Source organism: Pseudomonas guariconensis, from assembly GCF_900102675.1.
Taxonomy (GTDB): domain Bacteria; phylum Pseudomonadota; class Gammaproteobacteria; order Pseudomonadales; family Pseudomonadaceae; genus Aquipseudomonas; species Aquipseudomonas guariconensis.
This window is the reverse complement of record NZ_FMYX01000010.1, coordinates 1-112,396: the sequence shown is the minus strand read 5'-3', so window position 1 is coordinate 112,396 and position 112,396 is coordinate 1. Positions and strand designations below refer to the sequence as shown.

At 62.2% G+C, this 112,396-nt stretch carries 104 protein-coding genes and 1 pseudogene (1 of these 105 cut by a window edge); 65 read left to right on the top strand and 40 right to left on the bottom strand.

The genetic code is table 11. The features are described 5' to 3' along the window. The 6 genes from BLS27_RS17170 to BLS27_RS17145 form a co-directional block, all read left to right on the top strand. Window positions 1–77, top strand: partial view of a DUF4398 domain-containing protein gene (locus BLS27_RS17170; RefSeq protein WP_043211434.1) — the end only. Its footprint begins 277 nt before the window's first position; the window shows 77 of its 354 coding nt (coding positions 278–354); its start codon lies off the left edge, out of view; its stop codon occupies window positions 75–77. Continuing rightward, entirely contained in the window at window positions 74–883 is an 810-nt protein-coding gene (locus tag BLS27_RS17165) for an OmpA family protein (protein ID WP_043211433.1), read from the top strand. The genes BLS27_RS17170 and BLS27_RS17165 overlap by 4 nt, the downstream gene beginning before the upstream one ends. A 196-nt stretch (window positions 884–1,079) precedes the next feature. Next, window positions 1,080–2,522 carry an aminotransferase-like domain-containing protein gene (locus tag BLS27_RS17160; RefSeq protein ID WP_043211432.1) on the top strand — a complete coding sequence of 481 codons (1,443 nt, stop codon included), beginning with the start codon at window positions 1,080–1,082 and terminating at the stop codon, window positions 2,520–2,522. A 64-nt stretch (window positions 2,523–2,586) separates the two neighbouring features. Continuing rightward, the gene (locus BLS27_RS17155; protein ID WP_043211452.1) at window positions 2,587–3,087 is read left to right on the top strand and encodes a hypothetical protein; all 501 of its coding nucleotides are present in this window, start codon (window positions 2,587–2,589) and stop codon (window positions 3,085–3,087) included. 119 nt (window positions 3,088–3,206) lie between these two features. Further along, the gene (locus tag BLS27_RS17150) at window positions 3,207–3,461 is read left to right on the top strand and encodes a YkgJ family cysteine cluster protein (RefSeq protein WP_090345922.1); all 255 of its coding nucleotides are present in this window, start codon (window positions 3,207–3,209) and stop codon (window positions 3,459–3,461) included. Window positions 3,462–3,494: 33 nt separating this feature from the next. After that, window positions 3,495–4,100: an START domain-containing protein gene (locus tag BLS27_RS17145; protein ID WP_043211429.1), complete on the top strand. Its 606-nt coding sequence runs from the start codon at window positions 3,495–3,497 to the stop codon at window positions 4,098–4,100. Window positions 4,101–4,207: 107 nt separating this feature from the next. Here the strand turns inward: BLS27_RS17145 and gltA are convergent, their stop codons facing one another. Continuing rightward, on the bottom strand, window positions 4,208–5,497 hold the full coding sequence (gltA, locus tag BLS27_RS17140) for a citrate synthase (RefSeq protein ID WP_043211428.1): 1,290 nt from the start codon (window positions 5,495–5,497) through the stop codon (window positions 4,208–4,210). Between the two features lie 351 nt (window positions 5,498–5,848). Here gltA and sdhC point away from each other — a divergent pair, with 351 nt between their 5' ends. The 14 genes from sdhC to BLS27_RS17070 all read left to right on the top strand — a co-directional run bounded on the left by sdhC (window position 5,849) and on the right by BLS27_RS17070 (window position 21,584). Continuing rightward, a complete protein-coding gene (gene sdhC / locus BLS27_RS17135; protein WP_023628897.1) occupies window positions 5,849–6,235 on the top strand; it encodes a succinate dehydrogenase, cytochrome b556 subunit in 387 nt (128 codons plus the stop codon). Continuing rightward, entirely contained in the window at window positions 6,229–6,597 is a 369-nt protein-coding gene (gene sdhD / locus BLS27_RS17130; RefSeq protein WP_043211427.1) for a succinate dehydrogenase, hydrophobic membrane anchor protein, read from the top strand. The genes sdhC and sdhD overlap by 7 nt, the downstream gene beginning before the upstream one ends. A gap of 3 nt (window positions 6,598–6,600) precedes the next feature. Beyond that, window positions 6,601–8,373: a succinate dehydrogenase flavoprotein subunit gene (sdhA, locus tag BLS27_RS17125; RefSeq protein ID WP_043211425.1), complete on the top strand. Its 1,773-nt coding sequence runs from the start codon at window positions 6,601–6,603 to the stop codon at window positions 8,371–8,373. An 11-nt stretch (window positions 8,374–8,384) separates the two neighbouring features. Then, a complete protein-coding gene (locus BLS27_RS17120; RefSeq protein ID WP_043211423.1) occupies window positions 8,385–9,089 on the top strand; it encodes a succinate dehydrogenase iron-sulfur subunit in 705 nt (234 codons plus the stop codon). A gap of 246 nt (window positions 9,090–9,335) precedes the next feature. Beyond that, complete coding sequence (locus BLS27_RS17115; protein ID WP_043211421.1) at window positions 9,336–12,167, top strand: 2-oxoglutarate dehydrogenase E1 component; 2,832 nt, start codon at window positions 9,336–9,338, stop codon at window positions 12,165–12,167. 42 nt (window positions 12,168–12,209) lie between these two features. Then, the gene (odhB, locus tag BLS27_RS17110) at window positions 12,210–13,430 is read left to right on the top strand and encodes a 2-oxoglutarate dehydrogenase complex dihydrolipoyllysine-residue succinyltransferase (RefSeq protein WP_043211419.1); all 1,221 of its coding nucleotides are present in this window, start codon (window positions 12,210–12,212) and stop codon (window positions 13,428–13,430) included. 96 nt (window positions 13,431–13,526) lie between these two features. Then, window positions 13,527–14,963 (top strand): dihydrolipoyl dehydrogenase, encoded by a 1,437-nt coding sequence (gene lpdA / locus BLS27_RS17105; protein ID WP_043211417.1) that lies wholly within the window; start codon window positions 13,527–13,529, stop codon window positions 14,961–14,963. A gap of 171 nt (window positions 14,964–15,134) precedes the next feature. Next, window positions 15,135–16,301, top strand: a complete 1,167-nt coding sequence (gene sucC, locus BLS27_RS17100) for an ADP-forming succinate--CoA ligase subunit beta (protein WP_011534748.1) — start codon at window positions 15,135–15,137, stop codon at window positions 16,299–16,301. Then, window positions 16,301–17,185, top strand: a complete 885-nt coding sequence (gene sucD / locus BLS27_RS17095) for a succinate--CoA ligase subunit alpha (protein ID WP_043211414.1) — start codon at window positions 16,301–16,303, stop codon at window positions 17,183–17,185. The genes sucC and sucD overlap by 1 nt, the downstream gene beginning before the upstream one ends. 139 nt (window positions 17,186–17,324) lie before the next feature. Beyond that, window positions 17,325–18,098 carry a hypothetical protein gene (locus BLS27_RS17090; RefSeq protein WP_139205757.1) on the top strand — a complete coding sequence of 258 codons (774 nt, stop codon included), beginning with the start codon at window positions 17,325–17,327 and terminating at the stop codon, window positions 18,096–18,098. Then, window positions 18,095–18,745 carry a hypothetical protein gene (locus tag BLS27_RS17085; protein ID WP_043211410.1) on the top strand — a complete coding sequence of 217 codons (651 nt, stop codon included), beginning with the start codon at window positions 18,095–18,097 and terminating at the stop codon, window positions 18,743–18,745. The genes BLS27_RS17090 and BLS27_RS17085 overlap by 4 nt, the downstream gene beginning before the upstream one ends. Window positions 18,746–18,772: 27 nt before the next feature. Further along, window positions 18,773–18,973: a hypothetical protein gene (locus BLS27_RS17080; RefSeq protein WP_043211409.1), complete on the top strand. Its 201-nt coding sequence runs from the start codon at window positions 18,773–18,775 to the stop codon at window positions 18,971–18,973. A 352-nt stretch (window positions 18,974–19,325) separates the two neighbouring features. Beyond that, complete coding sequence (gene brnQ / locus BLS27_RS17075) at window positions 19,326–20,639, top strand: branched-chain amino acid transport system II carrier protein (protein ID WP_043211407.1); 1,314 nt, start codon at window positions 19,326–19,328, stop codon at window positions 20,637–20,639. Window positions 20,640–20,834: 195 nt separating this feature from the next. After that, window positions 20,835–21,584: a DUF599 domain-containing protein gene (locus BLS27_RS17070; protein WP_043211404.1), complete on the top strand. Its 750-nt coding sequence runs from the start codon at window positions 20,835–20,837 to the stop codon at window positions 21,582–21,584. A gap of 61 nt (window positions 21,585–21,645) precedes the next feature. On the opposite strand, the gene BLS27_RS17065 is transcribed toward BLS27_RS17070, so the two are convergent. Continuing rightward, complete coding sequence (locus tag BLS27_RS17065) at window positions 21,646–21,867, bottom strand: hypothetical protein (RefSeq protein WP_043211402.1); 222 nt, start codon at window positions 21,865–21,867, stop codon at window positions 21,646–21,648. A gap of 158 nt (window positions 21,868–22,025) precedes the next feature. On the opposite strand from BLS27_RS17065, the gene BLS27_RS17060 reads away from it, so the two are divergent. From BLS27_RS17060 to BLS27_RS17045, 4 genes are all read left to right on the top strand, one after another. Further along, the gene (locus BLS27_RS17060) at window positions 22,026–22,502 is read left to right on the top strand and encodes a PaaI family thioesterase (RefSeq protein ID WP_043211400.1); all 477 of its coding nucleotides are present in this window, start codon (window positions 22,026–22,028) and stop codon (window positions 22,500–22,502) included. Next, a complete protein-coding gene (locus BLS27_RS17055; RefSeq protein WP_090345916.1) occupies window positions 22,499–22,957 on the top strand; it encodes a PaaI family thioesterase in 459 nt (152 codons plus the stop codon). Before BLS27_RS17060 ends, BLS27_RS17055 begins: the two co-directional genes overlap by 4 nt. Window positions 22,958–23,052: 95 nt before the next feature. After that, window positions 23,053–24,960: a molecular chaperone HtpG gene (gene htpG / locus BLS27_RS17050; RefSeq protein WP_043211396.1), complete on the top strand. Its 1,908-nt coding sequence runs from the start codon at window positions 23,053–23,055 to the stop codon at window positions 24,958–24,960. A gap of 55 nt (window positions 24,961–25,015) precedes the next feature. Continuing rightward, entirely contained in the window at window positions 25,016–25,741 is a 726-nt protein-coding gene (locus tag BLS27_RS17045) for a dienelactone hydrolase family protein (protein WP_043211395.1), read from the top strand. Between the two features lie 122 nt (window positions 25,742–25,863). On the opposite strand, the gene BLS27_RS17040 is transcribed toward BLS27_RS17045, so the two are convergent. Next, window positions 25,864–26,727 (bottom strand): pirin family protein, encoded by an 864-nt coding sequence (locus BLS27_RS17040; RefSeq protein WP_090345913.1) that lies wholly within the window; start codon window positions 26,725–26,727, stop codon window positions 25,864–25,866. 116 nt (window positions 26,728–26,843) lie between these two features. Here BLS27_RS17040 and BLS27_RS17035 point away from each other — a divergent pair, with 116 nt between their 5' ends. The 3 genes and pseudogenes from BLS27_RS17035 to BLS27_RS24275 all read left to right on the top strand — a co-directional run bounded on the left by BLS27_RS17035 (window position 26,844) and on the right by BLS27_RS24275 (window position 29,586). Beyond that, window positions 26,844–27,851: an amidohydrolase family protein gene (locus BLS27_RS17035; protein WP_043211390.1), complete on the top strand. Its 1,008-nt coding sequence runs from the start codon at window positions 26,844–26,846 to the stop codon at window positions 27,849–27,851. 109 nt (window positions 27,852–27,960) lie between these two features. Then, a pseudogene (locus tag BLS27_RS24280) lies at window positions 27,961–28,503 on the top strand (MCP four helix bundle domain-containing protein); the annotation flags it as partial. Between the two features lie 30 nt (window positions 28,504–28,533). Continuing rightward, on the top strand, window positions 28,534–29,586 hold the full coding sequence (locus BLS27_RS24275; protein WP_425262103.1) for a methyl-accepting chemotaxis protein: 1,053 nt from the start codon (window positions 28,534–28,536) through the stop codon (window positions 29,584–29,586). A gap of 93 nt (window positions 29,587–29,679) precedes the next feature. Here BLS27_RS24275 and fabB read toward each other — a convergent pair whose 3' ends face one another. The 5 genes from fabB to BLS27_RS17005 all read right to left on the bottom strand — a co-directional run bounded on the left by fabB (window position 29,680) and on the right by BLS27_RS17005 (window position 36,676). After that, a complete protein-coding gene (gene fabB / locus BLS27_RS17025; RefSeq protein WP_043211385.1) occupies window positions 29,680–30,900 on the bottom strand; it encodes a beta-ketoacyl-ACP synthase I in 1,221 nt (406 codons plus the stop codon). A gap of 11 nt (window positions 30,901–30,911) precedes the next feature. Beyond that, entirely contained in the window at window positions 30,912–31,427 is a 516-nt protein-coding gene (gene fabA / locus BLS27_RS17020) for a 3-hydroxyacyl-[acyl-carrier-protein] dehydratase FabA (RefSeq protein WP_043211383.1), read from the bottom strand. Between the two features lie 292 nt (window positions 31,428–31,719). After that, complete coding sequence (locus tag BLS27_RS17015) at window positions 31,720–33,645, bottom strand: ATP-binding protein (RefSeq protein WP_070574175.1); 1,926 nt, start codon at window positions 33,643–33,645, stop codon at window positions 31,720–31,722. Next, window positions 33,642–34,532 (bottom strand): ABC transporter substrate-binding protein, encoded by an 891-nt coding sequence (locus BLS27_RS17010; RefSeq protein ID WP_090345908.1) that lies wholly within the window; start codon window positions 34,530–34,532, stop codon window positions 33,642–33,644. Before BLS27_RS17010 ends, BLS27_RS17015 begins: the two co-directional genes overlap by 4 nt. Continuing rightward, window positions 34,532–36,676 carry a TonB-dependent receptor plug domain-containing protein gene (locus BLS27_RS17005; RefSeq protein ID WP_167358111.1) on the bottom strand — a complete coding sequence of 715 codons (2,145 nt, stop codon included), beginning with the start codon at window positions 36,674–36,676 and terminating at the stop codon, window positions 34,532–34,534. The genes BLS27_RS17010 and BLS27_RS17005 overlap by 1 nt, the downstream gene beginning before the upstream one ends. A 136-nt stretch (window positions 36,677–36,812) precedes the next feature. Between BLS27_RS17005 and BLS27_RS17000 the strand changes: the two genes are divergently transcribed. The 13 genes from BLS27_RS17000 (at window position 36,813) to BLS27_RS16940 (ending at window position 50,454) form a co-directional block, all read left to right on the top strand. Continuing rightward, on the top strand, window positions 36,813–37,838 hold the full coding sequence (locus BLS27_RS17000) for an NAD(P)H-dependent glycerol-3-phosphate dehydrogenase (protein ID WP_043211374.1): 1,026 nt from the start codon (window positions 36,813–36,815) through the stop codon (window positions 37,836–37,838). A gap of 15 nt (window positions 37,839–37,853) precedes the next feature. Beyond that, window positions 37,854–38,201 carry a DUF4389 domain-containing protein gene (locus BLS27_RS16995; protein ID WP_090345902.1) on the top strand — a complete coding sequence of 116 codons (348 nt, stop codon included), beginning with the start codon at window positions 37,854–37,856 and terminating at the stop codon, window positions 38,199–38,201. Beyond that, a complete protein-coding gene (sixA, locus tag BLS27_RS16990; protein ID WP_090345899.1) occupies window positions 38,198–38,656 on the top strand; it encodes a phosphohistidine phosphatase SixA in 459 nt (152 codons plus the stop codon). Before BLS27_RS16995 ends, sixA begins: the two co-directional genes overlap by 4 nt. 163 nt (window positions 38,657–38,819) lie before the next feature. Next, window positions 38,820–39,608: an alpha/beta fold hydrolase gene (locus BLS27_RS16985; RefSeq protein ID WP_090345896.1), complete on the top strand. Its 789-nt coding sequence runs from the start codon at window positions 38,820–38,822 to the stop codon at window positions 39,606–39,608. Beyond that, window positions 39,605–40,459, top strand: coding sequence for an alpha/beta fold hydrolase (locus tag BLS27_RS16980; protein WP_090345892.1), 855 nt, complete (start codon window positions 39,605–39,607; stop codon window positions 40,457–40,459). The genes BLS27_RS16985 and BLS27_RS16980 overlap by 4 nt, the downstream gene beginning before the upstream one ends. A 109-nt stretch (window positions 40,460–40,568) precedes the next feature. Next, window positions 40,569–41,351 carry a DUF4892 domain-containing protein gene (locus BLS27_RS16975; protein ID WP_043211363.1) on the top strand — a complete coding sequence of 261 codons (783 nt, stop codon included), beginning with the start codon at window positions 40,569–40,571 and terminating at the stop codon, window positions 41,349–41,351. 12 nt (window positions 41,352–41,363) lie between these two features. Further along, the gene (locus BLS27_RS16970) at window positions 41,364–42,416 is read left to right on the top strand and encodes an AI-2E family transporter (RefSeq protein ID WP_090345889.1); all 1,053 of its coding nucleotides are present in this window, start codon (window positions 41,364–41,366) and stop codon (window positions 42,414–42,416) included. Between the two features lie 183 nt (window positions 42,417–42,599). Further along, entirely contained in the window at window positions 42,600–42,689 is a 90-nt protein-coding gene (gene kdpF / locus BLS27_RS16965) for a K(+)-transporting ATPase subunit F (protein ID WP_043211358.1), read from the top strand. A gap of 9 nt (window positions 42,690–42,698) precedes the next feature. After that, complete coding sequence (gene kdpA, locus BLS27_RS16960; protein WP_090345886.1) at window positions 42,699–44,393, top strand: potassium-transporting ATPase subunit KdpA; 1,695 nt, start codon at window positions 42,699–42,701, stop codon at window positions 44,391–44,393. Between the two features lie 9 nt (window positions 44,394–44,402). Next, window positions 44,403–46,457 carry a potassium-transporting ATPase subunit KdpB gene (kdpB, locus tag BLS27_RS16955; RefSeq protein ID WP_090345883.1) on the top strand — a complete coding sequence of 685 codons (2,055 nt, stop codon included), beginning with the start codon at window positions 44,403–44,405 and terminating at the stop codon, window positions 46,455–46,457. A gap of 11 nt (window positions 46,458–46,468) precedes the next feature. Beyond that, a complete protein-coding gene (gene kdpC / locus BLS27_RS16950; protein ID WP_043215936.1) occupies window positions 46,469–47,035 on the top strand; it encodes a potassium-transporting ATPase subunit KdpC in 567 nt (188 codons plus the stop codon). Between the two features lie 72 nt (window positions 47,036–47,107). Next, a complete protein-coding gene (locus BLS27_RS16945) occupies window positions 47,108–49,762 on the top strand; it encodes a sensor histidine kinase (RefSeq protein ID WP_090345880.1) in 2,655 nt (884 codons plus the stop codon). Beyond that, complete coding sequence (locus BLS27_RS16940; protein ID WP_090345877.1) at window positions 49,759–50,454, top strand: response regulator; 696 nt, start codon at window positions 49,759–49,761, stop codon at window positions 50,452–50,454. The genes BLS27_RS16945 and BLS27_RS16940 overlap by 4 nt, the downstream gene beginning before the upstream one ends. Before the next feature lie 71 nt (window positions 50,455–50,525). Here the strand turns inward: BLS27_RS16940 and BLS27_RS16935 are convergent, their stop codons facing one another. Next, a complete protein-coding gene (locus tag BLS27_RS16935; RefSeq protein WP_090345874.1) occupies window positions 50,526–50,792 on the bottom strand; it encodes a DUF3077 domain-containing protein in 267 nt (88 codons plus the stop codon). Window positions 50,793–51,236: 444 nt separating this feature from the next. Between BLS27_RS16935 and BLS27_RS16930 the strand changes: the two genes are divergently transcribed. Further along, on the top strand, window positions 51,237–51,713 hold the full coding sequence (locus BLS27_RS16930; RefSeq protein ID WP_090345871.1) for a GNAT family N-acetyltransferase: 477 nt from the start codon (window positions 51,237–51,239) through the stop codon (window positions 51,711–51,713). A 90-nt stretch (window positions 51,714–51,803) separates the two neighbouring features. Here the strand turns inward: BLS27_RS16930 and BLS27_RS16925 are convergent, their stop codons facing one another. The 3 genes from BLS27_RS16925 to BLS27_RS16915 form a co-directional block, all read right to left on the bottom strand. Next, window positions 51,804–52,499 carry a tetratricopeptide repeat protein gene (locus BLS27_RS16925; RefSeq protein ID WP_090345868.1) on the bottom strand — a complete coding sequence of 232 codons (696 nt, stop codon included), beginning with the start codon at window positions 52,497–52,499 and terminating at the stop codon, window positions 51,804–51,806. A 5-nt stretch (window positions 52,500–52,504) separates the two neighbouring features. Next, window positions 52,505–53,176 (bottom strand): hypothetical protein, encoded by a 672-nt coding sequence (locus BLS27_RS16920; RefSeq protein WP_090345866.1) that lies wholly within the window; start codon window positions 53,174–53,176, stop codon window positions 52,505–52,507. Between the two features lie 282 nt (window positions 53,177–53,458). Further along, entirely contained in the window at window positions 53,459–54,007 is a 549-nt protein-coding gene (locus tag BLS27_RS16915) for a hypothetical protein (RefSeq protein ID WP_090345862.1), read from the bottom strand. Window positions 54,008–54,922: 915 nt separating this feature from the next. Here BLS27_RS16915 and BLS27_RS16905 point away from each other — a divergent pair. After that, entirely contained in the window at window positions 54,923–55,222 is a 300-nt protein-coding gene (locus BLS27_RS16905; RefSeq protein ID WP_043215705.1) for a hypothetical protein, read from the top strand. A gap of 235 nt (window positions 55,223–55,457) precedes the next feature. Further along, complete coding sequence (locus BLS27_RS16900) at window positions 55,458–56,492, top strand: GNAT family N-acetyltransferase (RefSeq protein WP_208599419.1); 1,035 nt, start codon at window positions 55,458–55,460, stop codon at window positions 56,490–56,492. A 161-nt stretch (window positions 56,493–56,653) separates the two neighbouring features. Here BLS27_RS16900 and BLS27_RS16895 read toward each other — a convergent pair whose 3' ends face one another. The 11 genes from BLS27_RS16895 to gloB form a co-directional block, all read right to left on the bottom strand. Next, complete coding sequence (locus BLS27_RS16895; RefSeq protein WP_090345857.1) at window positions 56,654–57,670, bottom strand: alpha/beta hydrolase; 1,017 nt, start codon at window positions 57,668–57,670, stop codon at window positions 56,654–56,656. A 27-nt stretch (window positions 57,671–57,697) separates the two neighbouring features. Then, complete coding sequence (locus BLS27_RS16890) at window positions 57,698–57,943, bottom strand: DUF2790 domain-containing protein (protein WP_043214157.1); 246 nt, start codon at window positions 57,941–57,943, stop codon at window positions 57,698–57,700. A gap of 394 nt (window positions 57,944–58,337) precedes the next feature. Further along, the gene (locus tag BLS27_RS16885) at window positions 58,338–58,817 is read right to left on the bottom strand and encodes a nuclear transport factor 2 family protein (RefSeq protein WP_043214154.1); all 480 of its coding nucleotides are present in this window, start codon (window positions 58,815–58,817) and stop codon (window positions 58,338–58,340) included. A gap of 45 nt (window positions 58,818–58,862) precedes the next feature. After that, on the bottom strand, window positions 58,863–59,426 hold the full coding sequence (locus BLS27_RS16880; protein WP_208599420.1) for a TetR/AcrR family transcriptional regulator: 564 nt from the start codon (window positions 59,424–59,426) through the stop codon (window positions 58,863–58,865). Between the two features lie 269 nt (window positions 59,427–59,695). Continuing rightward, window positions 59,696–61,294 carry an ABC transporter ATP-binding protein gene (locus BLS27_RS16875; protein ID WP_090345854.1) on the bottom strand — a complete coding sequence of 533 codons (1,599 nt, stop codon included), beginning with the start codon at window positions 61,292–61,294 and terminating at the stop codon, window positions 59,696–59,698. Between the two features lies 1 nt (window position 61,295). Beyond that, on the bottom strand, window positions 61,296–62,315 hold the full coding sequence (locus BLS27_RS16870) for an ABC transporter permease (protein ID WP_043214149.1): 1,020 nt from the start codon (window positions 62,313–62,315) through the stop codon (window positions 61,296–61,298). Window position 62,316: 1 nt separating this feature from the next. Then, a complete protein-coding gene (locus BLS27_RS16865; RefSeq protein WP_043214147.1) occupies window positions 62,317–63,390 on the bottom strand; it encodes a microcin C ABC transporter permease YejB in 1,074 nt (357 codons plus the stop codon). Between the two features lies 1 nt (window position 63,391). Beyond that, window positions 63,392–65,239 carry an extracellular solute-binding protein gene (locus BLS27_RS16860; RefSeq protein WP_090345852.1) on the bottom strand — a complete coding sequence of 616 codons (1,848 nt, stop codon included), beginning with the start codon at window positions 65,237–65,239 and terminating at the stop codon, window positions 63,392–63,394. Next, entirely contained in the window at window positions 65,236–67,068 is a 1,833-nt protein-coding gene (locus tag BLS27_RS16855) for an extracellular solute-binding protein (RefSeq protein WP_208599418.1), read from the bottom strand. Before BLS27_RS16855 ends, BLS27_RS16860 begins: the two co-directional genes overlap by 4 nt. Window positions 67,069–67,235: 167 nt before the next feature. After that, the gene (locus BLS27_RS16850; RefSeq protein WP_090345848.1) at window positions 67,236–68,663 is read right to left on the bottom strand and encodes a lytic transglycosylase domain-containing protein; all 1,428 of its coding nucleotides are present in this window, start codon (window positions 68,661–68,663) and stop codon (window positions 67,236–67,238) included. A 100-nt stretch (window positions 68,664–68,763) separates the two neighbouring features. Further along, window positions 68,764–69,531: a hydroxyacylglutathione hydrolase gene (gene gloB / locus BLS27_RS16845; RefSeq protein ID WP_043214138.1), complete on the bottom strand. Its 768-nt coding sequence runs from the start codon at window positions 69,529–69,531 to the stop codon at window positions 68,764–68,766. A gap of 82 nt (window positions 69,532–69,613) precedes the next feature. Here gloB and BLS27_RS16840 point away from each other — a divergent pair, with 82 nt between their 5' ends. The 4 genes from BLS27_RS16840 (at window position 69,614) to BLS27_RS16825 (ending at window position 74,157) form a co-directional block, all read left to right on the top strand. After that, window positions 69,614–70,372 carry a class I SAM-dependent methyltransferase gene (locus BLS27_RS16840; RefSeq protein ID WP_043214136.1) on the top strand — a complete coding sequence of 253 codons (759 nt, stop codon included), beginning with the start codon at window positions 69,614–69,616 and terminating at the stop codon, window positions 70,370–70,372. A 39-nt stretch (window positions 70,373–70,411) separates the two neighbouring features. Continuing rightward, the gene (gene rnhA, locus BLS27_RS16835) at window positions 70,412–70,858 is read left to right on the top strand and encodes a ribonuclease HI (RefSeq protein WP_043214135.1); all 447 of its coding nucleotides are present in this window, start codon (window positions 70,412–70,414) and stop codon (window positions 70,856–70,858) included. 131 nt (window positions 70,859–70,989) lie between these two features. Continuing rightward, the gene (gene dnaQ / locus BLS27_RS16830; RefSeq protein ID WP_043214132.1) at window positions 70,990–71,766 is read left to right on the top strand and encodes a DNA polymerase III subunit epsilon; all 777 of its coding nucleotides are present in this window, start codon (window positions 70,990–70,992) and stop codon (window positions 71,764–71,766) included. A 129-nt stretch (window positions 71,767–71,895) separates the two neighbouring features. After that, a complete protein-coding gene (locus BLS27_RS16825; protein WP_090345846.1) occupies window positions 71,896–74,157 on the top strand; it encodes an Orn/Lys/Arg family decarboxylase in 2,262 nt (753 codons plus the stop codon). On the opposite strand, the gene BLS27_RS16820 is transcribed toward BLS27_RS16825, so the two are convergent. After that, the gene (locus tag BLS27_RS16820; RefSeq protein ID WP_043214129.1) at window positions 74,141–74,359 is read right to left on the bottom strand and encodes a hypothetical protein; all 219 of its coding nucleotides are present in this window, start codon (window positions 74,357–74,359) and stop codon (window positions 74,141–74,143) included. The genes BLS27_RS16825 and BLS27_RS16820 overlap by 17 nt on opposite strands. Before the next feature lie 154 nt (window positions 74,360–74,513). On the opposite strand from BLS27_RS16820, the gene BLS27_RS16815 reads away from it, so the two are divergent. Next, on the top strand, window positions 74,514–75,071 hold the full coding sequence (locus tag BLS27_RS16815; RefSeq protein WP_090345844.1) for an NADPH-dependent FMN reductase: 558 nt from the start codon (window positions 74,514–74,516) through the stop codon (window positions 75,069–75,071). A gap of 99 nt (window positions 75,072–75,170) precedes the next feature. On the opposite strand, the gene phnX is transcribed toward BLS27_RS16815, so the two are convergent. Continuing rightward, the gene (phnX, locus tag BLS27_RS16810; RefSeq protein WP_043214125.1) at window positions 75,171–75,998 is read right to left on the bottom strand and encodes a phosphonoacetaldehyde hydrolase; all 828 of its coding nucleotides are present in this window, start codon (window positions 75,996–75,998) and stop codon (window positions 75,171–75,173) included. Between the two features lie 37 nt (window positions 75,999–76,035). After that, window positions 76,036–77,142, bottom strand: a complete 1,107-nt coding sequence (locus tag BLS27_RS16805; protein ID WP_043214121.1) for a 2-aminoethylphosphonate--pyruvate transaminase — start codon at window positions 77,140–77,142, stop codon at window positions 76,036–76,038. 113 nt (window positions 77,143–77,255) lie between these two features. On the opposite strand from BLS27_RS16805, the gene BLS27_RS16800 reads away from it, so the two are divergent. The 8 genes from BLS27_RS16800 to BLS27_RS16765 all read left to right on the top strand — a co-directional run bounded on the left by BLS27_RS16800 (window position 77,256) and on the right by BLS27_RS16765 (window position 89,482). Beyond that, a complete protein-coding gene (locus tag BLS27_RS16800) occupies window positions 77,256–78,119 on the top strand; it encodes a LysR substrate-binding domain-containing protein (protein WP_043214119.1) in 864 nt (287 codons plus the stop codon). 98 nt (window positions 78,120–78,217) lie between these two features. After that, window positions 78,218–79,249, top strand: a complete 1,032-nt coding sequence (locus BLS27_RS16795; protein WP_090345841.1) for an AraC family transcriptional regulator — start codon at window positions 78,218–78,220, stop codon at window positions 79,247–79,249. A 69-nt stretch (window positions 79,250–79,318) separates the two neighbouring features. Beyond that, window positions 79,319–83,806: an NEL-type E3 ubiquitin ligase domain-containing protein gene (locus BLS27_RS16790; protein WP_090345838.1), complete on the top strand. Its 4,488-nt coding sequence runs from the start codon at window positions 79,319–79,321 to the stop codon at window positions 83,804–83,806. Window positions 83,807–83,927: 121 nt separating this feature from the next. Next, the gene (locus BLS27_RS16785; protein ID WP_090345836.1) at window positions 83,928–85,574 is read left to right on the top strand and encodes an AMP-binding protein; all 1,647 of its coding nucleotides are present in this window, start codon (window positions 83,928–83,930) and stop codon (window positions 85,572–85,574) included. Between the two features lie 11 nt (window positions 85,575–85,585). Beyond that, complete coding sequence (locus tag BLS27_RS16780; protein ID WP_090345834.1) at window positions 85,586–86,353, top strand: SDR family NAD(P)-dependent oxidoreductase; 768 nt, start codon at window positions 85,586–85,588, stop codon at window positions 86,351–86,353. Between the two features lie 12 nt (window positions 86,354–86,365). After that, window positions 86,366–87,559, top strand: coding sequence for an acetyl-CoA C-acyltransferase (locus tag BLS27_RS16775; RefSeq protein ID WP_090345832.1), 1,194 nt, complete (start codon window positions 86,366–86,368; stop codon window positions 87,557–87,559). A gap of 8 nt (window positions 87,560–87,567) precedes the next feature. Continuing rightward, on the top strand, window positions 87,568–88,695 hold the full coding sequence (locus tag BLS27_RS16770; RefSeq protein WP_090345830.1) for an acyl-CoA dehydrogenase: 1,128 nt from the start codon (window positions 87,568–87,570) through the stop codon (window positions 88,693–88,695). A gap of 13 nt (window positions 88,696–88,708) precedes the next feature. Next, window positions 88,709–89,482, top strand: a complete 774-nt coding sequence (locus BLS27_RS16765) for an enoyl-CoA hydratase (protein WP_043213863.1) — start codon at window positions 88,709–88,711, stop codon at window positions 89,480–89,482. 508 nt (window positions 89,483–89,990) lie between these two features. Here the strand turns inward: BLS27_RS16765 and BLS27_RS16755 are convergent. After that, window positions 89,991–94,061 carry a DUF6543 domain-containing protein gene (locus BLS27_RS16755; protein WP_139205756.1) on the bottom strand — a complete coding sequence of 1,357 codons (4,071 nt, stop codon included), beginning with the start codon at window positions 94,059–94,061 and terminating at the stop codon, window positions 89,991–89,993. A gap of 327 nt (window positions 94,062–94,388) precedes the next feature. On the opposite strand from BLS27_RS16755, the gene BLS27_RS16750 reads away from it, so the two are divergent. The 5 genes from BLS27_RS16750 (at window position 94,389) to BLS27_RS16730 (ending at window position 96,348) form a co-directional block, all read left to right on the top strand. Continuing rightward, complete coding sequence (locus BLS27_RS16750) at window positions 94,389–94,793, top strand: TraR/DksA family transcriptional regulator (RefSeq protein ID WP_043213866.1); 405 nt, start codon at window positions 94,389–94,391, stop codon at window positions 94,791–94,793. 179 nt (window positions 94,794–94,972) lie between these two features. After that, window positions 94,973–95,167 carry a hypothetical protein gene (locus BLS27_RS24000; RefSeq protein ID WP_043213867.1) on the top strand — a complete coding sequence of 65 codons (195 nt, stop codon included), beginning with the start codon at window positions 94,973–94,975 and terminating at the stop codon, window positions 95,165–95,167. Then, window positions 95,119–95,397, top strand: coding sequence for a hypothetical protein (locus tag BLS27_RS23855; RefSeq protein ID WP_167358110.1), 279 nt, complete (start codon window positions 95,119–95,121; stop codon window positions 95,395–95,397). Before BLS27_RS24000 ends, BLS27_RS23855 begins: the two co-directional genes overlap by 49 nt. A 277-nt stretch (window positions 95,398–95,674) precedes the next feature. Next, complete coding sequence (locus tag BLS27_RS16735; RefSeq protein WP_043213872.1) at window positions 95,675–96,145, top strand: hypothetical protein; 471 nt, start codon at window positions 95,675–95,677, stop codon at window positions 96,143–96,145. Then, the gene (locus BLS27_RS16730; RefSeq protein WP_043213874.1) at window positions 96,142–96,348 is read left to right on the top strand and encodes a hypothetical protein; all 207 of its coding nucleotides are present in this window, start codon (window positions 96,142–96,144) and stop codon (window positions 96,346–96,348) included. The genes BLS27_RS16735 and BLS27_RS16730 overlap by 4 nt, the downstream gene beginning before the upstream one ends. 28 nt (window positions 96,349–96,376) lie before the next feature. Here BLS27_RS16730 and BLS27_RS16725 read toward each other — a convergent pair whose 3' ends face one another. The 7 genes from BLS27_RS16725 to BLS27_RS16695 form a co-directional block, all read right to left on the bottom strand. Continuing rightward, window positions 96,377–96,742, bottom strand: coding sequence for a Na+/H+ antiporter subunit G (locus tag BLS27_RS16725; protein WP_043213876.1), 366 nt, complete (start codon window positions 96,740–96,742; stop codon window positions 96,377–96,379). Continuing rightward, the gene (locus BLS27_RS16720; RefSeq protein WP_043213878.1) at window positions 96,739–97,017 is read right to left on the bottom strand and encodes a K+/H+ antiporter subunit F; all 279 of its coding nucleotides are present in this window, start codon (window positions 97,015–97,017) and stop codon (window positions 96,739–96,741) included. The genes BLS27_RS16725 and BLS27_RS16720 overlap by 4 nt, the downstream gene beginning before the upstream one ends. Next, window positions 97,014–97,502, bottom strand: a complete 489-nt coding sequence (locus BLS27_RS16715) for a Na+/H+ antiporter subunit E (protein ID WP_070574068.1) — start codon at window positions 97,500–97,502, stop codon at window positions 97,014–97,016. Before BLS27_RS16715 ends, BLS27_RS16720 begins: the two co-directional genes overlap by 4 nt. Continuing rightward, window positions 97,499–99,178, bottom strand: coding sequence for a monovalent cation/H+ antiporter subunit D (locus tag BLS27_RS16710; RefSeq protein WP_043213880.1), 1,680 nt, complete (start codon window positions 99,176–99,178; stop codon window positions 97,499–97,501). Before BLS27_RS16710 ends, BLS27_RS16715 begins: the two co-directional genes overlap by 4 nt. Next, window positions 99,175–99,519: a Na+/H+ antiporter subunit C gene (locus BLS27_RS16705; protein WP_043213881.1), complete on the bottom strand. Its 345-nt coding sequence runs from the start codon at window positions 99,517–99,519 to the stop codon at window positions 99,175–99,177. Before BLS27_RS16705 ends, BLS27_RS16710 begins: the two co-directional genes overlap by 4 nt. Beyond that, window positions 99,519–102,434, bottom strand: a complete 2,916-nt coding sequence (locus BLS27_RS16700) for a monovalent cation/H+ antiporter subunit A (RefSeq protein WP_090345821.1) — start codon at window positions 102,432–102,434, stop codon at window positions 99,519–99,521. The genes BLS27_RS16705 and BLS27_RS16700 overlap by 1 nt, the downstream gene beginning before the upstream one ends. A 150-nt stretch (window positions 102,435–102,584) precedes the next feature. Further along, a complete protein-coding gene (locus BLS27_RS16695; protein ID WP_090345819.1) occupies window positions 102,585–103,535 on the bottom strand; it encodes a DMT family transporter in 951 nt (316 codons plus the stop codon). 84 nt (window positions 103,536–103,619) lie between these two features. Here BLS27_RS16695 and BLS27_RS16690 point away from each other — a divergent pair, with 84 nt between their 5' ends. Further along, window positions 103,620–104,183, top strand: a complete 564-nt coding sequence (locus BLS27_RS16690) for a helix-turn-helix domain-containing protein (protein ID WP_043213886.1) — start codon at window positions 103,620–103,622, stop codon at window positions 104,181–104,183. Window positions 104,184–104,187: 4 nt separating this feature from the next. Here the strand turns inward: BLS27_RS16690 and BLS27_RS16685 are convergent, their stop codons facing one another. Next, complete coding sequence (locus BLS27_RS16685; RefSeq protein ID WP_043213887.1) at window positions 104,188–104,745, bottom strand: cysteine hydrolase family protein; 558 nt, start codon at window positions 104,743–104,745, stop codon at window positions 104,188–104,190. Between the two features lie 82 nt (window positions 104,746–104,827). On the opposite strand from BLS27_RS16685, the gene BLS27_RS16680 reads away from it, so the two are divergent. Continuing rightward, window positions 104,828–105,808 carry a GlxA family transcriptional regulator gene (locus BLS27_RS16680; RefSeq protein ID WP_043213888.1) on the top strand — a complete coding sequence of 327 codons (981 nt, stop codon included), beginning with the start codon at window positions 104,828–104,830 and terminating at the stop codon, window positions 105,806–105,808. Window positions 105,809–105,821: 13 nt separating this feature from the next. On the opposite strand, the gene soxR is transcribed toward BLS27_RS16680, so the two are convergent. Beyond that, window positions 105,822–106,262: a redox-sensitive transcriptional activator SoxR gene (gene soxR / locus BLS27_RS16675; RefSeq protein ID WP_043213889.1), complete on the bottom strand. Its 441-nt coding sequence runs from the start codon at window positions 106,260–106,262 to the stop codon at window positions 105,822–105,824. A gap of 87 nt (window positions 106,263–106,349) precedes the next feature. On the opposite strand from soxR, the gene BLS27_RS16670 reads away from it, so the two are divergent. Next, entirely contained in the window at window positions 106,350–106,730 is a 381-nt protein-coding gene (locus BLS27_RS16670; protein ID WP_043213891.1) for a hypothetical protein, read from the top strand. On the opposite strand, the gene BLS27_RS16665 is transcribed toward BLS27_RS16670, so the two are convergent. Next, window positions 106,709–107,479 (bottom strand): alpha/beta hydrolase family protein, encoded by a 771-nt coding sequence (locus BLS27_RS16665; RefSeq protein ID WP_043213893.1) that lies wholly within the window; start codon window positions 107,477–107,479, stop codon window positions 106,709–106,711. The genes BLS27_RS16670 and BLS27_RS16665 overlap by 22 nt on opposite strands. Beyond that, entirely contained in the window at window positions 107,463–108,575 is a 1,113-nt protein-coding gene (locus BLS27_RS16660; RefSeq protein ID WP_043213895.1) for a DUF3182 family protein, read from the bottom strand. The genes BLS27_RS16665 and BLS27_RS16660 overlap by 17 nt, the downstream gene beginning before the upstream one ends. A gap of 175 nt (window positions 108,576–108,750) precedes the next feature. On the opposite strand from BLS27_RS16660, the gene BLS27_RS16655 reads away from it, so the two are divergent. Then, window positions 108,751–110,559 (top strand): aminopeptidase P family protein, encoded by a 1,809-nt coding sequence (locus BLS27_RS16655; protein ID WP_043213896.1) that lies wholly within the window; start codon window positions 108,751–108,753, stop codon window positions 110,557–110,559. Between the two features lie 53 nt (window positions 110,560–110,612). Here the strand turns inward: BLS27_RS16655 and BLS27_RS16650 are convergent, their stop codons facing one another. Both BLS27_RS16650 and rhtA read right to left on the bottom strand, forming a co-directional pair. Then, window positions 110,613–110,894: a hypothetical protein gene (locus BLS27_RS16650; RefSeq protein WP_043213898.1), complete on the bottom strand. Its 282-nt coding sequence runs from the start codon at window positions 110,892–110,894 to the stop codon at window positions 110,613–110,615. Window positions 110,895–111,083: 189 nt separating this feature from the next. Then, a complete protein-coding gene (rhtA, locus tag BLS27_RS16645; protein WP_090345816.1) occupies window positions 111,084–111,971 on the bottom strand; it encodes a threonine/homoserine exporter RhtA in 888 nt (295 codons plus the stop codon). Window positions 111,972–112,396 lie beyond the last annotated feature (425 nt).

Here is a 112,396-nt window from a genome sequence, read left to right as displayed (position 1 = left end):
AGAAGAGCGAAGAGCAGCTTCAGGTCGTGCAGGCGCGGGTCAAGCGCCTTCGCAAGCAACTGGAGGTCCAGCCATGATGCGTCGCCAATCAATGGCTGCACTGGCGCTGATGGCGCTGGTCGGGTTGCAGGGTTGCGCGAGCCAGCGCAGCGAGTCGGCGCTCGATGAAGCGGCGGTCGCCTTCCAAAAGGTCAAGGATGATGCCGATGTGCTGCGCAGCGCGCCGCGCGATGTGATTCGGGCTGGTGAATCCCTGGCGCGTGCCGAGCGTCTCTCGAGCTACATCGGCACCGGGTCCGACGTGCGTCACTACGCCTATTTGAGCAAGCGCTACAGCGAGATCGCGGCCGAGCATGCCAAGTTGGCCCTCAATCAAGAGCGTCTGGCCAAGCTCGACCTGGAGCGCCAGCGCTTGCAGCTGGGTCTGCGCGAAGCCAAATTGGCCAGCGTCCAACAGCAGGGTAAGTGGGTCGAAGCGCAGATTGCGGCCATGGCCTCCGAGCAAAGCGATCGTGGCTTGGTGATGACGTTGGGCGATGTGCTGTTCGACACTGGTCGCGCCGAGCTCAAGACCTCCGCCAGCCGCACGGTGCTCAAGCTCGTCCAGTTCCTGCAGCTCAATCCTCGTCGTGTGGTGCGGGTCGAAGGGTATACCGACAGTACCGGACTGCCCGAGGATAACCTCGCGCTATCGCGGGATCGTGCCCAGGCCGTGGCTGATATGTTGATCGACCTGGGTGTAGACGAAAAACGCATACAGGTCGAAGGCTATGGCGACCAGTATCCGATCGACGCCAATGCGTCCGAGCGGGGCAGGGCGCAGAACCGTCGGGTCGAAATCGTCTTTTCCGACGACAAGGGCAAGCTCGCGCCAGCGCGTTGAAGCCGGGCGTTCTTGTAGGTTTTTGGCTATCTCGTTCGTCGGTAACGGGCGGGTTTGTTGATTCTGTGATTGTTACCTCACTGTATTGTTGACTATTCTCCAATCTGTCCCAGTACACTTCGTAACTGTTACGGTATTCTGACTCGGCTTTGAGTCGCACAAGAACAACGAACCCGTCCGCGTTTCGAGAGCCGCCATGACCAACCTGCTGTTGTACCAGCGCATTGCCCAGCAACTGGCCGATGACATCCGCCGAGGTGTCTACCAGCCTGGTGAGCGTGTGCCCTCCGTGCGCAAGATGAGCGCCCAGCTCAACGTCAGTCATGCCACGGTGCTGCAGGCCTATGCCAATCTGGAGGATCAAGGCCTGATCCGCGCGCGGCCGCAGTCCGGCTACTACGTGCACCAGACCCCGGCACTCACCGCACAGACCCCTGATATCGCCCGGGTCGAGCGGCCGGGCCTGGTCACTCGTGCGAGCATCATCCAGCAGGTGCTGACCGAGGCGCGACGAGACGGAGTTTTCCCCTTTGGTGCGGCAGTCCCGCACGTTGACTATTTGCCGGTGCGGGCTCTGCATCAGCAATTGGCCAAAGTGACGCGCTTTCACAGCCCGCGCGCCTTCAGTTACATGTTCAGTCCTGGCTTCGAGCCACTGCGCCGGCAGATAGCCATTCGTATGCGTGACGCCGGGGTGCTGGTCGATCCGCGTGAGGTGGTGGTGACCCATGGTTGCGTCGATGCCCTGCAAATGTCGTTGCGGGTACTGACTCGCCCAGGCGACCTGATCGCTGCGGAGTCGCCCACCTATTATGGATTGCTGCAATTGGCCGACTTGTTGGGGCTCAAGGTCATCGAGATTCCGAGTGACCCGTCGACCGGCATCAGTCTTGAGGCCTTGCAGTTGGCTGCCAACCAATGGTCAATCAAGGCCCTGGTGTTGACCCCGCGTCTGAGCAATCCCTTGGGGGGTACGATCCCTGAGGATCGGCAAAAGCAGCTGTTGCGTCTGGCCTCGGACTTCGATATCCAGATCGTCGAGGACGACATCTATGGCGAACTGATGTTCGAGCAAGGCCGGACCAAGGCGCTCAAGGCATTCGATCGTCTGGATCGGGTCATCTACTGCTCAAGCTTTTCCAAGACCCTTTCGCCTGGAGTGCGGGTAGGTTGGATGATCGCCGGTCGTTACCAGGACGAGATCCAGCGCCTGCAGACCTTCACCACCCATTCGGCGTGCAGCGTCACCCAGATGGGTGTGGCCGCCTATCTGGAAAACGGCGGATATGACCGCCACCTGCGGTACATCCGCCAGGAGTACCGCAAGAACCTCAGCGCCTATCAGTTGGCCGTGCAGCAGCATTTTCCTGAAGGTACGCAGATGACCCGGCCTACGGGAGGATTTATTCTGTGGGTGAGCCTGCCTGGGAGGGTCAACACCCAAGATCTGCATGTGCGGGCGTTGGAGCAAGGCATCAGCATCGCGCCGGGGCTTATCTTCAGCAACACCGAGCAGTTCAACCATTGCATTCGGCTCAACTGCGGCATTCCATGGAACAAGGAGGCCGAGCGTGCAGTGATCACGCTGGGTCTGCTGGCTCATCAGTTATGCAAATCGTCGACAGGATCACTGTTGTAAATCTTGTCAGTGGCGTTCGGAACAGAGAGCATACGCACACTTTTCCAGCACGCTCCTGATGTCCATGAAAGCGCTTCGCTCTTTTGTCCTACTCCTTTGCCTGGCGCCGTTGTGCCTGTCCGCTGCTATGGCACACGCCACGCAGCCGGCGGCCAAAGCGTCTGCGACGCAAACCAAGGCGGCGGCCAAGCCGGTACGCAAGCAGGCGGCGAACAAGGCCGGCCAAGTCGCGAGCAAGACGCCGGGCAGGGGCAAGGCCAAGCCGTCCGGCAAGGTAGTGCGCAAAAAACCTTTGACCAAGGCGGTCGCCAAGCCGTTGCCCAAGCCAAAGCTAGACCTGAGTTTGCCTGCCGCGATGGTCGAAGAACTCAAGCCAGAGGTGGGTGATCCGGTGATGCGGCGCAAGCCTTTGCTGCCGTCCATGTTTCCGCAAAAGCCAGTCAGCGATGACAGTCCCTTCCAACTCAATGGGCGCCTGATCAACAACGAAATGCAGTTACAGCTGCGCAACGACAGTCGTCATGATGTGGAGGGCGCTGCTATCGATTTCGAGTTTCGTCAGTAGGTGTTCCAACTGACTGCCGGGTCACGGCAGATTTCATCCGATCCGCAATTTCAAACATATGTTTGAGCGGTTACTATCCAGGGACGTTCGTCCCGTTTTGCTCGTGGGAGTCCTGTTTCATGAAATGCCGAGAGGGCTGCGGCGCATGCTGCATTGCCCCATCCATCAGCTCGCCGATGCCGCGCATGCCCCAGGGCAAGCCAGCTGGCGAGCGGTGCCTGCACCTGACCACTGACAACCTCTGTGAGTTGTTCGGCAAGGCTGAGCGGCCGGCGGTGTGTGGTGGGTTCAAGGCGGACGTGGAGGTGTGCGGCAATGATCGCGACGAGGCGATCAGGATTCTCGGCTGGTTGGAGCAAATGACGGCGGCGTAACAGGTTGGATCTTCGACAACAAGGAACAAAACGATGAGATCGATCAAGCGTATTGCACTGCTGTGTGGCGTCGGTGTTCTGCTGTCGCCGGCTGCCTGGGCCGAGAACTGGCAGGTGGCCAAGGATGAGGACGGCATCAAGGTGTCCCTCAGTGAAGTGCCGGGTTCGAAGTACAAAGCCTATCGCGGCGTGACCTTGATCAAGGCGCCGCTGGCCAAGGTCAAGGCTTTGCAGGAGGACACCGTAGGTGCCTGCAAGTGGATTCATGAGTGCGAGTCGCAAAAGCTGCTCAAGCAGGATGGCGCGCAGAGCTGGACCTATACTCGTTTCAATACGCCCTGGCCGGTGACGCCGCGTGATTCGATCCTTCACGTGACCACCACCGAGGAGGCTGACGGCAGCCTGGTCCGAAAGCTCGAGGAGGACCCCAAATACCTGCCGGAGGAAAAGGGCTATGTGCGTGTGGCACAGGTCCAAGGCTTCTGGAAGCTGGTGCCCAAGGGTGACAGCACCGAGGTTACCTACCAAGTGCACACCGAGCCTGGAGGCAGTGTGCCGTCCTGGCTGGCCAACAAGTTCGTGGTCGACGCGCCGTTCAATACCCTCAAGGGGTTGCGCGACAAGGCTGAAAAGCCCTGAGTCTGAGGGCGGGCATGCCCGCGAAGCGGTGAGCAGCGGTCTATCGGTTGCTGCGCTATAAAAAAGGCTGCCCAAGGGCAGCCTTTTTTACGTTCGGCTCGAAGAGCTTACTTGCGGTCTTTCAAGTCAACGATGTCACGCTGCTCGTGGCCAGTGTACAGCTGGCGCGGACGGCCGATCTTGTACGGGCTGGAGAGCATCTCCTTCCAGTGCGAGATCCAGCCGACGGTGCGTGCCAGGGCGAAGATCACGGTGAACATGCTGGTCGGAATGCCGATCGCCTTCAGGATGATGCCGGAGTAGAAGTCGACGTTCGGGTACAGCGAGCGCTCGATGAAGTACGGATCGGTCAGTGCGATCTCTTCCAGGCGCATCGCCAGTTCGAGCTGCGGATCGTTCTTGATGCCCAGTTCGCTCAGCACCTCGTCGCAGGTCTTCTTCATCACGGTGGCGCGTGGGTCGCGGTTCTTGTAAACGCGGTGACCGAAGCCCATGAGCTTGAACGGATCGTTCTTGTCCTTGGCCTTGGCGATGTACTTGTCGATGTTGGAGACATCGCCAATTTCATCGAGCATGGTCAGTACGGCTTCGTTGGCGCCGCCGTGGGCCGGACCCCACAGTGCAGCGATGCCGGCGGCGATACAGGCGAACGGGTTGGCGCCCGAGGAGCCCGCCAGGCGCACGGTGGAGGTAGAGGCGTTCTGCTCGTGGTCGGCGTGGAGGATGAAGATCCGGTCCATTGCCTTGGCCAGCACCGGGCTGATCGGTTTGATCTCGCACGGCGTGTTGAACATCATGTGCAGGAAGTTTTCCGCGTACGACAGGTCGTTGCGCGGATACATCATCGGCTGGCCCATGGAGTACTTGTAGACCATCGCGGCCAGGGTCGGCATTTTTGCGACCAGGCGCACCGCAGAGATCTCGCGATGCTGCGGGTTGTTGATGTCCAGGGAGTCGTGATAGAACGCCGACAGGGCGCCGACCACGCCGCACATCACCGCCATCGGGTGAGCGTCGCGGCGGAAGCCGTTGAAGAAGGATTTCAGCTGCTCGTGAACCATGGTGTGGTTCTTCACGGTGCTGACGAACTGGGCCTTCTGCTCGGCGTTCGGCAGTTCGCCGTTGAGCAGCAGGTAGCAGGTTTCCAGGTAGTCCGATTTTTCGGCGAGCTGTTCGATCGGGTAGCCGCGGTGCAGCAGGACACCCTTGTCGCCATCGATGTAGGTGATCTTCGACTCGCAGGACGCAGTCGCCATGAAACCGGGGTCGAAGGTGAAGTGACCAGTAGCCCCCAACCCGCGGACGTCGATAACATCGGGACCAACGGTGCCGGTTAAAATGGGCAGCTCGACGGGGGCAGCGCCCTCGATGACCAACTGCGCTTTTTTGTCAGCCATGTGGCCTCCTATTAATGCTTGAAATCATCAGACAGACCCCCCACGCAGGGCCCGCACCACTATAGAGGGATAAATTCGAATGTCAATTTGCCTAAAGGCTGGTTGAAACACCCTCTGAGCCCTGATTTTTCACGAAATTCTCGCCCATTTACGCCTTTTGTTCGCTAAAGGCAATGCGCTATTTGGGCTAGCCCCTCACGTTGTCATAAGCAGCCTAACTGTCTATACTCCGCAACCGACCGCCAGGGGCTTGCAAGCCCGTTCCGCTGGGGGTCGTCGCTCCCTGGGTGGTGGGTACCTGACCAGTACACTTACCAACAACTTTGCCCTGTTAGCTAGGGGCTCTTCAGTGTGAAAAAAGCCGTGAAAAGCCAACGACCTGTAAACCTAGACCTAAGGACCATCAAACTCCCGATCACCGCGTACACGTCCATTCTTCACCGTATCTCCGGCGTCATCCTGTTCCTTGGCCTGGCCATCATGCTTTACGCATTGGGCAAGTCGCTGGGTTCCGAGGAGGGCTTTGCCGAGGTGAAGGCGTGTCTGACCAGTCCGCTGGCCAAGCTGGTGACTTGGGGCCTGCTGTCCGGCCTGCTGTACCACCTCGTTGCAGGTGTACGCCACCTGATCATGGACATGGGTGTCGGTGAGACGCTCGAGGGCGGCAAGCTGGGCTCGAAAATCGTGATCGTCATCTCCGTGGTGCTGATCGTTCTGGCGGGAGTTTGGGTATGGTAACTAATGTCACGAACCTGTCGCGTTCGGGCCTCTATGACTGGATGGCGCAGCGCGTATCTGCGGTCGTTCTCGCGGCTTACTTCATTTTCCTGATCGGCTACGTCGCCGTTCACCCGGGTCTCGACTATGCCCAGTGGCACGGTCTGTTCTCCAACAACGCGATGCGTATCTTCAGTCTGCTGGCACTCGTTGCCCTGGGCGCTCACGCCTGGGTCGGCATGTGGACCATTGCCACCGACTACCTGACGCCGATGTCCTTCGGCAAGTCGGCGACTGCGATTCGTTTCCTGTTCCAGGCTGTGTGCGGCGTTGCGATGTTCGCGTACTTCGTCTGGGGTGTGCAGATTCTCTGGGGTATCTGATCCATGGCTAGCATTCCAACCATTTCTTTCGACGCCATCATCATCGGTGGCGGCGGTGCCGGCATGCGCGCTGCGCTGCAGCTGGCCCAGGGCGGTCACAAGACTGCCGTAGTCACCAAGGTCTTCCCGACCCGTTCGCACACTGTATCCGCCCAAGGCGGCATCACCTGCGCCATCGCTTCGGCCGACCCGAACGACGACTGGCGCTGGCACATGTACGACACCGTCAAAGGTTCCGACTACATCGGTGACCAGGACGCTATCGAGTACATGTGTCAGGAAGGCCCTGCTGCGGTCTTCGAACTGGACCACATGGGTCTGCCGTTCTCGCGTACCGAAACTGGGCGTATCTACCAGCGTCCGTTCGGTGGCCAGTCCAAGGACTTCGGCAAGGGTGGCCAGGCCGCCCGTACCTGCGCCGCTTCCGACCGTACCGGTCACGCGCTGCTGCACACCCTGTATCAGGGCAACCTGAAAGCAGGCACCACCTTCCTCAACGAGTACTATGCCGTTGATCTGGTGAAGAACCAGGACGGCGCTTTTGTCGGCGTGATCGCGATCTGCATCGAAACCGGCGAAACCCTGTACATCAAGTCCAAGGCTACCGTACTGGCCACTGGCGGTGCGGGCCGTATCTACGCCTCGACCACCAACGCCCTGATCAACACCGGTGACGGTGTCGGCATGGCCCTGCGTGCCGGCGTGCCGGTGCAGGACATCGAAATGTGGCAGTTCCACCCGACCGGCATCGCCGGTGCCGGTGTACTGGTCACCGAGGGTTGCCGCGGCGAGGGTGGCTACCTGATCAACGCCCACGGCGAGCGCTTCATGGAGCGTTACGCGCCGAACGCCAAAGACCTGGCTGGTCGCGACGTCGTCGCCCGTTCCATGGTCAAGGAAATCATCGCCGGCAACGGCGTGGGCCCGAACAAGGACCACGTGCTGCTGAAGCTCGACCACCTGGGCGAGGAGGTGCTGCACAGCCGCCTGCCAGGTATCTGCGAACTGTCCAAGACCTTCGCTCACGTTGACCCTGTGGTCGCGCCGGTTCCGGTCATCCCGACCTGCCACTACATGATGGGTGGTATCGCCACCAACATTCATGGCCAGGCCATCACCATGGACGCCGAAGGCAAGGATCAGATCATCCCAGGCCTGTTCGCTGTAGGTGAAGTGGCTTGCGTATCGGTTCACGGTGCCAACCGTCTGGGCGGCAACTCGCTGCTGGACCTGGTGGTCTTCGGCCGTGCAGCTGGTCTGCATCTGGAGAAGGCGCTGACCGAAGGCGTCGAATACCGCGACGCCAGCGACACCGACGTCGACGTAGCCCTGAACCGCCTGAACAAGCTCAACGAGCGCACCACTGGCGAAGACGTTGCCAGCCTCAAGCGCGAGCTGCAGAGCTGCATGCAGAACTACTTCGGTGTATTCCGTACTGGCGAATACATGCAGAAGGGTATCGCTCAGCTGGCTGGTCTGCGCGAGCGTATTGCCAACGTCAAGATCAACGACAAGTCCCAGGCCTTCAACACCGCGCGTATCGAAGCGCTGGAGCTGCAGAACCTGCTGGAAGTCGCCGAAGCTACCGCCATCGCGGCCGAAGCCCGTAAAGAGTCTCGCGGTGCTCACGCCCGTGAAGACTACGAAGACCGTGACGACGAGAACTGGCTGTGCCACACCCTGTACTACCCGGGTGAGAAGCGCGTTGCCAAGCGTGGCGTCAACTTTGCGCCGAAGACAGTTCCTGCCTTCGAACCGAAAGTCCGGACTTACTAAGGGTGGCCGCTATGTTGCAAGTCGAAGTTTATCGTTACAACCCGGATACCGATTCGGCGCCGAAGATGCAGACCTTCCAGGTCGATACCGGTGGCAAGGATCTGATGGTCCTGGACGTGCTGGCACTGATCAAGGAGCAGGACGAGGGCTTCTCGTACCGTCGCTCCTGCCGTGAAGGCGTTTGCGGTTCCGATGGCATGAACATCAATGGCAAGAACGGCCTGGCCTGCATCACTCCGCTGTCGTCGGTGGTCAAGGGCAACAAGCTCGTTCTGCGCCCGCTGCCGGGTCTGCCGGTCATTCGTGACCTGGTCGTCGACATGAGCATCTTCTACAAGCAGTACGAGAAGGTGAAGCCGTTCCTGCAGAACGACACGCCGGCCCCGGCCATCGAGCGTCTGCAGTCGCCGGAAGACCGCGACAAGCTGGACGGTCTGTACGAGTGCATCCTGTGCGCTTGCTGCTCGACCTCCTGCCCGTCGTTCTGGTGGAACCCGGACAAGTTCCTGGGCCCCGCCGCGCTGCTGCAGGCCTACCGCTTCCTGGCCGACAGCCGTGATACCAAGACTCAGGAGCGCCTGGCGTCCCTGGATGACCCGTTCAGCGTATTCCGCTGCCGCGGGATCATGAACTGCGTAAACGTTTGCCCGAAAGGTCTGAACCCGACCAAGGCAATCGGTCACGTACGTAACATGCTGCTGCAAAGCGGCACCTGATTCAAAAATGTTGCACCTGCAGTAAGCCGAGGTGCGGGCGCTGAGCCCGCACCAAGGTAAAACCCGAGCAAGGGCCCACAAAGCCCGCGCTCATTACCTATGAAGATATGAGACCAGCAGGGGCTTCCGGGCTGGTACCCGGAAAATCAGCAGGATCCAGGTGGCGTGGTTCAGTCGCTGTGTTCGGACTTTTCCAGGTTTGCTGTGGCTTTTGCCGATCAGTCCCCTAACCGAGGGTGACCAAGCATGCAAGAAAGCGTGATGCAGCGCATGTGGGAAAGCGCCCACCTTTCAGGTGGTAACGCTGCATATGTGGAAGAGCTTTATGAGCTCTACCTGCACGACCCTAACGCTGTGCCAGAAGAGTGGCGCACCTACTTCCAGAAGTTGCCCGCCGACGGCAGCACCGCTACCGATGTATCGCACTCTACAATCCGCGACCATTTCGTACTGCTGGCAAAGAACCAGCGCCGCGCCCAACCGGTATCCGCCGGGAGCGTGAGCAGTGAACACGAGAAGAAGCAGGTTGAAGTTCTGCGACTGATCCAGGCCTATCGTATGCGCGGCCATCAGGCTGCCAAGCTCGACCCGTTGGGGTTGTGGCAGCGTCCTGCGCCCGTAGACCTGTCGATCAATCACTACGGCTTGACCAATGCCGACCTTGATACGACCTTCCGTACCGGTGACCTGTTCATCGGCAAAGAGGAAGCGAGCCTACGCGAAATTTTCGATGCGCTGCAGAAGACATATTGTCGCACCATCGGCGCCGAGTTCACCCACATCGTCGATTCCGAGCAGCGCAGCTGGTTCCAGCAGCGTCTGGAAAGCGTTCGTGGCCGTCCTGAATTCTCCGCTGACGTGCAGACTCACCTGCTCGAGCGCGTCACCGCGGGCGAAGGCCTGGAAAAGTACCTGGGCACCAAGTACCCGGGGACCAAGCGTTTCGGCCTCGAGGGCGGCGAAAGCCTGATCCCGATGCTGGACGAAATGATCCAGCGCTCCGGCTCCTACGGCACCAAGGAGGTCGTGATCGGCATGGCCCACCGCGGCCGCCTGAACGTGCTGGTCAACACCTTCGGCAAGAACCCGCGCGAGCTGTTCGACGAGTTCGAAGGCAAGAAGATGAACGAGCTGGGCTCCGGTGACGTGAAGTATCACCAGGGCTTCTCCTCCAACGTGATGACCCCCGGTGGCGAAGTCCACCTGGCCATGGCGTTCAACCCCTCCCACCTGGAAATCGTCTCGCCGGTGGTGGAAGGTTCGGTGCGCGCTCGCCAGGACCGTCGCAACGACACCGTGGGTGACAAGGTTCTGCCGATCTCGATCCACGGTGACGCTGCGTTCGCCGGTCAGGGCGTGGTCATGGAAACCTTCCAGATGTCGCAGACTCGCGGTTTCAAGACCGGCGGGACCGTGCACATCGTGATTAACAACCAGGTTGGCTTCACCATCTCCAACCCGCTGGACTCGCGCTCCACCGAGTACGCTACCGACGTCGCCAAGATGATCCAGGCGCCGATCCTGCACGTGAACGGCGATGATCCGGAAGCGGTGCTGTTCGTCACTCAGCTGGCTATCGACTATCGCATGCAGTTCAAGCGTGACGTGGTCATCGACCTGGTCTGCTATCGTCGTCGCGGCCACAACGAGGCCGACGAGCCGAATGGTACCCAGCCTCTGATGTACCAGCAGATCAGCAAGCAGCGCACCACCCGTGAGCTGTATGCCGACGCGTTGATCCAGGCTGGTCGCATCGATGCCGAGCGCGCCCAGGCCAAGATCGACGAGTACCGCAACGCCCTGGACAACGGTCTGCACGTGGTCAAGAGCCTGGTCAAGGAGCCGAACCGCGAGCTGTTCGTCGACTGGCGTCCGTACCTGGGCCATGCCTGGACTGCGCGTCACGACACCCGCTTCGACCTCAAGACCCTGCAGGACCTGTCGGCCAAGCTGCTCGAGCTGCCGGAAGGCTTCGTCGTCCAACGTCAGGTCGCGAAGATCTACGAAGACCGCCAGAAGATGCAGGCCGGTGGCTTGCCGATCAACTGGGGTTACGCAGAGACCATGGCTTACGCCACCCTGCAGTTCGAAGGTCACCCGATCCGCATGACCGGCCAGGACATCGGTCGTGGCACCTTCTCGCACCGCCATGCGGTGTTGCACAACCAGAAGGACGCCAGCACCTACGTACCGCTGCAGAATCTGTTCCCGGGCCAGCCGAAGTTCGAGCTGTACGACTCCTTCCTGTCGGAAGAGGCGGTACTGGCCTTCGAATATGGCTACTCCACCACCACGCCGAACGCGCTGGTGATTTGGGAAGCCCAGTTCGGTGACTTCGCCAACGGTGCCCAGGTCGTGATCGACCAGTTCATCACCAGTGGCGAGCACAAGTGGGGTCGTCTGTGCGGCCTGACCATGCTGCTGCCGCATGGCTATGAAGGCCAGGGTCCCGAGCACTCCTCGGCGCGTCTGGAGCGTTACCTGCAGCTGTGCGCCGAGCACAACATCCAGGTCTGCGTACCGACCACTCCGGCTCAGATCTACCACCTGCTGCGCCGCCAGGTCATCCGTCCGCTGCGCAAGCCGCTGATCGTCCTGACGCCTAAGTCGCTGCTGCGCCACAAGCTGGCCGTCTCGACCCTGGAAGATCTGGCCGAAGGTTCGTTCCAGACCGTGATCCCGGAAATCGACACTCTCGATCCGGCCAAGGTCGAGCGCCTCGTGCTGTGCAGCGGCAAGGTCTACTACGATCTGCTGGAAAAGCGCCGTGCCGAAGGCCGCGAAGACATCGCCATCGTGCGTATCGAGCAGCTGTATCCGTTCCCTGAGGACGACCTGGTGGAAATCCTGGCGCCTTACACCAACCTCAAGCACGCGGTCTGGTGTCAGGAAGAGCCGATGAACCAGGGCGCCTGGTACAGCAGCCAGCATCACATGCGCCGTATCCTGACCCGCCACAACAAGGCGCTGGTCCTGGAATACGCCGGTCGCGACGCTTCCGCCGCGCCAGCCTGTGGCTACGCTTCGATGCACGCCGAGCAGCAGGAAAAACTGCTGCAGGATGCTTTCACTGTCTAACGCCTTCGCGCACCTGAAACCGAATTTAAGGAAACACTGATAATGGCTATCGAGATCAAAGCCCCAACCTTCCCGGAATCGGTCGCCGACGGCACCGTTGCCACCTGGCACAAGAAGCCGGGCGATGCCGTCAAGCGTGACGAGCTGATCGTCGACATCGAGACCGACAAGGTCGTCCTGGAAGTTCTGGCCACCGCCGACGGCGTGCTGGGCGACATCGTCAAGGGCGAGGGCGATACCGTCCTGTCCGACGAAGTCCTGGGTTCGATCGTTGAAGGTGGCGCTGCCGCCGCCGCGCCTGCCGCCGCCCCGGCCGCTGCTGCTCCGGCTGCCGCTGCCGCCGACGCTGGCGAAGAAGACCCGATCGCCGCTCCAGCCGCTCGCAAGCTGGCTGAAGAGAACGGCATCGATCTGGCTTCGGTTGCCGGCACCGGTAAAGGTGGCCGCGTCACCAAGGAAGACGTGGTTGCCGCCATCGCCAACAAGAAGGCCGCGCCTGCCGCCGCTCCGGCTGCCAAGCCTGCCGCTGCTGCTGCGCCAGTGGTCACCGCCGCAGGCGATCGCACCGAGAAGCGTGTGCCGATGACCCGTCTGCGCGCCAAGATCGCCGAGCGTCTGGTCGAAGCCCAGTCGAGCATGGCCATGTTGACCACCTTCAACGAAGTGGACATGACCGAAGTCATGGCCCTGCGCTCGAAGTACAAGGACCTGTTCGAGAAGTCCCACAACGGCGTACGCCTGGGCTTCATGTCGTTCTTCGTCAAGGCTGCCACCGAAGCACTGAAGCGCTTCCCGGCCGTCAACGCCTCGATCGATGGCAACGACATCGTCTACCACGGTTATGCTGACGTCGGCGTTGCCGTCTCCAGCGACCGCGGCCTGGTGGTTCCTGTCCTGCGCAACGCCGAATCGATGTCGCTGGCCGAGATCGAGAACGGCATCGCCACCTTCGGCAAGAAGGCCCGCGAAGGCAAACTGGCCATCGAAGAGATGACTGGCGGTACCTTCACCATCACCAACGGTGGTACCTTCGGCTCGATGATGTCGACCCCGATCGTCAACCCGCCGCAGGCTGCCATCCTGGGCATGCACAACATCATCCAGCGTCCGATGGCGATCAACGGCCAAGTGGTCATTCGCCCGATGATGTACCTGGCGCTGTCCTACGATCACCGCCTGATCGACGGCAAGGAAGCGGTAACCTTCCTGGTGACCATCAAGAATCTGCTGGAAGATCCGGCTCGTCTGCTGCTGGACATCTAATCGCGCAGCTGCAAGCTGCAAGCGGCAAGCTTCACGTCGAAGCTTGCCAGTCTTGCGGCTTGCAACTTGCCGCTTGAAGCTAAAAAGGAATCTTTTATGACCCAGAAATTCGACGTAGTGGTGATTGGTGCAGGTCCTGGCGGCTACGTGGCCGCGATCAAGGCTGCTCAGCTCGGCCTCAAGACCGCCTGCATCGAGAAATACACCGACGCCGAGGGCAAACTGGCCCTGGGCGGTACCTGCCTGAACGTGGGTTGCATTCCTTCCAAGGCCCTGCTGGACAGCTCCTGGAAGTACAAGGAGGCCAAAGAGAGCTTCAACGTCCACGGTATCTCCACTGGCGAAGTGAAGATGGACGTTGCTGCGATGGTTGGCCGCAAGGCTGGCATCGTCAAGAACCTGACCGGTGGTGTCGCCACCCTGTTCAAGGCCAACGGTGTTACCTCCATCCAAGGTCACGGCAAACTGCTGGCTGGCAAGAAAGTCGAAGTCACCAAGGCTGACGGCACCACCGAAGTCATCGAAGCCGAGAACGTGATTCTGGCCTCCGGCTCGCGTCCGATCGACATTCCGCCTGCTCCGGTCGACCAGAAAGTCATCGTCGACTCCACCGGCGCCCTGGAATTCCAATCGGTACCGAAGCGTCTGGGCGTCATCGGCGCAGGCGTGATCGGTCTGGAGCTGGGTTCGGTATGGTCCCGCCTGGGTGCCCAGGTGACCGTCCTGGAAGCCTTGGACACCTTCCTGATGGCCGCTGACACCGCGGTTTCCAAGGAAGCCCAGAAAACCCTGACCAAGCAAGGCCTGGACATCAAGCTGGGCGCTCGCGTGACCGGCTCGAAGGTCAATGGCGAAGAAGTCGAAGTCACCTACACCGACGCCAACGGCGAGCAGAAGATCGTCTTCGACAAACTGATCGTGGCCGTGGGCCGTCGTCCGGTGACCACCGACCTGCTGGCTGCCGACAGCGGTGTGACCATCGACGAGCGTGGCTACATCTACGTCGACGACTACTGCGCGACCAGCGTACCGGGCGTCTACGCCATCGGTGACGTGGTCCGTGGTCTGATGCTGGCGCACAAGGCCTCGGAAGAGGGCATCATGGTCGTCGAGCGCATCAAGGGCCACAAAGCCCAGATGAACTATGACCTGATTCCGTCGGTCATCTATACCCACCCGGAAATCGCGTGGGTCGGCAAGACCGAACAGGCCTTGAAGGCCGAGGGCGTTGAGGTTAACGTGGGCACCTTCCCGTTCGCGGCCAGCGGCCGTGCGATGGCAGCCAACGATACCGGCGGTTTCGTCAAGGTCATCGCCGATGCCAAGACCGACCGTGTCCTGGGTGTTCACGTGATCGGCCCATCGGCTGCCGAGCTGGTTCAGCAAGGCGCGATCGCAATGGAATTCGGCACCAGTGCCGAGGATCTGGGCATGATGGTCTTCAGCCATCCGACCCTGTCCGAAGCGCTGCATGAAGCAGCGCTGGCTGTGAATGGCGGCGCCATTCACGTCGCCAACCGTAAGAAGCGTTAATTATAAGAAACCACGGCGGGCTGCCCGTCGTGGGTCTTGCGTGCAAGACTCACCGCGGAACGTCCGCCGGACCGGATCACACGGGAAACCCGGGGTCAACGGTCACAGGTGGTGCGGCGCCAGTGATGGCGCAGCGCCGAAGCGCAGTACCTAACGAAGACGGTAAAAAGCATGAATCTTCACGAGTATCAGGGTAAACAGCTGTTCGCTGAATACGGCCTGCCAGTTTCCAAGGGTTTCGCAGTCGATACCCCTGAGCAAGCTGCAGAAGCCTGCGACAAGATCGGCGGTTCCGAGTGGGTCGTAAAGGCCCAGGTCCACGCTGGTGGTCGCGGTAAGGCGGGCGGCGTCAAGCTGGTTCGCAGCAAGGAAGACGCCAAGGCGTTCGCTGCACAGTGGCTCGGCAAGAACCTGGTCACCTACCAGACCGATGCCAACGGTCAACCAGTTTCCAAGATCCTGGTCGAATCCTGCACTGACATCGCCAAAGAGCTGTACCTGGGCGCTGTAGTCGATCGTTCGAGCCGCCGTATCGTGTTCATGGCTTCCACCGAAGGTGGCGTGGACATCGAGAAAGTCGCTCACGAAACTCCCGAGAAGATCCTCAAGGCTACCATCGATCCGCTGGTCGGCGCTCAGCCGTTCCAAGGTCGTGAACTGGCGTTCCAGCTGGGTCTGGAAGGCAAGCAAGTTCAACAGTTCGCCAAGATCTTCGTTGGCCTGGCCAAGCTGTTCAAGGATCACGATCTGGCCCTGCTGGAAGTGAACCCGCTGGTCATCAAGGCCGACGGCGACCTGCACTGCCTCGATGCCAAGATCAACATCGACGCCAACGCCATGTACCGTCAGCCAAAGCTGAAGACCTTCCACGACCCGTCCCAGGACGACGCCCGTGAAGCCCACGCTGCCAAGTTCGAACTGAACTACGTTGCCCTGGAAGGCAACATCGGCTGCATGGTCAACGGTGCCGGTCTGGCCATGGGTACCATGGACATCGTCAACCTGCACGGCGGCAAGCCGGCCAACTTCCTCGACGTTGGCGGTGGTGCTACCAAAGAGCGCGTTACCGAAGCGTTCAAGATCATTCTGTCCGACAGCAATGTCGCGGCCGTTCTGGTCAACATCTTCGGCGGCATCGTTCGTTGCGACATGATTGCCGAAGGCATCATCGGTGCAGTGAAAGAAGTCGGCGTTAAAGTTCCGGTCGTCGTTCGCCTCGAAGGCAACAACGCCGAACTGGGCGCTAAAGTACTGGCAGAAAGCGGTTTGAACATCATTGCGGCAACCAGCCTGACCGACGCTGCTCAACAAGTTGTCAAAGCTGCGGAGGGCAAGTAATGAGCGTCCTGATCAATAAAGACACCAAAGTCATCTGCCAGGGCTTCACCGGCTCGCAGGGTACTTTCCACTCCGAACAAGCCATCGCCTACGGCACCAAGATGGTTGGCGGCGTAACCCCAGGCAAGGGTGGCACCACCCACCTGGGCCTGCCGGTGTTCAACACCGTGAAGGAAGCGGTTGAGGCCACCGGCGCCGAAGCTTCGGTCATCTATGTTCCGGCTCCGTTCTGCAAAGACTCGATCCTGGAAGCTGCCTTTGGTGGCATCAAGCTGATCGTCTGCATCACCGAGGGTATTCCTACCCTCGACATGCTGGACGCCAAGGTCAAGTGCGACGAGCTGGGTGTACGCCTGATCGGCCCTAACTGCCCAGGTGTCATCACCCCGGGCGAGTGCAAGATCGGCATCATGCCAGGCCACATCCACCTGCCAGGCAAGGTCGGTATCGTTTCCCGTTCCGGCACCCTGACCTACGAAGCGGTCAAGCAGACCACCGACGCAGGTTTCGGTCAGTCGACCTGCGTTGGTATCGGTGGTGACCCGATCCCAGGCTCCAACTTCATCGATATCCTGAAGCTGTTCCAGGAAGATCCGCAGACCGAAGCGATCGTTATGATCGGTGAAATCGGCGGTTCTGCTGAAGAAGAAGCCGCGGCCTACATCAAGGCCAATGTGACCAAGCCTGTCGTTTCCTACATCGCCGGCGTTACCGCGCCTGCGGGCAAGCGCATGGGCCACGCTGGCGCCATCATCTCCGGTGGCAAGGGTACTGCGGACGAGAAGTTCGCCGCCCTCCAGGACGCTGGTGTCAAAACCGTGCGTTCCCTGGCTGACATCGGCAAGGCGCTGGCCGAGCTGACCGGTTGGGAAATGAAGAAGTAATACGCTTTACCCCCCACGCGCACAAAGGCCACCCTCGGGTGGCCTTTGTCGTTTCAGGGGATTACTTCCATCTTAATGACGTTACCCATGTCAGAGATCATCCCGCTCGAGATCAGAAGAGCGGATGAAAGAAAACTTCATGGAAGCATTGCTGAGTAGGAAACCCGAACCGGCCGTCCTGTTGGAACAGGTGAGGTGTACCGACATGCGTGCATTCGTCAACGCCGCATGGCAGGGTTTTGACCAACGCATGAAAGACCAGGGCGAGCCTGGGAGCAAGGCCATGTTGTGTGGCACGGTCGCTCATTTCAGTGAGCGTCTACGACTCAATGCCCCACATGAACCTGTTGCACTGGATGTCACGCGGGTGCGCTCGACAGCGGATCATCTGTATTCCACTTCGGGTTACAGCATCTGGTTTGCACCCCAGGGCTTCGAATACGCCCTATGGCTGTTCAACCGCGAATCCGACCGCCTGTGCAACGGTGTGAAGGTGGAGGTGACACCCCAAGCGCCCGTGCTTGTAGACGGTGCTTGTAAGGTGGTGGCGCTATGCCCAGATGAACGGTCAGAGCGTCTGGTCTTCAGCTTGAACCTGCCAAACCCCGGCAGTGACATCGAGGTGTTCGACCGCACCACGCTGGCACGTATCGCCTGGTTTCCCGCCGATCCGCAGGTTTCGCGCTTTCTTGTGTGGCTCGATGCACTCCAGCGCATCGAGGATCCGTATCTGGAAGCTGTGGCAGGTGAGCTGATCTATCACCACCATTCGGCTGTCCGTTGGCGGGCTTTCGAGGTGTTGATGAGATTGGCTCCAGGGCATCTTGAGCATTATCTGAAGGTCCTTCGCTCACTATCCGACCCTGCACTCGACGACATGCTGTCGAACTACCTTGGGCAGGGGGCGGCATGAAACTGGATACATTCATCGAGCGACTCGAGCAGCGGGATCTTGAGCGAGAGCAGGACGCGATCAGCGCCGACCTTCTGGCGCTTGCGCAGAATCGCAGCCTGCTTGGGGAGTGCATGTATGAGCACATCCAGCAACACGCCTTCAGCCGCGGGGAGCAGGTGTACAGCCCGTACGGTTTTGCGTTGCATGCCTCGCAGTACGTCTCCCTGCGAATGACCTGCTGGTTGCCGGCCCAAGCGCAGGCTGAGCGGCAAACCTTCATCTATGGCGTGCCACATACCCACGATTTCGAACTGTATGCCGTGGGTTATCAAGGCTGCGGCTACCGAACCATGAAGTACCCGATACTCAATGCAGCGCAGGTCGACGCGCGGACCAGGCCTGTACTGGGTGAGCCTGAAGAAGTTCGCTTGAGCCCAGGCAAGCTCCTACATATGCGTGCCTTTGAGGACCTGCATTATCAGATTCCTCCCGAGGAGTTTTCCCTGTCGTTGGCATTGATGGTCGCTGTTCCTGCCGCGAGCCGAAATGGGCGGCAGGAGTGGTGTTTCGATGAGGAACTGCGGCCGATCTATTCGGGGCTTGGTTCGCAGGAGCAGCATATACACCAGCGCATCCAGGCGCTGTGGCAAGCACATCAATCCTGATGTAAACCGTGAAAAAGGTAGAAAGTCATGCACAAACCTGTTTGGGCGCAAGCCCGTCTATACAGCGCCGGTAGCGAAACCTTGCCGCAGACCGGCGTCGACTCCGAAATTTTTTGTTCCGGTGACGGTGGCTTTTACACCGGGCCACGCTACAACTTTGGCAACATTCACGAAATCAAACGCTTTTGGCAGAGCGTTGGGATAGACGCGGCTGACAAACCGCTTTGAGGAATGACCTGCCGAGGACAAGCCGGCGTTTTCGGCAGGTTTGTGTAACTTGTAAGAAAAATCGATCGATTTGATAGGGATTTTAAGGCAGACGGGTTTGATCCTATCTGCCAGCATTAACCGCGTCACAGAGTCACCCAGACGACAAGAACATACGCACATCGGACAAGCAGGCCTGTGCCAGTGCGTTTGCCGGGTAAAACGGTTAACCTACGCGTTCACTCTGTGCCCGTCCCCCAAAAGGGAACGACACGCTAAACGGGTCTGGCCTATCAAGCCGGGCAGCATTTTCCCATACCCCTGGGGAAATCCCTTCTCGAACCCCGATTTCAGCAGTGTGGTACTACCCTAAATGAAAGTGTTGAAAGGCCAGGATATCCTGGCGCTTGGCTTTATGACGTTTGCGCTTTTCGTCGGCGCGGGCAACATCATCTTCCCGCCTATCGTTGGTTTGCAATCCGGTCCACATGTCTGGATGGCAGCCCTTGGCTTCCTCGTCACCGCTGTGGGTCTGCCGGTCATCACCGTGGTTGCCCTGGCCAAGGTCGGCGGCGGCATGGACGCCCTGAGCAGCCCGATCGGCAAGTTCTTCGGCGGCCTGCTGGCGGCCGTGTGCTACCTGTCGGTGGGCCCGTTGTTCGCCACCCCGCGTACAGCTACGGTCTCGTTCGAGGTCGGTGTGGCACCGCTGACGGGTGAGAGCCCGCTGGCGCTGTTCATCTATAGCCTGATCTACTTCATCGTGGTGCTGGCCGTGTCGATGTATCCGGGCAAGCTGCTCGATACCGTCGGCCGGTTCCTGGCCCCGTTGAAGATCATCGCCCTGGCCGTGCTGGGCATCGCTGCCTTCGCGCTGCCGGCCGGCACCATCGGTGAGGCGCAGCCGGCCTACGTGGCCGCGCCGTTCTCCCAGGGCTTCATCAATGGCTATCTGACCATGGACACCCTGGGTGCGCTGGTCTTCGGTATCGTCATCGTCAATGCCATCCGTTCGCGCGGTGTGGAGTCGCCGAAACTGATCACCCGTTACGCCATCATCGCTGGCCTGATCGCTGGTGTGGGCCTGGCGCTCGTGTACATCAGCCTGTTCCGATTGGGTGCCGGCAGCCATGACATCGCCATGGGTGCGACCAACGGCGCTGCGGTCCTGCATGCCTACGTGCAGCACACCTTCGGCTCGCTGGGCAGTGGCTTCCTCGCGGTGCTGATCGCACTGGCATGCCTGGTGACCGCCGTGGGCCTGACCTGCGCCTGTGCCGAGTACTTCAGCCAGATCCTGCCGCTGTCCTACCGTGCACTGGTAGTGATCCTGGCCGGCTTCTCGCTGCTGATCTCCAACCTCGGCCTGACCAAGCTGATCCTGTTCTCGATCCCGGTGCTGACCGCCATCTACCCGCCCTGCATCGTTGTGGTGGGCCTGAGCTTCGTCAAAGAGCTTTGGAACTCGCCGGTGCGCATCCTGGCGCCGGTAATGCTGGTGTCGCTGCTGTTCGGCATGGTCGATGCCATCAAAGGCAGCAACCTGGCGCACATGCTGCCGGACGCCATGGCCCATCTGCCGCTGAGCGATCAGGGCCTGGCCTGGCTGGTGCCGTCGGTCATCACCCTGGGCTTGGCCGTTGCATGCGATCGCATGCTGGGCAAGCCCCGCGAGGCGCTGGCCTGATACGTTGAAGCCAGAGCGCTGGCGCCGGCCACAAGCCAAAGGGCGCCAGCCGATGGTCAAAACGCCAACCCCGTGTCCATTCGGATACGGGGTTTTTTGTTGCTACGTTTTGTTTCCAGAGCGTGTCTTTTCTGGCCGCCGTGCGTCGAAAAGCGGACTTCAATATTCTCAGGACTTGAACGATCAGGAGCCTGCATGAGCTTCATTCAAAGCAATCTGAGCCACTGGGTTGCGGCCTGCTGGTTCGCCCTCTGTTGGGGTGGCTACACCCGTTATGCGATCTGGAAAGGGCGCGACACCGCGTGCCTGGCCAGCGTGCTGCACTTGTACCGGGAGGACTGGATGCGCCGCATGTTGTTGCGTGACAACCGCATCGCCGATGCCAGCGTGATCGGCAATCTGGAGCGCAACGCCTCGTTCTTCGCCTCCAGTACGCTGATCATCCTTGCCGGTATCCTCACCGTGCTCGGGGCATCGGACCGCGCGCTGTCGTTGCTGGCCGACCTGCCTCTGGTGCAGCAGGCGTCCCAAGGCATGTCGGAAATCAAGCTGCTGGGGCTGGCAATGGTGTTCGTCTATGCCTTCTTCACTTTTAGTTGGTGCATGCGCCAGTACAACTTCGCCGCAGTTCTGGTGGGTTCTGCGCCCATGATCGGTGAGCGACAAGTCAGTGAGTTGGAGCGCAAGGCATTTGCATCTAGAGCGGCGCGGGTATTATCACTGGCAGCCAACCAGTTCAACTTCGGGCTGCGTTCGTATTACTTCGGAATGGCCATGCTGACCTGGTTCATCAGCCCTTGGTTGTTCATGGTCACCAGTGTCTGCGTGGTGCTGATTCTCTATCGCCGGGAGTTTCATTCCGATGTGCTCGAGGTAATGGTATTCACGCCCACCGAGCCGGTGGCCGGGGAGGGGCTCAAAGAGCCTGCCAGCCCGGCTAGCTGACCCCTTCCCTGAACGCCAGGCATAAAAAAACCCGACAGTGTCGGGTTTTTTTACGTGCTGCTTACTGCTTGGCCGGCTCTTCGCTTGGAGCGGTTTCCGGAGCAGGAGTGGCTTCCGGAGCTGGGGTAGCAGGGGCGGCTTCTGGAGCCGGGGTAGCTGGGGCAGCTTCAGGGGCGGCTTGCTCGGTCTTGGTTTCCGGAGCCTTGTTTTCGCTCGCCTTGTCGCAAGCGGCCAGGCCCATGGCAGCGGCCAGCATCAGGGCAAAAGCAAAAGGTTTACGCATGGGGTGTCTCTCCTTGGTGGAATAACTTACTTGTTCCATTCGAGCTCAAGTAAGTGGAATAAGTTCCGCGAAGATTACAGATATATATAGCGTGGATCCAGATAGACTTTTCCTCGGATTTGTGCAGAGTGAATAGCCTCACAAAAACAGGTTGCCCCATGACAGATACAGACCTGCGGGCCATGGCCGAACGCTTTCTGTCCGCATTGAAACATTGTCAGTTATTGCGGATGCGAGTCCACCACGCCGATGCCGAAGGCATGACACTGGTGCTGCCTTGGTCTGCGGCCATCGTCGGCAATCCGCAGACCGGCGCGGTGCACGGCGGAGCCCTGACCACGCTGATGGACACCACCTGTGGCATGGCCACCTTGTGCGCCCTGCCGCGCTTCGAGGTCTGCCCGACGCTGGACCTTCGCATCGACTACATGCACCCGGCCGAGGCAGGCAAGGATATTCACGGCCATGCGCAGTGCTACCGGGTGACTCGCGACGTGATCTTTACCCGCGGCACTGCCTACCAGGACGATCCGTCACGCCCGATTTGTCATGTGGTCGGCACCTTCATGCGTCTGGGGCAGGAGGTCAAGGGCGGCATCCGCTTCGGCAACAGCCTCAAGGAGGAGAGGTCATGATTCCTGCTGATGTTCGTCTCCAGCTCAACGAAGCCCACGCCGTCGGCAATTACCAGCCTTTGCTGAGGCTGATTCCCTACGCCGGACTCATCGGCATCGAGTGCGAGCGCCAGGGTGATGACTTACTGTTTCGTCTGCCGGCGAACCAGGACAACATTGGCAATCCCTTGCTGCCCGCGATCCATGGCGGGGTGATCGCAGGCTTCATGGAGCTCTCCGCGGCCCTTTACCTACTGATCTACAGTGAGAGCGCCAGCATTCCCAAGATCATCGATTTCTCCATCGATTACCTGCGGGCCGGGCACTATCGCGACACGTTCGCGCGTTGTCAGCTCTGGCGCCAGGGGCGTCGGGTGACCAACGTCGCCATCACCGCCTGGCAGGCCGACCCCGACTCACCGATCGCTACCGCGCGTGCTCATTTCAAGATTGAACCGGAAAAGCCCTTGAAATAGTCAGGCCAGCCCCCATCTGCTGGACATCCGCCGCCAACGCAGCCCTTCGAGGGGCGCCAGGTGGCCACCGCCAACAGATCGGAGTTTTGAAGACCATGAGTGTGGAAACTCAAAAAGAAACCCTGGGCTTCCAGACCGAGGTAAAGCAACTGCTGCACCTCATGATCCATTCCTTGTATTCGAACAAGGAGATCTTCCTGCGTGAGCTGATTTCCAACGCCTCCGACGCCGCCGACAAGCTGCGTTTCGAAGCGCTGGCCAAGCCAGAGCTGCTCGAAGGCGACGCCGAGCTGAAAATCCGCGTTAGCTTCGACAAGGACGCCGGCACCGTGACCCTCGAGGACAACGGTATCGGCATGAGCCGTGAAGACGTCATCACGCACCTGGGCACCATCGCCAAGTCCGGCACTGCCGACTTCATGAAGAACTTGACCGGTGACCAGAAGAAGGACTCGCACCTGATCGGCCAGTTCGGCGTCGGCTTCTATTCGGCGTTCATCGTCGCCGACAAGGTCGATGTCTACAGCCGTCGCGCAGGTCTTCCTGCCGCCGAGGGTGTCCACTGGTCGTCCAAGGGTGAAGGCGAGTTCGAAGTCGCCACGCTCGACAAGCCGCAACGCGGTACCCGTATTGTCCTGCACTTGAAGAAGGGCGAAGAAGAGTTCGCCGATGGTTGGCGCCTGCGCAACATCGTCAAGAAATACTCCGACCATATTGCTCTGCCGATCGAACTGCCCAAGCAGCACGTCGAGACCGCCGAAGGCGAAGAAAAGCCTGCCCAGGAATGGGAAACCGTCAACCGCGCAAGCGCCCTGTGGACCCGTCCGCGTACCGAGATCAAGGACGAGGAGTACCAGGAGTTCTACAAGCACATCGGCCATGACTTCGAGAACCCGCTGGCCTGGAGCCACAACAAGGTCGAAGGCAAGCTGGAGTACAACTCGCTGCTGTACGTGCCGGCCCGCGCACCGTTCGACCTGTACCAGCGCGAAGCGCCGCGCGGCCTGAAGCTGTATGTGCAGCGCGTATTCATCATGGACCAAGCCGAGTCGTTCCTGCCGCTTTACCTGCGTTTCATCAAGGGTGTGGTCGATTCCAATGACCTGTCGCTGAACGTCTCGCGCGAAATCCTGCAGAAGGATCCGATCATCGACTCGATGAAGTCGGCGTTGACCAAGCGCGTGCTGGACATGCTGGAGAAACTGGCGAAGAACGAGCCTGAACAGTACAAGAGCTTCTGGAAGAACTTCGGTCAGGTGATGAAGGAAGGCCCGGCCGAAGACTTCGCCAACAAGGAGAAGATTGCCGGCCTGCTGCGCTTTGCCTCGACCGCCGACGAAAGCGGCGAGCAGAGCGTTGCGCTGGCGGACTACCTGGCCCGCGCCAAGGAAGGCCAGGACAAGATCTACTACCTGACCGGCGAGTCCTACGCACAGGTCAAGAACAGTCCGCACTTGGAAGTCTTCCGCAAGAAAGGCATCGAGGTTCTGCTGCTGACTGACCGCATCGACGAGTGGCTGATGAGCTACCTCAATGAGTTCGACGGCAAGGCCTTTGTCGATGTCGCCCGTGGCGACCTGGACTTGGGCAAGCTGGACTCCGAGGAAGACAAGAAGGCCCAGGAAGAAGTCGCCAAGGAGAAGGAAGGCCTGGTCGAGCGCCTGAAGACCGCCCTGGGTGAGAGTGTCGCCGAAGTGCGTGTCTCGCACCGTCTGACCGACTCTCCGGCGATCCTTGCCATCGGCGAGCAGGACCTGGGCCTGCAGATGCGCCAGATCCTCGAGGCCAGTGGTCAGAAGGTGCCGGACTCCAAGCCGATCTTCGAATTCAACCCGAGCCACCCGCTGATCGAGAAGCTGGATAACGAACAGAGCGAGGACCGCTTTGCGGAGCTTTCCCACATCCTGTTCGACCAGGCTGCGCTGGCAGCAGGTGACAGCTTGAAGGATCCGGCGGCGTACGTTCGTCGCCTGAACAAGCTGTTGGTCGAATTGTCTGCTTGAGTTGAAGACAAAGCCCGCTTCGGCGGGCTTTTTTCATGGTGCAAGGAGGAGTTTGATGAGCAAGGTAATCGTCGAATCGCTGGTCTATCACCATGCGGGCAAGGCCTACGAGAGCCGCCTGGTCTATGAGCCGGGCGCGCTGCCCCAGCCGGGCCTGGTGATGGCGCCGAACTGGATGGGCGTCGGCGAAGGCGCCGAACGGATTGCCAAGGAAGTGGCCAGCCAGGGGTATGTGGTGCTGGTCGCTGACCTTTACGGACAATCGGTTCGTCCATCCAATGCCGACGAGGCCGGCGCGGCGATGATGCCGCTCAAGAATGACCGTGGCGAACTGCGCAAGCGCATGCAGGAAGCCTTGGCACAATTGCTCGGGCAGTCCAAGGCATTGCTGGAGCCGGGCAAGGTGGCGACCTTTGGCTTCTGTTTCGGTGGTTGCTGCGCCCTGGAGCTAGCCCGTACCGGCGCCGACCTACGGGCGGCAGTGTCGTTCCACGGGACGCTGGATACGCCGAACCCGGCCGATGCCCAGCGCATCAAAGGCTCTGTGCTGGTGTTGCACGGTGCTTCCGACCCGCTGGTGCCAAAGGAGCAGTTGCCGGCGTTCGAGGAGGAGATGAACGCGGCCAAGGTCGACTGGCAATTGCTCAGTTATGGCGGTGCGGTGCACTCGTTCACCGACCCGTCCGCCAACGTGCCCGGCAAGATGCAATACGACCGCCGTACCAGCGAGCGTGCGTTCCGTGCCATGCACAACCTGCTGGACGAAGTGTTCCAGCGCTGACTGGGCAAGGGCTGCGCGGCAGCCCATCGCAGGCTACGCCAGCGCCCACGGATCTGCCGCGCTACAACGCCACAAGCCCCTTGGGTCCTTGCGAGGCCTGCGTTGACCACATGGCGGCCCTCTCAACGCGGCAATTCGATCCGCGACGTTTCCCCCGGCACTGTCGGCCAATCCCCCGCAGCCCAGCGCGCCCGGGCCTGTTCGATCAGTTCCGGATCGCTGGCCACGAAGTTCCAGTTCATCCGCCGTGGCCCATCCAGCGGCGCGCCACCGATCAGCACCAGCTGGCACTCGCTTTGTGCATACAGCGTCACCTCTTCGCCTTCGGGCAGTACCAGCAGGTTGCATGGCTCGACCTCGTCCTCGCCCAGCAGCAGCTCGCCATCGAGCAGGTAGAGGGCACGCTCGGCATGTTCGAGGGGCACGTTGAGCGTGGTGGTCGCCTGCATTTGTACCAGGGCATACAGGGTAGGGGAGAGCACCGGCACTGGGGATTCAAGACAAAACCCTTGGCCTGCGATCATGCGGATGCTTACGCCCAGATTGTCGCTGACCGGCAGGCTATCGGCCGGATGATGGCTGTAGCTGGGCGGCCCTTGCTCATTCTCGCGGGGCGAAGCCAGCCATACCTGTAGGCCATGCAGGCGCGAACCCCTGCTCAAGGCATCGGCGGGAGTGCGCTCGACGTGAGCGACGCCGCTACCTGCAGTCATCCAGCTGACATCGCCGGGCAGGACGCGCTGTTCGGAGCCCAGGCTGTCCTTGTGCAGGATTTCGCCTTCGAACAAATACGTCAGGGTCGACAGGCCGATATGCGGGTGTTGGCGGATGTCCATGCCGCTGCCGGGGGCATAGCGTGTATCGAGCATGTGGTCGAAGAACACGAAAGGACCCACGCTGCGACACTGGGCCGATGGCAGTGGGCGCAGGATCGGTTGGCCCTCTACCGATTCGGCGCGCGGATGAATGATCAAGGGGCGGCTCATGACAGGGCTCCAGGCGGGCGACGGATGCCTCAAGCATAGCGGTTCAGCGAAGCGGGCTGAACCGCCTTGCGCAGGCTCGGGTCTACTCTTCTCCAAGCCGCAGAGGAAAGACCACCATGATCGCCAGAGCGCTGGCCTGCCTGCTGTTGTCCACCGTCCTGTGCCTGACGGTGCAGGCGCGGGATTACCGCTACAGTGATGCCCACCTGCATTACGTCGACTTCTTCCAGGAGAGCGAGGGCATGGCTGCGCTGTTCAAGGCCATGGACGAGGCTGGGGTCGAGCAGTCCATGATCGCGGGTATTCCCGTGGCCAAGAAGTGGCATGAAGATGAGCCCAAGCGCCCGCGCTACTACGCCGGTGATGATGCGGACGCCTACTGGTACAGCGCCACCGATGTCTACGTCGCCGCCGCGGTGCAGCAGTTGCCGCCGCAGCAGCGCCGACGTTTGCATCCATTTCTCAGCGGCTTCAATCCGGTGGACAAGAATGCCGTCAGCCACATCGAGCGCATGCTTGAGCTGTACCCAGGGCTTTGGCAGGGCATTGGCGAGGTGTTCACCCGTCATGACGATCTGACTGCGCTCACCAGTGGCGATACGCCCAGGGCCAACAATGAGGCCATGACGCGGATCTATCACTTGGCGGCCGAGCGTGACTTGCCGGTGCTCATCCATTCCAACATCACCTCCAAGCGCGAGCGCAACCCGCTTTACCTGGCGGAGATCGAAGAGCCACTGCGTAACCATCCACACACCCGCTTCATCTGGGCCCATGCCGGTACCAGCGCGGAAATCCATCGGCATCAGACACAGATGAACTTCCTCCTGCCAGTGCTCACCCGGCTGCTCGAAGACTACCCGAACCTGTATATCGATCTCTCTTGGAGCATGCGCGAGCCTTACTTGCTGGACGGGCAGGGCAAGCCGCACGAGGCATGGGTCAAGCTGGTCGAGCGGTTCCCGGGGCGTTTCATGCTCGGTTCGGATGTGGTCGGGCGCTTTTCCGGAATCGGCGAGCAGATGCACGGTTTTGATGCCTTCCTCGATGCGCTGCCGGTCGAAGTGGCCAACCGTGTGGCGCACACGAATTTTCTGTCAGTGCTACCGGGTGCACCAAAATAATGCGTGCCGCTTGATTCTGGCCCTTTGATATTGCCTTTTCGTCTTAAGCAAATTCGGCCCCTCCCCGATAGTGTCTATAACAACGACAACGTGGCAGAGGGAGCTGTACATGAGTCTGAGACGTTTGAATATCGCCCCCCGTGCGGGGCTTGGCTTTGGCCTGATGGCCTTGCTGGTCGCCCTGCTCGGGGGCTTTTCTCTCCAACAGATGACACAGATGCGCCAGCAAGCCGAGCAGGTGGACGACAACTGGTTGCCCAGTGTCATTTCGGTCGGGCGCATGACTCAGGACATGTTGCGAATCCGCGCCCTGACCTTGCGCCTGCTGATCGACCCGGCGCCGGCGGCACAACAGCAGAACCGTGCGCGTATCGAAGAACTCAAAGCCGGCTTGAACGAAGTCCAGCAGCGTTATAAGGCGCTGATCGTGTTGCCGGAAGAGCACACGCTGCTCACTCGCTACCAAGGGCTTGAACGCCAATACCTGGACCTGCAGGGCCAGGTAATGCAACTGGCGGGCGAAGGGCGCACTGATGCGGCCGCGACCTTGGTCAACGGCGAGATGAACCAGTTCGCTGACCAGATGACCGCGACCCTCAACGAACTGATCGAGCTGAACATCCACCATGCCGATCGCGCCACGGATCTTGCCGAGGCGGTCTACGCAGGGGCCAAGGTCTGGGTGTGGGGATTGTTACTGGTGGCGGTGACCATGACCGTGGTCCTGGCGCTGGCCCTGACACGCAGTATCGTGCGGCCGCTGGGGCAGTCGTTACAGGTGGCTGAGACGGTCGCCAAGGGCGACCTGACGCCGCAGATCACTGTGCAGGGCGAGGACGAGCCTGCGCGCTTGCAGGCGGCGCTCAAGGTCATGCAGCAGAGCCTGCGTGACACCATCGGACGAATTTCCGATTCGGCGGGACAGTTAGCTTCAGCTTCCGAGCAGCTCAGTGCGGTTACCGAGGACGCTACCCGAGGGTTGCAGCAACAGAGCCAGGAAATCGAACAGGCGGCGACGGCCGTCAACCAGATGACCTCGGCAGTGGAGGAGGTGGCGAGCAATGCGGTAGCGACGTCAGAGGCCTCCCGCGAGTCCGACCGTATCGCCCGCCAGGGGCGTGAACAGGTGCAGGCGACCGTGCATGCCATCGAGTCCCTGGCGGCGGGCGTGGCCGACAATGCCGATGAGGTCGGGCAACTGGCCCAGCAGGTTCAGGACATCAGCAAGGTGCTGGATGTGATAGGTGCTATTGCTGAACAGACCAACCTGTTGGCGCTCAATGCCGCTATCGAGGCGGCGCGGGCGGGAGAGGCGGGGCGTGGCTTTGCGGTGGTGGCTGATGAGGTAAGGGCGTTGGCCCACCGCACACAGACGTCTACCCGCGAGATCGAGCAGATGATCGTTGCCATCCAGGCCGGCACCGAACGTGCCGTGCACGGCATGCAACAAAGCAATGAGCGGGCGCGTTCGACCCTTGAGGGGGCCCATGCCGCGGGCGAGGCGTTGGAGGCGATCACGGCGGCCATAGCGCGGATCAACGAACGCAACCTGGTGATCGCCAGTGCATCGGAAGAGCAGGCTCAGGTGACCCGAGAAGTGGATCGCAACCTGACCACCATCCGCGACCTGGCGCACCAGTCCTCGGCGGGGGCCGAGCAGACCTCGGCGGCGAGCCAGGCCTTGTCGCAGCTGGCGGTGGATCTGAACGCACTGGTGCACAGGTTTTCGGTGTAGCCCAGCAAGGGCAAGGCCCTCGCTCTGTTCTTGCAGCCAAACGAAAACGCCCCGAACCAGTCGGGGCGTTTTCGTTGCAGCGAGGTCAGGCTGTTACTTGCCAGTCCAGCGCTTGAGCACCAGGGTGGCGTTAGTGCCACCGAAGCCGAAGCTGTTGCTCATGACCGTGTCGATCTTGGCGTTTTCTTCGGTCTGGCGCAGGATCGGCAGGTCGGCGACCTCCGGGTCCAGCTCGTCGATGTTGGCGGAGCCGGCGATGAAGTTGTTTTCCATCATCAGCAGGCAGTAGATCGCCTCGTGTACGCCTGCGGCACCCAGGGAGTGGCCGGACAGGCTCTTGGTCGAGCTGATCTTCGGAGCCTTGTCGCCGAACACTTCACGTACACCTTTGATCTCGGCGACGTCACCGACCGGAGTCGAGGTGCCGTGGGTGTTGAGGTAGTCGATCGGGGTGTCGACGGTGGCCAGCGCCTGCTGCATGCAGCGGATCGCGCCTTCGCCGCTCGGGGCAACCATGTCGTAGCCGTCGGAAGTTGCGCCGTAGCCGACGATTTCGGCATAGATCTTGGCGCCACGGGCCAGGGCGTGTTCCAGCTCCTCGACCACGACCATGCCGCCACCACCGGCGATGACGAAGCCATCGCGGTCAGCGTCATAGGCGCGCGAGGCCAGTTCAGGGGTTTCGTTGCGCTTGGTCGACAGGGCGCCCATGGCATCGAACAGGAACGACTGGCTCCAGTGCTCTTCTTCACCGCCGCCGGCGAAGACGATGTCTTGCTTGCCCCACTGGATCTGCTCCAGGGCGGTGCCGATGCAGTGTGCGGAGGTGGCGCATGCCGACGAGATCGAGTAGTTGATGCCCTTGATCTTGAACGGGGTGGCCAGGCACGCCGATACCGTGCTGCCCATGGTGCGGGTGACGCGGTACGGGCCGACGCGCTTGACGCCTTTCTCGCGCAGGGTATCCAGGGCTTCCATCTGGTTCAGGGTGGAGGCGCCGCCGGAACCTGCAACCAGGCCGGTACGCGGGTTGGAGACTTGCTCCTCGGTCAGACCGGCGTCCTTGATCGCGTCCTGCATGGCCAGGTAGGCGTAGGCAGCGGCATGGCCGACGAAGCGGTAGACCTTGCGGTCGATCAGCTCTTCGAGGTTGAGGTCGATGGAACCGGAAACCTGGCTACGCAGCCCCATTTCCTTGTATTCCGGGTTGTAACGGATACCCGGACGGCTGTTGCGCAGGTTTTCGGTGACGGTAGCTTTGTCATTGCCCAGGCACGATACGATGCCCAGACCAGTGATAACGACGCGGCGCATGCGAATAACCCTTAGAAATTGTCAGTGGAGGTGAACACGCCGACCCGCAGGCCTTCGGCGGTGTAGATCTCGCGGCCGTCGACGCTGACCGAGCCATCGGCGATGGCCATGTTCAGCTTGCCCTTCAGGACGCGCTTGATATGAATGTTGTAGGTGACTTTCTGGGCCGAAGGCAGTACCTGGCCGAAGAATTTCACTTCGCCCGAGCCCAAGGCGCGGCCGCGGCCTGGCAGACCCTGCCAGCCAAGGAAGAAACCGACCAGTTGCCACATGGCATCCAGGCCCAGGCAGCCTGGCATGACGGGGTCGCCCTCGAAGTGGCAGGCGAAGAACCACAGGTCCGGATTGATATCCAGCTCGGCGACCAATTCACCTTTGCCGTACTTGCCGCCTTCGGCGCTGATATGGGTGATGCGATCGACCATCAGCATGTTCGGGGCGGGCAGTTGCGCATTACCTGGGCCGAACAGCTCACCGCGACTGCAGCGCAGCAAATCTTCCCGAGTAAAGGCGTTTTGTTTGGTCATGCGAGCTCCTCAATAATCCCCGTGCGGCTGGGGCTGAATCTTCCCGGCCGGCTCGGCGGTTGAGTCCGAGACGGCAGCCTACAGGTAGACTATTGCGTTGTGGTGAAAGTCACAGCGCACCTGGCAAAGAAGTACAGGTGTGCACTGAAACGCTTATTTTCAGGGCCTATGCAGGTCCTGTCTAGTGGCCACGGCGGTTAATTCGGTTGCTTTGCGTCGTCGGGCGACCCGTCACCGACACCGGACAAGCCGCGTTCTGGCCTCCATCTCCCTAGACTGCCGCATTTCGGCGTTAATCGCCAGTCGCGGCTGTCCGTCCGGATAACCAGCGTTGCAGCACCTGCTGCAGTTCCGTTCGTTTGAAAGGCTTGCTCAGGTAGTCGTTCATCCCCGCTGCCAGGCATCGCTCGCGATCGCCCTGCAGCGCGTTGGCCGTGAGGGCGATGATCGGCACCTGCGCGCCGTTGGGCAGCAGGCGGATACGCCGAGTGGCCTCGTAGCCGTCCACAACGGGCAGGCGGCAGTCCATCAGCACGGCGGCGAAGCGTTGTTCAAGCACCTGCTCGACGGCCTGAAGACCATCGAGGGCGGTGACGACATCGAAGCCCAGGCTGCGCAGCATGGCCTCGATGACGCTCTGGTTGACCGGGTTGTCTTCTACCAGCAGGATCTGCCCGCCTTCCCAGGCCGCTTGGCCTTCGACGTCCTGGGCCGGCAGCAAGGTCGCCGTGGCGCTGGCCAGGGCCAAAGGCATTTCCAGGGTGAAGGTCGAGCCCAGCCCTTCGCGGCTTTCGCCGCGCAACTGCCCGCCCATGCGCTCGGCGAGGGTCCGTGCGATCGCCAGGCCAAGGCCTGTGCCGCCATAGCGACGGGAAATCGAGCTGTCGGCCTGCTGGAAGGCCACGAACATCATCTCCAGGCGGTCGCTGTCGATGCCGATGCCGGTGTCACGCACCGCGCAGGTGAACCACACCTGTTGGGCATCCAGGGCCCGCCAGCGGGCCTCCACTTCCACTTGGCCGTGTTCGGTAAATTTCAAGGCGTTGCCGATCAGGTTCAGCAAGATCTGGCGGATCCGTGTCGGATCGCCTGTGACCTGCAACTGGTCGATGCCTTGGGGGAGCTGCAAATGCAGGCCCAGCCCGCGCTGCTGGGCGCTGTGCTGGAACGACTGAACGCTGCTGCTGATCAGCTCGCCCAGGTTGAAGGCGATGTGTTCGAGTTCCAGCGTGGTGCGCTCGATCCGCGAGAAGTCGAGGATGTCGTTGATCACCTTGAGCAGATGCCCGGTGGATTCGCTGGCCACGGCGGTGTAGTCAGCCTGCTCGCTGGTCAGCGGGGTGGTCTCGAGCAGTTGCAGCATGCCCAGGACACCGTTCATGGGGGTGCGCAGTTCATGGCTCATCATCGCCAGGAACTCCGATTTGGTCCGGTTGGCTTGCTCGGCCTCCTCACGCGCCTGAATCATCTGCGCCATGGCCTGCTTCTGCTCGGTGCTGGCTTTCTCCAAGGCACTGGCCAGGTTGTTGATGTGTCGGGCCAGGTGCCCCAGCTCGCTGTCGTCGACTTCCGGCACCTGGGTCTTGAATTCGCCCTTCTGGATGGCCTTGACCGCATGCCCCATGTCGCTGATCGGCTTGGCCAGGCTCATGGCCAGGCGGCGGGCGAGCAGGAAGGTGAACAGCAAGGCGAACAGGGCCAGGATGCCGGCCTTTATCACGATTTCCTGCTGGCGCTGGCTGAAGGCATCGTCGGACATGCCCACGATCACCCGCCCCAGATAGTCATCGCCAATGCTGGGAGCAGGCGCGTTGCCCTGTTGCAAGAAGTCGTTGTCCAGGCGGATCTGCTGCAGGCGGATCGGCGCCTGGAACACTTCCACGCGCTGGGCACGGTTGACGTTCTCGCCGTTCTGCTCGACGTACACCAGGATGTGGTTGCGGCTGTCCTGCACCTCGAGAAAGCGTACGTGCGGAATGCTCAGGGTCGCGCGCATGAGGCTTTCGAGTACCTCATTGTTGCCGGAAATCACGCCATATTCGGAGGCGGGAGCCAACTGGTTGGCGATCAGTTGCCCGGTATGGTTGAGCTCCTGGCGCAGGTCCTGCAGACGCACGAAGGTGAAGAAGCTGATTAGCAGCAGGGTCAGCAACAGGGCGGGGCCCAGGCTGATGATCTGGGTGCGGGTGTGGATGTCCCAGCTCAGGCGGTTGCTCATGGGGTGGGCTCTCCTTCGGCCAGGACCACGGCGGCGGCCTTGGGGTCGATCGGCTCCAGCCCCAGGGCGCGAGCCACTTGCTGGTTGCCGCTGACCCCATAGTGCGTGGGGTAGTGGCTGCGCGGCCAACTGGCGGGCGAGCGGTCGAGCAATTGGTCGAGCACCGCTAGCCAGTCGTCCTGGTCGCTGAAGGTGCTGGCCAGCGCCCCGGCGCGGACAAAACCTGCGTTGGGACCGATCAGCGCCATCTGCCGGCCATAGCTGCTGAGCAGGACGTTCTTGGCGGTCTTGGAGTTGTACAGGTCGGGGTCGTCGATCCCCAGCAGGACATCGCTGTTGCTCAGCAGGTGTTGCAGCGGGCGGCTGTCGCGCGGGTCCGGCCAGTCCTGTGCGACGATCTCAAGGCCCAGCGGGCGGGCGGCCAGGCGCAGTTCGTCAAGCATGAAGCGGCTATGTTCGCCGTACAGCACACCGATTCGTCGCGCCTGTGGCAACAAGTAGCGCGTCAGGCGCAATTGCCGACCAGGCGGTGGATCGCTCCACAACAGGCACAGGTAGGCGGGACGCGACTTTCCCAGGCGTTGTTCCGCCTGTACCCGGCTGACCCGCAAGGCCAGCGCCGGAGGGCCAGAGGCCTCGCCCAGGCGCCATTCGAATGCTGCGCTGTCGAGCAGCACCAGGCGCACATCAGCCTTCAACTGCCCTGGCTTGGGCAGGGCGTCGACGGTCTTGAAATACACCTGGTCGTTGGGACGGCGCGCTTCCAGGGCGGAGACGAAGCTGCGTACGCCTGGTTGGTCGCTGGCGCCTACCAACAGAATCTCGCTGGCTGATACCGCGCCCAAAGGCCACAGGCAGAACAGCAACAGGCGCAGCAACAAGGCCATCAGAACTCCAGCTCCGCGCTCACGCTCAAGCGGTGACGGCTGTCGTAGCGGTTCTGCGGCACGGTGACCGGCTCGTCATCCAGGCGCTGCTGCCAGAGCGCGGCCAGCTCAAGATTGCTGCCCTGGATGCGAAAGCGTTTGGCCACGCGCAGGTCGAGGCGTTCGTAGCGGTACTGGTTGAGCGCGTCGTCACCGTAGTAGAACAGGGCGCTGGACCAGCCCTGGCCCCATTCGCGCATCCAGCCGGCCGAGCCACTGTTGCGTGCGCTCAGGCGTCGGTCGCTGGGGTTGCTGGCCCAGGCATCGACGTAGGCGTAGGTCAGGCGCAGTCGGTCACGCAGGGTAGGGCGCCAGTCCAGCTGCGCTTCGCTGCCGCTGAAGCGGGCCTTGTTGGCGTTGCTGGCGATGTACTGGTTGTTGCGCAACGGCTCGCTGATCATTCCGGTGATCTCGTCATAGAACAACTTCACATCCATGTTCAAATCGATGTCGCTGAAATTGCCGTTGTAGCCCAGCTCCCGCGAGCGCATGCGCTCTTGTTCGAGGTCGCCAGGGCCGCGGGTCTTGACGAAGTATTCGCCGTGCTGCAACCCATACACGTTGGGGGTCAGGTTGTTGACCGTGTAGCTCCAGTTGACGTTGTTCTCGAACATGTCCGGCGAGCGCACCGCCTCGGAGTACACCGCGCGCAAACCGTGACGCGGGGTGATCAGGTAGTTGACCGCCATGCGCGGGGTGAGCGAGCTGCCCGACAGGCGCGAGTCCTCGAACATCGCGCCACCCTGGAGAATCCAGTGCTCGTCGGCGCGCCACTCCAGTTGACCGAACAGGCGCCAGGTCTGGTCGTCCAGGCTGCCGTTGAAGTAGGTCTGCGAGTCGGCGCGATCATAACGGTAGTTCATTCCGCTGAGCAGACGCAGGTTGTCGGTCAGGCTCAGGGTGTCCTGGACCTCGAGATCGAAGCGGGTTTCCCGAGTGCTTTGGTCCACATCGCCGCAAACCACTTCACGACCACCATTGGCCCATTGGCTGGCGATCTGGTCGCGCAGGGCGTTCTGCACGGGGTCGCTGCTGGCAGGCGGGTTGTTGGCGTTGCGTGCCACTTGCTCGGCATAGTCCGGGTTGATCTGCCAGAGCCGCGTCAGCTCCGGGCTGAAGGCGATGGCCGCATCGCAGGCCAGCCAGACCTGTTGCCGGTCGAAGTGCTGGGCCGAGCCCTGGACATACAGGCTGTGTTCGGGATTGAAATCGATGTTCCAGCGCATCGAGCCCGCATAGTCCTTGGCATTGACGTCGGCGTTGTCGCCTCGGGCGGTCACGAAGGGAAACACCGGCTGATAGGTATAGGGCCGCTGATTGCTCCCTTCCTTGGCCGCCAGTTGCCATTCAAGGGTCTGGTTGACCGCCAGGTTGTGGCTGGCGCTGAGGTTGAAGCGGTTGAGGCGGCGGCTGTCGCGGTAGTCGTTGCCGAACTGGTCCTCGTCGAAGCCATCATCCTGCATGCCGGACAGCGACAGGCGCATGTCGCCGCCTTCCCAGCCGAAGCCCTGGCTGGCGTAGTAATCGTTGATGCCGTCCTGGCCGCGGGTCACCTTCACGCGGGTGCCATGGCTGTCGGCGGGGTTGCGGGTGAGGATGTTGACCACGGCCATCAACGCGTTGGCCCCGTAACTCACGGTGTTGGGGCCGCGGAATACCTCGATCCGGTCGATGTCCTCGATGGCCAGCGGGATGTCGCTCCAGTCCACCGTGGCAAGGCCTGCGCGATACACCGAGCGGCCATCGATCAGCACTTGCATGCGCCGCGCGTCGTTGACGTTGCTGCCATGGTAGTTGACGGTCGGCTGGTTGCCGGCGACGTAGCCCACCATCATGCCGGGTACCAGGCGCATCAGCTCGGGAATGTCGCGTGCGCCGCTGGCGCGGATCAGTTCGCTGTCGAGCACCGTCATGCTGCCAGGTACGGCGGCCGGGGATTGTTTCAGGCGTGTCGCGGTCAGAACCTGCGGCAGGTCCTGGTTGTCGAGGAACATGTCATCGGCCAGGGCCGGGCCGCCCAAGAGGGCAGTCAGCAACAGCAGGCGAGGGTAAGGTGGCGTGCCAGGGAACACGGTACGGCCTTGTTTCAGAGATGAAACAGGCATGTTAACTGACCGCTTGGGTTTTGCCAGTGCGATTTGATATCCATACGCAGGGCTGGCACTGCCACTGGCTCTGTCGCATGCGCGCCGTATAATGCCCCGGTCGCCAACTTAACTTATTGGCTTTAACGGATTGGATATGACTGAACAGCAACCTGTTGCAGTTCTTGGGGGCGGCAGCTTCGGCACCGCCGTGGCGAACTTGCTGGCCGAAAACGGCGTGCCGGTCCGGCAATGGATGCGTGACCCCGAGCAGGCCGAGGCCATGCGCGTCAATCGCGAGAATCCTCGCTACCTCAAAGGCATTCGCCTGCAGGACGGGGTGGAACCTGTCAACGACCTGCTGGCCACGTTGCAGGCCTGCGACCTGATCTTCGTCGCGCTACCTTCCAGCGCCTTGCGCAGCGTGCTGGCGCCCCATGCCGAACTGTTGCGCGGCAAGGGTCTGGTCAGCCTGACCAAGGGCATCGAGGCGCAAAGTTTCAAGCTGATGAGCCAGATCCTCGAAGAGATCGCGCCCGAGGCCCGCATCGGCGTGCTGTCGGGGCCGAACCTGGCCCGCGAGATCGCCGAACACGCCCTGACCGCCACCGTGGTCGCCAGTGAGGACGAAGCCCTCTGCCAACGTGTGCAGGCGGTGTTGCATGGCCGCACCTTCCGCGTCTACGCCAGCGCCGACCGCTTCGGCGTCGAACTCGGCGGCGCGTTGAAGAACGTCTACGCCATCATTGCCGGCATGGCCGTCGCCCTGGGCATGGGCGAGAACACCAAGAGCATGTTGATCACCCGCGCGCTGGCCGAGATGACCCGCTTCGCCGTGAGCCAGGGCGCCAACCCCATGACTTTCCTGGGCCTGGCCGGGGTTGGCGACTTGATCGTCACCTGCTCCTCGCCCAAGAGCCGCAACTATCAGGTCGGCCATGCCCTGGGCCAGGGTCTGAGCCTGGAGCAGGCGGTGAGTCGCCTGGGCGAGGTGGCCGAAGGGGTCAACACCCTCAAGGTACTCAAGGCCAAGGCCCAGGAGGTACAGGTGTACATGCCGCTGGTGGCTGGCCTGCACGCGATCCTCTTCGAGGGGCGTACGCTGAACCAGGTGATCGAGCACCTGATGCGCGCCGAGCCCAAGACCGACGTCGATTTCATTTCCATCAGCGGTTTCAATTGATCCCGGAGCACATGCATGAACGACACAGCCAACCGCGCCCAGCGCGAATCGATCATCCTGCGGGTACTGTGGATGCTGGTGTTCCTCTTGATCTGGCACATGGCGCAACTGTTGCTGGGTGGCCTGGTGCTGGTCCAGCTGATCTACCGCCTGGTCTATGGCGCGCCCAGCGGTAGCCTGATGAATTTCGGCGACAGCCTGAGCCAGTTCCTGGCGCAGATCGGCCGCTTTGGCACCTTCCACAGCGACCAGAAGCCCTGGCCGTTCGCCGACTGGCCGACCCCTCGCGCCCCTGAAGGCGAAGTGCCTCACGAAGTTGCCTCGGCACCTCATCCGGTGCGTGATCAGGAGCCCAAGCTGTGAAGGTCTGGGTGCTGCGCCACGGCGAGGCCGAGCCACGCGCCAACACCGACGCCGAGCGGCGCCTGACCAACCATGGTCGCGAGCAGGTGCTGCGTAGTGCCGCGCGCCTGTTGGGCCAACCGCTGCAGGCGATCATCGCCAGCCCGTACGTTCGAGCCCAGCAGACAGCCGCTCTGGTGCACGACGCCTTGGGCTTGGATGAGCCGGTGCGTACCGTGCCTTGGCTCACCCCCGACAGCGATGTCGGGCAGGTGATCGGCGAGCTGGACCAACTGGGCCTGGAGCACGTGCTGCTGGTGAGTCACCAACCCTTGGTCGGCACCTTGGTAGGCATGCTCGAACACGGCCATGGCCAGCAACCGGCGCCGCTGAGCACAGCGAGCCTGGCTGAGCTGGAAGGGGACTGGCCGCTGGCTGGGTTGATGACCTTGCAGGGGCTGTATCACGCCGGCTGACCCTGGCTGTTGACGGTGCCTTCTTCGCGGGTTCACGCGCGAAGAAGGCGACACACATGCCAGGCATGTCCGGATCGCCCTCAGCGATGACCTTTCCGAACGTTGCCGCCCCAGCACGTCATGCCGACAATGGGCCATCACTTCCCATTCAGACCAGGCCGCCATGTCGCAGCAGATCTTCTTCGCCCACGCCAATGGCTTCCCTTCGGCCACCTACGGCAAGTTGTTCGCCGCCCTGGCGCCGGACTACCAGGTCCAGCACCTGGCGCAACATGCCCACGACCCGCGGTTCCCGGTCAACGACAACTGGCAGAACCTGGTCGATGAGTTGCTTCACCACCTGGCCCAGCAGGGGCAGCCGGTCTGGGGCGTCGGCCATTCCCTGGGTGGCCTTCTACACCTGCATGCCGCGCTACGTTGCCCGCAGTACTACCGAGGCGTGGTAATGCTCGATTCGCCTGTGCTGACCCGCGCCGACCAGTGGATGATCCGCGCGGCCAAGCGCCTGGGCTTCATCGACCGCATCACCCCGGCCGGGCGAACCCTGGGGCGTCGCGAGGCATTCCCCGACCGTGACAGCGCACGGGCCTACTTCGCCGGCAAGACGTTGTTCCGCCACTTCGACCCCGATTGCCTGGAGGCGTATCTGGAGCACGGCCTGCAAGCCACCCAGGAGGGCTTGCGCCTGCGCTTCGACCCCACGACCGAGATCGACATCTACCGCAGTATCCCCCACCTCAGCCCGGCGCCAGCGCGCCAGCTGCAGGTACCGCTGGCGGTGGTGCGTGGCGACCAGAGCCGGGTGATCCGCCGCCACCATGCCCTGGCGGTGCGCGGCATTCCCCGGGGCGAATACCACAGCCTGCCCGGTGGGCACATGTTCCCGCTGGAGCGGCCGGGGGATACAGCGCACTTGATCAAGGGCCTGTTCGATCGCTGGAGTCGAGCATGAGCACGCATGTCGAAGAGATCCGTCTGAGCCTCGGCCATATCGAGCTGGCGGCGCACCTGTTCGGGCCGGATGACGGTCTGCCGGTGATCGCCTTGCATGGCTGGCTAGACAACGCCAACAGCTTCGCCCGCCTGGCGCCGCGCCTCGACGGGCTGCGCGTAGTCGCCCTGGACCTGGCCGGGCATGGCTATTCCGAGCATCGCCCTGTCGGCGCCGGTTACGCTTTGGCCGACTACGCCCACGATGTGCTGCGGGTGGCCGAGCAACTGGGCTGGAAGCGCTTTGGTCTGCTCGGACACTCGTTGGGCGCAATCATCAGCGTGCAGCTGGCGGGAGCCTTGCCCGATCGCATCAGCCACCTGGCGTTGATCGACGGCGTGATCCCGCCCACGGCCCGCGAGCAGGACGCCGCCGAACGCCTGGGCATGGCGCTGCAGGCGCAACTGCGCTTGGATGGCAAGCGCAAGTCGGTGTACGCGACCCTTGAAGATGGCGTGCAGGCGCGCATGAAAGGCATGGTCGCGGTCAGCCGCGAAGCCGCCGAGCTGCTGGCCCAGCGTGGCCTGATGCCGGTGCCGGGCGGCTACAGCTGGCGCAGCGACAGCCGCCTGACCTTGCCATCACCGGTACGCCTGAACGAGGCGCAGGCCATGGCCTTCGTGCATCGGGTCGCGTGCCCGGCCTGCCTGGTGGTGGCGGCCGATGGCATGCTCGCGCAGCACACAGCCTTGCTGGAGCAGCTACCCTTTGAGCAGGTCACGCTGCCCGGTGGCCATCACCTGCATTTGAATGACGAACCGGGCGCAACCCTTGTTGCAGACTGTTTCAATCGCTTCTTCGGCTTTTCTTGACTTGCACAGGACAAGTGTCGAGGCTTGGCGGGTTGAACACGGAGACAACCATGCACATGCCAGACATCCTGGATTACCCCATCGGCGCCCTGTGCGTGACAGGTGGCCGATGATCACGCGCACACTGATCGCCGTTTGCCTGGGCTTGGCCAGCCCCTTGTCGTGGGCCGGCAGCCTGCCCGTGCCGGTGGATGCCAAAGTGGTCGACCAGCGTCCGGCCGTGGAGCAGGAGCGGGTCTATCCCATGGGCCCTTTACGCAAGATCAGCGGCCGCCTGAGGGTGGACGAAAAAGTCGAAAGCCGCGGTCAGGTCAGTTCCGTCACCTATGAGCTCCCTGTCGAACGGACTGCTCGCGAGGCCTTCACCAGTGCCCGCGAGGCCTTGCAGCGCGAGGGGGGCTATCCGCTGTTCTGGTGCCAGGGCCGCGATTGCGGCGAAGCCAGCCTGTGGGCCAACGAAGTATTCGCCAATGCCCGCCTCAATGGTGGTGACGAGCAACAGGCGTTCATCCTCCTGCGCCGCTCCGCCGAAGAGGCCGACACCTTGGTCTCGCTCTACAGCGTCACCCGTGGCAATCGCCGCGCCTACCTGCACGTCGAGGAGTTCGTGGCCGACCAGCCTCTGGGCGAGCTGTTGCCGACACCAGCCACGGTGCTGCGCGAACTGCGCGACACCGGCAAGCTGGACTACCCTGACCTTGCCGCACCGCAGCCCACCTGGGTGGCCTTGCTCGGGCGCAGCCTGAACCTGGACAGCACCCTGCGCGCCAGCCTCAGCGGCGCCCAGGCCGAAGCCTGGCGCGAGCAACTGGTAAACGCCGGCGTGCGCAGTACCCGCCTGGAAGTCGGGACGGCACCCACCGATGGCCTGCACCTTGAGCTGATCCGTTGAATGAGTCCCTCCATGCCCAACAATGACCGCCTGCTGATCCAGATCCTGCTGCTGGCCCTGCTCGGGGCCGGGTTGTGGGTGATGGCGCCTTTCATTTCGGCATTGCTCTGGGGCGCCATCCTGGCCTTCGCCAGTTGGCCGCTGATGCGCTTGCTCACCCGCGCGCTGGGCGGGCGCGAAACGCTCGCCGCGAGCCTACTGACCGCCGTGTGGATCCTGGTGGTGGCCTTGCCGCTGGTGTGGCTCGGCTTCAATCTGGCCGACCACATCCGTGATGCCACCGCGTTCATCCGGGACGTGCAGGTCGACGGCTTGCCCGACGCCCCCGACTGGCTGGGCAGCATCCCCCTGGTGGGGGAGCGACTGGTGCGCTGGTGGGATTCCATGGATCAACAGGGCGCGGCCTTGCTGGCCTCGGTCAAGCCGCACCTGGGGCAGGTCGGCAACTGGCTTCTGGCGCGCAGTGCGCAGATTGGCAGCGGCGCGTTGGAGCTGACCCTGAGCCTGGTGTTCGTGTTCTTCTTCTACCGTGACGGGCCGCGCCTGGCGGCCTTCGTGCTGCGCCTGTTGCAGCGGTTGATGGGGGAACGCGCCGAGTATTACCTGGACCTGGTGGCTGGCACCGTGCAGCGCGTGGTCAACGGCGTGATCGGCACTGCCGCGGCCCAAGGCTTGCTGGCTTTGATCGGCTTCCTGATCGCCGGTGTGCCGGGCGCCATCGTGCTGGGGCTGGTGACCTTCATGCTCAGCCTGATTCCCATGGGGCCGCCGCTGGCCTGGATACCTGCCACCGGCTGGCTGGTGTGGAAGGGTGAGTACGGCATGGCGGTGTTCCTCGGCCTGTGGGGCACCTTCATCATCAGCGGCGTCGACAACGTCCTCAAGCCGTACTTGATCAGCCGCGGTGGCAACCTGCCGTTGGTGATCGTGCTGCTCGGGGTGTTCGGCGGGCTGATCGCCTTTGGCTTCATCGGCCTGTTCATCGGGCCGACCTTGCTGGCGGTGGGCTATAGCCTGCTGCTGGACTGGAGCCGTAACGCGGGGCAGCAGACACCCCAGCGGTAGTCAGGCCAAGGCTCTCCATGCCGCCATCCTTGCGGGGTACCCGCGACGATGGCGGCTGCCGAAAAGGCTGATCTTTACGCACTCTTTATGCCCTGACCCCACCCCCCATCTCGTCCCTTTACGCCCCTCCCTCGGACAATTTCCCTAAAGCGGCCCATGCGCCGTACCAAGGGAGATGCGCACATGAACATGCTGGACGGGGTGTCACTGCTGCTGGCAGTGGCGTTGGCGATGTACCTGCTGGTGGCGCTGCTGCGCGCCGATCGCAGTTAAGGGGCGGCCATGCACAGTTACGACTACCTATTGCTGTTGGCGTTCTTCGCCATCGTGCTGCTGCCAGCACCTTGGCTCGGGCGCTTTTGCTTCAAGGTGATGGAAGGGCAGCGCACCTGGCTGACACCGGTGCTCGGCCCGCTGGAGCACGGTTGCTACCGCCTGGCCGGTGTACGCGCCGAGCAGGAGCAGAACTGGAAGCAATACACCCTGGCCTTGCTGGCCTTCAACCTGGTCGGCTTCGTATTGCTGTTCACCGTGCTCCTGCTCCAGGGGTATCTGCCGCTGAACCCGCAGCAGCTGCCGGGGCAGGAGTGGACGCTGGCGTTCAACACTGCAGTCAGTTTCATGACCAACACCAACTGGCAGGCCTACAGCGGTGAAGCGTCGGTCAGCTACCTGAGCCAGATGATCGGCCTGACTGTGCAGAACTTCGTGAGCGCCGCCACCGGTCTTGCCGTGCTGGTCGCCCTGTGCCGAGGGATTGCCCGTCGCTCCACCACCACGTTAGGCAATTTCTGGGTCGACTTGACCCGCGCCACCCTCTACGTGCTGCTGCCACTGTGCCTGGTGCTGGCACTACTGCTGGTGTGGCAGGGCGTGCCGCAAACCTTCGCCGACTACGCCCACGCACTGACCTTGCAAGGCAGCGACCAGGCACTTCCCCTTGGCCCGGCCGCCAGCCAGATCGCCATCAAGCAACTGGGCACCAACGGCGGCGGCTTTTTCGGCGTCAACTCGGCGCACCCGTTCGAGAACCCCACAGCCTGGAGCAATCTGTTCGAGGTGGCATCGATCATCCTCATTCCGGCAGCGCTGGTGTTCACCTTCGGCCATTACGTCAAAGACCTGCGCCAGAGCCGGGCGATCCTCGCCTGCATGCTGGGCCTGTTCCTGATCGGCGGCGCTACGGCGCTATGGTCCGAGCAACAGCCCAACCCTGCCTTGGAAAGCGCTCAGGTACAACAGACCGCGCCGCTCGAAGGCAAGGAAAGCCGCTTCGGCACCACCGCCTCGGTGCTATGGAGCGTGACCACCACCGCCGCCTCGAACGGTTCGGTCAATGCCATGCATGACAGCCTCAACCCGCTCACGGGCATGGTGGCCATGGTCAATATGATGATCGGCGAGGTGATCTTCGGCGGCGTCGGCGCAGGCCTTTACGGCATGTTGCTGTTCGTGCTGATCGCCGTGTTCCTGGCGGGCCTGATGATCGGTCGCACGCCAGAATACTTGGGCAAGAAGCTCCAGGCGCGGGAGGTGCAACTGCTGGTGGCGACCTTGCTGGTGATGCCGGTGGGTGTGCTGGTGCTCGGCGCCATCACCGCGAGCCTCGCCGGGCCTGCCAGTGCCGTGACCAATCCCGGTGCCCACGGCTTCAGCCAACTGCTTTATGCCTACACCTCCGGCACCGCCAACAACGGTTCGGCCTTCGCCGGTTTCGGTGCCAACACGCCGTACCACAACCTGATGATCGGCCTGGCCATGCTTATCGGCCGCTTCGGCTACATCCTGCCGGTGCTCGCCCTGGCTGGCAGCCTGGCAGCGAAGAAGAGCGCGCCCCAGGGGCTGAACAGCTTCCCCACCCATGGCCCGCTGTTCGTGGTCCTGCTGCTGGTGACCATTGTGCTGGTCGGTGGCCTGACTTTCCTGCCGACCTTGGCCCTCGGGCCGATTGCCGAACACCTGAGCCTGGGCTTCTGAGGACCTCCTATGAACATGCCTATTCCTGATGTCAAAGCCAACCGCACCGCCGTGGACCAGACCCGCTTCGCCGCGCTCTGGCGTCCGGCCCTGGTCCAGGCTTTCGTCAAGCTCGACCCCCGCCAACTCAAACGCTCTCCGGTGATGTTGGTGGTCGCCCTGACCGCGCTGCTGACCACGCTGCTGTGCTTCGTCCCCGGCAGTGGTGTGGGTACCGGTGTAGCCCTGCAGATCGCCCTGTGGCTGTGGTTCACCGTGCTGTTCGCCAACTTCGCCGAAGCCTTGGCCGAAGGCCGTGGCAAGGCCCGTGCCGACAGCCTCAAGGCCGGCAGTCAGGGCCTGACCGCCCAGCGTCGCACCGTCGATGGCCGCTTCGAGACCGTGCCCGCCACCCAGCTGCGCAAGGACGATGTGGTCAAGGTCGTTGCCGGCGAGTTGATCCCCGGTGACGGCGAGGTGCTCGAAGGCATCGCTGCGGTCAACGAGGCGGCCATCACCGGCGAGTCGGCCCCTGTGATCCGTGAGTCCGGCGGCGACCGCTCGGCGGTGACCGGCAACACCCGCCTGGTTTCGGACTGGCTGTTGATCCGCATCACCAGCAACCCCGGCGAGTCGACCCTGGATCGCATGATCGCCTTGGTCGAAGGCGCCAAACGCCAGAAGACCCCCAACGAAATCGCCCTGGATATCCTGCTGATCGGCCTGACGTTGATCTTCCTGATCGTGGTGGTGACGTTACAGCCGTTCGCCCATTTCTCGGGTGGCAGCCTGCCGCTGATCTTCCTTGCTGCGCTGTTGGTCACGCTCATCCCCACCACCATCGGTGGCCTGCTCTCGGCCATCGGCATCGCCGGCATGGACCGCCTGGTGCGCCTTAACGTCATCGCCCGCTCCGGCCGTGCGGTGGAGGCGGCGGGTGACGTGCACACGCTGATGCTCGACAAGACCGGCACCATCACCTTCGGCAACCGTCGTTGCAGTGCACTGCATGCCGCGCCCGGCATCACCGCGCGGGAACTGGGGGAGGGCGCGTTGTTCGCCTCGCTTGCCGACGACACTGCCGAGGGCAAGTCGATTGTCGAATACCTACGTCAGCAACAGGCGTTCATCGAACCTTCGGCCAACCAGTTCGAAGCCATTGCCTTCAGTGCCGAGACGCGGCTCTCGGGTACCGACTTCCAGCAACGCTGCTACCGCAAGGGCGCGGTCGATGCGGTGTTGGCCTTCGTCGGCCTGCAACGCCTGGAGATGCCCACGCCGCTGGCCCGTGAAGTCGAGCGTATCGCCCAGAGCGGTGGCACACCGCTGCTGGTGTGCATCGACAAGCGTTTGCTGGGAGTGATCCACCTCAAGGATGTGGTCAAGCCCGGCATTCGCGAGCGTTTCGCCGAGCTGCGCAAGCTGGGGATCCGTACGGTGATGGTGACGGGCGACAACCCGCTGACCGCCGCTGCCATTGCCGCCGAAGCGGGGGTCGACGATGTGCTGGCCGAGGCCACGCCGGAGAAGAAGCTGGCGCGCATCCGCCAGGAACAGAACGACGGCCGCCTGGTGGCCATGTGCGGGGACGGCGCCAACGATGCCCCCGCCCTGGCCCAGGCCGATGTCGGCATGGCCATGAACGATGGCACCCAGGCCGCGCGCGAGGCGGCCAACATGGTCGATCTGGACAGCGACCCGACCAAGTTGCTGGACGTGGTCCAGGTGGGCAAGGAGCTGCTGGTCACCCGCGGTGCGCTGACCACGTTCTCCATCGCCAACGACGTGGCGAAGTACTTTGCCATCCTGCCGGCGCTGTTCGCCGTGATCTACCCGCAGTTGGGCGTGCTCAACCTCATGCAACTGCAGAGCCCGCAGAGCGCGATCCTCTCGGCCATCGTGTTCAACGCGCTGATCATCGTCGTGCTGATCCCGCTCGCACTGCGCGGCGTGCGCGTCCAGGCGGCGAGCGCGGCCCACCTGCTGCGACGCAACCTGCTGATCTACGGTGTGGGCGGCATCATCGTGCCGTTTGCCGGGATCAAGGCGATCGACCTCTTGCTCAACGCTTTGCACCTGGTTTGAAGGAGATGGACATGACCACTTACCTGCGCCCGGCCCTGAGCCTGGCCCTGCTGATGACCCTGGTCACCGGCGCGCTGTATCCCTTGGCGGTGACCGGCATCGCCCAGGTCGCCTTCCCTGAGCAGGCCAATGGCAGCCTGGTACGTGACGAGCAGGGGCGGGTGCGCGGCTCGGCCTTGATCGCCCAGGACTTCACTGGCGATGCCTGGTTCCACTCGCGCCCGTCGGCCGGCGCCTACGCCACCGTCGCCAGCAGCGCCAGCAACCTCTCGCCGAGCAATCCGGCCCTGGCCGAGCGGGTCAAGGCCGAGGCCTCTGCGCTCTATCAACCCCAGCAAGGCCCTGTACCCCTGGCCTTGCTGACCACCTCCGGCAGCGGCCTGGACCCGCACCTGCCGCCCGATGCCGTGGCCTACCAACTGCCCCGTGTGGCGTCGGCGCGGCAAGTGCCGGTGCAGCGCTTGCAAGCGTTGGTGGAAGCGTCCACCCTCCACCCATTGATCGGCCCGCCTGTGGTCAACGTGCTGGCGCTGAACCAGGCGCTGGAGCGCCTGGCCCCGATGCCCTCCGGTTCCTGAGCCTTATCGGAGCTGGCGAAGCCTGCGGCCTGCACAGCAGGCTCCAGGCTCTCTGAAATCGAAGGATGAAACATGAGTGACTCCGCCCGCGCCGATGCGCTCCTGGCGGGCCTGCCGCGCGAAGGTCGTGGCAAGCTCAAGGTATTTCTCGGCGCCGCCCCCGGCGTGGGCAAGACCTACGCCATGCTCCAGGCCGCCCACGCCCAGCAACGCCTGGGCGTGCAAGTGCTGGCCGGGATCGTCGAAACCCACGGCCGCGCCGAAACCGAGGCGCTGCTCGGCGGCCTGGCCCAGCAGCCCTTGTTGCGTACCGACTACCGCGGTGTGACCCTCGAGGAGATGGACCTCGACGGCTTGCTCAAGGCCGCCCCCACCTTGGCCCTGGTGGACGAACTGGCCCATACCAACGCCCCCGGCAGCCGCCACGCCAAGCGCTGGCAGGACGTGCAGGAACTGCTCGCTGCCGGCATCGATGTCTACACCACCGTCAACGTCCAGCACCTGGAAAGCCTCAATGACAAAGTCCGCGACATCACCGGCGTTCAGGTCCGCGAGACCCTGCCGGACTGGGTCCTGCAGGAAGCCTTCGAGCTGGTGCTGATCGACCTCCCACCGCGTGAGCTGCTCATGCGCCTGCGCGAGGGCAAGGTCTATGTGCCGGAGCAGGCGAGGGCGGCCATCGACGCCTACTTCTCCCAGACCAACCTCACCGCCCTTCGCGAGCTGGCCATGCAGACCGCCGCCGCTCAGGTCGATGCCGACCTCGCCCACGGCTACCGCCAGCGCGGTCAGGAGGCCCCGGCCCTGCGCGGGCGCCTGCTGGTGGGCGTGGACGGTGACGAGCAGGCCGAACGCCTGGTGCGCCATGCCAGTCGCGTTGCCCAGCGCCGCCACTTGCCTTGGAGCCTGGTGCACGTGGACAACGGCCGCCTGCGCGACGAGACCGCCCGCCAGCGCCTGCAGGCCGCCCAGCAACTGGCCGAGCGTCTGGGCGGCGAAGTGGTGGTGCTGCGTGCCGGCGAAGTGGCCCGCACCCTGATCCAGCACGCCAGCGAACGCCGGGCCAGCCTGGTGCTGGTAGGCCAGTCCCGCGATCGGCTGCGCCGTCGCTTGTTCGGCGCAGGCGTGGCCGCGCGCCTGCTGCGAGAAAGCCACGGCCTGGAAATCAACGTCCTCGACCGCGACACCCAACCCCGCACAGCACCCTCGGCGGTGCAGCGCGTGTGGGTCTGGCGCCATTACCTGCTGGCATTGGTGGCCACCGTGCTGGCAGCAGGGTTGTCGTGGGCGGTATCCAGTGTGCTGGCGCTGCCCAATATTTCCTTGGTGTTCCTCGCTGCCGTGCTGCTGGTGGCGGTGCGCAGCAGTCTGGGGCCGGCGCTGGCCTGCGCGGCGCTGTCGTTTCTCACCTATGACTTTCTGTTCATCCCGCCCAACTTCTCCTTCGCCATCCAGCGCGAAGAAGACGTGCTCACCCTGGTGTTCTTCCTGCTCATGGCGGGCCTCACCGGCAACCTCGCCGCCCGCCAGCGCCGTCAGTTGCAGGCCCTGCGCGAAACCCAGGCCGAGACCACGCAACTGCTGGACCTCTCACGTCGTCTCACCGTGGCCACGGACCGCCAGGCTGTGTTCAACGCCGCCGGCCAGCACCTGGGCGCCTGGCAGGACATGCAGGCCTGCCTGCTCGAGCGCAATGCTGAGGGCCTGCTGCAAGCCACCAGCAGCCACGAACCGCAACTGACCAACAACGAACGCGCCGCCGCCGAATGGGCCTGGCAGCACGGCCAGGCCGCCGGGCACGGCAGCGACACCTTGCCTGATGGGCGTTGGTGGTGGTGGCCGCTCGCGGTGGACGATCAACCCCTGGCCCTGCTTGGCGTGCGCCCACGCACAGGGGAGACCTTAAGCCCCCAACGCCGACGCCTGTTGATGTCTCTCGGCCAACCCCTGGCCCAGGCCCTGGCTCGCGCCCGCCTGGGCGAGCAACTGGAGGCCGCGCGCCTGCATGGCGAGACCGAACAACTGCGCAGTGCACTGCTGGCCTCTGTTTCCCACGACCTGCGCACCCCCCTGACCGCCATGCGCGGCAGTATCGACAGCCTGCTGGCCCTGGGCGACGCCATCCCTCCGGCCGATCGCCAAGAGCTGCTCGAAGGCACCCGCAACGAAGCCGAACGCCTGGACCGCTATATCCAGAACCTCTTGGACATGACTCGTCTCGGCCACGGCGGCCTCAAGCTCGCCCGCGACTGGGTCGCCCCGGCCGACATCGTCGGCAGCGCCCTCAACCGCCTGCGCGTGGTCCTGGCTCCGCTGCGTGTGCACACCGATGTGCCGCCCGAGCTGCCGCTGCTGTTCGTGCATGCGGCGCTGATCGAACAGGCGCTGGTCAACGTGCTGGAAAACGCGGCCCGTTTCTCGCCGGTCAACGGGCGCCTGGCGTTGCAAGTCTCTGAGCAGAACGAGCAACTGCACTTCGCCGTCAGCGACCAAGGCCCGGGCATTCCGGTGAGTGAGCGCGAGAAGATTTTCGACATGTTCTACACCGCAGCCCGCGGCGACCGGGGAGGGCAGGGCACCGGCCTTGGCCTTGCCATTTGCCAAGGCATGATCGGCGCCCACGGCGGGCAGATCCTCGTCGGCGACGGCATCGATGGTCAGGGCACCTGCATCACTCTATGCTTGCCGTTGCCTCCACAACCTGAGCCTGAAAGCGAAGCCCCATGAGTCAGTCCGCCACCCTGCTGGTCATCGACGATGAACCGCAGATCCGCAAGTTCCTGCGCATCAGCCTCGCCTCACAAGGCTACAAAGTCATCGAAGCCGCCACCGGCGCCGAAGGCCTCGCCCAGGCCGCGCTGAGCAAGCCGGACCTGGTGGTGCTCGACCTTGGCCTACCCGACATGGACGGCCAACAGGTGCTGCGCGAGCTGCGTGAATGGAGCGCCGTGCCAGTGCTGGTGCTCTCGGTGCGCGCGAGTGAAGTACAGAAAGTCGACGCACTCGATGGCGGCGCCAACGACTACGTGACCAAACCGTTCGGCATCCAGGAATTCCTTGCCCGCATCCGCGCCTTGCTGCGCCAGACGTCCCAGGCCGACGCTGTCCAGTCGAGCGTAAGTTTCGGCCCCTTGGTGGTGGACTTTGCGTTTCGCAAGGTGACCCTCGACGGTGCGGAAGTAGCCCTGACCCGCAAAGAGTACGCATTGCTCGCCCAGCTCGCCGGCCACCCCGGCCGCGTCATCACCCAGCAGCAACTGCTCAAGGACATCTGGGGGCCGACGCATGTCGATGACACCCATTACCTGCGCATCGTCGTCGCCCACGTGCGGCAGAAGTTGGGGGATGATCCGACTGCGCCGCGGTTCATCATCACCGAAGCCGGCGTAGGCTATCGCCTGGTTGCCCCAGGACCCTGACCGGTGCCGCTTCGCGCCCCAACGCGGCGCAAGGGCTGCAAAGCAGCCCTGAATCCAACAGCACCTTGACCTCAGCCCATCATGCCCAACTCCGCATCATCCATCAGCGCCTTCGCTAACGCCGCCAGATAGTGCGACGCCCATACCAACTGCGGCTTGTCGTCCATCGCGCCTGTTAGGGTCATGTCCCGCACATACCCCATCAACTCCGAAGCCTGCTCGCGTGCGTGCTGGCACGAGATACCAGGCTCGATGCAAAACAGCGGCGCGGTCATGCCCTCGCCCTGGTAGAACTTCGTCCTGCCCACCGTCCTCGGCTCGATGTCCTTCGTGGTCATTGTTCGATCTCCCTGAAATGATCAGCGCCGCCCCGCAGGCACACCGCTGCCCGACAACGCAAAACCCCTTTGGGAGCGGATTCACTCGCGAATGGGCCGGCGCAGATAGCACATGGTTAAAGGCTTAAATGCAGTGTCTTAGGGTTGGACACGCAAGCCCATTACCTGAATCGAAAGTGGGAGTAGCGGGATTGAATGGTGAGCCACGATCCGAATGCATTGGATTTGCGTTGAGGCTGGGGATCGTGCTTTGAGAAAGGGGATAGCGAGATGGATCGAAGATCGTTTTTCAGCATGGCAACTCCTGTTTCCCGATAGTGCTGCACACGACCTGCTGTCAAACAGGTGGGTGGCAGCTGCGTATGGGTTGACAGACCGGTGGAATACAGGAAGACCGGCGCACGCGAACGTGCCCCACACACAGCCGCCATTGAAGGCCAAGCTATGCCCCTGCGTTCCGTTGCGGCCTGTCAAAGCCGCGTCGTTGAAGTGCAACGGCTCGCCGAGACTAGAGCCCTGCCAGAGCACCCGCAACGGAAAAAAGGTGGCGGGAGTGTGTTTGGGAAATGGACTACGAGGAAGAGGGGGAATCTGATTTTTTCTACGGTTTCGGAGCATTTGGAAGAGGCCGTGCAGACTGGTGAGCTAGTAGGTTTCCTAATGCACGCCCTCGATCCGGATGAGAACAGCCGGTGGATCTACCGCCTGATGATTGATCGCAACCACCAAGGCCTTGGTTACGGGCGTGCGGCCCTGCGAGCGCTCATGGCTCATCTCCACTCCTTGCCTGGGGGACCAAGCGTCGCCCTTGGTGTTGACCCCGAAAACGTCGGCGCGCGACGTCTCTATGCATCCGAAGGCTTCGTCGAGACCGGTGAAGTCATTGATGGTGAGTTGATCATGCGACGGATGTCTACGTGATCCTAGACAGGGGCGCCGTGGCGCCCCTGCAACTTCGAAGAGCCACGGCCACTATGGGTCGATAACAGTCCCTCGCGACTCACTGACCTATCAGGGCAGCGAAATCCCGTACTCTGCGAGCTTGGCCTTGTGCTCATTTTTCACGTAACTCTTGTTGACCATCTGCGAGAACTTCATGAAGTCGGCTTTGGCATCATCTTGACTCTCCAAATGGTCGTACGCTATTCCACGCGCATAATAGGCCCATGCGTAGTCTGGCTGGCGCTGAAGGCCCGTGCTGAAGGCTTCGGCGGCCTCCCGGTATTGCCCAAGATCTGTCAGCGCGAGGCCCAAATGATAATAGGTCGGCATGTGAAAGCCGGTGCCTTTGCCTGCCTCTCCGATTCCGTTATCAAGGTTGTACTGGACGAGTTCGAGCGCCTTTTTCGGATTGCCAGCGTCACGATACATGGCGCTCAAATCCAGGTTGTCGCGTGGGCTAGGCTTACCGTCGAGCTGCATGGATTTTTCCTTGGCGACCACGGCTTCGGGGAAGCGCTTGAGGTTGCTATACGCATCCGCCTGCACCGCGTAAACCAAACTTTGCAGCGAAGCGGACAGCGTATTCTTTTGCAGGCATAGATCACCCTCCTGCAACGCCAGAGGGTAGTTTGCGACTTTGTGCGCTTTGAACTGATTAGTGCAGTGGATCAGGTTGGGGTTTTTCGGGTTTTGCATCCCAGCACAACCTGTGAGGATGACGGTGCAGGCGATGATAATGGGCCAGCGAGCATTCACGTTAGGCATCCTTGTCAGTCGAGCAGATGTGCATTGAGATCAGGGCGATAGACCTGCAGGAGCGGCGCGGTCACAGTGCCTTGAAGCGAGCAGAGCACAGTGGTGTGGCCCGCCAGCGGCGGTACCGTGTCGCCAGTGTCGACGATCAGCACGCGGTCTACGAAACCAAACGGCGTGGCGACGCCAGGACCGGTTAGTCCTTCGGTTCGCCATTGGCCGATCGGGTCTCCGACGCGGCGGATTTCAGCGCGAGCAATGGCTTTGCCTTGCCCGACAAAGCGTGCGTTGTCAACGATCAGCGGCTTGAGTTTCGCTGCCACCTCTTTAGGCGAACCATCGGCTACGAAACCCCAGAACAGGAAATTGCCGACGTTCTTTATAGTTTCGGCGTGGTTGTAATAGCCAATAAGAGCCACGCCATTGACCATTAGAGGCGTTTCGAAGTGTTGGTAAGTGCCCCCTTCCTGTAACGGATTCAAAATGGTCGGAGCCTTGACCGAGCCGTAATCACTCAGACGCAAGGTTCCTGCTGGCAGACGCGCATCGCGCAGCCGCTCGAAGAAATGCGCATCGCAACGAGAGAATTCAGTAAACAGTTGATCGGGCGTGGTGACGGCCTGTACGGGAGTAGCGCAGGCTGCGCCGGAGGCGAGCAAAGCAACGCCGGCGAAAAGAGAGCGGAACATTCAAATCATCCGTGAAATGGGATAAACAACTGTCGGCTGGTGAGCCGGAAACTTTAGCAGTGCAGGCCTGCGGAGAGATTCAGCTTTTCTTTTTGGCTGAAAACGGGTGTGGATCGAGCGTCCACTTCTGGCGGGAATGAATAGTCCTATCTCGAATGGCTGCAATGGGTTGATAGCGGTCATCCACGACCGGCAGCTATCGACCCAGAGCAGCCCTTGGAAGTGGGCAATACACGGCGTTAGTTTCCCAGCGAATAATGCCGGTAGATTACTGATCAATCCTCAAACGCAGGCGTAATTGTGGAGGAAAGCCCTAGCCAACATGCCATTGAAGTCCTCCAGCTTGCTGAGCCTCCACGCTTCCCCGATGCTGATGAATTCACGATTAAGATACCCTGCAAAATCAGTGTTTATCAGGGAGCGGTCCATTGCCAACACGCCCCACTCTTCGAAAGCACTTTCATAGGCAAGCCATTCATAGGTCGGGCTGAATACTAAGTGCGGCATTTCCAGCGGCGTGTCTGATAGGAATGATTGGCGCTGAAGCTCAAGCACACTCTCCTCTGTATTTCGGCCATCGAAGAACCTGCCCACGCAATCGCGGGTGCCCCATGAAAACAGCACTCCCATCCCGCTTGAGAATTGCCGATGGCTTTCGATCAACAGACTTTCAAGCAGGTCCAAGTCAGAAAGAAGTGACCGCTCAAAGAACCAATAACAAAGGTTCTGATCAAGGAAAATATGCGCCGGAAGGTCACTTGTAATGTCGATTTTCCGTGCCAGCTTTCGTACAAAGCTCTGGCACTCCTCTGGGGCGATGGTGTATAGCATCGGCTTTTCCTGAATACGGCATTCGATTGTAAACCTTGAGACGCGCTTGCCGGCGATAGGCTGCTACAAAGCAGCAAGATTTAGCGTCCGCTTTGGGACGAAATCTCCAATCACGAGTGGCCGCTCTCGACCCATAGCGGCCGTTCGCGCAAAGCAGCAAACGGCCAGAAGCGGACAATCGCTGGAAGCTGCAGGCTTGCCTGATTCACGCCCGATGTGTGTAATCGTGATCGTTTTTACGCAAGAGCACAGCATGCATCGCAGCACACTGACCTTTCAGAACACTGTTCGCCCCGGAACCTCGTCAAACGGCTGTACCACCGTTGAGCGCTGCTTTTCCGATTTTCGAATCGACGGGCGTTCCTTACTGGAAATTTTGGCGACCGCTGGTGGGGGGCACTCTGACTTCATGAGCGGTTTCGTATCGGGTTTTTCAGAACAGAATCTCCGGTTCGCCAATAGCCTGCTCCGATGCGAGCAGCCTGAAGTGGAACCTTATCGAGTGCTCATTTACATCTGCCCAGAGTGCGGCGACATCGGGTGCGGAGCCTACTCAGTGCAGATTCGCAGGCTGAGTACCGAGATTATTTGGGAGGCATTTGCGTACGAAAATGGATATGAAGAGCCTCGCGTGATCCCTGATCTTGGCCCATTTAGCTTCAGCTCAGCCCCGTATGCACGCGCTGTCAAAGCTGCGTCTGAGATGTGAATTGGCGGATGGATGAGACCGCCTCTTTTTGTCGCGTCCGCTTTGGGCGAACACATCACGTTCGTCGATGCGTCGTACGAGGAGCGTAACCCAAGAGCAGGCAGTCGAACTTAGATCTCCAAGTGCCTGCACAAAGACTTGGTTTTGGGCACCGTCGACCAGGCAAGAACGGAACCCAGATCACCTTGATCGAAGGAATATTTGTGATGAGCCACCTTGGCAACGACTTGAGGGCCGATTTCGTTGAAGCACTTAAGGAGATCTCGACGCTGATGTCCATGGCATACGAACAGCTTGGCCCAGTACCGCAAGACCATGCATTAGCTCAAGCAGGCTTGGAGAACGGGGGTGAAATCGTTCTTGACTATGTCAATCACCACGAGGCTGGGTTAGCGTTCGAGCATCTGCTTTACATGATTGACGAACCACCGCTTGTTGTTTCTGAAAAGTGCATGGCCATTCTAGACCGAATCGCAAAGTCCTTGGAGATGCCATCCACGAGATGACTTAGGTTCACCTACCTGAACGTCAGCTTTGGGTCGATAACGGTCAGTCGTGACCGGCTGCTTTCGACCCATACCTGCCAGTCGCTTTCAGCAACTGCCGTCCCAAACCGCTTGATGGCGACACCACGCAATCGCCCTATTTTTCTGTTCTGCCCATCCCTCTCCTGGCAGTCCTTGTAGACCCGCGTCCTTTGTTGAGAAGATTTTCCGGTGATCCAGACTTGTGAATTTGATAATGATGGACTTTTCTGTCGAGTTTCCCGAATTCTTGCTCCCGCGTTGCACACTGCGCCGGATACATTGCGGCGATGTAGCGGCGATTTTTGCCGGACTTTCCCACCCGCAGGTTATTGCTCACTATGGTGTGTCTTTCGATAGCATCGAGGCGACCCACGAGCAAATGCATTGGTACGACGCGCTGCTGGAGGAGGATCGAGGCATCTGGTGGGGTATCGCCTTACCGGGTCAAGACGAACTGATAGGTGCTTGTGGCTTCAATGATTGGTCTAAAGCCGATCGCAGCGTGGATATCGGCTATTGGCTGATGCCTGAAAACTGGGGCCAGGGGCTGATGCAGGATTGCCTGCTCGCCATCCTCCGCTTCGCCTTCGATACCCTCGGCGTGCACCGCATCCATGCAGATGTCGAGCCTGAAAACTCCGCCAGTACTCGCTTGCTGGAGCGCCTCGGCTTTGTGCTGGAGGGAACGTTGCGAGATGTGGAGTACAAGGGCGGGCGCTTCCTCAGCCTGCACCAGTTCAGTCTGCTGGCTACCGACCCGGCGGCGCTAGCGATGCTGATGGACGACACCCCAACGCTGCGTCCGGCACGTGAGGCGGATGCGCAGGCTCTGAGCGCCTTGGCCCGGCGCAGCAAGGCTCATTGGGGTTATCCCGAAGCCTGGATGGATGCGTGGGAGGGCGCGCTGACCATCCACTCTACGCAACTGAACGGCCATTATGCGGTGCTGACCGCAGCGGATGGTGCATTGTTGGGCTTCTATGGGCTGGAGCACGGCGAGGATGGCTGGCAACTGGAGCATTGCTGGGTTGATCCCTCGGCCATGGGAAGAGGGCACGGACGGCGCCTGGTAGACCACGCCCTGGCTGTAGCACGCGGGTTGGGCGTAACCATTCTTGCGGTTGAGTCGGATCCTTCCGCCAGGGCCTTTTACGAGCGGCTCGGGGCCCGGCATGTGGGCGATGTATCGCGCCCGATCGATGGCGAGGCCCGAAGTCTTCCGATCCTTGAGTGGCGGCTCGGTGATTGACCTTCTTTGTTGGTGAACGAATAGAGCCGAGGCTGCTCAAGGCTTTGCACCGTTTCGCGCAGGGAACGGTATGCCGATCGGTGGGCTGGCCGGTACAAGGTGCCGATGAGCCTACAAGCACGACCGGGGCGTCAATGCCGCCCCGGTTCGGTCCCTCTCGATTACTTCAGGTGTTGCTTGATCGCCTGGGCAGCCTGGTCCAATGCACTGCGGGTTCCAGGCACCTGGCTGAGTACGTTGAGCAGGCCGAAGTCGTGGATCATGCCGTTGTAACGCACGGCGGTCACCGGTACACCGGCAGCCTCCAGCTTGCGGGCATAGGCTTCGCCTTCGTCGCGCAGCACGTCCATCTCGGCGGTCTGCACCAATGCTGGCGGTAAGCCTTTCAACTGATCCAGGCTGGCGCGCAGTGGCGATGCATGGATGTCGTTACGCTGCCTCGGATCGGTGGTATAGCTGTCCCAGAACCACTGCATCATATTGCGGGTCAGGAAGTGACCTTCAGCGAACTGGTTATACGAGCCGTTGTTGAAGTTGGCGTCAGTCACCGGCCACAACAAGGCTTGGAACCGCAGCTTGGGCGTGCCGGCCTCCTTGGCTTTGATCGCGACCACCGCCGCCATGTTGCCACCGACACTGTTGCCTACCACCGCCAGGCGGCTGCCATCGACACCAATATGTTTGCCATTCTCGGCAACCCAGCGGGTGGCGGCGTAAGCCTGGTTAATGGCCGTGGGGAATTGGGCTTCCGGCGACGGGGTGTAGTCGACATAGACCGCTGCTGCACCGGAGCCGACCACCAGGTCGCGGATCAGGCGCTCGTGCGTCGGGTAGTCACCCAACACCCAGCCACCTCCGTGGAAGAACATGAACACAGGCAGTTCGCCTTTCGCGCCTTGTGGCCGTATCACGCGGATCTCCAGCGCCTGGCTGTCGACCTGAATGCTGCGGCGCTCGATTTGGACACCGGAGACATCCACTTTCACGCTGGCCTGGGCGCCAGTGAGCACGCCGCGGGCATCTTTCGGGGACAGGGTTTCCAACGGTTTACCGCCACCCGCGGCTAGGGCCTGCAGGAAGCCTTGAGTGGTGGTTTCAACACCGGGGCTACCAGCGGCGAAGGCGCTATTGACGGCGAGGGCGAGCAGGCCGGCGGTGAGGGTGCGGGACATTTTCATGGTCAAGCTCCTGGGACGCTGGAGTCATTAGTTCTGGTTGGCGGAGGTGGTGGGGCGCAGGTAACTGATTTTCTGCAGCTTGCCGTGGCTGTCGCGGTAGGTGAGGGTGGCGGTGCTGGCGTAGCTGGCGGTGTTGGCCGGCGCGTCTACAGCGATCACTCGAGCGATGTCCAAGTTCATGCCGTAGTGGTAGGGGGTGGCGCTCTGGGCAAAGGCGCCGACGCTGGTGCCAAAGGTCAGGGTGGCGATGGCGAGTGCTTTGCTAAAAGTCATGATGATTCTCCGTGAGCGTGGATATTGGGATCAGCGACTGCTTGCTGCGTGGGTTTATTTTGTGTCTGAATAGTTGGCGCGCAAAATATATTTGCGCTATTGTTCTCATTGAACAATCGCATCACCCAACCCACGGTGTGAAAGCGTCCCGCAGTCAGGCAGAAATGACCGCCGGATGGCGTTGGTGGTCAGTACCGAGGGCCGCCTGTCAGCCACGCAGAGCGCGCGCTAGCGAGCATGCAGCAGAAGGGAAGGAGAGCGGCGTATCAGCGCCATGCTTCAAAAGCATTTAAAGGCGTGGCTTACCCTCTGGGAACCCATCGGGCGCCACGCCAATTACAGAGTGAGAGAACATAGAGAAAATAGGGTGAACTTCCGTGTACACGGGAAACGTTTACAAGCCCAGATCGGACAAGCTTGGGTGATCGTCTGGACGACGGCCCTGAGGCCAATGGAACTTGCGCTCGGATTCCTTAATGGGCATGTCATTGATGCAGGCATAGCGGTTGATCATCAGACCGTCATCACCGAACTCCCAGTTTTCGTTACCGTACGAGCGGAACCAGTTACCAGAATCGTCGTGCCATTCATAAGCATAGCGAACGGCCAGGCGGTTCTCGGTGAATGCCCACAGCTCCTTGATCAAACGGTACTCATGTTCTTTGGCCCATTTACGAGTCAGGAAATTCTTTGCTTGCTCACGGTTAAATGCAAATTCAGCGCGGTTACGCCATTGGGTATCAAGGGAGTAAGCCAGAGAGACTTTTTCTGGGTCGCGGCTATTCCAACCATCTTCGGCCAGACGTACTTTGAGAATGGCGGTTTCACGTGTGAATGGCGGTACGGGCGGGCGTACTTCGTTATGAGCGGACATTTTAATTCCTCGCTTACTGGGCTGGTATCGCCCGCCTACTGGCGATTAACGATTCAGCAGTTGCTGTGCAATGGCTTTTGCATCAACTGCTGATCGGCTGTCACCAAGTAAATGGGCAACGGTGATGGCGCCGTCGATCAGAATCAGAAATTGGCGCGCACGCGCCTCTGGATCATCGAAGCCATATTCTTTACAGAGAGAGAGCGCAAACGCTTTTACGTTTTCTTTGTGCTCTTTATCCACACGTCGTACTGGATCTTCTGGGTCGCCTGTTTCACCGGCGGTATTAATGAATGCGCATCCTCTGAAATTTTCAGAGGCGAACCAGTCGCAAAGCACATCAAACATGCGTAGCAGCTTGTCTGCTGCTGAATCGGCTTTATTTACTTCCGACTCAAACCATCGCATCCAGTTTCTGTCGCGGCGCTTTAAAATTTCTATTACGAGCGCTTCCTTAGTGCCGAAATAGCGGTAGATACTCTTGCGAGCGACACCAGATGTCTTTACTAAAAGATCCATTCCGGTTGCAGCAATTCCGCCGCGATAGATCAAGTCTTCCCCGATCTTCAATAGCCGCTCTTTAGTGTCGTTACTATTTTCGCTGTTCATGTCGGCAATGGTAGAACGATCGTTCTCCATGGTCAATACCCTCGCTACAGCAGTTTCAAAGAAAAATAAAATATGCTTGATTTACAAGCGCTTATACAACGTTAACTGGCTCGATAGGATATAGAGATGCCGTTCAGGACGGTGCGCCTGACGGATGCTGGTGAGGTTTACGTACGTTTTGCGCGTGGGGCTCTTTCAAAAGCCAGGTGCAGGCGAGACCTCTCCTGCACTTAGCCATTAAAACGCGCGTAACAGGTCCGTCCTGGCCCCTAAACCTCCAAAAACGCCGCCTCCAGCAACTGCTTCGTATACGCATGCTGCGGCGCATGAAAAATCGTCTGCGCATCCCCCTGTTCAACCACATGCCCATGTTTGATCACCATCAACTGATGACTCAACGCCTTCACCACCGCCAGGTCATGACTGATGAACAGGTACGTCAGGTTGTACTTGTGCTGCAGATTCCTCAGCAACTCCACCACCTGCCGCTGTACCGTGCGGTCCAGCGCGGAGGTGGGTTCATCCAGCAGAATCAACGCAGGCTTCAACACCAGCGCGCGGGCGATGGCGATGCGTTGGCGTTGGCCGCCGGAGAATTCGTGTGGGTAGCGGTGTCGGGTGCGGGGGTCCAGGCCGACTTCCTCCAGCGCGGCAATGATCGCCGCTTCCTGTTCTGCAGGGGAGCCGATGCGGTGAATGCGCAGGCCTTCGCCGACGATGTCGGCCACGCACATGCGGGGGCTGAGGCTGCCGAAGGGGTCTTGGAACACGACCTGCATTTCCCGTCGCAGGGGGCGCACGTCTTTCTGGCTGAGGCCTTCGAGGTTCTGGCCGTGGAAGCGGATGCCGCCGCGGCTGGCGATCAACCTCAAGATGGCCAGGCCTAGGGTGGATTTGCCGGAGCCGCTTTCACCCACGATGCCGAGGGTCTGGCCCTGAGGCAGGCTGAAGTCGATGCCGTCCACGGCTTTGACGTGGTCGACGGTGCGGCGCAGCAGGCCTTTCTTGATGGGAAACCACACGCGTAGGTCTTCGACTTCCAGCAAGGGGGCGCCCACGGGGTTGTGGGCGGGGGCGCCGCTGGGTTCGGCGTTGATCAGCATTTGGGTGTAGGGGTGCTGCGGGGCTTTGAATAGGGTGGTGCAGTCGGCCTGTTCGACGATCTTGCCACACTGCATCACGCACACGCGGTGGGCGATGCGTCGCACGAGGTTCAGGTCGTGACTGATCAGCAGCAGGGCCATGCCCAGGCGGGCCTGCAGCTCCTTGAGCAGGTCGAGGATCTTCAACTGCACGGTGACGTCGAGCGCGGTGGTGGGCTCGTCGGCGATCAGCAGCTCGGGCTCGTTGGCCAGGGCCATGGCGATCATCACGCGTTGGCGCTGGCCGCCGGACAGCTCGTGGGGCAGGGCCTTGAGGCGCTTGTGCGGGTCGGGGATGCCGACCATCTCCAGCAGCTCCAGGGTACGGGCAGTGGCCTGCTTGCCGGTGAGGCCTTTGTGCAGCAGGAGGATTTCGTTGACCTGCTTTTCGATGGTGTGCAGCGGATTCAGCGAGGTCATCGGCTCTTGGAAGATCATCGCGATGCGGTCCCCGCGGATGCGGCGCATGGGCTTTTCACCGAGCTGCAGCAGGTCCTGGTCGTTGTAGCGGATGCTGCCGCTGGGGTGGCGCGCCAGGGGGTAGGGCAACAGGCGCAGGATGGAATGCGCGGTGACGGACTTGCCCGAGCCGCTTTCGCCGACCAGGGCCAGGGTCTCGCCCTTGCGGATGTCGAAACTGATGCCATCGACCACGCGATGCACGTGTTCACCGGTGACGAACTCCACCGAGAGGTCGCGCACTTCGATCAGGTTGTGTTCGCTCATGTCATTTCCTCGGGTCGAAGGCATCGCGGGCGGATTCGCCGATGAACACCAGAAGGCTCAGCATGATCGCCAGCACGGCGAAGGCGCTGATGCCAAGCCACGGTGCCTGCAGGTTGGACTTGCCTTGGGCCACCAGCTCGCCGAGCGAGGGGGCGCCCGGTGGCAGGCCGAAGCCGAGGAAGTCCAGGGCAGTGAGGGTGCCGATGGCACCTGTGAGGATGAACGGCATGAAGGTCATGGTGGAGATCATGGCGTTGGGCAGGATGTGCCGGAACATGATCGGGCCGTCGCGCATCCCCAGGGCACGGGCGGCGCGCACGTATTCCAAGTTGCGCCCGCGTAGGAACTCGGCGCGCACCACGTCCACCAGGCTCATCCACGAGAACAGCAGCATGATGCCCAGCAGCCACCAGAAGTTGGGCTGTACGAAGCTGGCGAGGATGATCAACAGGTACAGCACCGGCAAGCCCGACCAGATCTCCAGGAAACGCTGGCCGGCCAGGTCCACCCAGCCGCCATAGAAACCCTGCAGGGCGCCGGCGATGACGCCGACGATGGAGCTGAGCACGGTCAGCGTCAGGGCGAACAGCACCGAGACGCGGAAGCCGTAGATGACCCTGGCCATCACGTCGCGGCCCTGATCGTCGGTGCCCAGCCAGTTGTCCGCCGAGGGCGGTGCCGGGGCCGGGACCTTGAGGTCGTAGTTGATGCTCTGGTAGCTGAACGGGATGGGCGCCCACAGCACCCAGCTGTCCTTGGCCGCGAGCAGTTCGCGAATGTAGGGGCTCTTGTAGTTCGCTTCCAGGGGGAATTCGCCGCCGAAGGTGGTCTCCGGGTAACGCTTGAAGGCGGGGAAGTACCACTGGCCTTCGTAGCGTACGGCGATGGGTTTGTCGTTGGCGATCAGTTCGGCGCCCAGGCTCAGGCCGAACAGCACGATGAAGATCCACAGTGACCACCAGCCGCGGCGGTTGGCCTTGAAGCGCTCGAAGCGCCGGCGATTGAGAGGGGAGAGTGCCATGTCAATGCTCCCGGCTGGCGAAGTCGATGCGGGGGTCGACCAGGGTGTAGGTCAGGTCGCCGATCAGTTTCACCACCAGCCCCAGCAGGGTGAAGATGAACAGGGTGCCGAAGACCACCGGGTAGTCGCGGTTGATCGCTGCCTCGAAGCTCATCAGGCCCAGGCCGTCGAGGGAGAAGATCACCTCGATGAGCAGAGAACCTGTGAAGAAGATGCCGATGAACGCCGAGGGGAAGCCGGCGATCACCAGCAGCATGGCGTTGCGGAATACATGACCGTACAGCACCCGCGAGCGGCTCAGGCCCTTGGCCTTGGCGGTGACCACGTATTGCTTGTTGATCTCGTCGAGGAAGCTGTTCTTGGTCAGCAGGGTCATGGTGGCGAAGTTGCCGATGACCAGCGCGGTGATCGGTAGCACCAGGTGCCAGAAGTAATCGAGGATCTTGCCGCTGGTGGAGAGCTCGTCGAAGTTGTTGGAGGTCAGTCCGCGCAGGGGGAACCAGTCGAAGTAGCTGCCGCCGGCGAACAGCACGATCAGCAGGATGGCGAACAGGAAGGCGGGGATGGCGTAGCCGACGATGATTGCCGAACTGGTCCAGACATCGAAGTGGCTGCCATGGCGCACGGCCTTGGCGATCCCGAGCGGGATCGACACCAGGTACATGATCAGCGTGCTCCACAGCCCCAAGGAGATAGACACGGGCATCTTCTCGGCGATCAGATCGATGACCTTGGCATCGCGGAAGAAGCTCTCGCCGAAGTCCAGGCGGGCGTAGTTCTTGATCATGATCCACAGGCGTTCGGGCGCCGACTTGTCGAAACCGTACATGCGCTCGATTTCGGCGATCAGGGCCGGGTCCAGGCCTTGGGCGCCACGGTAGTTGGAGCCGGCCACCGAGACTTCAGCGCCGCCGCCGGCGATGCGGCTGGTGGCGCCTTCGAAGCCTTCGAGCTTGGCGATCATCTGTTCCACCGGGCCGCCGGGAGCGGCCTGGACGATGATGAAGTTGATGATCAGGATGCCGAACAGGGTCGGGATAATCAGCAGCAGGCGACGCAGGATGTAGGCCAGCATGTCAGTTCGCCTCTTGCGCGGCTGCCGCTTCTTCGGCCTGGGCCTCGGCCGGCTTCGCACCGGGCTTGATCCACCAGGTGTTGATGCCGATGTCGTACTTGGGCGACACCTCAGGATGGCCGATGTGGTTCCAGTAGGCCACGCGCCAGGTCTTGATGTGCCAGTTGGGGATTACGTAGTAGCCCCACAGCAGCACGCGGTCCAGCGCGCGGGTGTGGGCGATCAGGCTCTGGCGCGAGTCTGCGTTGATCAACTGCTCGACCAGTTGGTCGATGGCCGGGTCGCGCAGGCCGATGAAGTTGCGGCTGCCTGGGTTGTCGGCGGCGGCGCTGGTCCAGAACTCACGCTGCTCGTTACCCGGCGAGCTCGATTGCGGGTAACCGCCGACGATCATGTCGAAGTCGCGCGAGCGCAGGCGGTTGATGTATTGGGAAACGTCGACGCGGCGGATGTTCAGCTCGATTCCAAGGTCGGCGAGGTTGCGCTTGAACGGCAGCAGGATGCGCTCGAACTCGCTCTGGGCTAGCAGAAACTCGAGGGACACCGGTTTGCCCTGGGCATCGACCATCTTGTCGTCGACGATCTTCCAGCCAGCTTCCTGCAGCAGTTTGTAGGCCTTGCGTTGTTGGTCGCGGATCATGCCGCTGCCATCGCTGACCGGGTTGCGGAAGGCTTGGGTGAAGACTTGCTCGGGGATCTTGCCGCGCAGGGGCTCGAGGATCTTCAGTTCATCCGGCCCTGGCAGGCCGCTGGCGGCCATCTCGGAGTTCTCGAAATAGCTGCCGGTGCGAGTGTAGGCGCCGTTGAACAACTGCTTGTTGGTCCATTCGTAGTCCAGCAGCAGACTCAGCGCCTCGCGCACCCGCACGTCCTGGAACACTGGGCGGCGCAAGTTGAAGATGAAACCCTGCATGCCGGTGGGGTTGCCGTTGGCCAATTGCTCGCGGATCAGCCGGCCTTCGCGCACCGCCGGGATGTCGTAGGCGGTGGCCCAGTTCTTCGCACTGGTCTCCAGCCAATAGTCGAACTGCCCGGCCTTGAGCGCTTCCAGTGCGACGGTGTTATCGCGATACGCGTCGTAGGTCATGACATCGAAGTTGTAGAAGCCGCGGTTGATCGGCAGGTCCTTGGCCCAGTAGTCCTTGACCCGCTCGTAGCGGATCGAGCGCCCAGCCTTGACCTGGGCGACCTTGTACGGGCCGCTGCCCAGCGGAATCTCCAGGTTGCCACGGTCGAAGTCGCGGCCTTCCCACCAGTGCTTGGGCAGCACCGGCAGCTGGCCGAGGATCAGTGGCAGCTCGCGGTTGTTCTTGTGCTTGAACTTGAACAGCACCCGCAGCGGGTCTTCGGCGATCACCTCGGCGACGTCGGCGTAGTAGCCGCGGTACAGCGGTGCGCCTTTGCTCATCAGCGCGTTGAAAGTGAACACCACGTCGTCAGCGCGCATCGGGTGGCCGTCGTGGAAGCGTGCCTCGGGGCGCAGGTAGAAGCGTACCCAGCCGTTGTCGGGGGCTTTTTCGATCTTCTCGGCCACCAGGCCGTACTCGGTGAAGGGCTCATCGAGGCTCTGGCGCATCAGGGTGTCGTAGATCAGGCCGATGTCGTCGGCTGGCACGCCCTTGTTGATGAACGGGTTGAGGCTGTCGAAACCGCCGAAGCTGGACTGGCGGAAGGTGCCGCCCTTGGGGGCGTCAGGGTTTACATAGGCGAAATGCTTGAAGTCCGCCGGGTATTTTGGCGGCTCGCCGTAGAGGGTCAGGGCGTGTTGCGGCGCGGCCATCGCCGGTAGGCTCAGGCAGGCCAGCAACAGGCTGCCGGCCAGCAGGCGCAAAGGGTGCGTTGGCATCATTGGGCTTTCTCCGAAGTCTTGAGCCACCAGCTGTTCAGGCCCAGGGTATAGGGCGGCGTGGTGACGAAGGCGAACCGGTTGCGGTAGGCCAGGCGGTGATTGTCGAGATACCAGTTGGGAATCATGTAGTACTGCCACGACAGCACCCGGTCCAGGGCGCGGGCCGCAGCGACCTGGTCGGCGCGGGTGCGGGCGGCGAGCAGGGTGTCGAGCAAGTGATCGACCACAGGGTCTTTCACACCAGCGTAGTTCTTGCTGCCCTTGACCGACGCTTGGCTCGAGTGGAAGTACAGCCATTGCTCCAGGCCCGGGCTCAGGGTCTGGTTGAGGGTCATGAGGATCATGTCGAAGTCGAACTGATCCAGGCGCTGCTTGTACTGGGCGCGGTCGACCGTGCGCAGGTGGGCGTCGATGCCCATGCTGGCGAGGTTTTCCACGTAGGGCTGAAGGATGCGTTCGAGGTTCGGGTTGACCAGCAGCAACTCCATGCGGAACTGTTGGCCCTTGGCATTGACCAGACGCTGGCCATCGAGCTTCCAGCCGGCCTGGGCGAACAGCGCCAGGGCCTGGCGCAGGGTCTGGCGGCTGATGCCGCGCCCGTCGGTGTGGCTCACCGTGTAGGGTTCGGTGAACAGCTTGGGCGGCAGTTCGTCACGGAACGGCGCCAGCAGCAGCCACTCCTTGCCCTTGGGCAGACCGCTGGCGGCGAACTCGCTGTTGGGGTAGTAGCTGGTCGAGCGGCGGTAGGCACTGCTGAACAGGGCGCGGTTGGTCCACTCGAAGTCGAGCATCAGGCCCAGGGCCTGGCGCACCCGCGGGTCACTAAAGTTGGCCCGGCGGCTGTTCATGAACAGCCCCTGGGTTTGCGTCGGGATGCGGTGCGGGATCTGCGCCTTGATCACCTGGCCGCGGCGGATGGCCGGGAAGGTGTAACCGTTGGCCCAGTTCTTGGCCTGATGCTCGATGTAGATGTCGAACTCGCCGGCCTTGAAGGCTTCGAAGGCGACCGTGGCGTCGCGGTAGAACTCGTACTCGACACGGTCGAAGTTGTACTTGCCGCGGTTGACGGCGAGGTGCTTGCCCCAGTAGTTCTTCACTCGCTCGAACACCAGACGCCGGCCGGGCTGAACTTCGGTGATACGGTACGGGCCGCTGCCCAGCGGTGGTTCGAACGTGGTGGCCTTGAAGTCGCGGCCTTTCCAGTAGTGCTTGGGCAACACCGGCATCTCGCCCAGGCGCAGGATCAAAAGCGGGTTGCCGGCGCGCTTGAAGACAAAGCGGATGCGCAGCGGGCCGAGGATGTCCACGCGCTGCACTTCCTGCAGGTTGGTGCGGTAGATCGGATGGCCTTCCTTGAGCAGGGTGCGGTAGGAGAACGCGACATCCGCTGAGGTGATGGGGTGGCCGTCGTGGAATCGCGCCTCGGGGCGCAGGTTGAACACGACCCAGCTGCGGTCCTCGCTGTACTCAACGGAGCGGGCGATCAGTCCGTAGCTGGAGGTGGGCTCGTCTCCGGAAGGATCGTACTGACCAGTGCCGACCATCAGCGGCTCATTAAGCTCGTTGACCCCGTACTGCAGGAAATTCGGCGTGGTGACCGGGCTCGAGCCTTTGAAGGTGTAAGGGTTGAGCGTATCGAAGGTGCCGAACGCCATTGCCCGCAAACTGCCGCCCTTGGGTGCTTGCGGGTTGACCCAGTCGAAATGGGTGAACGTGGCTGGATACTTGAGGGTGCCGAACTGCGCATAACCGTGGCTTTCGCTCACCGTTGCGGCAGCGGGAAGGCTCATGGCGAGGCTGAGTGAAAGCAACAGGAGGGGACGTATCAAGTCGGTGATCCGATCCAGGCAGCGTGGGGCGTTGGTCGGGCTACAGTAACAGCTTGTCTGGGATGGAAAAAGGGTGTCTGGCGCGGGGCTGGGCGCGGGGGAGTGTGACTGGATTTGTCCTCGGGGGCTGCTTTGTCACCCATCGCAGCGGCCCCAAGGCAATCGGATCAGTGCGACAGGTAGACGGTCAGCGTCTGGCCAGGCTTGAGGGCATGGCCGCTACGTGGATTCCAGCGTTTGAGATGCTTCATCTCGACGTTGAAGCGTTTGGCCACCGCATAGAGGGAGTCGCCCTTGCGGACTTTGTATTGAGTGGAGCGCTGTTTGGAGGCCGCGACACGGTTGGCGGCTCCGCTCGATGGGTTGCCACCGCGCAAGGCGAGCACCTGGCCGGCCTTGAGGTGGTTGCCCGAGAGGCGGTTCCAACGCTTCAGGTCGCTCACCGACACGCGGTTGGCCTTGGCGATGGCGCCCAGGTTGTCGCCACGCTTGACCCGGTAGCTGCGGGTCGCCGCAGGTGCCTTGGTCTCGGCCAGGGCAGCCTGGAACACGGCCTTGTTCGGTTGCAGGCTGACCAGTTCCTCAGGCTTGAGGTTGGACAGGCTGTCGGTCAGCAATTGGGCCTTGGCGGTGGGCACCAGCAGCTGCTTGGGACCGTCCACGGTCATGCGTTTCTTGAAGGCCGGATTGAGCTGAATGAGCTCGTCCTCGTCGATATCGGCGAACGCCGCAACACGCGACAGGTCCAGGCGATCGTTGATGGCCACGGCTTCGAAGTAAGGTTCGTTGGCGATGGGGCTGAGGCTGACGCCGTAGGCTTGCGGAGTCATGACCACTTGCGACAGGGCCAGCAATTTGGGCACGTAGTCGCGGGTTTCCTGGGGCAGCGGCAGGTTCCAGTAGTCGGTGGGCAGGCCCAGGCGCTCGTTGCGCTCGATAGCCCGGCTCACGGTACCTTCACCGGCGTTGTAGGCCGCCAGGGCCAGCAGCCAGTCGCCGTTGAACATGTCGTGCAGGCGGCCCAGATAATCGAGCGCAGCGTTGGTCGACGCGGTGATGTCGCGGCGGCCATCGTAGAAATTGGTTTGACGCAGATTGAAGTGGCGACCGGTCGAGGGGATGAACTGCCACAGGCCGACCGCATGGGCGCGGGAGTAGGCCATCGGGTTGTAGGCGCTTTCGATCGCTGGCAGCAGAGCCAGCTCCAGCGGCATGTCGCGCTCTTCGAGGCGCTCGACAATGTAGTGCAGATAGAGGCTGCCACGCTCGCCAGCGTTTTCCAGGAACGACGGGTTGCTGGCGAACCACAGGCGTTGCTGCTCGATGCGTGGGTTGACGTCGATGTTGTCTTGCAAGGCGAAGCCCTGGCGCATGCGCTCCCAGACATCCTGGGGGGCTTGCTCGGCTTTCTTGACCATCAGCGGGGCAGGCTTGTGCTTGACGCGCGCCTGGTAGCTTGCGCGAACGCTGTCGGATTCGTCGAGCTGACGGGTGCTCTGGCAGCCCACCAAGGTGGCGGCCAGAGCCAGCGCGCTGATTTGGGCCAGACGCGTCAGGGCGACGGAATGAGAGGTTCTGCGGCTACGGGAAGACATCGGCTGGGACAGGTTTCCGGGCGAAAAATTTCGGCGATTCTAGAAACCGGTCCCCCCCGGGTCAACCGTTGACAACGGGTTGCGATATATCTTGGGGTTATCAGAAGGTGTCTTTCCAAGACCTCAAGGCAGCAAAAACAGAGGCTTGGCTTGTATTGGAATGTCCCTTCCATTCGTCTGCTTTTTGTTTAACTGATGTTTCAGCCGTGCGAAGAAAGGGGTTGGTGAGCCGTTCCAGACCGATGGTCGAGGGCAAGCTGATGCGATCTTCATCGCGCAACCGGGTAACGTCGGCAAATCGTTGGGCAACGTGCAGGTTTTCCGGCTCCACGGCCTTGGCGAAACGCAGGTTGCTCAAGGTGTATTCGTGGGTGCAGTACACTCGGGTCTCGGTGGGCAGTGCGGCCAGCCGCGACAGGGACTGGTGCATCTGTTCGGGCGTGCCTTCGAACAGGCGACCGCATCCGGCGGCGAACAGGGTGTCTCCGCAGAACAGCAGCGGCGCGCTGTAGTAAGCGATATGGCCCAGGGTGTGGCCGGGCACGGCAATGATGTCGAAGTCCAGGCCCAACACCTTTACTTGGTCGCCGTCGTCCAGCGCCAGGTCGCGGGCTGGAATGCGTTCCTGGGCCGGGCCGCAGACGCGTGCGCCGGTGGCGTGCTTAAGGGCTTCAACGCCGCCGACGTGGTCGTGGTGGTGGTGGGTGATCAGGATGTCTTCCAGCACCCAGCCGGGGTTGGCCGCAAGCCAGGCCTGCACCGGGGCGGCATCGCCGGGGTCGACCACCGCGCAGCGGCGTTTGGCAGTATCCTGTAACAGCCAGATGTAATTGTCGGAGAAAGCGGGAAGAGCATCGATCTGTATCATGTGCGTACCGAATCGCCTGGCGTGAACATGAAGGCATCTTAGCCGCGATGGCGCGGACGGAGAACCTTCGAGGGAGAACGCAATGACCGACAAAGCCTTTGCCCAGGCCGATCCTGACTGGATCGCGCTGATGAGCCTGGCCCGTGAGTGGTTCAACGGGCCGCTCGGGCAGTTGATGTTGCGCGAGGAGGAAAAACTCCTCGAGGATGAACTCGGCCGCTTCTTCGGCGGCTTCTTGGTGCATTACGGCCCCTGTGCCGAGCCTCCGCCCAATGCGCCTCAAGTGCAGCGCAACGTGCGCCTGGGCGCCCCCTTGCCGGGAGTGGAAATCGTCTGCGAAGAACAGGCCTGGCCGCTTTCCGAGCATGCCGCCGACGTGGTGGTGCTGCAGCATGGCCTGGATTTCAGCCTCTCGCCCCATGGCTTGTTGCGTGAAGCCGCCAGCGCCGTGCGCCCGGGCGGGCATCTGCTGATCGTCGGGATCAACCCCTGGAGCAGTTGGGGCGTGCGCCATTTCTTCAGTCACGGGGCGTTGCGCAAGGCTCGTTGCATCTCGCCGTCGCGTCTTGGCGACTGGCTCAACCTGCTGGGCTTCGCGCTGGAGAAACGCCGCTTCGGGTGCTATCGTCCGCCGCTTGCTTCGCCGGCCTGGCACCAGCGCCTGGCTGGTTGGGAGCGCATGGCCGGCGGTTGGCAGACTGCTGGCGGCGGGGTTTACCTGGTGGTAGCGCGCAAGATGGTGGTGGGCCTGCGGCCGCTGCGCCTGGAGCGCCGCGAACCCATGGGCAAACTGCTGCCGTTGCCGCTGGCCAAGGTCAATCGTCGCCACAGTGAGCCCTGAGGGGCCTGCGGTCGATATCACAGAGCGAAAAGGCGGTACATGAGCGAGAGCGTCGAGATCTACACCGATGGTGCCTGCAAGGGCAACCCGGGCCCGGGTGGCTGGGGTGTGCTGATGATTTACAAAGGCGTCGAGAAGGAGCTGTGGGGCGGCGAGCGCGAAACCACCAACAACCGCATGGAACTGATGGCTGCGATCCAGGGGCTGATGGCACTCAAGCGTGAATGCGAGGTGGTGCTCACCACCGATTCGCAATACGTCATGAAAGGCATCAACGAGTGGATGGCCAACTGGAAGAAGCGCGGTTGGAAAACGGCGGCCAAGGAACCGGTGAAAAACGCCGACCTCTGGCAGCAGCTCGACGAGCAGGTCAACCGTCACAAGGTTACCTGGAAGTGGGTGCGTGGACACATCGGCCACCCTGGCAACGAGCGTGCCGACCAACTGGCCAACCGCGGTGTCGACGAAGTGCGTGCCAAGCGCTGAGTCCTTGAGTCAAAGGTGCACTGCAGCGGGTATGGCCGCTGCCACAAAGCCTGGGTTGGTCAGGTGGTAGCGGGTTCACCCGACGTAGCGCCCCACCCTGTCGTTTGGGGTACAATCCCGGCTTTGTCCTGATGCAAGTTGGAGCCACCCGCGTGGAGCAGCAAGTCAACCGGTACGTCGTCCTCGATACCGAAACCACCGGCATGCCGGTCACCGAAGGCCACCGGATCATCGAGATCGGCTGCGTCGAGGTCATCGGCCGGCGCCTGACCGGGCGCAACTTCCACGTCTATCTGCAACCGGACCGCGAGAGTGACGAAGGCGCGATCGGGGTGCACGGCATCACCGATGCCTTCCTGATCGGCAAACCGCGATTCGCCGATGTCGCCGAAGAGTTCTTCGAGTACATCAAAGGCGCGCACCTGGTCATCCACAACGCGGCGTTCGACGTTGGCTTCATCAACAACGAGTTCGCCCTGCTGGGCCAGCACGACCGCGCCGACGTTTCCCAATACTGCACCGTCATCGACACCCTGATGCTGGCGCGGGCGCGGCACCCGGGCCAGCGCAACAGCCTCGATGCGTTGTGCAAACGCTATGGCATCGACAACTCCGGTCGTGAGCTGCACGGCGCACTGCTCGACTCCGAACTGCTGGCCGACGTCTACCTGGCGATGACCGGTGGCCAGACCAGCCTGTCGCTGGCGGCCCATGGGGCAGACGGCGACGAGTCCGGCGAAGGCGGTACCGGCAGCGAGATCCGCCGCATTGTCGGGCGCCAGCCGGGGCGGGTCATCCTGGCCAGTGCCGAGGAGCTCGAAGCACATGCCGAGCGCTTGGCAGCGATCGCCAAATCGGCGGGGGCGCCGTCGATGTGGCAGGCGCTCACGGAGCCTGCCGCCAGCTGATTGGCTATACCGGGGCCGCTCTGCGGCCCTTTCCCAGGCGACGCCAGCGCCCGCAGAAAGATGCGCAGCCTGATCGGCCAGCTTCTACCCTGAAAGGACGGACCTGTCCTGCGAAGGGAGTAGTTGCCGATGTACAAGGACCTCAAGTTCCCCATCCTCATCGTCCACCGCGCGATCAAGGCCGACAGCGTCGCCGGTGAGCGCGTGCGCGGCATTGCCGAGGAGCTCGCCCAGGACGGTTTCGCCATCCTGGCCGCCGCCGACCAGGCTGAAGCCAGGCTGGTAGCGGCGACCCATCACGGCCTGGCCTGCATGTTGATCGCCGCCGAAGGCGTCGGAGAAGACGCTCATCTGTTGCAAAGCATGGCTGAGCTGATTCGCCTGGCGCGACAACGTGCGCCAGACCTGCCGATCTTCGCCCTCGGTGAACAGGTCACCCTCGAATATGCCCCGGCTGAAGCCATGAGCGAGCTCAACCAGTTGCGCGGCATCCTCTACCTGTTCGAAGACACCGTCCCCTTTCTTGCCCGTCAAGTCGCCCGCGCCGCCCACAATTATCTCGACGGCTTGTTACCGCCGTTCTTCAAGGCCCTGGTGCAGCACACCGCGCAATCGAACTATTCCTGGCACACGCCCGGTCATGGCGGTGGCGTGGCCTACCGCAAGAGCCCGGTGGGGCAGGCGTTCCATCAGTTCTTCGGGGAAAACACCTTGCGCTCGGACCTGTCGGTCTCGGTGCCCGAGCTCGGCTCACTGCTCGACCACACAGGCCCTTTGGCCGAGGCCGAAGCCCGAGCTGCGCGTAACTTCGGCGCCGACCACACGTTCTTCGTGATCAACGGTACATCGACCGCCAACAAGATCGTCTGGCATGCCATGGTCGGTCGCGACGACTTGGTGCTGGTGGATCGCAACTGCCACAAGTCGGTGGTCCACGCCATCATCATGACTGGCGCCATCCCGGTCTACCTGTGCCCGGAGCGCAACGAACTGGGCATCATCGGTCCGATCCCGCTCAGCGAATTCAGCGCGGCCTCGATTCAGGCGAAAATCAAGGCCAACCCTCTGGCCCGGGGGCGGGCGGCGCGTATTCGCCTGGCCGTGGTGACCAACTCCACCTATGACGGTTTGTGCTATCACGCAGGGCTGATCAAGCAGGAGCTCGGCGCCAGTGTCGAGGTGCTGCACTTCGACGAAGCCTGGTTCGCCTATGCCGCCTTCCACGAGTTCTTTGCCGGGCGCTATGCCATGGGCACAGCGCGTGGCGACGGCAGCCCGCTGGTGTTCAGCACCCATTCCACCCACAAACTGCTGGCAGCGTTCAGCCAGGCGTCGATGATCCACGTGCAGGATGGCAGCCAGCGGCAACTGGACCGCGACCGCTTCAACGAAGCCTTCATGATGCACATCTCCACCTCGCCGCAGTACAGCATTCTGGCGTCACTGGACGTGGCGTCGAGCATGATGGAAGGCCCGGCCGGGCGCTCGCTGTTGCAGGAGATGTTTGACGAAGCCCTGAGCTTTCGTCGTGCACTGGCTAACCTGCGTGAACACATCGCCGCTGATGACTGGTGGTTCAGCATCTGGCAGCCACCTGCAGCCGAAGGGATCCACCGCCTGGCGGCGCAGGACTGGCTGCTGCAGCCGGGCGCCGAGTGGCACGGTTTTGGCGAAGTGGAGCAGGACTACGTGCTGCTCAACCCGCTGAAGGTCACCCTGGTGATGCCGGGGCTCACGGCAGGGGGCGCCTTGGGCGAGCACGGCATTCCGGCGGCGGTGGTGAGCAAGTTTCTCTGGGAGCGAGGGCTGGTGGTGGAGAAGACCGGGTTGTACAGCTTCCTGGTGTTGTTCTCCATGGGTATTACCAAGGGCAAGTGGAGCACCTTGCTCACCGAGCTTCTGGAGTTCAAGCGCCACTACGATGGCAACACACCGTTGAGTCTTTGTCTGCCCAGCGTGATGGCGGTAGCGCCGTCACGCTATCAGGGCCTAGGGCTGCGTGATCTGTGTGAGCAGTTGCATGACTGCTACCGGACCAATGCAACGGCCAAGCAGCTCAAGCGGCTGTTCACCCGTTTGCCGGAGATGGCCATGAGCCCGGCCCAAGCCTATGACCAACTCGTGCGGGCAGAGGTGGAGGCCGTGCCGATCGAGGCGCTGCTGGGGCGTGTCTCGGCGGTCATGCTGGTGCCGTATCCACCGGGCATTCCGTTGATCATGCCGGGGGAGCGCTTTACCGACTCCACGCGGGCAATCATCGACTATCTGGCCTTCGCCCGGGCCTTCAACAGCGGTTTTCCGGGTTTTGTCGCCGATGTCCATGGCCTGCAATGCGAAGACGCTGGCCAGGGCCCCGTCTATACGGTCGACTGCATCAAGGAATGCGGATGAGTTCAACGCCGCTGCGGGCCAGTTCGAAGCGGTCTTCGCCCAGGTGATTGACCCGGTCGCCGACGGGCAGTCGGTAGGTGACGATGGGGGCGCCGAGGGTGCTGCCGTCGGCCTGGAGCGTCGACTCCTGGAACTCGTGCACGGGATAGATGCGGCCTTCGGCGTCACGAGCGTGGAATTGGCCGACCAGGATTGCTGCCATTTGCGAGAAAACCTCTGAAATTATCGGAAACATCTGCAGGCATAGACCGATGAAACCGGGGGGAAGTTTTCCGCAGGTGGGAAAAAAACTCCGGGAATGGGGAGCGGTCATCTATAACTACAACTTCCCCAACCAATAGAGGTTGCACACCACCATGAGCCAGGTTTATTCGGTAGCGGTCGTCGTCGGCAGCTTGCGTAAGGATTCCTACAACCGCAAGGTGGCCCGGGCCCTGGGAGAGTTGGCGCCCTCCAGCCTTGCGCTGAAGATCGTCGAAATCGGCGACCTGCCGTTGTACAACGAAGATGTCGAGGCCAATGCGCCGGAGGCCTGGAAGCGTTTTCGCGACGAGATCCGGCGCAGCGACGCGGTGCTGTTCGTCACCCCTGAATACAACCGCTCGGTCCCTGGTGGGCTGAAGAATGCCATCGATGTGGGCTCGCGACCCTACGGGCAAAGCGCCTGGAGCGGCAAGCCAGCAGCGGTGGTGAGCGTATCGCCGGGCGCGATTGGAGGGTTCGGGGCCAACCATGCGGTGCGTCAGGCGCTGGTGTTCCTGGACATGCCCTGCATGCAGATGCCGGAGGCCTACCTCGGGGGGGCGGCGAGCCTGTTCGAAGATTCGGGCAAGCTCAATGACAAGACTCGCCCGTTCCTGCAGGCCTTCATCGACAAGTTCGCGGCCTGGGTGAAGCTCAACCGCGCGGTCTGACATCTGCATGAGCGATCCGACCCATTCGTGGACGAGCCCGCACTGACGGGGCAGTGCATCCCTTGTAAGTGGGGCTTGTCCGCGAGCGGCACCTGAGGCTTACGAGGCCTGTGGCATTTCCCCTTTGGCCAGGCGACGGTTGATGTCGGCGATGACCTCTGGCAGCTCGTTGATGGTGTCGATCAGATAGTGTGGGCGGGAGCTTTCGAACATCGCGTGGATGCGCTTGCGCTCGCTTTCGAGCTTCTCGGCGCTCAGGGCGCGGTAACCCTCCCAGGTCAGGCCCAGGGCGTTGCCCGAACAGACCAGAGCGACGGTCCACATGCCGGCGCGACGGCCTTCGAGTATGCCTGGCACGGTGTCGTCGACCTTGACGCAGGCGGCGACATCATCGATGCCCAGGGCGATCACGTTGGCCAGGGCCTGGGCCGGCCACGGACGACCGTTCGGGGTTTCGTCGGTGGCCACCACGTGGTCGGCGACATACCCATTCTGCTTGGCCAGCTCCACCACCTTGTCCATCACCACTTTCGGGTAGCCGGAGCAGGAGCCGATCTTCAGGCCGTCCTTGCGCAGGCCTGTCAGGGTGTCCAGGGCGCCTGGGATCAGCGCCGAGTGCACGGCGATCTTCTCGATCTGCAGGGGCATGAAGCGTTCGTAGATGGCGGTGACATCGTCATCGGTCGGCGTACGGCCGAACACTTTGCGGTAGCGCTCGGCAATCTCGGGCACATCGCACAGGGTACGGATGTGATCCCACTTGCCCATGCCCATCGGGCCACGGGCTTCTTCGATGGATACCTGGACATCGAATTCGGCGAAGGCTTCGACGAAGATCTGGGTCGGGGCGAAGGAGCCGAAGTCGACCACGGTACCGGCCCAGTCGAGGATGGCGGCTTGCAGCTGGGTTGGGTTGCTGTAGTTCATGTGCGCGGGTTCCTGAAGAAAAGGGTCGGTCGTTGAATTAGATGTCCAGCACTTCCATTTCCCGCAGCACCTGGGCTACGGCATCGACGGCAGCTTGCATGCCCTCGGCACCCACCACGCCGATGCAGCCAACGCGGAAAGTTTCCACCTGGGTCAGCTTGCCCGGATAGAGGATGAAACCCTTGGCCTTGACGCGCTCGTAGAAGTCCTTGAACTGGTAGCGAGCGTCTCGCGGAGCATGGAAGGTGACGATGATCGGCGCCTGGATCTCGGCAGGCAGGAAGCTGCGCAGGCCGAGCTTGGCCATGCCCTCGAGCAGGGTCTTGCAGTTGTCGGCGTAGCGTTGGTGACGAGCGGGCAGGCCGCCTTCCTCGTTGTATTGCACCAGGGCTTCATGCAACGCCGCCACTACGTGAGTGGGCGGGGTGAAGCGCCATTGGCCGGTCTTGGCCATGTACGCCTGCTGGTCTTGCAGGTCCATGGCCAGGGAGTGGCAGTTGCCTTCGGAGGCGGCCAGGGCGTTTTTCTCGGCGAAGACGAAGCCCATCCCCGGTACGCCTTCAAGGCACTTGCCGGAGGCGGCGATAAGGGCCTCGAAAGGTACGTGTGCGGCATCGATCGGCAGGGCGCCGAAGGAACTCATGGCGTCGATGATCAGGCGCTTGCCGTGGCGTTTGACCACCTGGGCGATCTCGGGCAGCGGGTTGAGGATGCCGGTGCTGGTTTCGCAGTGGATCAGCGCCACGTGGGTGACGGCCGGGTCGGCGGCCAGCAGGCGGTCGACATCGGCGGCGGTGGTCGGTTGGTCTTCGGCGGTCTCGAAGGTGCTGTAGGCACGGCCCAGGACCTTGCAGATCTTGGCCAGGCGCTGGCCGTAGGCACCGTTGATCAGCACCAGCACTTTGCCGTCGCGTGGCACCAGGGTGCCGATGGCGGCCTCCACGGCGAAGGTGCCGCTGCCCTGCAGAGGGACGCAGTGGTGGGTGGCCGCGCCGTTGACGATGGCCAGCAGTTGCTCGCACAGGCTGGCGGTCAGCTGGTTGAAGTCGCGGTCCCAGGAGCCCCAGTCCACCAGCATGGCTTGGCGGGTGCGGGACGAGGTGGTCAATGGGCCAGGGGTCAGCAGGATCGGGGCGTTGCTCATTCCGGTATTCCTCACAAGCGGTGGGCTGAAACTTACGGGGCCTAAATTGCAATTTGCCGAGTTATCAATCAAATTGTTTGTCGTTATGCCAGCCATAAGTAAGGCCGATAGCTATGAACCTGTTCCAACTGCGTGCCTTCGATGCGGTGGCCCGCGAAGGCAGCTTCACCCGCGCCGCGGCGCGCCTGTTCATCAGCCAGCCGGCGGTGACCGGACACGTCAAGGCGCTGGAGGAGCACTACCAGATCACGTTGTTGCGCCGGACCGCGCGACGGGTGGAGTTGACCGAGGAGGGCACGCGTCTGGCGGCCATCACCCGGGCGATGTTCAGCCTGGCCGAAGAGGCCCAGGCGATGCTCGAGGCCAATCGGCAATTGCTCACTGGGCGCCTGGAGGTCGCGGCCGATGGCCCGCATCGGGTGATGCCGATGCTTGGCATGCTGCGGGCGCGCTATCCGGGCATCACCGTCAACCTGCGCCTGGGCAACGCCCAGGAGACCTTGGCGGCGCTGTTGTCCGAGCACGCCGACGTGGCCGTGCTCACCGAGGTCGAGCCGCGCAAGGGCCTGTACTTGCAAAGCCTGGGGGACTCGCGGCTGTGCGTGTTGTTGCCGGCCAGCCATCCTTGGGCTGCAGGCGAGGGCGAGTTGCCTCTGGCTGACCTGGACCGCCAGATCATGGTACTGCGCGAACCCAGCTCCATGACCCGCCGCACCTTCGACCAGGCCTGCACCGCGGCCAAGGTGCAGCCTCGGGTGTTGCTGGAGCTGGACAGCCGCGAGGCGGTCACCGAGGCGGTGGCGGCCGAGTTGGGCTTTGGCATCGTCTCGTCGATGGAGGTGGCCCACGACCCTCGGGTGGTGGCCAGGCCATTGGCCGGGGAAGGCTTGGTCAATCGGCACATGATCGGCTGCCTGGAGCGGCGCCGGGAATTGCGGCTGATCCAGGCGTTCCTGGGGTTGGCCGCAAGCCTTTGAAGCAAGCGCCACGCAGCAAGCCCCGCTACCCGGCGCTGGCGTTTTTCCCCCACGGGCCTAAGATGGCCGGCTGAAACAACACAGGCGCTGGATGGCCAATGAGCGAGAAAGACACCATTTCCATGCAACTGGTGCGCGAGGCGCTGTTGCAGACCTGCCCGGCCGGGCAGGCTGACGCGCCCTTGCTGGCCCGTGCTGGCATCGACGCCAGCGAGCTCGACCTGCCCCAGGCACGGGTCAGTGCAGAAGCCTACGCCCGGCTCTGGCGCCTGCTGGCGCGCCGTTGCAATGACGAATTCTTCGCCATGGACCCGCGCGGCCTGCGCAGTGGCAGCCTGGCGTTCCTGTGCCGGGCCAGCATGGCCCAACCCACCCTCGGTGCAGGGCTGGAAACTGCCCTGGCGTTTCTGTCGTTGATGCTCGAGGACCTGCAGCCGAGCCTGGTGCGCCAGCAGAGCCTGGCCGAAATCGTCATCAACGAGCCGCGGGAGACACCGCGCCGCGCCTTTACCTACTTCACCTTCTGGATGATCGTACACGGCGTGGCCTGCTGGCTGGCCGGGCGACGCATCCCGATCCTGGCCGTCGATTTGCGCTGTGCCGAGCCGCCGTTTTGCGACGATTATCGGGTGATGTTCTCGGAAAACCTGCAGTTCGACCGACCCCGCACGCGCATGATCATCGCCGCCGACTGCCTGGATGTACCGCTCAAGCGCACAGCAGAGGAACTGCAGCGTTTTCTGGCCGAAGCGCCGGGCAACATCCTCGTCAAGTACCGCGATCCGGCCAGCCTGGCACGGCGCATTCGCCACGACCTGCTGGTCTTGGACCCGGCCTCCTGGCCGGATGCCGAAACGCTGGCACGCCAGCTGTGCCTGTCTGCATCGACGCTGCGCCGTCGTCTGGCCGAAGAAGGCCAAACCTACCAGGGCCTCAAGGACAGCGTAAGGCGCCAATTGGCGATCCAATGGCTGGCCGATTGTGAGGTAGGGCTGGGCACTATCGCCGAACGTCTGGGGTTCGCTGACAGCAGCTCCTTCTACAAGGCGTTTCGTAAATGGTTTGGGTGCAACCCAGGGCACTACCGCGAGCTGAGCGGAACGTCCGGCCCGGCCAAGGCACTGCCCTAGGCGGATTTCCGTCTGCCGCGCGAGACGGCCTGTCGCCAAGGTGGCGCCTTTCGACACGAAGGGTTCACCATGACAAAGCGCGACAAGCTACCCCTGGATGCGGCAAAAAAAGCCAAGCTGGCCACGGCTACCGATGACTTCATCATCAAGCGATTGCCTGCTTGGCTGGAGCAGGGCACGCCTGGGCAGATCAGCGCGCTTCGGACGCATTACAAGGCACTGAAGGCCAGCCAGGCCAAGGTGAGCAAGGCGACCGAAGCCCTGGTCGGGCTCAAGGCGTATGCGGAGGAAAAACTGCGCCCGCTGCTGCCCACCACGCCGGCCCCCGATACGCTGCAATGGCGCGAGATCCTGCCCAGTCTGCAGGTTCCATTGAGCACCGGTTGGCTGGATTACACGCCCGATGAGCGTCGCCATCCCGGTCTGCTGAGACTGATGCAGAACTTCACCGAGGGCGCCCGGTTCTACGACGGCAGTGGTTTGGTGGCCGAAGGCAAAGACACCGTGCTGACACCTGACCTGACCGAGCTGGTCCGGCAATGCCGCGCACTGGACGCCGGTGCTGGCTATCAGGCTTTGCTGAACAAGGTATTCGACCCGTCCACTTGCACCGCCTTGGCTGGCGAAAAGCGCGCAGGTCTGAAGCTTGCGGCCGCTGTCGCTGGGCTGGAAGGACGGCTGGACAGCAGCGCGCAGGCGGCCTTGGAGCGGGTGGTGGATGCTGGCAGCGAGCAGGGCGGGCAGACACTCGCCTATCCCGGCTTGCTGACGGTACTCGGGCAGCCTTTGGTGGATGGGTTGCTGGTGCAACTGCGCGACAGTGAAGGTGAGGATGTGGGGCAGGTGCTCTACCTGGGAGGGGATCCGGAGCATGCCGTGCGCCATTATTCTTCCCGCTCGGCCTTGAACCAGGCCCTGGTTGAGTCACTCAAGCGGCCGGAGTATCAACAATCGTTCGGCCAGCGAATCGCGCTCGGCCAGCGGCCAGAATGGCTGGCACTGCTCAAACTGCGCCTGGCCGATACCCAGCCTGATCTGCAGATCGAAGGCGAACCGGTGACTGGCGATGTATTCGATGGCCTTGTGCAGCGCGAGGTTGAGCGCCTGAAAGCCGATGCCCGCCTGCTGTTGGTACCGACCGCCGAAGTGGACCACCAGGCCAGCAAGTCCAGGCTGCAGGCTTGGAAGGACGCGGGGCTTGGCTTGGCCAATCTGGCCGGGTTGTTCGTGCCTACTGTCGGGGCCGTGCTGCTGGGGCAGTTCGTCATGCAGACATTGGCTCATGTGTTCGAGGGGGCAGTGGACTGGCAGCGCGGCCATCAGCACGAGGCGCTTGATCATATGCTGGGTGTTGCAGAGAACCTGGCGGTGGCCGGCGTGGTGGCCACCGGCGCCCAGGCCGTGGCCAGTGGGTTTGAGCGCAGCGCGTTCGTCGATGCGCTGGAACCGGTGACGGTCGATGGCAGCACGGCTCGGCTCTGGAACAACGACTTGAGTGTCTATGCGTGTTCGCCGGCCGACCCCCAGCCTGCGCCGGATGGGCTCTGTGGCACGGGCGAGCGGCGCTGGCTGCGCCGGGGGCAACGCTACTACGAAGTACACCGGCCGGTATCGGACGGCCCCTGGCGTCTGCGTCATCCTGAGCGCCAGGACGCGTTTGGTCCAATCGTCGAGACCAATGGCGAGCGCTGCTGGCGTCTGCGCCAGGACAACCCGCTGGAGTGGAGCGACAGCGCCCAAATGCTCGATACCTTGTGGCCGATGCCCGAGCCCCTGGACGCCGAGCATGCCGAGCAGATTCTGCGCATCGCGGTGATGGACCAAACCCAGTTGCGCGCGTTACTGGTGGAGAACCGCCCATTGCCAGTGCAACTGCGCAGCACCTTGCGGCGTTTCGAGGCCCATGGACGAATCGAGGCGTTCTTCGATCACCTGGTCGCCGGCACCGAGGGCGAGGCGCAGATCCAGGCATGGTGCGATGCCCGACCTGAACTGCAGACGCTGAGCCCGACGGCCCGACGTGAAAAATTGCTGGGTGACCAGGCGCTGCTACGCGAGCAACTGCTCCAGCACCTGAGCCAGGAGACCCTGGCCGACGATGCGTTGCGCACCCTGCTGAAGCGGGATTTTCCCGGATTACCGGAGGCCTATGCTCAGGACGCGATCAGCGATGTGTCCGCGGCGCAGCGTAGCCTGGCGTTGGCCGAGTCCCGAATACCTCTGGCGCTCGCGCGCAGGGCGCGCGTGCTCAGTCAGCACGCTCGATTGGCGCGCGCCTTGGAAGGGGTCTACCTGTCCCATGCCGACAGCAACCTGTGTGGTGAACTGGTGTTGGCCGTGCTGTCGCGTGTGCCCAACTGGCCACAAGAGGTGAACCTGGAGCTGCGTGAAGGTTCGGACACCGGCCCGCGTCTGGCGGTGATCGCGCCCACGGCCAGGCGTGACGAGGCCCGAACGTTGCTGGTGCGCAAGGAAGGCCGGTTCCGTCTCTATGACTACCATGGGCGTGAGCTGGAAACAGACGTCGCCGAGCCGGGCGGGATCTTCGAGGCGGTCAGCGCCGCGCTGACGTCCGAGCAGGCCACTCGGTTGGGCTTGGCAGCCGGCGATGTGCCACAGGCGTTGCGTTTGCTGGTTCAAGGTCGACTGCCGACGACGCGCAAGGCACTGTTGCAACTGCTCAGCTGGCCGGAGCATGCAGCGTCGCTCAATCTGCCCCGACGCCTGACCGATGGCCGGCTCGGCTATCCACTCAGTGGCCGTGGCGCGGTGCGTCAGCGTGCGGCGGACACCTTGCGGATACGTATTCGCAGCCTGTACCCGCAGTTCGATGACGAGCGGGTGGAAGCATTTCTCGCGCAATTGCTCAGCTTACCGGGTTCGCCGTTCGAAGTGTTGCTGGTCCAGGAGAGCCAATATGCCCAGCTCGACGAGGCGCTCAACCTATGGGTGTCGGCTGAAGGGAGCGCATCCAGGCGCACGCTGCGCCAACACCTGGGCCAGCGGTTGCGCCAATGCTGGCGGCTGCAGGGGGAGTCGGTGACCGGGGAAGACGGGCAGCCACAAGGCATGCGCTTGGACCTGAGCGGTTTCGCGTCGCAGGTCCTGCCTGAGATACCCACGGAGGTCGAGTTCGCGCACGTAACGGAACTGTCACTGTCGAGCATGGATCTTGAGCAGGTGCCTACGCCGTTCCTGCGCTGCTTCGGTTCCGTACGGCGATTGAACCTGGCGGACAACCGCCTGCGCCGTGTGCCCCAAGGCTTGGGATATCTGTCCGAACTGCGCAGCCTGCAGCTGGCGCGCAACGGCATTCGGCTCGATGCCGCCGGCATCGCTATTCTCACGACATTGCCCGAGCTTCAGGTGCTGGACCTGAGCTTCAATCCACTGGGGGCGCAGGAGATGCGCTGGAACCATCTCCCAAGGCTGGATCAGCTACGCCTGCGCCGATGCAGCCTGGCTACCTGGCCGTCGGGCCTCGAGTTGTGCGAACGGCTCACATACGTGGATCTGCGTGACAACCTGATCGCCAGTGTTCCGACCGAGACGCTGCACATGCCTTTGGCGCATCGGATGGCGTTCATCATCGAGGGCAATCCGCTGCCGTCTTGGGAATTGGCTCGCCTGGTTGCGCTGGATATCGACCATTTGCCCCATGACCCGCTGGACATCGAGGTTGTGGAAGCAATCACAACCCGTGACCGGTGGCTGCACGATGGCCAGGCCGATCTGCGCGAGGCTCGACAGGCGCAATGGGACAGCCTTGCCGCGACACCCGAAAGCAACGGCCTGTTCGAACTATTGGGCGAACTGCGACGCACATCGGATTACCAACGCACGCCAGCGGATCTGGCCGAGCAAGTCTGGGAACTCATTGGGTTCCTGGCCGACAACCCGTCCCTGCGCGACGGTTTGTATGCGTGGGCCAATCAGCCGCGCACCTGCAGCGACAGCGTTGCCCGTCAGTTCAGTGACCTGCTGGTGCACCGGCAGGTGGTCGAGGTGGAAAATCGAACGGGTATTGAAGACGCAGGCGAAGCGCTGCTGGAGCTGGGCCGCAAGTTGTTCCGCCTGGATCAGGTGCAGCGTTTCGCCTCCCGGGACATTGCCCAGCGGGTGGCTGCCGGGCGGGCCGTCGATGCCGTCGAGATCGATCTGTTCTACCGGGTGCGCCTGGCCCAGACCCTGGACTTGCCTTTCCAGCCGCGCACGATGCGCTTCACGAACCTGGCCAACGTCAGCGAAGCACAGTTGCAAGAGGCCTTGCGCACCGTGCAGGCTGCGCAAACCAATCAAGCGCTGGCCGAGAGCCTGGGGGGGAGGCAGTTCTGGCGCGACTACGTGCAAGCCCGCCATCCGGCGGCCTTTGCCGATCTTGGCGCGTCTTTCGAGGCGCAAGGCTCGGAACTGGACGACGCCCGCACAGGGCTCTCCAGCCAGGAGTACACCGAGCGATGGGCGCGTTTGCAGAAGGCGCGAGAGGCGGCGGTGCAGAAGAGGGTCGAGCTGTTGACCTGCGAAATCCTCGAGTCGCAGGCCCTCGATCAGGCGTGAGATGACAACGGCCAAACCGGTCATCCAGATTGACAGCTTTGGCCATTGCCGGCCTGGGTGACCGGCGCGAACATCGTCAGACAAAGGGTCCACTCCAACAACAATAACCAGGAGTCTGACGATGCGTGACTACGCCGAAGCCGCCCGTTCGTTCGATTACACCCAGGCTGTCCAGGCTGCGTTGCAGGGCAACCTGCAGGCCCTGAATGCCTGTGTCGAATGCTGCGACCGCCATGTGGGCAGCGATCGGCCTGCGTTGATCTGGGAGGATCGCGACGGTAATGGCGCGGTCTACAGCTTCGACCAACTGCAGGCCCTGGCCAAGCGCTTTGCCAATGTCTTGAAGGCTCAAGGCGTCGGCGCCGGTGACCGGGTCGCCGGCCTGATGCCACGCACCCCTGAGTTGTTGGTGAGCATTCTCGCCACCTGGCGTCTGGGGGCGGTCTACCAGCCGCTATTCACCGCCTTCGGTCCCAAGGCGATCGAGCATCGCCTGGAGCGGTCCCACGCCCGTGTGGTGGTCACCGAGCGCAACAACCGGCCCAAGCTCAACGATGTCGCGGATTGCCCGACGATCATCACGGTGGGCGCGGCGGCCGGTGAGCTGGATTTTCATACCGAGCTCAACGCTGCCCCCAACGAATGCGAGCCTGTGTGGCGTACTGGGGACGACCCCTTCCTGCTGATGTTCACCTCCGGCACCACCGGGCCGGCCAAGCCACTGGAGGTGCCGTTGCGGGCCATCGTCGCCTTCCAAGGCTACATGCGCGATGCCATCGATCTGCGCCCGGACGACAACTTCTGGAACCTGGCGGACCCGGGCTGGGCCTATGGTCTTTACTACGCCGTCACCGGCCCGTTGGCCTTGGGGCACGCCACCACCTTTTACGACGGCCCGTTCAGCGTCGAGAGCTGCGCACGGATGATCGACAAGCACGGCATCACCAACCTGGCCGGCTCACCGACTGCTTATCGGCTGCTGATAGCCGCCGGCAGCGATTTCTCGGCACCGATCAAAGGTCGTCTGCGGGTGGTCAGCAGTGCCGGCGAGCCGCTGAACCCGGAGGTCATTCGCTGGTTCGCGGACGAGCTGGGCGTGACCATCCACGACCATTACGGCCAGACCGAGCTCGGCATGGTGCTGTGCAACCACCACGCGCTCAAGCATACCGTCCACCCAGGCTCGGCCGGCTTCGCCATCCCCGGCCACCGCATCGTGGTGCTGAACGAGCAGGGCAACGAGTTGCCGTCCGGACAGCCCGGCATCCTCGCCGTCGATCGCGAACAGTCGCCGCTATGCTGGTTCGGGGGCTACCACGGGTTGCCGACCAAGGCCTTCGTCGGCAAGTACTACCTGAGCGGTGACACCGTCGAGCTCAATGCCGATGGCAGCATCAGCTTTGTCGGTCGCAGTGACGATGTGATCACCACCTCAGGCTACCGGGTCGGGCCGTTCGACGTGGAGAGTGCGCTGATCGAACATCCAGCGGTGATCGAGGCTGCGGTGATCGGCAAACCCGATCCGGAACGTACCGAACTGATCAAGGCATTCGTGGTGCTGGCCAAGGGGTTCGAAGGCAGCGCCGAACTGGAGGAAGCCCTGCGCCAGCATGTGCGTCAGCGTCTGTACGCCCATGCCTACCCGAGGGAAATCGAATTCGTCAGCGAGCTGCCCAAGACGCCGAGCGGCAAGCTGCAACGCTTCATCCTGCGTAATCAGGAAATTGCCCTACAACAAGCCGCGCAGGCTTCACACGCCAGCGCCTGAGGAAGTACATCATGCAGATAGCCAACAAGCATTTCATCGTCAGTGGCGCAGCTTCCGGGCTCGGTGCTGCCACCGCGCAGATGCTGGTCGCCGCCGGTGCCAAGGTCATGCTGGTCGACCTCAATGCCGAAGCGGTCGAGGCCAAGGCCCGTGAGCTGGGCGAGCAGGCCCGCTTCGCCGTCGCCGACATCAGCGACGAGCAGGCGGCCAAAGCGGCCGTCGATGCTGCGGTCAGCGCCTTCGGCAGCCTGCACGGGCTGGTCAATTGCGCCGGCATCGTCGGCGCCGAGAAGGTCCTAGGCAAACATGGCCCCCATGGCCTGGCCAGCTTCGCCAAGGTGATCAACGTCAACCTGATCGGCAGTTTCAACCTGCTGCGCCTGGCGGCGGCGGCCATGGCCGAAGGGGCGGCGGACGAAGGCGGCGAGCGCGGGGTGATCATCAATACCGCCTCGATCGCCGCCTACGACGGGCAGATCGGCCAGGCCGCCTATGCCGCTTCCAAAGGCGCCATCGCCAGCCTGACCTTGCCGACGGCCCGTGAGCTGGCGCGTTTCGGTATCCGCGTGATGACCATTGCCCCAGGCATCTTCGAGACGCCCATGATGGCCGGCATGACCCAGGAGGTCCGCGACTCCCTGGCCGCTGGCGTGCCGTTCCCGCCGCGCCTTGGGCGCCCGCAGGAATACGCAGCCCTGGCCCGCCATATCATCGAGAACAGCATGCTCAACGGCGAGGTGATCCGCCTCGACGGTGCCTTGCGCATGGCTGCCAAGTAAGGAGATCCGCACATGACACTCGCCAACGACCCGATCGTCATCGTCAGCGCCGTGCGCACGCCCATGGGCGGTCTGCAGGGCGACCTCAAGAGCCTGAGTGCGCCGCAGCTGGGCGCTGCCGCCATCCGTGCCGCCGTCGAGCGTGCCGGTATCCAGGGCGACAGCGTCGAGCAGGTGCTGTTCGGTTGTGTCCTGCCGGCAGGCCTCGGCCAGGCACCGGCACGCCAGGCTGCGCTTGGCGCGGGGCTGAACAAGCACACCACCTGTACCACCCTGAACAAGATGTGCGGCTCGGGCATGCAGGCGGCGATCATGGCCCATGACCTGCTGCTGGCCGGCAGCGCCGATGTGGTGGTGGCCGGCGGCATGGAAAGCATGACCAATGCGCCATACCTGCTGGACAAAGCCCGCGGCGGCTACCGCATGGGCCATGGCAAGATCATCGACCACATGTTCATGGACGGTCTGGAAGACGCCTACGACAAGGGCCGTCTGATGGGCACCTTCGCCGAGGATTGCGCCCAGGCCAATGGGTTCAGCCGCGAGGCTCAGGACCAGTTCGCCATCGCCTCGTTGACCCGCGCTCAGGACGCTATCAAGAACGGCCGCTTCGCCGCAGAGATCGTGCCGGTGGAGGTCACCGAGGGCAAAGAGAAGCGCCTGGTCAGCGACGACGAGCAGCCACCGAAGGCTCGCCTGGACAAGATCCCGCAACTGCGCCCGGCCTTCCGCGACGGCGGCACCGTGACGGCCGCCAACTCCAGCTCGATTTCCGATGGCGCTGCCGCGCTGGTGTTGATGCGCCGCTCCGAGGCGCAAAAGCGCGGGCTCAAGCCGCTGGCGGTGATCCATGGCCACGCGGCCTTCGCCGACGCCCCGGCGTTGTTCCCCACCGCACCCATTGGCGCCATCGACAAATTGATCAAGCGCACTGGCTGGAACCTGGCCGAGGTGGACCTGTTCGAGATCAACGAAGCCTTCGCGGTGGTCACCTTGGCGGCCATGAAACACCTGGATCTGCCGCACGAGAAGGTCAATATCCATGGCGGCGCCTGCGCCCTGGGCCATCCGATCGGTGCCTCCGGCGCACGCATCCTGGTGACCTTGCTATCGGCCTTGCGCCAGAACAATCTGCGCCGCGGCGTGGCGGCCATCTGCATCGGCGGTGGCGAGGCTACGGCCATGGCCGTCGAGTGCCTGTATTGAGGTGAACCATGCTGGTAACTGACGAGCAACAACAGATCGCCGACGCCGTCCGTGCATTCGCGCAGGAGCGCCTGAAACCTTTTGCCGAGCAGTGGGACAAGGAGCACCGCTTCCCTCGCGAAGCCATCGCCGAGATGGCTGAGCTGGGCCTGTTCGGCATGCTGGTGCCGGAGCAATGGGGCGGTAGCGACACCGGGTATGTGGCCTATGCCATGGCACTGGAAGAAATCGCCGCGGGCGATGGTGCCTGTTCGACCATCATGAGCGTGCACAACTCGGTCGGCTGCGTGCCGATCCTGCGCTTTGGCAACGAGCAGCAAAAAGCGCAGTTCCTGACGCCGCTGGCCAGCGGCCAAATGCTCGGCGCGTTCGCCCTGACCGAACCCCAGGCCGGCTCCGACGCCAGCAGCCTGAAAACCCGCGCACGCCGCGACGGCGACCACTATGTGCTCAGCGGCAGCAAACAGTTCATCACCTCCGGACAGAACGCCGGGGTGGTGATTGTCTTCGCCGTGACCGACCCTGAGGCCGGTAAGCGTGGCATCAGTGCGTTCATCGTGCCCACCGATTCGCCGGGTTACCAGGTGGCGCGGGTCGAAGACAAGCTGGGTCAGCATGCTTCCGACACTTGCCAGATCGTGTTCGACGAGGTGCGTGTGCCGATGGCCAATCGCCTGGGCGAAGAGGGCGAGGGTTACAAGATTGCCCTGGCCAACCTTGAGGGCGGGCGCATCGGCATTGCCTCCCAGGCCGTGGGTATGGCCAGGGCGGCATTCGAAGTGGCGCGCGACTACGCCAATGAGCGCCAGAGCTTCGGCAAGCCACTGATCGAGCATCAGGCCGTGGCCTTCCGCCTGGCCGATATGGCCACGCGCATCGCCGTGGCCCGGCAGATGGTGCTGCATGCCGCGGCACTGCGCGACGCAGGCCGTCCGGCGCTGGTCGAAGCCTCCATGGCGAAGCTTTTCGCCTCGGAAATGGCAGAAAAGGTCTGTTCGGATGCCTTGCAGACGCTCGGCGGTTATGGCTATCTGAGCGACTTCCCGCTGGAGCGGATCTACCGCGACGTTCGGGTCTGCCAGATCTACGAAGGCACCAGCGACATTCAGCGCATGGTCATTGCGCGCAATCTTTGAAGGAGCAGTCTGCATGGCATTCGAAACCATCCTGTTGGACATCCATGGCAAGGTCGGCCTGATCACCCTCAACCGGCCCCAGGCGCTCAATGCCCTGAACGCGCAGATCGTCGGCGAGATCAACCAGGCTTTGGACCAGCTCGAGCGTGACCCGAACATTGGCTGCGTGGTGCTCACCGGCTCGGCCAAGGCCTTCGCCGCGGGTGCTGACATCAAGGAAATGGCCGAGCTCAAGTATCCGCAGATCTACGTCGAAGACCTGTTCAGCGACGCCGACCGTATCGCCAACCGCCGCAAGCCGATCATCGCGGCTGTGTCCGGCTTTGCCTTGGGCGGTGGTTGTGAGCTGGCGATGATGTGCGACTTCATCCTGGCCGCCGACAACGCCAAGTTCGGCCAGCCTGAGATCAACCTCGGCGTGCTGCCTGGCATGGGCGGTACCCAGCGCCTGACCCGTGCGGTGGGCAAGGCCAAGGCCATGGAACTGTGCCTGACCGGTCGCCTGATGGGCGCCGAAGAGGCCGAGCGCGCTGGCCTGGTGGCCCGCGTGGTGCCGCAGGCTGAATTGCTCGAGGAGGCCCTGAAGGTCGCCGCGACCATCGCCAGCAAATCCATCCCGGTGAGCATGATGGTCAAGGAAAGCGTCAACCGCGCCTTCGAAGTCACCCTCAGCGAAGGGGTGCGCTTCGAGCGCCGGGTGTTCCATGCAGCGTTCGCCACCGAGGACCAGAAAGAAGGCATGGCCGCCTTCATCGCCAAGCGCGAGGCGCAATTCAAGGATCGTTGAGAACAGTCGGGGCGCCTGAGGGCGCCCCGGTCGTTTCAGATGTTGAAGAAGTACTGCTGTGCGTCGGCCAGGGAAATTGGGCTGCGGTAGACGTCTTCGGTCTGGCCCGTGTCCGGCCGATTGACCTGCGCGCCTTGGGCGTATCGCTGCGCTGCCGGCTTGAGGTGACCAGCGACGAAGGCACGCTGGTCGGCCTCGAGCGTACGGTAGTGAAAGTGCGCGACCCACAGCAATGATTCGCCCTTGTAGATCCCGTAGTCGTCCAGGTAGTCCGCGGGTCTGCCCTTGACCCGGGCGAGCAGCTTGCGCGGGTTCTCCCTGCGGACGGTCACTACTCCTTGGTCAATCAGAAAACGCAGCTCGGCCATGCGCGGTTTTTGCTCCAGCGCCGCGTTGGTGCGCAGCTCGATCGCTTTGCGGGTGAGCAGGGCGTCCAGGTCTTCCAGTTCCTTGATCGTCCCCGCGGCATCGCGGTTGCCACTGACTTCGTCTGTCTGGTTGTCGGCCGTCAGGTGCTGTTCGATCGCTTCGCGCAAGGTACGCAGGCGATCGCGCTGGTGGTGCAGCAGCTCTTCGATCTCAATGGGCAGGTACTGGCTGAAGGTGCCGCCTTCCAGGCGTTGCAGTTCTTTGCGTGCGCTCTGTAGGCGCGCTTGGCTGTCCTTGAGCACGTGTTTGAGCTTGCGCACGGCTGTGGGTTTGGTAGGTGTTTTCGTCGCCAACTGCACCCACCGATCGTTCTCCAGTTTGTAGCTGCGAGCACCGGCATTGTGCGAGGCAATGGGGATATCGACGACAGTGTCGTCATCTGGACGGACATTGCCAGTAGCACATCGCCTTCCTGGGTTTCGATCAGGCCTGGCACTTGTTTGCGCAGCTGGTTGACGGTGGTGCGGGGGAGCGTTGCCGCGTGCTCGTCGAGCGTGGGTTGCAGCTCCTGGGCAGCGCTGTCGATGTCTTCCTGGAGGCGGGCAAGGGTCTGTCGGGCTGTGTCCTGGTCCAAGTGTGTCTTGAGGTTGCCCAGCTGACGACGAGCCGTCTTGAAGTGGCGGTCGATGCTGACGGCCAACCGACTGATCACATCGTCATTAGGTTGCCCGAGGGTAAGCAGTTGTTGGCGCTGGGCGAACGCCAGATCAAGGCTTTCGCCACAGCGCTGCAGCCAATACTCACTGTCGTCGTCGAGTGCTTCGAGCAGCGACAAGCGGTTGACGCAAGCCTCGATGCGCGACCAGCGCCACGCCAGTGGCGACTTGACCAACTCCCAATCGATCGCGGCCGCGTCGCGATACTCGATGATCTTCGGTTGCGAACGGCTGGCAAGGCGCTGAAGTTGCTCCATGCTATCGACCAGGTGCTGGCTGTTGTCCAGCAACTTGTTCAGCAGTGGCAGCAAGGTCTCGATGCGTTGGCCCAGGCTACGTTTGTCAGCCTCGGTAAGCTCGTAGCCCCCGTGATGACGCTTGATCATTTCATCGATTTGCTCCCGGATGGGCGCGTGCAACCAAGTCAGGGTTTCATCGACTTTCTTTGCATAGTGCAATTGCTGGTACAGGGCGTAGGCGCGTTTGATCTTGTATTCGTGCAGCGGCTTGAGGCCGTTGAATTGATGGATGCGTTTCAAGTGTTCTTGCCAGAACGTGGTGAAGTCCTCGAGCTTTGCCAGATAGTTGCGCAGGATGCTGTCGGGTGCGTGGCGGTGGGCGAGCCGTGCCACCTTGTCGAGGTATTCTCGTTGGCTTTTCTGGTAGGTCACGTCCTGCTGGATCTGAGCCTGCAGCGCTGCCAACTCTTGTTGGTTGGCGTTGCGCAACTGTTCGACCCGGCGGTGCAGGGGCATGCCAGCGCGCAGGCGCAGGCCCAGATCCAGTTGCCAGCGACCGGCTTCATCGCGTCGCAGCCAAGGGCCTTTGATGAGTTCGTCTTTGCTGTTGACGATGCGCGGGCATTGCTGATTGGCGTCGAACTCGACCTGGTAGACCTTGTCGTCGATCGCAACCCAGCTTCTGTCTTTATAGAGAAACAGCTCCTTCAAGGGGCCGCTGGGGATGGGCTTGCCCAACCGGGCCAAGGGGATATCCGCGCAGAGTCCTTCTAGAGTCTTTCGCTGTAGCGGGTCGAGCGTGCGTTTGGGGTTCGCCCAGGAAAAGTCGAGGACTTGCTCACGTGGCGACACTGTCAAGGTCGGCAGGGCCGGTAGCAAGGCTGTGGCAGAGTCGGCTTGAGAACCGCGCGAAGCGGCTTCACGCACCACCTCGATACGCTTGAAAGCATGGTTGAGTAGAAGCAGCGCCAGATTGACGAGAAACTCCACGAGGGAGGCGATGCGTTCGCCCGCGCTCTGGTATTGGTGCTCGCCCACCAGTTCGAGGAAGGCGGTTTCCAGCTGGATGGTCCAGATCGGTGCGGCCAACGGTTCGGCTGCGAAGGGCAGTGCAGTATTGAGCAGCAGCCAGCCCAGGGATTTCCAGCGCTCCCAACGGGCTTGGGCGCTGGTCTGGGCATGGGCTTGGAATTGGCTGATGGTTTCATCGATGCACCCGTGGTAGATGGCGTGGGCCGGGTCGGTCAGTGCTGGCTCCTGCGCCAGGGTGACCGGGGCGGGGGCGCCGAACGGGACGGCCCAGTCATCTTCCAGGGGATGGAACAGGTGCGGTTCGAGAAAGCCCCCATGGGCATAGACCTTGCGGGCCTGTTCGGGCAAACGCTCGAGCAGGTCATCTTGTAGTGGACCGGGGGCAGCAATTGCGTCAAGCAGCGCCTGTCTGTCCTCGAAAGCTAACAAGGGCTCGCTGTGCAGCGGGCGGTAGAGCAGACAGGGCTGTGAGGTGGCGGTTTGTGCTTCGATCAGCCAGGTGTTGAGCGGATGGTCGGGGCTGGCATCCAGGCTTCTAAGCAATCCGAGTGGGCGCATTTGCCAGGCAGTACTGCGTTGCGGGGCCTCGCCAAATACGTCTCCGATATCCTTGATGACGTCGAAGCCTATTGGTTTGCCTCGCAGGTTCAGTTCCAAGGCAAGGGCGGGGAGTTGTGTGTGCAACTGCCGTCTGAGCAACGATTCCCGACGAGACCGTTGCATCGGATCATCGAGCAGCGTGGAAAGCAGCATGGCCGGGTAGTGCTGTGCGACATCCACCTTGGTGACGAGGTTGCGCAAGTAGGATTCATCGAACCAGTCCGGCACCGGCTTGCCGTCGAGTGCCTGGACCGTGACCTTGCCTGGGCGTAACAGCCCCAGGTTGCTGATTGCCAGTTGAGGCAGGGTGAAGGTTTCGGTGTGTGGCGCATTGTCCGTGGCGATGGTTTCCTGGACCGGCAGTGCGGCTACGGTGGTTTGGGCATTGACGACTCTGAGCGTCGAGAGGTCCAGGTTGGCCTCGGGGTGATCCTTCTGAATGCGCGCCAGAAGTTGCTGCGTGGCGAATGTCTGGGCATCGGGCACGCCATCGAGCCAGGAGGTGTACTGGGCGTCATGATAGCCTTGGGCGATCTGGGTCAGCAGCGTGCTGTAGCGCAACAGTTTTTTCGGGGAAGCTTCCTTCAGCCAGACGGGCAAATGGCCTGCCAGGCGCTCGTGCAGGGTGGCCTCGGCCGGGCTGCACAGGCCGAACATCGATGTCAGGCGGTCCAGGGCGGTCGACAGATCGGTCGCGCGGACCAGATCGTCTTCTGGCCAGGCTGTCAGATGCGATCCATGTAACTGCTGGCACAGCACCCCGAGTGCCTGGCTTTGAAAATAGGGCAAGGTCGGAACAATCAGGTGTACGTCTGGCCCGGATACACCGGGCAACGATGGCCAGGGCCTGGCGGTGTGGGCCAGCAGCGCTTGGCGTGAAGGGAAGGACGTCAATTTCCCGGTAGGGGTGAAGAGCAATGTCGTGTTCTTCTCGGCTGGGGCGCCACCGTGTTCGATCAATAGCGCACTGGAGAGCTCCGGATCCAGCTGCCAGTTGTTCATGAAGTCCATGCGCAGATTGTTGACCTGAATCTGGAAGGGCTCCAGGCTGGCGTGTGTGCGTGGGTCAGGATGCGCCTGCACCCATTGCGCCGTCGTCAGGGCCTGCTCAGGCAGTGTCGTGTCACGTTTGCTGTCCAGAACGGCCTGGGTGAACTGTTGCTGCAGGTAATCGCTGTACCACTGCCAGGGCGTCTGTCCCTTGTCATCGGTGTCGCTCCAGAAGCTGATCAGGGCTTGCTGATAGGCTTCCAGCATGAACGGGCCGCATTCATTGATCATGAGTGCCAGAGGGTCAAGATCCAGTGACAATGCCTTCTGGGGCGCATGTTCTGGTACGGAGGTGACGTAATCTTCGTGAGGCGTCAGATTCAGCGTACGGCGCAGGCAATAACGCTCGACGAGCACATGGCTCAACGGGCGGATAAAAGGTGGCGCCGACGCCGGGCCGAGACTGACCAGAAACAGCTCACGAGGGTCCGCACTGGACGGCAGGCGGCGTGTCAGCCATTGTTCGGCAAGCACCTGGTCAGCGATGTCGAACAGGCTCGGGCGAGTGCTGAAGCGGATCGCCACCTGGCATTCCAGGCTTGGGCTTGCGGGGCGTTGGGAAGGGTTGCTCATGGACAGCTCCGAATATGAACGGTCCATTAGCAAAGCCGCCTTCGTGACGCCGAGGTCGGTAGCCCGCTACCACGTTGTGCATGCGCCTCGCCTGGCTTTGCCTTTTGCAGCGTAAAACCGACGAGCTGATGCCGTGGTGCTGGTCGCAACAAGGGGCATTTCGGGTAAATTCACGGATCAATGGTGTTGCCCCACACGGCCCGCCGCCTTAGACTGCCGCCCCCTGTAAAACAGAGCCGGTTGGCGCTTTAAGAATTTCGTTGCCCACGAACTGTCGTTGGCGACACCCGAATCGCCCAAAATGCCTATATTTTCATAGAGAAATCGATGACCAAGGAACAGTTGCTGGCTATGTCGGCCGATGACTACATGAATGCCGAACAGTTGGCTTTCTTCACTGGCCTGCTGCAAGCGATGAAAGTCGAAACCCACGAGCGCATCGAGCTGAGCCGCGCCACCATCGAAAGCCTGGACACGCCTTCGGATCCGGCCGACGTGGCCTCGGTGGAAGAAGAGCGCCACTGGCTGGTCAACGCTATCGAGCGTGACCAGCGCCTGCTGCCGCAGCTGGAAATGGCTCTGGGCCGCATCGCTGACGAAAGCTTCGGCTGGTGCGACGACAGCGGTGAGCCTATCGGCCTGCAGCGTCTGCTGATCAGCCCAACCACCAAATACTGCATCGAAGCCCAGGAACGTCACGAACAGCTCGACCGCCACCAGCGCCAGATCTGATCGTCATGTCCAGCAGAGGCCCCATGAAGCGATTCATGGGGCCTTTTGCGTTTTCGTCTGCTGGGCGCATTTGTTGCCGTAGATGCAATACAGCTGTGCTGGCGCGCGCTTTTTCCGCTTGCCGGGCGGGCGTATGATGGCGATATCGTTAGGTTGCTAATTAAGTTCCGGAGGGGATGATGAATAGCCGAGTCGATGTCGCTGTCATGATTGGTTCAGGTGTACCTGCGACACTGCAGGCCATGGGCCGGCGTGTCTGCTGGGTGGTGTTGGTCAACGGCGAGCGCCGCGGTACGGCCTTTGGCAGTCGCAAAGAGGCAGTCGAATGCCAGGCGGCATGGTTGGCACAGTTGGAAAAGGGCAAAGCCGCCTGAGCAGTGGCCAGGCGTTATTGTTCAAGCCGGCGTGCCAGGTCGCAGGCGTCCTGATGGCGACGCCGAAAACCCTTGATGCGGCCGGTGGTGCGTTCGGCAATATGAAAGAAATCGATGCCGGCGGGAATGACGATAAACCGGGGGTCGCTTCTGCTAAGGCAAGAAATGCGCTTGGACTCTCGACGGATTTCGGTGTTTTCGTGCATATTCTTTCCCCTGTAATGCGCTGATGGATACCGGGCCTGTACTGCAAAGGGCCTGACATTATCTATTGCATCTTTTCCTGCAAATTTGTTGTCAGAACATTACGTTTCCTATTGAAGAAACTGCCGAAAAGCCGTCTTGGGGTCTTGGCTGGCAAGCTAGAGTAACGATTCCTGCCTGCCGCATCGCATGCCTGCACAGACGTTTCGTGCATCGCTTCATTAGTCTTTCATGACATCGACTTGATATGTCTGCGCCCCGGCTTCGGTTGGGGCGCCTGTAACCGGTTCGAGGAATTCTTCATTGGCAGTCAGTACACTGGATACCCACGCGTTGTTCGCCCTGGGCGATTTGCGGGCCAAGTTGGCCAAGCTGTTTCACGGGCGTTTCGTTTATGTCACCGAGCAGAGCCCCGATGGCCTTTACATGGCCGAAATCGATACCGATGACGCTCTGGTGGTCGACAACAAGCAGCACCTTGAATTGAAAGTGGGCGACCACTTCCGCGCGGCAGTATTGCCCAGCCGCGAGGGCGGTAAGCTGGAGCTGCGCTTTCGGGAAATCAAGCTGAACGTCTATGGCGTTGGTGACTATGCCTTCGTTTCGGTGCCGGAAGGTGAAGGTATCGTCTTTCGTGAAGGCCATGGCGTGATGCTGGTGTTCGCGGCGCAGCAACAAGTGCAGGAAGGCCTCGGCAAGTTGCTCAAGGCCGTGACCGGCAAGGTCGCCAAATGGCGAAAGGGCGAGCTGACCACGTTCAAGGCCAGCGAATGAGCGACAAAGCACCCACCGGCAGGGCGCAATTTCATCGAGAATATCAGGCGCAGGCCGTCGAGCAGGCTGAGCGGCTGCTGGCGCAGCGCGAGGCACTGGGCAATGCCTGGCTGGCCTGGGTTGCAGGCCAGCTGTACCAACTCAGCCCGCCTGAATTCGCCGCCATGGTGCGCCGGGAGCTGCAACGCCTGTCGCAGGGGTGAGGCCACCCCCGAGGTTTTGATGCGGGCGTCAGTTTCCGCCGTCCCGCCCACTGCTGACTTCTTCTGGTACAGCCTCTCCCGCTGTGCGCTTGCGGAACAGCGCCGCCCTGGCCAGCAACAGCGTGGTCACAGGTACGGTGATCGACAGCAGCACCGGTATCAGCCAGGCGTGCAATACCGGGCCTTGCTTGAGCCAGGAGAAATACAGGATCGAGGCCAGGCACACGCACCAGGCGCCCAAGGTCGAGGCCAGGGCCGGTGGGTGCATGCGCTGGAAATAATCTTTCAATCGCAGCATTCCCACAGCGCCGATCAGGGCGAACAGACTGCCCGCCAAGAGCAGTAAGGCGGTGACCAGCTCCAGCCAGAGCGGTATATCGAAGGCTTCGTTCATTCGATCACCTCGCCACGCAGAAGGAATTTAGCCAAGGCGAAGGACCCGACGAAGCCGAACAGCGCGATCAGCAAGGCGCCTTCGAAATAAGTGTCGCTGGCATAGCGGATACCCAGGACCAACATCATCAGCATGCCTAGGATATAGAGGTAGTCCAGGGCCAGGACCCGGTCTTGAGCGGAGGGACCACGGAACAGCCTGACCAGTGCCAATGCCATGGCGATGGCAAAGATGAACAGGCTGGCGAGGACGGCGTTGGCAAGCAGGCCGGTCATTCGAAAATCTCCATCAGCGGGCGCTCGTAAGTGTGCTTGAAGTGCTCGATGAAAGCCGCTTCGTCCTCCAGATCGAACACATGCAGCAGCAAGACGCTGCGGTCCAGCGCCAGCTCCGACCAGACCGTGCCTGGTACCACCGTCGTGATCATCGACAACGCCGCCAGACCATGGGCATCGCGCAGCGCCAGGGGAATATGGACGAATGCCGAGCGCGGCGGGCGATGGCCGGCGCACAGCACACCACGGGCCACCAGCAGGTTGGAATGGATGACATCCAGGCCGACACGACAGATCAACCGCACCACCGCCCACGGCCGCCGGACATGGGCGTGCTGGGGACGCAGCGGGGCCATCAGCAGGGGCGCAAGGATACCCAGGGCAGCGCCGAGCAACAGGTTGCCGGGGCTGACTGACAGGTTGAGCAGCAGCCACAGGGCAAACAGCGACAGTGACAGCAGTGGGGCGGGAATCAATCGGCTCATGGCTGCACCTGTATGTCGGCGGTGGTCGGGCCAGGGACCGGACGCGTCGCCATCACCGCCTGGATATAAGTATCGGGCGTTTGCAGGCTGGCGGCCGTGTCCTGGGTGTAGCGCAGCAAGGGTTCGGCCTGGACGCTGAGCAGGATGCACAGACCTAGCAGGATGACGATGGGCAGGCATTCATAGCGGCGCAGCAGGGGAGAAGGACGCTCCTCTGGCTTCCAGAAACGCTGGATACCCACACGGCCAAAGGCGATCAGCGAGGCCATGCCCGACAGGATCAACAGCGCCACCAGGCACCAGGCGGAGGCGGACAGCGGCTGATCGGCCGGCACACCCAAACCTTGGGGATTGAACAACGCGCTGATCAGGCTCAGTTTGCCAATGAAGCCCGACAGCGGTGGCATGCCGATGATCAGCAAGGCGCAGGCGATGAAGCTCAGCCCCAGGAATGCCATGGTCCAAGGAATGATCTGGCCGATCACCGCCTTTTGTTCGTCGTCCAGATTAATGCCTTTGGGTGGGTGCAGCGACTCCAGTGGCGAAGGAATCGCATCGTCCTCTTCATCCAGCGGCGCCTCGTTGGCCGAGCGCGAGCGCTCCACCAGCTCGGCGAGCAGGAACAGTGCGCACAGGGCCAGGGTCGAGCTCACCAGGTAGAACAATGCACTGCCGGTGAGGATCGGCTGGCCGAAACCGATGGCCCCCAGGAGGGTGCCGGCGGAGACCAGGATGCTCAGGCCGGCCAGGCGCTCCAGGCGCTGGGCGGCGAGGATGGACAGTGCCGCCACCGCCAAAGTGGCCAGGCCGCCATAGACCAGCCATTGGCCGCCGAAGTGCGCCGAAGCGCCGGCCTGGCTGGAGAACAGCAGGGTCCACAGGCGCAGCACCGCATACAGGCCAACCTTGGTCATGATGGCGAACAGTGCCGCGACCGGTGCACTGGCCGAGGCATAGGCCGGCACCAGCCAGAAATTCAGCGGCCAGATACCGGCCTTGACCAGGAAGGCCATGGCCAGGATTGCCGCGCCAGCGTGCAGCAAGCCGCGATCAGCCTCCGGCACCAGCGGGATCTTCAGCGCCAGGTCGGCCATGTTAAGGGTACCGGTCACGCCATAGAGCATCGCTGCGCCCACCAGGAACAGCGAGGAAGCGAACAGGTTAATGGCGATGTAATGCAGGCCAGCTTTGACCCGAGCCCGTCCCGAACCATGCAACAGCAAGCCGTAGGAGGCGGCCAGCAGCACCTCGAAGAATACGAACAGGTTGAACAGGTCCGCTGTCAGGAAGGCGCCATACAAGCCCATGAGTTGGATCTGGAACAGGGCGTGGAAGCTGGCGCCCGCGCCATCCCAGCGGGCCCTGGCGAAGAGCAGGGCGCTGACGCCGATGATGCCGGTGAGCGTCAACAGCAGCGCGGACAGGTGATCCACCACCAAGACGATGCCGAACGGTGCGGGCCAGTTGCCGGGCAGGTAGACGCCGATCGATTCGGCCTGACCCTGGCCGCGTACCCAAGTGAGCAAGGTGATGGCGATGCCCAGGCCAATCAGCGTGGACAACAGGTTCAGGCGCCCCTTGAGCGGACGACGCTTTTCGCCCAGCAACAGCATCAAGGCGGCTGTGACCAGCGGCAGCAGGATGGGGGCGATGATCAGTTGGTTCATCAGGCTCATTCTTCACGCTCCCGGCCGTCGACGTGATCGGTGCCGGTCAGGCCGCGCGAAGCCAGCAGCACCACCAGGAACAGTGCGGTCATGGCAAAGCTGATAACAATCGCGGTGAGCACAAGCGCCTGAGGCAGAGGATCGGTGTAATGCAGCAGATCCTGTGTCACGCCTTCCTTGATGATCGGCTCCTTGCCGATGAACAGGCTACCCATGCTGAAGATGAACAGATTGACACCATAGGACAGCAGGCACAGGCCCATGATGACCTGGTAGGTACGTGGGCGCAGGATCAGCCAGACCCCGGAGGCGGCCAGCACGCCAATGGCCACGGCAATGACTTCTTCCATCAGGCGGCTCCTGCTTGGCTGGATTTAGTGGGCGTGCCCGGTCGATAGGCGCGTACCGACTGGTGCGCCAGGGCAGTGAGGATCAACAGCGTGGAGCCGACCACGACGGTGTAGACACCGATGTCGAAGAACAACGCGCTGGCCACGTGCACGTCACCCAGCACAGGCAAGTGCAGATGGGCGGTGTGGGTGGTCAGGAACGGATAGCCCAGGAGCATGGCTCCGGCGCCGGTCAGGGTGGCGCACAGCAGGCCCGTGCCCATCCAGCGCAGCGGTCGCAGGCTCATCTGGGCCTCGACCCACTGGGTACCGGCGACCATGTACTGGAGGATGAACGCCACCGACATCACCAGGCCAGCGACGAATCCTCCGCCTGGCTGGTTGTGGCCGCGCATGAACAGGTACATCGACACCACCAATGCGATCGGCAACAGCAGGCGAACCAGCGCGGCCGGCACCATCATGAAACCCAGGGCGGTGTCGGTGGCATGGCGCGGGTTGATCAAATCAGTGACCACATCTGGCGCCAGCGAGCGCTGCTGGGCCGGCAACTGCATGCTTTCCTTCGGTGGGCGGAAGCGCCGCAGCAGGGCAAATACGGTAAGGGCCACGGCCACCAGGACGGTAATTTCGCCGAGGGTATCGAAGCCGCGAAAATCCACCAGCATCACGTTGACCACGTTGGTACCGCCGCCTTGAGGCAGGGCTCGGCTGAGGTAGAACGAAGAAATGTCGTTGGGCGTAGGACGGGTCAGCATGGCGTAGGACAGCAAGGCCATGCCACCGCCGACCAATACGGCCAGCAGCAGATCGCGCAGGCGGCGAAGGCGCGCACGCTCCTGAGTAGCACCTAGCGCCGAGACGCCTTCGATACGTCGTGGCAGCCAGCGTAGGCCGAGCAGGATGAGCACGGTGGTCACCACTTCGACCACCAGTTGGGTCAGCGCCAAGTCAGGCGCGGAGAACCAGACGAAGGTGATGCAGGTCATCAGGCCGCAGACACTGACCATGATCAGTGCCGCCAGGCGGTGGTACTTGGCCTGCCAAGCGGCGCCGATGGCACAGGCGATCGCGATCAGCCAGAGCGCGACGAACACGCCCGACCCGGGGATTTTCGGTCGATCACCCCAGCTCAGGCCGCTGTCTAGCATCGGCAGGAGCCCGGCGAGGAAGGCCGCCAATGCCAGCATGAACAGTTGCTTCTGCAAGCGGCGGGTGGTCAGCAGCCCTTCAAGGCGGCGGGCCAGCAGCATCAGGCGCACCAGGCCACGCTCGAACAGGCGCTTGCCGTTGAAGCGTTCGATCAGCGGTGGGTGTGGGAAGCGGCCTCGACGCAGTTGCTCGCGCAACAGCAGGTAGAGCACCACACCGCCGCACATGGCGATCAGGCTCATGATCAGCGGGGCGTTCCAGCCGTGCCAGATGGCCAGGCTGTATTCAGGCAAGGTCCCGCCGACCACCGGCAACGCGGCTGCGGCCAGCAACGGGCCGACCGACTGAGCGGGGAAAATGCCCACCACCAGGCACGTCAGCACCAGCAGTTCGACCGGTGCGCGCATCCAGCGCGGCGGCTCGTGGGGGGTATGCGGCAGATCCTGGGCGGTGGGGCCGAAGAAAACGTCGACGGTAAAGCGCAGCGCGTATGCCACGCTGAAAGTGCCCGCCAGGGTGGCAATCACCGGCAATGTGGCCTCGACCCAGGCGGTGGAGCTGATGAACACGGTCTCGGCGAAGAACATCTCCTTCGACAGGAAACCGTTCATCAGCGGAACGCCGGCCATCGAGGCGCTGGCCACCATGGCCAAGGTGGCGGTGAACGGAATCAGGCGGAACAGCCCGTTCAGGCGACGAATGTCACGCGTACCGCTTTCATGGTCGATGATGCCGGCGGCCATGAACAGCGAGGCCTTGAAGGTGGCATGGTTGAGGATGTGGAACACCGCGGCCACGGCGGCCAGCGGGCTGTTCAGGCCCAGCAGCAGGGTAATCAAGCCCAGGTGGCTGATGGTGGAATACGCCAGCAGGCCCTTGAGGTCGTTCTGGAACATGGCGCAGAAGGCGCCGAGCAGCAGGGTCATGGCACCTGCACCGCCGACGATCCAGAACCATTCCTCGCTGCCCGAAAGCACCGGCCACAGCCGGGCCAGCAGGAACACTCCCGCCTTGACCATAGTGGCCGAGTGCAGGTACGCAGAGACGGGGGTTGGCGCTGCCATCGCATGGGGCAGCCAGAACTGGAAGGGGAATTGGGCGCTCTTGCTCAGCGCACCGATCAGGATCAAGGGAAGCAGGATGGGATACAGCGCATGTTGGCGAATCAGGTCGCCGGCAGCCAAGACCTTGTCCAGGTCGTAGCTGCCGACCACATGGCCGAGCAGCAGCACCCCGACCAACATGCACAAACCGCCGGCACCTGTGACCATGAGCGCCATGTAGGCGCCCCGGCGAGCATCACTGCGGTGGTGCCAGTAGCCGATCAGCAGGAAGGAGAACAGGCTGGTCAACTCCCAGAAGAACACCAGCTGAATGAGATTGCCGGAAATCACCAGGCCGAGCATGGCGCCCATGAACGCCAAGAAAAAGGCAAAGAAGCGGGGCACAGGGTCCTGGGGCGACATGTAGTAGCGCGCATACAGCGACACCAGCGTACCGATGCCGAGCACCAGCAGGGAGAACAGCCAGGCGAAGCCGTCCATGCGCAGGACCAGGTTCAGCCCGAGGCTGGGCAACCAGAGGAACTCCTCGCGGATGACGCCGCCATGGGCGATCTGCGGGTACAGCAATGCTACCTGGATGGTGCCCGCCAGGGCGACGAGCCCGGCGAGAATGGACTCTGCGTTGCGTGCGTTGTGCGGCAGCACGGCTGCCAGGCAACTGCCCACGAACGGCAGAAGCAATAGCACTATCAATGACATAGCGTTCTAATCTGGAGGAGTTTGCCAAGGATCATACGTGCCGAGGAGTTGATCACCAACACGCAAGCGGTTGAACATTCCTACATATGGGGTGTGAAAAGCTGTTTTTTTATAACAGTTTTTTTCAAAGCATAGCTGCTGAGCGGGACTTCACAGGCCTGGTTCGCGTTCGTGAGCGTCGCGGCTTTCTTGCGTGGCCGGCCCCTCGTCGGTGCGGCGGATCTTCAATTCGCTGACCACCACGGCGATCACGATCAGCAAGCCCCCAAGCAATGCCAGGCCTGGCAGTCGCTCCCCGGCGATGCGCCCGACGATGCCGGCCCACACCGGTTCGCCGGCGTAGATGAGGGTGGCGCGGGTGGGGGATACGGATTTCTGCGCCCAGTTCATCGCTACCTGGATCACCGCGCTCATGGCGCCCAGGCCGATGGCGCTACATAGAAGCAGCCAGGAGAAGTCCGGGATGCGCTCCTGGGTCGGAACGATCATGAGAAAGGCCAGGGCCGAGGCGGTTAGCAGTTGAACCACCGTGACACGACGCACATCGACTTGGCCGGCATACCGGCTGATCAGGATGATCTCGGCTGCGATGGCCACGGCGCTGACCAAGGTCAGCAGCTCACCTTCGCTGAGGTTCAAGGTTCCGCTATCAGGGCCTGCCACCAGCACCAAGCCGATGAAGGCCAGGCAAATCCCGAGGCTTGGCATCAGCCCCGGGCGACGCCCGAGCACCAGCCACTGCAACAGCGGCACGAAGGGGACATAAAGGGCTGTGATGAACGCCGACTGGCTGCTGCTGATGGTCTGCAGGCCCATGGTCTGCAAGCCATACCCCAGCATGATCGATACGCCGATGAGCATGCCGGCCTTGAGCTCGGTCAGGGTCAGCCCCGGTAGTGAGCGCGCCGACACCAGGCCCACGAACAGCGCTGCGGCGGCAAAACGCAGGCCGACGAAAAACATCGGGCCGCTGACAGTCATGACGTTATGCACCAACAGGAAAGTGCCACCCCAGAGCATGGTGATGAATACCAGTACCAGTTCTGCCTTGCTCAAACGCAGGGATATGGTGGTTTTCGACGGGCTGGAGGATGGAGTCATGGTCTTGCGCGCTCAAAGAGGGCGGCGCACAATCCGCCGCAAAGTGGGCAGTATACTGCGCAATCCTAATCTGTGAGCAATATAGTGCACAAAGATGCCTCGCACCGTGCTTCGGTGCTGCAACATGTCAGTCAGAACATCCGCCAACTGCGCCATGCCGCGGGGTTGAGCCAGACGGCCCTGGCTGAACGATCCGGGGTCAGCCGGCGCATGCTGGTCGCCATCGAGGCGGGTGAAAAGAACGTCAGCCTGACGACGCTCGACCTGATCGCCGAAGCGCTCGGAGTGGTCTTCAGCACGCTTATCCAGGCGCCTGGACAACGCGATCCGAGCCGAATCAACGAGCTGGCCTGGGCAGGCGAGCATCCACTAAGCAAGGCCGTGCTGTTGGGCAGCAGCCCCGCCATGCGTGAAGTCGAATTGTGGGAGTGGACCCTGGCGCCAGGGGAGTGCTATGTCAGCGACGCTGACGCCGAGGGGTGGAGCGAGCAGATCTACGTGGTCGCAGGTTGCTTGACACTACTGATCGAATCGCGCGAGCTTCGCTTGCAGGTCGGCGAGTTCCACGTGTTTCCCAGCAATTGCCGGTACGCCTATCGCAACGACGGCAGCGAGCCCACGCGGTTCGTGCGCAATGTGGTGATATGACCTTTCAGGCACCGTATTCGCCGAGCAGTTGCTCGGTGCTCGCGACGCGGGCATAGGCGAACGCCAAGGCAGCCATGGAAGCGGCGTGGACCTGGGCGGCAGGAACTAGCTCGCCGGCAAACTCCAGAGGTAGCGTGGCGCAGGCATCATGGGCCACTGTGACTTGGTAGCCATGATCGGCGGCGGCGCGCGTCGCGGCATCGATACACATATGGCTCATGCTGCCGACGATGGTCACGGCCTTGACCTGATGCTCGTCCAGCAGGGACTTGAGATCGGTATCGCGGAAGGCGTTGACCTGATGCTTGAGCACCACCGGTTCTCCCGGCGCTGGTGCGACCTTGGGATGGATCTGCGCGCCCTTGGAGGCCGGAGCGAAGAACGGCGCGTCGGCGCTGTCGAACTCATGGCGTACATGCACCACCAAGTCGCCCCGCTCGCGAGCGGCATCGAGCAGGTGGGCGGCGTTGTCGGCGGCTGCATCGGCGCCGTCGAGGGTCCACTTGCCGCCGGGGAAGTAGTCGTTCTGGATGTCGATGATGATCAGGGCCTGCTTGCTCATGCTGCCTCCTATGGCAGTAGTGGTTGGATGTGGATAGTTATAGGCTTGGACGACCACCTCTGGGATTGGCGCGATCGACACAATGACGGCAAAAACTGACAGCCCCAACATCCTGGAAATCGGCGTGTTGATCTATCCCGGCGCCCAGGGTGCGGCGGTGATGGGCCTGACGGATCTGTTCGCGGTAGCCAACCGGGTGGCCGCGGAACTTGGAGCGGGCGATCTGCCGAGGTTGCGCGTCAGCCATTGGCAGGTCGAGGGCGACGGGCAGGTTCGGGCTATCCATGACAGCTTGCCGCAACCTTCGCATGAGGTACGTGCGTTGGTGATTCCGCCAAGCCTGGCGTCGGCCCCCGGGCCTACGGTGCTCGAGCATCATCGCGCCGCGCTCGGCCAATGGCATGGGCAGGGCGCGGTGCTCGCCTCGGTGTGCATCGGAGTGTTCTTCATTGCCGCCAGTGGTTTGCTCGATGGCCGTCAGGCCAGCACTCACTGGAACTACGCGCAGGCACTGGCCGAGCGCTTTCCCAATATCGAGGTGGTGGCCAATCAGCCGTTGCTCGATGATGGCGACATCATGACCTCGGCAGGTCTGATGGCCTGGACCGACCTGGGACTGCGCCTGCTGGAGCGCTTTCTCGGCGCGACCCTGGCCCGTGAGACCGCACGCTATTTGGCCGTCGAGCCTCTTGCCACGACCTCACCCGGCGCACGCTTCAACCCGCGGCTGGACCATGGCGACGAAGCAGTGCTCAAAGTCCAGCACTGGTTGCAGGGAAGTGGCGCGCAGGAGGTGGACCTTACGACCATGGCGTTGTGCGCAGGTCTTGAGCCGCGCACTTTCTTGCGTCGCTTTCGAGCGGCGACCGGCATGCGGCCAACCGAATACTGCCAACAGGTACGGGTGGTGAGGGCGTGCCGGCTACTGGAGTTCACGCGGCGCAGCGTAGATCAGATCGCCTGGGGCGTGGGCTATCAGGATCCGGGAGCGTTTCGCAAGGTCTTCCAGCGCATCACCGGATCGACACCCAGCGATTACCGCCGGCGCTTCGTCCAGGCATGACAGACTGCGGTTGTCATTGCGGATGCGGCCCTGGCCCTTCCTCGGCCAGGCGGTCCTGATGATTGCGCAGCGGGCACTCTTTGAGTGACAGGCAGCCGCAACCGATACAGCCGTCCAGCTGGTCGCGCAACAGGGTCAGTTCGTCGATACGGCGATTGAGGTCCTCACGCCATCGCGCCGACAGCCGGCGCCAGTCCTCGGCGGTCGGTACGTGATCGTTGGGCAGGCTGTCGAGGGCTTTGGCGATGTCGGCAAGGGCGATACCCAATCGCTGGGCCATCTTGATCACGGCGACTCTACGCAGCATCGAGCGCGGATAGCGGCGCTGGTTGCCGGCGTTGCGCGTACTGTGGATCAGCCCCTTGGTTTCGTAGAAGTGCAATGCGGTGACCGCCACGCCGCTTCGGGCCGCCAACTGGCCGACGCTCAGCATCATCTGATGGGTGCCAGACATGGAAAAAATCCCTTGACCTTGAGTTAACTGGAGGTTTTAGCCTTGTTAGCCATCGTGCAGCAAGCATCCGCAACAAGGAGACTGTCCATGGCGGCTCAGCCCCATTCTTTATGGTTTACCCAGATGATTGAATACGAAGTGCCGGCAGCTTGCCAGCATGCCTTGGCTGATGCCTTGGTAGTGCGCAGTGAAGAGCTGGCAGTGCGTTGTGACGGTTTGCTTGGCGTCAGTATTCAAGCCAGCGATGACGGCAGTCGGGTGCTCCAATACCTGCAATGGCAATCACGCCATGAATGGGCAGCGGCTGCCAGCTTCTTCGTCGAGGAGCCGTTTCTCGACCTGTTGTGCCAGCACCAAGCACGGGGCGTGAACTTCGCCGCCTTCCAGACGTTGCGCAGCCTCGTACGAGGCGAGGATGGCGGTCTGCATTGCCAGGTCGGTGAGCCTCAGGCATACCACGGGGCGTAATGCGGGTAACGGTCCAGACGGGCGCCGATGACCATTTCTGCGATCCAGGACGCGAGGATCGAACTGTAGCCTTTCTGGCTCTCTTCGCTGGACAGCGCATGATCCGCCCCATCGACGATGCGATGGGTCAGAGAATGGGCAGCAACGAACGCCGAGCGATAGCTCATCAACGTATTGTGCGGCACATAATCATCATGCTCGGACTCCACCAGCAGCACATCGCCTGTGAATTCGGCGCAAGCTGCCAGGGCGCGATTGTCGGCTGGGCCCAGAATCCGCTGGCGATAGTTGTTCAGGCGCTGGCGGTCCAAGGCTTGCTTGGGGGTGCCCCAGTCTTCGTCCCAATACAATGCCGGGACCCGCAAGGCAAGCCATCTGACTGGCCGCTGAGTGGTGAGCAAAGTCGCCAGGTAGCCGCCATAGCTGCTGCCAATCAGCGCGATGGCGCTCGGGTCCACTGCTGGGTGGCTGGCCAGGCGGTCATAGGCGGCCAGAAGGTCTTCGAGGTTCTGTTGGCGGGTGACGGTCAATCGCTGACTTTCGGTCTTCTCGTGGCCGCGCAGGTCGAAGGTCATGCACACGCAGCCTAGGCCGGTGATCTGTCGTGCCCGTGCCAAGTCGCGTTGCTGGCTGCCGCCCCAGCCGTGGACGAAGAGAATGGCCGGCATCTTGCTGCCGGGGCTGACCACGGTGCCGGCGATGCGGCCGTCCTCGACCTGCAACTCTACGGTTTCACTCTGAATGGTCATGGTGGCGTATCCGTGCATATTTGCTGAGTTGTCCAAGTTCACTGTCGTTTCCTTGGTAGAAAAGTGTGGCGTCGGCCGGCAATTTGGCGGTACCGAAGACTTCATGGCTCGAAGCGCGTACCTGCAACAGGGCTGGGTCATCGGCGAAGGCCTGCAGGGCCAGGACCTCGGCGCTGCTGGCACCGCCCAGGCGCCAGGATTGCTCTAACACCCCGCTGCGCAGGTGCTGGCGCGCGTCCAGACCGCGGGCGATATCGTAGTTGCGGCGCGAAGCGATGAAGCCTGGAAAGTGCTGCTGGGCGGCGCGTTCGTAGGTCATGGCCTGGGTGATCGCCAGACGCAGATGATCTTCCAGTGGCAGTTGCAGCAAGGCCTCATAGCCCCCTCGAACCACGATCAGGTCCGAGCCACCGTAGATTTCGGTGCCCGAGTGATCGTGAGTCAGGCGTTGGGTGCCGTAGTAGCTGCAGCTCAATTGTCCCACCCGCACCTGGCCGACACTGAAGGTCTGTACTTGTTCCAGATGCTCTTCGAGCACGAGGCCAACGAGCGCCAACGCCTTGTCGTCCATTTGCGCAAGCATCGGTTCGAGGTCCTGTGCCTCTTCGATCACGGCTTGTCCTCGCCCGGCGCAGGCCAGTACCGGCTTGACCCGCAGCGGACCCTCGTTTAGCAGCAAGCGCGCAGCTTGCCGAGCGTCGGCTTTGCTGAAAACGGTATAGCCCCGCAAGAGGGCATCGCACGCGTCCTGGGCGAAGGCGTCGCTCCAGCCGGGCGGGAAGCTGGCATTGGCTGGCAAAGGGTGGGAAATCGCCTTGGTCGCCACGAATGGGAAAGGCACCACACCACCGAACAGGTCGTCTTCGTCGAGGATGCCCATGGCGCGGTAGCGTTGTGAATCAACCAGGGTTTCGGTGGGCAGATAATAGAAGGCACCGGTGCTGGTCGAGGGCAGTCGGGTTTCCACACGATCGATACCCAGCAGTCGAGCCAGGTAATTGGCGATTTTGAGATGGACCGCGTGCTCGTGCTCGGGGGTGTGTTCACGTGTGTCGAGCAGGACAACGGCGGTTTTCGGGTCGCTGGACTGGGGCATAGGCGAAGTCTGTCCGCTGGGATGTATGGAGTCTGAAGGCACTTGGGCGGGCAAAGTTCAGCCGACATGATCAATGGCCGTGGCTCGCCGATGCCGCGCGGCGATTGCAGGGCATGGCCGGCTGCTCCATTATCAACGGCTTGGAATAGCCGATGGTGTATCCGCAGGAGTGCGCATGAACATTCAGTCCCCGATTCAGCAAAGCGTTCCGGCCCGCCTGGCGCGTGTGCGCGAGATAATGGCCGGCGAAGGCGTGGATGCCTTGCTGGTCCCCTCGGCTGACCCCCATCTATCCGAGTATCTGCCAGGGCACTGGCAAGGCCGCCAGTGGTTGTCTGGCTTTCATGGCTCAGTAGGGACTTTGGTCGTCACGGCCGATTTCGCCGGGCTGTGGGCCGATAGCCGCTACTGGGAGCAGGCCCAGCATGAACTGGCGGGCAGTGGCATCGAGCTGATGAAGTTGCTGCCTGGCCAACCAGGGGCGCTGGAGTGGCTTGGTGAGCATGTTCGGTACCAGGGAACGGTGGCCGTCGATGGAGCAGTGATGGCGTTGGCCTCCGCCCGGCAGTTGCAGGAGCGACTGAAGGCCCGCGAAGTGCGCTTGCTGACCCATCTGGATTTGCTGGAGCGGGTCTGGGACGGGCGGCCGGCTCTGCCAGGCAATCCGGTCTACCAGCATCTACCGCCTCATGCGACCGTCAGTCGTGCGGAAAAACTTGCCGAACTGCGGCAGACCCTGACTGAGCGCGGCGCCGATTGGCACTTCATCGCCACTCTCGACGACATTGCCTGGTTGTTCAACCTGCGCGGCAGCGATGTCTCCTACAACCCGGTATTTGTCTCCTTCGCGTTGATCGGGCAGGAGCAGGCAACGCTGTTCGTCGGCCTGGACAAGGTCGATGATCACCTGCGCCATGTGCTGGCGGTCGATGGGATCTCGGTGCGCGACTATGCAGAAATCGGCCGGGCCTTGGCCGCGATACCCCCAAATGCCCGCTTGCTGGTGGATCCGGCCCGTGTCACCTGTGGCTTGCTGGATCACCTGAGCGCCGATGTGCAATTGCTCGAGGGTATCAATCCGACCACCTTGAGCAAGTCCCGCAAGGGCGAAGAAGATCTGGTGCATATCCGTCAGGTAATGGAGCAGGACGGCGCGGCGTTGTGCGAATTCTTCGCCTGGTTTGAGGCCAACTTAGGCAAGCAAACCATCACCGAGCTGACTATCGACGAACGATTGAGCGCGGCGCGTGGGCGCCGGCCGGGGTTCGTGTCGTTGAGTTTTTCCACCATCGCAGCGTTCAACGCCAACGGTGCCATGCCGCATTACCGGGCGACTGAGCAGTCCCATGCGGTGATCGAAGGCGATGGTTTGCTGTTGATCGATTCTGGTGGCCAATATGTAGGGGGTACCACTGACATCACCCGGATGGTGCCGATCGGCGTTCCCAGCCTCGAGCAGAAGCAGGATTGTACCCGTGTGCTCAAGGGCATGATTGCATTGTCGCGGGCACGCTTCCCCCGCGGGATCCTGTCGCCGTTGCTCGATGCCATCGCCCGCGCGCCGATCTGGGCTGACCAGGTCGACTATGGGCATGGCACCGGGCATGGCGTGGGCTATTTCATGAATGTCCATGAGGGGCCACAAGTGATTGCCTATCAGGCGCCGACTCTGCCACAGACGGCCATGCAAGTGGGCATGATCAGCTCCATCGAGCCTGGTACCTACCGGCCAGGAGCCTGGGGGGTGCGGATCGAGAACCTCGTTGTGAACCGCGACGCTGGCAAGAGTGAGTTTGGCGACTTTCTCTGTTTCGAAACCTTGACCTTGTGCCCGATCGATACCCGTTGCTTGATCCCAGAGTTGCTTGGGCAGGACGATGTGCAGTGGCTCAACAGCTACCATGCGACGGTACGTGAACGACTGGCGCCATTGCTCAAGGACGAAGCCTTGGCCTGGCTCGAGGCACGCACTGCGCCCCTTTGATGGGGAAGGGCAGTAACGAGAAAGGGCAGCCGATGGGCTGCCCTTTTTTCATGTCATTTGCACAGGACGATCATGCTGCGGCTGGTGTAGCCGGCAGGGTTGATGCCGAATAGGTAGTCGCCCGGCTCCTCATCGGTTTCGCCGGAGCGGGCGATGACTTTGTAGCCACGTTTGCCACAGGAGGTGGCCGCTTTGCTGTAGCACTTGTCCCAAGAAGAGGACAAGCCTGAGCAGTTGATGTGCAAGCCCTTCTTTCCCCGTTTCACCTCCGTCTTGGAGGTGGCGGCGCATCCAGCAATGGCCAAGATGACCAGGATGAGAAAAATACGTTTCATTCCTGTCCTTAAAAGCAGAGCCGACCAGCACGTCTGGCTCTGTCGTTTTCGCTCTTTTCTTCCTGAAGGTTCTCCAACATCCCTGTTTTTACAGTAGATAGCGTAAAGATCAAATTTTTATGACAGCTTAGTCAGGCAGGCAGGGTGAGACAATCGGAAATTCCCTGTCAAATGAAAAGATTTCTCATGTCAGTCTGCCGCTACGGCGGCCGGTGCTTCCCGGCGCATGGACAACGTTGCGCCTACCGATGCAGTGATGATGGCCAGAATCGCCAGCCACTGGGCGATTGTCAGCACTTCACCCAAAAACAGCAGGCCAGAAAGCGCCGCAATGACAGGCTCAATGCTCATCAAGGTGCCGAAGGTCCGTGCGGGCATCTTGGTCAAGGCAATCATTTCCAGGCTGTAGGGAAGTGCTGTCGAGAGAATCGCGACACCGAGGGCCACCGGAAGCAGGGCAGGGGTCAGCAGTGCGCTGCCGGCATGGGCGATGCCAATGGGGGCGACGAATAGTGCGGCGACCAACACGCCAAGGGCGGCGGTCTGGATGCCATGTTCGGACCCTGCGCGTTGCCCATAAAGAATGTAGAGCGCCCAGCAGACCCCGGCGCCCAAGGCATACGCAGCGCCTGTTGGGTCGATGGCATGATCGGATTGGCCGATCGGGATCAATAGCAGCAAGCCGATGACTGCCAGTCCGATCCAGAGAAAGTCCATGACCCGTCGCGAGGCCAGGAGTGCCACGGCCAAGGGGCCGGTGAATTCCAGAGCGACAGCGATTCCCAGCGGGACGGTGCGCACAGCCATATAAAAGAGAAGGTTCATCCCGCCCAGTGCCAAGCCGTAGATAACCACGCTGCGCAGGGCTGCGGTGCTCATGCGCACTCGCCATGGTCGAAGCAGCAGTAACATGATGATACTGGCGAACACCAAGCGCAGCGCGGTGGTGCCTTGGGCCCCGACGACAGGGAACATGGTCTTGGCCAGAGAAGCGCCAGATTGAATCGATGTCATGGCAATGATCAGCAAGCCGATAGGAAAGAGTGTGGCGGCCAGGCTGCGGGGCTGGATGTTCATTTAGGGCAGGCAATCCTTTTGAGAGGGTAACGCGGTGTGCGCACTATAGTGCGCAATGGGGCAGGTGGGTCGCAAGAGTATAAAGGTGATGTTTTTTTAAATACCTGTTGACGGGGGTTCGAATCTCCTTATAATGCGCCCCACTTCCGACGTAGTCGAAACGCAAAACTCCTTGATAATCAACGAGTTGAACGCTTCAGGTAATATCGGAAGGGCTTCGGTCTTCTGATCGGCAGCGGTGAAAAAGGCAGTTGACAGCAGGTTTTAACGCTGTATGATTCGCCTCCCGCTACGAGAGATCGCAGCGAGTTAAGCGGTTGAAGTTGAACGGGTTTCTCGGAAAAAACTTCAAAATAAACGCTTGACAGACTTAGAGGAAAGCGTAGAATGCGCGGCCTCGGTTGAGCAAAGCGCTTAACCAAATC

What these genes read in the sequence shown, in the direction of transcription:
- BLS27_RS17165 (WP_043211433.1), top strand. Translation starts at nt 74, where the DNA reads ATGATGCGTCGCCAATCAATGGCTGCACTGGCGCTGATGGCGCTGGTC.
- BLS27_RS17160 (WP_043211432.1), top strand. Translation starts at nt 1,080, where the DNA reads ATGACCAACCTGCTGTTGTACCAGCGCATTGCCCAGCAACTGGCCGAT.
- BLS27_RS17155 (WP_043211452.1), top strand. Translation starts at nt 2,587, where the DNA reads ATGAAAGCGCTTCGCTCTTTTGTCCTACTCCTTTGCCTGGCGCCGTTG.
- BLS27_RS17150 (WP_090345922.1), top strand. Translation starts at nt 3,207, where the DNA reads ATGAAATGCCGAGAGGGCTGCGGCGCATGCTGCATTGCCCCATCCATC.
- BLS27_RS17145 (WP_043211429.1), top strand. Translation starts at nt 3,495, where the DNA reads ATGAGATCGATCAAGCGTATTGCACTGCTGTGTGGCGTCGGTGTTCTG.
- gltA (WP_043211428.1), bottom strand. Translation starts at nt 5,497, where the DNA reads ATGGCTGACAAAAAAGCGCAGTTGGTCATCGAGGGCGCTGCCCCCGTC.
- sdhD (WP_043211427.1), top strand. Translation starts at nt 6,229, where the DNA reads ATGGTAACTAATGTCACGAACCTGTCGCGTTCGGGCCTCTATGACTGG.
- sdhA (WP_043211425.1), top strand. Translation starts at nt 6,601, where the DNA reads ATGGCTAGCATTCCAACCATTTCTTTCGACGCCATCATCATCGGTGGC.
- BLS27_RS17120 (WP_043211423.1), top strand. Translation starts at nt 8,385, where the DNA reads ATGTTGCAAGTCGAAGTTTATCGTTACAACCCGGATACCGATTCGGCG.
- BLS27_RS17115 (WP_043211421.1), top strand. Translation starts at nt 9,336, where the DNA reads ATGCAAGAAAGCGTGATGCAGCGCATGTGGGAAAGCGCCCACCTTTCA.
- odhB (WP_043211419.1), top strand. Translation starts at nt 12,210, where the DNA reads ATGGCTATCGAGATCAAAGCCCCAACCTTCCCGGAATCGGTCGCCGAC.
- lpdA (WP_043211417.1), top strand. Translation starts at nt 13,527, where the DNA reads ATGACCCAGAAATTCGACGTAGTGGTGATTGGTGCAGGTCCTGGCGGC.
- sucC (WP_011534748.1), top strand. Translation starts at nt 15,135, where the DNA reads ATGAATCTTCACGAGTATCAGGGTAAACAGCTGTTCGCTGAATACGGC.
- sucD (WP_043211414.1), top strand. Translation starts at nt 16,301, where the DNA reads ATGAGCGTCCTGATCAATAAAGACACCAAAGTCATCTGCCAGGGCTTC.
- BLS27_RS17090 (WP_139205757.1), top strand. Translation starts at nt 17,325, where the DNA reads ATGGAAGCATTGCTGAGTAGGAAACCCGAACCGGCCGTCCTGTTGGAA.
- BLS27_RS17085 (WP_043211410.1), top strand. Translation starts at nt 18,095, where the DNA reads ATGAAACTGGATACATTCATCGAGCGACTCGAGCAGCGGGATCTTGAG.
- BLS27_RS17080 (WP_043211409.1), top strand. Translation starts at nt 18,773, where the DNA reads ATGCACAAACCTGTTTGGGCGCAAGCCCGTCTATACAGCGCCGGTAGC.
- brnQ (WP_043211407.1), top strand. Translation starts at nt 19,326, where the DNA reads ATGAAAGTGTTGAAAGGCCAGGATATCCTGGCGCTTGGCTTTATGACG.
- BLS27_RS17070 (WP_043211404.1), top strand. Translation starts at nt 20,835, where the DNA reads ATGAGCTTCATTCAAAGCAATCTGAGCCACTGGGTTGCGGCCTGCTGG.
- BLS27_RS17065 (WP_043211402.1), bottom strand. Translation starts at nt 21,867, where the DNA reads ATGCGTAAACCTTTTGCTTTTGCCCTGATGCTGGCCGCTGCCATGGGC.
- BLS27_RS17060 (WP_043211400.1), top strand. Translation starts at nt 22,026, where the DNA reads ATGACAGATACAGACCTGCGGGCCATGGCCGAACGCTTTCTGTCCGCA.
- BLS27_RS17055 (WP_090345916.1), top strand. Translation starts at nt 22,499, where the DNA reads ATGATTCCTGCTGATGTTCGTCTCCAGCTCAACGAAGCCCACGCCGTC.
- htpG (WP_043211396.1), top strand. Translation starts at nt 23,053, where the DNA reads ATGAGTGTGGAAACTCAAAAAGAAACCCTGGGCTTCCAGACCGAGGTA.
- BLS27_RS17045 (WP_043211395.1), top strand. Translation starts at nt 25,016, where the DNA reads ATGAGCAAGGTAATCGTCGAATCGCTGGTCTATCACCATGCGGGCAAG.
- BLS27_RS17040 (WP_090345913.1), bottom strand. Translation starts at nt 26,727, where the DNA reads ATGAGCCGCCCCTTGATCATTCATCCGCGCGCCGAATCGGTAGAGGGC.
- BLS27_RS17035 (WP_043211390.1), top strand. Translation starts at nt 26,844, where the DNA reads ATGATCGCCAGAGCGCTGGCCTGCCTGCTGTTGTCCACCGTCCTGTGC.
- fabB (WP_043211385.1), bottom strand. Translation starts at nt 30,900, where the DNA reads ATGCGCCGCGTCGTTATCACTGGTCTGGGCATCGTATCGTGCCTGGGC.
- fabA (WP_043211383.1), bottom strand. Translation starts at nt 31,427, where the DNA reads ATGACCAAACAAAACGCCTTTACTCGGGAAGATTTGCTGCGCTGCAGT.
- BLS27_RS17015 (WP_070574175.1), bottom strand. Translation starts at nt 33,645, where the DNA reads ATGAGCAACCGCCTGAGCTGGGACATCCACACCCGCACCCAGATCATC.
- BLS27_RS17010 (WP_090345908.1), bottom strand. Translation starts at nt 34,532, where the DNA reads ATGGCCTTGTTGCTGCGCCTGTTGCTGTTCTGCCTGTGGCCTTTGGGC.
- BLS27_RS17005 (WP_167358111.1), bottom strand. Translation starts at nt 36,676, where the DNA reads ATGCCTGTTTCATCTCTGAAACAAGGCCGTACCGTGTTCCCTGGCACG.
- BLS27_RS17000 (WP_043211374.1), top strand. Translation starts at nt 36,813, where the DNA reads ATGACTGAACAGCAACCTGTTGCAGTTCTTGGGGGCGGCAGCTTCGGC.
- BLS27_RS16995 (WP_090345902.1), top strand. Translation starts at nt 37,854, where the DNA reads ATGAACGACACAGCCAACCGCGCCCAGCGCGAATCGATCATCCTGCGG.
- BLS27_RS16985 (WP_090345896.1), top strand. Translation starts at nt 38,820, where the DNA reads ATGTCGCAGCAGATCTTCTTCGCCCACGCCAATGGCTTCCCTTCGGCC.
- BLS27_RS16980 (WP_090345892.1), top strand. Translation starts at nt 39,605, where the DNA reads ATGAGCACGCATGTCGAAGAGATCCGTCTGAGCCTCGGCCATATCGAG.
- BLS27_RS16975 (WP_043211363.1), top strand. Translation starts at nt 40,569, where the DNA reads ATGATCACGCGCACACTGATCGCCGTTTGCCTGGGCTTGGCCAGCCCC.
- BLS27_RS16970 (WP_090345889.1), top strand. Translation starts at nt 41,364, where the DNA reads ATGCCCAACAATGACCGCCTGCTGATCCAGATCCTGCTGCTGGCCCTG.
- kdpF (WP_043211358.1), top strand. Translation starts at nt 42,600, where the DNA reads ATGAACATGCTGGACGGGGTGTCACTGCTGCTGGCAGTGGCGTTGGCG.
- kdpA (WP_090345886.1), top strand. Translation starts at nt 42,699, where the DNA reads ATGCACAGTTACGACTACCTATTGCTGTTGGCGTTCTTCGCCATCGTG.
- kdpB (WP_090345883.1), top strand. Translation starts at nt 44,403, where the DNA reads ATGAACATGCCTATTCCTGATGTCAAAGCCAACCGCACCGCCGTGGAC.
- kdpC (WP_043215936.1), top strand. Translation starts at nt 46,469, where the DNA reads ATGACCACTTACCTGCGCCCGGCCCTGAGCCTGGCCCTGCTGATGACC.
- BLS27_RS16945 (WP_090345880.1), top strand. Translation starts at nt 47,108, where the DNA reads ATGAGTGACTCCGCCCGCGCCGATGCGCTCCTGGCGGGCCTGCCGCGC.
- BLS27_RS16940 (WP_090345877.1), top strand. Translation starts at nt 49,759, where the DNA reads ATGAGTCAGTCCGCCACCCTGCTGGTCATCGACGATGAACCGCAGATC.
- BLS27_RS16935 (WP_090345874.1), bottom strand. Translation starts at nt 50,792, where the DNA reads ATGACCACGAAGGACATCGAGCCGAGGACGGTGGGCAGGACGAAGTTC.
- BLS27_RS16930 (WP_090345871.1), top strand. Translation starts at nt 51,237, where the DNA reads ATGCCCCTGCGTTCCGTTGCGGCCTGTCAAAGCCGCGTCGTTGAAGTG.
- BLS27_RS16925 (WP_090345868.1), bottom strand. Translation starts at nt 52,499, where the DNA reads ATGCCTAACGTGAATGCTCGCTGGCCCATTATCATCGCCTGCACCGTC.
- BLS27_RS16920 (WP_090345866.1), bottom strand. Translation starts at nt 53,176, where the DNA reads ATGTTCCGCTCTCTTTTCGCCGGCGTTGCTTTGCTCGCCTCCGGCGCA.
- BLS27_RS16915 (WP_090345862.1), bottom strand. Translation starts at nt 54,007, where the DNA reads ATGCTATACACCATCGCCCCAGAGGAGTGCCAGAGCTTTGTACGAAAG.
- BLS27_RS16905 (WP_043215705.1), top strand. Translation starts at nt 54,923, where the DNA reads ATGAGCCACCTTGGCAACGACTTGAGGGCCGATTTCGTTGAAGCACTT.
- BLS27_RS16900 (WP_208599419.1), top strand. Translation starts at nt 55,458, where the DNA reads ATGATGGACTTTTCTGTCGAGTTTCCCGAATTCTTGCTCCCGCGTTGC.
- BLS27_RS16895 (WP_090345857.1), bottom strand. Translation starts at nt 57,670, where the DNA reads ATGAAAATGTCCCGCACCCTCACCGCCGGCCTGCTCGCCCTCGCCGTC.
- BLS27_RS16890 (WP_043214157.1), bottom strand. Translation starts at nt 57,943, where the DNA reads ATGACTTTTAGCAAAGCACTCGCCATCGCCACCCTGACCTTTGGCACC.
- BLS27_RS16885 (WP_043214154.1), bottom strand. Translation starts at nt 58,817, where the DNA reads ATGTCCGCTCATAACGAAGTACGCCCGCCCGTACCGCCATTCACACGT.
- BLS27_RS16880 (WP_208599420.1), bottom strand. Translation starts at nt 59,426, where the DNA reads ATGAACAGCGAAAATAGTAACGACACTAAAGAGCGGCTATTGAAGATC.
- BLS27_RS16875 (WP_090345854.1), bottom strand. Translation starts at nt 61,294, where the DNA reads ATGAGCGAACACAACCTGATCGAAGTGCGCGACCTCTCGGTGGAGTTC.
- BLS27_RS16870 (WP_043214149.1), bottom strand. Translation starts at nt 62,315, where the DNA reads ATGGCACTCTCCCCTCTCAATCGCCGGCGCTTCGAGCGCTTCAAGGCC.
- BLS27_RS16865 (WP_043214147.1), bottom strand. Translation starts at nt 63,390, where the DNA reads ATGCTGGCCTACATCCTGCGTCGCCTGCTGCTGATTATCCCGACCCTG.
- BLS27_RS16860 (WP_090345852.1), bottom strand. Translation starts at nt 65,239, where the DNA reads ATGATGCCAACGCACCCTTTGCGCCTGCTGGCCGGCAGCCTGTTGCTG.
- BLS27_RS16850 (WP_090345848.1), bottom strand. Translation starts at nt 68,663, where the DNA reads ATGTCTTCCCGTAGCCGCAGAACCTCTCATTCCGTCGCCCTGACGCGT.
- gloB (WP_043214138.1), bottom strand. Translation starts at nt 69,531, where the DNA reads ATGATACAGATCGATGCTCTTCCCGCTTTCTCCGACAATTACATCTGG.
- BLS27_RS16840 (WP_043214136.1), top strand. Translation starts at nt 69,614, where the DNA reads ATGACCGACAAAGCCTTTGCCCAGGCCGATCCTGACTGGATCGCGCTG.
- rnhA (WP_043214135.1), top strand. Translation starts at nt 70,412, where the DNA reads ATGAGCGAGAGCGTCGAGATCTACACCGATGGTGCCTGCAAGGGCAAC.
- dnaQ (WP_043214132.1), top strand. Translation starts at nt 70,990, where the DNA reads ATGCAAGTTGGAGCCACCCGCGTGGAGCAGCAAGTCAACCGGTACGTC.
- BLS27_RS16825 (WP_090345846.1), top strand. Translation starts at nt 71,896, where the DNA reads ATGTACAAGGACCTCAAGTTCCCCATCCTCATCGTCCACCGCGCGATC.
- BLS27_RS16820 (WP_043214129.1), bottom strand. Translation starts at nt 74,359, where the DNA reads ATGGCAGCAATCCTGGTCGGCCAATTCCACGCTCGTGACGCCGAAGGC.
- BLS27_RS16815 (WP_090345844.1), top strand. Translation starts at nt 74,514, where the DNA reads ATGAGCCAGGTTTATTCGGTAGCGGTCGTCGTCGGCAGCTTGCGTAAG.
- phnX (WP_043214125.1), bottom strand. Translation starts at nt 75,998, where the DNA reads ATGAACTACAGCAACCCAACCCAGCTGCAAGCCGCCATCCTCGACTGG.
- BLS27_RS16805 (WP_043214121.1), bottom strand. Translation starts at nt 77,142, where the DNA reads ATGAGCAACGCCCCGATCCTGCTGACCCCTGGCCCATTGACCACCTCG.
- BLS27_RS16800 (WP_043214119.1), top strand. Translation starts at nt 77,256, where the DNA reads ATGAACCTGTTCCAACTGCGTGCCTTCGATGCGGTGGCCCGCGAAGGC.
- BLS27_RS16795 (WP_090345841.1), top strand. Translation starts at nt 78,218, where the DNA reads ATGAGCGAGAAAGACACCATTTCCATGCAACTGGTGCGCGAGGCGCTG.
- BLS27_RS16790 (WP_090345838.1), top strand. Translation starts at nt 79,319, where the DNA reads ATGACAAAGCGCGACAAGCTACCCCTGGATGCGGCAAAAAAAGCCAAG.
- BLS27_RS16785 (WP_090345836.1), top strand. Translation starts at nt 83,928, where the DNA reads ATGCGTGACTACGCCGAAGCCGCCCGTTCGTTCGATTACACCCAGGCT.
- BLS27_RS16780 (WP_090345834.1), top strand. Translation starts at nt 85,586, where the DNA reads ATGCAGATAGCCAACAAGCATTTCATCGTCAGTGGCGCAGCTTCCGGG.
- BLS27_RS16775 (WP_090345832.1), top strand. Translation starts at nt 86,366, where the DNA reads ATGACACTCGCCAACGACCCGATCGTCATCGTCAGCGCCGTGCGCACG.
- BLS27_RS16770 (WP_090345830.1), top strand. Translation starts at nt 87,568, where the DNA reads ATGCTGGTAACTGACGAGCAACAACAGATCGCCGACGCCGTCCGTGCA.
- BLS27_RS16765 (WP_043213863.1), top strand. Translation starts at nt 88,709, where the DNA reads ATGGCATTCGAAACCATCCTGTTGGACATCCATGGCAAGGTCGGCCTG.
- BLS27_RS16755 (WP_139205756.1), bottom strand. Translation starts at nt 94,061, where the DNA reads ATGAGCAACCCTTCCCAACGCCCCGCAAGCCCAAGCCTGGAATGCCAG.
- BLS27_RS16750 (WP_043213866.1), top strand. Translation starts at nt 94,389, where the DNA reads ATGACCAAGGAACAGTTGCTGGCTATGTCGGCCGATGACTACATGAAT.
- BLS27_RS24000 (WP_043213867.1), top strand. Translation starts at nt 94,973, where the DNA reads ATGAATAGCCGAGTCGATGTCGCTGTCATGATTGGTTCAGGTGTACCT.
- BLS27_RS23855 (WP_167358110.1), top strand. Translation starts at nt 95,119, where the DNA reads ATGCCAGGCGGCATGGTTGGCACAGTTGGAAAAGGGCAAAGCCGCCTG.
- BLS27_RS16730 (WP_043213874.1), top strand. Translation starts at nt 96,142, where the DNA reads ATGAGCGACAAAGCACCCACCGGCAGGGCGCAATTTCATCGAGAATAT.
- BLS27_RS16725 (WP_043213876.1), bottom strand. Translation starts at nt 96,742, where the DNA reads ATGAACGAAGCCTTCGATATACCGCTCTGGCTGGAGCTGGTCACCGCC.
- BLS27_RS16720 (WP_043213878.1), bottom strand. Translation starts at nt 97,017, where the DNA reads ATGACCGGCCTGCTTGCCAACGCCGTCCTCGCCAGCCTGTTCATCTTT.
- BLS27_RS16715 (WP_070574068.1), bottom strand. Translation starts at nt 97,502, where the DNA reads ATGAGCCGATTGATTCCCGCCCCACTGCTGTCACTGTCGCTGTTTGCC.
- BLS27_RS16710 (WP_043213880.1), bottom strand. Translation starts at nt 99,178, where the DNA reads ATGAGCCTGATGAACCAACTGATCATCGCCCCCATCCTGCTGCCGCTG.
- BLS27_RS16705 (WP_043213881.1), bottom strand. Translation starts at nt 99,519, where the DNA reads ATGGAAGAAGTCATTGCCGTGGCCATTGGCGTGCTGGCCGCCTCCGGG.
- BLS27_RS16700 (WP_090345821.1), bottom strand. Translation starts at nt 102,434, where the DNA reads ATGTCATTGATAGTGCTATTGCTTCTGCCGTTCGTGGGCAGTTGCCTG.
- BLS27_RS16695 (WP_090345819.1), bottom strand. Translation starts at nt 103,535, where the DNA reads ATGACTCCATCCTCCAGCCCGTCGAAAACCACCATATCCCTGCGTTTG.
- BLS27_RS16685 (WP_043213887.1), bottom strand. Translation starts at nt 104,745, where the DNA reads ATGAGCAAGCAGGCCCTGATCATCATCGACATCCAGAACGACTACTTC.
- BLS27_RS16680 (WP_043213888.1), top strand. Translation starts at nt 104,828, where the DNA reads ATGACGGCAAAAACTGACAGCCCCAACATCCTGGAAATCGGCGTGTTG.
- soxR (WP_043213889.1), bottom strand. Translation starts at nt 106,262, where the DNA reads ATGTCTGGCACCCATCAGATGATGCTGAGCGTCGGCCAGTTGGCGGCC.
- BLS27_RS16670 (WP_043213891.1), top strand. Translation starts at nt 106,350, where the DNA reads ATGGCGGCTCAGCCCCATTCTTTATGGTTTACCCAGATGATTGAATAC.
- BLS27_RS16665 (WP_043213893.1), bottom strand. Translation starts at nt 107,479, where the DNA reads ATGACCATTCAGAGTGAAACCGTAGAGTTGCAGGTCGAGGACGGCCGC.
- BLS27_RS16660 (WP_043213895.1), bottom strand. Translation starts at nt 108,575, where the DNA reads ATGCCCCAGTCCAGCGACCCGAAAACCGCCGTTGTCCTGCTCGACACA.
- BLS27_RS16655 (WP_043213896.1), top strand. Translation starts at nt 108,751, where the DNA reads ATGAACATTCAGTCCCCGATTCAGCAAAGCGTTCCGGCCCGCCTGGCG.
- BLS27_RS16650 (WP_043213898.1), bottom strand. Translation starts at nt 110,894, where the DNA reads ATGAAACGTATTTTTCTCATCCTGGTCATCTTGGCCATTGCTGGATGC.
- rhtA (WP_090345816.1), bottom strand. Translation starts at nt 111,971, where the DNA reads ATGAACATCCAGCCCCGCAGCCTGGCCGCCACACTCTTTCCTATCGGC.